Below are 115,343 nucleotides of genomic sequence, written 5' to 3'. Positions count from 1 at the left end.
ATCAGGGATGGTAAGAATGCTTGAGCTGTCGGAAGAGGAAATTCGTCAGTTGGAAGCATTTTTAAGAACTTTATCATCAAAACCTAAAGAAGTGAGTGTACCTGTTTTGCCTAACTAATCTTTTGACCATTTATTGACCTTGTTGAAACTGCTGTTTCAATAATTTTTTATATCTTGAAGATTCATAATTGAGAAAATTATTTTTTCTGCATTACCAAATTGATATCTGAACGAGATTTTCAGAAAATGGCTTTAATTATTGCCGATTTTACTATTCATTATTTCTTAATAAAATTCATGCAGAAAGACTTTTAAGTTTAAAAACTTCAAAATATAATAATATGAAAATAGGATTAATTGGTTTTGGAAAAGCGGGAAAGGCTGTGGCAAATGTCATTCTGCAGAACCCGGATTTCTCTCTGGAATGGGTTCTGAAAAATACAGAAGCAATGCAAAATGCTTCCGCGAAAGATTTTCTTGGAGTGACATCTTCAGACGCTGCAAAGATTTTTTCTCAGCAAAATATGAATATCAATGAATTGCTGGATGCTCATCCAGTGGATTTTATCATTGATTTTTCCCAAGAAAAAAGTATTTACGGCTATGGAAAACCTGCCGTAGAAAGGAAAGTGAAAATTATTTCGGCCATTTCACATTATGACGAAAAAGAAAAAGAATCTTTGAAAGAGCTGTCAGAGAATGGGGTTGTCTTTTGGTCTCCCAACATTACATTAGGGGTGAACTATCTTTTATTTGCTTCGTCTTTACTTAAAAATATTGCTCCGGAGGTAGATATTGAGGTGATAGAAGAGCATTTTAAAACAAAAGCAGGAATTTCAGGCACGGCAGTAAAAATCGCTGAAACTCTTGACATTGAAACAGAAAGTATTAATTCTGTAAGAGCCGGCGGAATAGTTGGTAAACACGAAGTTATCTTTGGATTTCCTTACCAGACGGTGCGCCTTGTCCATGAATCTATTTCAAGGGAAGCTTTTGGAAACGGAGCACTGTTTGTGGCTAAAAACCTTAAGGATAAACCGGATGGGCTTTACAATTTCGAAGATATTTTAAAGCCTTACTTCTTCAGCGATTTGCAAAGAAGTTAGTCAAAAATTATAAAAAAACCTCTCTTTTCGGGAGGTTTTTTTATTTAAACAAGCTTTAAATAAGATTTGAATTAAAAAAATTTAATTTAAAATTAAAACTTATTCATATTTGAAAATTTTGAATTAATTTTATCAGCACAAATTTTATTCTTCATTTGTACCGTTTACCAGAACGAAAATTACCCTCAGGACTTGCTGATATAATCTTTTATTGAATCAGGATCGGGTTATTATTTTTCAAAAAAATATCCTTTATTTTAAAATTATTCCAGAATTATCCGGGAGGATTAACAACATTAATGTACCCAACATAGAATTAAACGATAAGGTGCATTTGGGACAGCCTTTAAATCATGGATTTTTAGGCTGTTATTTTTTTTAAATTAATTTAAAATTTATATATGAAAACTTTATTTAAGTACATTTTTTTCTTAACAATTCCTTTATTTTCAGTTGCCTGCAGCTCAGATGACAGTGAAAACCCGATGACTGACAGTATTTCACCGGTAACTCATTATTTTTACAAAAACGCCAATGAATTTGCTGCCACTTATGACCCGAACGGAACGGTGAGCCAGAATACTAAAGACCTTGCTTTTAACTTGTATATACTGGGAAAATGGAAAGAGCTGGAAACCTTATTCAAAGATAATAACCTGAACGGAGGCTGGCCGCCCGCCAACGGAGGATATAATATTGTGGATGATGTAGCATTTACGGCAGGGCAGAAATTCGACAGATACAGCGGTGCAGTGGGTACTTACAATGGAAACGGAGTTCCTACACTGGGAGGTAGTTTTACGAGCCCTATCATTAACGGATATGTCTATACTTTCAGCCAGAGAGCCCTGAACCAGCCTGAGAATGCTTATGACTTTTATTATGAAATAGATGTATTAAATAATTTACTACCTTTCAAAGGGCAAACTGCGGATGTTATTCCATGGTTCAACCAGGTAGGAGGCGGTAAGCAGACGATGTGGAAAATCCCCGTAGATCCTATTTCCTGCTATCCTAAAACATGGAATAAGCTGGCAGAAGAAGGCTACATAAAAGTCACCATTAAAAAAAGCCCCAGCGGAAATTACAATAATCTTGTGGGCACGGTTATTCAGTAAATCAAAAAAAATGTATTCAATATCAAAGAAAATAAAAATTGGAAAAAGAATTCCTATTGCAACAAATACCTTTGTAAATGATGAAATAGGGGATTCTGTACAGATAGAATTCGTGTGCTGTACCTGTGATGAGGAAAACATGGTGAAAATAACACCGTACGAAACCGGATTTCCTGTTTTTCAGCTTTACGATAATGAAAAAGTACTCTCAAAAGGTGAACTGCTGGAAAACGGAATACTAAGTGATACATCGAAAAATATGTTGCATTTTGGAGAATTAACGGTAAATAATTTACCTACTCTTTATTTTGGAACACAATGCAGGTCCTGTAATTCAGAATACATTTGTGTATTTGGTTATGGCGAAAAACAGCCGAGCCTTACGATGCTTATGGTATCTGGTATATGGAATTTTAAAAAGTAAATAATATTCACATTAAAATAAAAAACCCACAACTGTAAAAATTGTGGGTTTTCTAAACTGATATTATATTTAAGATTCGGTGCTTATTAGTCCGTAGTTCATTACGGAAGGCTCTTTCCCGAAAAGACAGGAAAATATGTTTTGAAATTCATGGATATATTTACATCTTATTGAATTTCCGTAAATTTTCAATCCGTCTACGATTTTTCTTGAATCAAGATCGATGTCATACTTAATGAATGGCTCCGGTCTTTCGTATCTTATACGCTGGTCTGAGCTGTACGTTCTTGAAAATCCAAACTTTTCAAGCCATTCCTCTGTAATCTGAATGGGCTTGATAGCGCGCGCCGGAACGGAAAAACTATGAACATCATTTTCGATTTTTACAAAATAATCTTTTTCATTATCCTGGAATATTTCAGTGATGTTATAAATCTGATTTTTATATTCCACTAAATTTTTAATTTTTAGATCTGCAACGTTCATAATATCTTGTGTGTTAAGGTTATTGATTGTGTGAAAGTGTGTTATACTATAGTATTTACAAATACTATGCCTCACATGATAAAAAAAAATTAAGTAATGTAAAAATTTGTTAAAATAATTAACTAGAGTGTAAGTTTTAATTTTAATTCATTGATTAATAGACTTTAATGAATTTGTTAAAGTTAAAAATGTGGTATATGTGTGGTATTAAAATAAAGTTAAAATTTTAATCATAATCAAATTTTAGTGATTTATAACTTTATTTATCTAAAATAGCATGAACAAAATGATTATAAATGCTTATCTAGCACAATTTTTTAAAGTAAAACTAGAATTTTAGGTTAAAAAAAATAAAGATGATTTTATTAAAATTTAAAATTTTACGACTGTTGAATTTTAAATATAATTAAAAGAAAAAGATTTATTTTTGATTCATTAAACATAAATCAAAATCATACACAAATGATAGAGGACTTTCCATTTTACTTATCATTAATAGTTGCCATCGTTTTGCTGATCATGCTGGCCAATAAAATAAAGGTTGCGTATCCTGTTTTATTGGTAATTGCCGGATTACTGATAAGCTTTATCCCTGATATTCCAATGATCAGAATAGACCCTGAACTTATATTTATTATATTTCTGCCACCTTTACTGTATGAAGCAGCATGGGCCATATCATGGAAAGAACTGTGGAAATGGAGAAGGATTATAGGAAGTTTTGCATTTGTAGTGGTTTTTCTTACGGCAACTACGGTAGCTTTTGTGGCTAATCATTTTATTCCCGGATTCTCGCTTGCTTTGGGCTTTCTATTGGGAGGCATTGTCTCTCCGCCGGATGCAGTAAGCGCTGCTGCGATTCTTAAGTTTGTAAAAGTTCCTAAAAGAATGTCATCCATACTGGAAGGTGAAAGCCTTCTGAATGACGCTTCTTCACTAATAATATTTCGCTTTGCTATGATTGCTGTGGCTACAGGGCAGTTTATATGGCATGAAGCTGCGCTCAGCTTTTCATGGATGGTTATAGGTGGAGTGGGAATAGGGGTTTTGGTGGGCTGGCTGTTTATGAAAGGCCAGAAAGTTCTACCCACTGATGCCAATATGGATACCATTCTCACGATCGTAGCACCTTATGTAATGTATATTGCAGCGGAAGAAGTTCACAGCTCCGGAGTTTTGGCCGTAGTAAGCGGAGGTCTGCTTTTGTCCAATAACAGGCACAATTTTTTAAGCACATCATCCCGTCTTCGGGGGATTAATGTTTGGGAAAGCCTTGTATTTGTGCTGAACGGCCTGGTTTTTATTTTAATAGGGCTGGACCTTCCGGAGATTACTTCCGGGCTGGAAGGAGTGAGCATTTCTTCTGCAATAGGCTATGGACTTCTGATAACTGCAGTTTTAGTGATTGTGAGGATTTTATCGGCTTACGGCGCGGTAATTATTACTCTTATTGCCAGAAATTATATTCCTGTTGCGGATAAAAGAAGTCCCGGATTCAAAGCGCCAGTTTTATTGGGCTGGACGGGAATGCGGGGTGTGGTTTCCCTCGCCGCAGCATTGTCGATTCCCGTAAAGCTGCATGCTGGCGGACCGGATTTTCCTCAGAGGAATCTTATTTTGTTCATAACATTTATCGTAATCCTTACCACATTGGTGGTACAGGGGCTTACGCTGCCATATCTGATCAGAAAAATGAATATGCCTGCCTTCAATGACCATCTTCCTGATGATGAAGCAGAAGATCTTATCCGTCGTGAAATGGCTAAGCTGACGTTAAAACACCTGACGAATAATTACAGTGAAATGTTGGAAAAAAGCCCGTTTCTACAACAGATTCATGAAAAATGGCGGGGAAAAGTAGAGCAGGAGTCTGACATCAAACTCTCCCCCGAGATTAAAAAGGCCTATCTGGATGTTCTCAACGCACAGAGAGCCTGGCTGATTGAGCAGAACCATGACAAGAACCAGCATTTTGATGAAGATCTTATCAGGAAGCACCTCATGAAAATAGACCTTGAGGAAGAAAAGATTTTATTGGTTCATTAAAAAGTGTAAAACTTTCTGCAGATATTCATCTTCCTTTAAAACTTTATTGTAGGACTGCCTTGCATACACCGGTGAAAGCTCGTAGTTATCGGGCTTGGAATTGATATCCTCATTTTCGATGTACTGGTTAAGGTGGTGTGTATATTCTTTAATAAGCTTATTAATGGTTCTTCTCTTTATTTTGCAGATTGTATTGTTCTTTATCTTTTGCAAAGAATTAAGAATAAAAGATTTGTCCCCGTGGAAATTAATAACATTTTTCACAAACGAAAGGTTGTGATTATCCTGTAATACAGAATGGTCATCTTCAAAAATCATGATCGTAAAGTTTAATTGTTCGGAATTTTTTTTTAAAACACTTATTTAATTGAATTAATTGACGGGTACAGAAAAAGACCTTCTCAGTACCCTGATAAGCCTGTCCGTGGGAGAATTAAAGTGTGCGAACGTATTCATATTATAAGTGGTGATGTGTGGTGTTAATGGAAACAATATTTCCCTCATTTTTTCAACTTCAAATATCTAACCAAAAACTTAATTTTTTTTAAATATATTGAAAATTTGCAATAAAAGTCTTTAAGAATGTAATATTATGCTTAATATTAAAATATTTTTTATATTTAATTAATTCATCCATTTTATTTTTCAAGTGAAATTTTAAGCTTTAGTTTGTTTTAAGTGAAATCTTATGTATTACTAATAGTTTTTTTGCAATCAATGGATTGGGAGGTATTATAGCGAGTGGAACAACAGCAAAATCTCCGACATTCAACCAGATAAGCCGAGCATCGATTGCTACTACCTGGACAGGAAAACCAACATGTCAGGATGGTGGAAACGGTGCATCTTTCAATTATACTTTAACAATGCCTTCAGCAACAGCAATAAATATTACTAATAATGGAAATGTTTCCAGAACTTATAACATTAACCTTACAAGAATTAATTGATGTCCCCAAAAAATTGATCAAATTGTTTATCAAGATAGATTCTAAGACACAAAAAACCGGCTAAGTCCGGTTTTTTTTATATATAAAAGCCTCCCATTTCTGAGAGGCAAATAAAAATTGACTTTATATTGAATTTCAATTCAATCTACTTGTTGTTTTGAAGCCACTTCAGACGGCGTTCATCGGGGAGATGCTTCATTTTAAAATCTTCAAAAACCGCATTGAAGCCATTTCCGTCCGGGCAGGCGGCCATTAAACCGACCATCACTGGAGAATTATCCTGTAGATAAGCATTGCGCATCATGATGTAATTTTTATCATCGAAAGAATAAAAAATCTCTACAGCATCCAGCTTTCTTACCGCTTTTATCCATACGTCTGCTGGAGTTTTATCGAGCGTAATAACGCTCCAGTCACTTGTTTTATGGGTAACCACGGTGCTCAGATTGTATTTTCCGTCTACAAATTCTATCCCGGCCTTGATGTAGTTTTCCTTATCAATTCTCAGCATAATTCCCATCTGATCAAATCTCGCCTTATAATTCCCGCTGATTTTTACTTTGGCTTCAAATTCTCCTCCGTAAGTAGTGTACAAAAAAGGAGCATCATCCACTGTGAATCCATAATGGGAGATCCTCCAGTAATCGCTTTGCGGGGTTACGAACATGGTAAGCCGGTTGTTTTTTATTTCCCATTTTTCAGGTTCGTTAAACCATGACATTTTATCCAGGGTCTGTGCATTGCTTCTGCTAAAGGCAGATAAAACACATAAGCTAAAAAATATTCTCCTCATTCTTTTTTGATAAATACAACTGAATGTAAATTATTAATTTAGCAAAAGTAAAACTAATCCGGAATTACATCAATACTGATAAATAACCATTTTTATGGACATTTTAAAAACACTGAACGAAACACTGCTACAAAAGGATTCGGAACAGAATAAAGTCTGCAGGCTTGATATTGAAACCTATAAGAATATTGCTGTCACTTACTCTAAAGTAGAAAATTCTATAGCGGTACTGAGTGATATGCAGCATAACAGAAGCTTTGTTTTTACTTCTAATGCAGCTTCGCATTTGGGTTTGAATTTCAAAGAAAATCCTGCTGTGATAGAATCCATTTGGGAAGAAGAAATCCTGAAAAAAATACATCCGGACGACAAGCTAAAAAAATATATCCACGAAATGCGTTTTTTCAAGCTATTGGAAACAACTGAATTTGAAGAACGGAATGATTTTATGGTACTGTCAAGAATGAGGATGAAAGACTGCAAGGATAATTACCGTTTTATACAGCACCGGATGTTTTATTTTTATTCGCCTTATAATCTTAAGTTGAGATTTGCGCTCTGTCTCTATAACTTTTCGCCGGATCAGGCATCCAATCTTCCCTCAGATTTCTTAATTATTAATATGGCGAAAGGTAAAATTGTTCAGGAAGATAAACTTGTTTACAAAAACATTCTTTCCAAGAGAGAGCTGGAAGTTTTAGAGTATATCGGGGAAGGTTTTACAAGCAAAGAAATAGCAGATTTTCTTCACATAAGTATCAATACAGTTAACCGGCACAGGCAAAATATTCTCGAAAAACTGAACGTTAAAAATTCTGTTAAAGCTTTTAACGAAGGGTTTCAGAAGCATTTTTAGTGATAAAATATGTTAATTAACCATTTAATTTTTAACTAATTGCATGTAATTTTAGCTTTATTTTTTTAACCTTAAATAGCATGTTATATTATGAATAACTCCCTTATTTAAGAGTTTTTAATAAAAATATTTCATACATAATAAATTTTCTTAGGAAATACGTCGATTTTCTTTACTAATAATGGTATATTTGTTATATTAACAGCTAACATATTAAGGATGAACATTGACTTTACAACAGCAACATTTAAGGATTTTGAAAATATTCCGGGCTATGACATGATGCAGCGGGCAGATGTCTATTTTGATTTTATAGAATATATGAAAACGAATGGACACCGTTACAGATTACAAAACAATACCGGATGCAGTTCTGTAATGAATGTAGGTGCAGATGAAGAAGTAACAAAAGAGCTTGTAAGCTTTGTTACGAGTGATTATTTGGGACTTACCCAGCACCCGAAGGTGAAGAAGGCCGCAATAGAAGGTATTGAAAAATTTGGAGCAGGCTCTGCCGCTACGCCTCTTATCGGAGGATATTATTCTTACCATCATGAATTAGAGGCAAAAATTGCCGCTTTTTTTGGACGTACACCGGATGAGGCGGTTACATTTACTACCGGGTATACCGCAAATAGCGCTACTCTGCAGATACTGCTTCAGAAAGAAGATATTGCAATCATAGACATGTCTGTGCATGCAAGTGTATATGAAGGATGTATTCTTACCAATAGAAAAACATTTCCTCATAATAATTTGGAAGCTTTAGAACATATATTAAAAACTTCTGAAAATCAATTTCGTACAAAATTAGTCGTTATTGACGGGGTCTATTCTCAAGATGGAGATACTGCACCTATTGAAGAAATTTATAAATTAGTAAAAAAATACAATGCTTATTTAATGATAGATGATGTTCATGGTGTTGGTATTTTAGGCAAAACGGGGAGAGGTACGATTGAAGATACCGGCTTACTGGATAAGATTGATATAATGACAGGAACTTTCAGTAAAACGTTTGGTAATCTGGGAGGTTATGTAATAGCTAATAAAAAGCTTACTAATTTCATAAGGTTCCAGTCGCGCCAGCAGATATTTTCTGCGACCATTGCTCCGGGTACAGCAGCGGGCATTACAAAAGCTATTGATCTGATAGACGAAGAGCCGCAACTGCATACAAAGCTTTGGGAAAATATAAACTACTTTAAAAAAGGATTGGATGATATGGGAATGGAAACAGGAACTACCTGCTCGGCAGTAATTCCTGTAAAAATAGGGGATCCTCATATCACAATGGATGTAGGAAAAATGCTTTTGGACCGCGGGGTGTATACCAATCCCATCATGTATCCTGCTGTAGCGAGAAAAGATGCCAGAATAAGGATGAGTGTAACGGCTTCACATGAGAAAGAACATCTTGATAAAACGCTCAATGCATTTGATGATATCAATAAAAAATTGCATATTGCAAAAAAATAATAATAGATGCCAAGAAAAGTTGTACAGGGTCCTATCAGGGACAAAGAAAAAACTAAACAAAAACTGCTCGCCGCAGTTGGTAAAATTTTAAGAACAAAGGGCTATTCAGGATTAAAAGTGAGTAAAATAGCCGCTGTTGCCGGTTTCGATAAAAAGCTCATTTATGAGTATTTCGGGAGTACCGAGAAGCTTATAGATGAGTATATCAGAACTCAGGATTACTGGAGCAAAATGAACCAGGAAAATCTTCATGTAGATATTTCCGACGGAGGAAAGGAACTTTCCAAAGTGGCTATTCTCAACCAGTTCGAACATATTAAGAAAAATAAAGAGCTTCAGAAAATCATCCTTTGGGGGCTTTCGGAAGGAAAACCTATTTTGAAAAAAGTGGCGGACGAAAGAGAAGAGATGGGAGAACAGCTTTTTACTAATATTGTAGATCCTCATTTCAAAGATAAGGCAGTGAGATACCGTGCTATTGCAGCACTTTTGGTTTCAGGAGCATATTACCTTAATCTTTACACCAGCTACAATGCAAGCGTATTTTGCGGAATTGATCTGAAATCCGAAGAAGGAAGAAGAGAAATTGAAAAAGCCATAGTAGAGATTATAGATTTCGCTTACGAAGAAAAATAATGATGAGAAAAAATTTTCCTATTGTCCAATAATTAAGTTTTTTGTTGATAATTTGAATCCTTTTCATTTTTAAATTAGAACTATATTTCTTATTTTTGGCCAATGGAAAATTTTATCGTATCTGCACGAAAGTATCGTCCACAAGAGTTTGACACTGTTGTTGGGCAATCTCATATTACGGATACTTTAGAACATGCGATCGGAGAAAATCAGCTAGCTCAGGCTTTACTGTTTTGCGGCCCCAGAGGTGTTGGAAAAACTACATGTGCCAGGATTTTAGCAAGAAAAATCAATGAAAAAGACGGCTCTGTTTCAGAAGACGGATTCGCTTACAATATCTATGAGCTGGATGCAGCTTCCAACAACTCGGTAGATGATATCAGAGAACTGATAGACCAGGTTCGTTTCGCTCCACAGGTTGGTAAATACAAAGTATATATCATAGACGAGGTTCACATGCTTTCGTCTGCGGCCTTCAACGCATTCCTTAAAACACTTGAAGAGCCGCCGGCTCACGCTATTTTTATTCTGGCGACCACTGAAAAGCATAAAATCATCCCGACAATCTTATCACGTTGTCAGATCTACGATTTCAAAAGGATCGTAATTGAAGATATTCAGGGGCATCTTAGAAACATTGCCCAGAAAGAGAATATCCAATATGAAGATGATGCTTTATATTTAATTGCTCAAAAAGCAGATGGTGCCTTAAGAGATGCATTGTCCATTTTTGACAGGCTTTCTACCTTTTCCCAGAAAAACATTACACTCGCCAAAGCTGCAGAAGTATTAAATATTCTGGATTATGATCAGTATCTTAATATTGTAGATTTAGCCAAACAAAATAAAATTCCGGAAGTGCTTTTTGCATTTAATGAAATTGTAAAAAGAGGTTTTGATCCACATATTTTTATTGCCGGGCTGGGAAATCACTTCAGAGATCTTATGATGGCTCAAAATGCGGCTACCATTGATCTTATTGAAGTCGGGGAACAGACGAAAAATAAATTTGTACAGCAGGCTCAGAACTGGAATCCTCAACAGCTGATCGATGCTGTTGAAATCTGTAATCATGCAGATATTAACTACAAAAATTCCAAAAACCCGAGACTTACAGTAGAAATTGCTTTAATGCAGCTGTCTTCACTTACTGCTAATCAGGATATTTCTAAAAAAAAAAGTTTATAATATTAGCTCCCTTTCTTCATGAAAAGCAGGAGCTTAAAATTGCAGAAAAACCTCAGGAAAAAAAAATAGAAAAGCCTGAGCCAGCTGTTGCTGTTATCAACCGGCCGCAGGAAATTGAGATCAAGAAAACGACTAAGCCTTTAACTAAACAGGTCATTTCTACAGGATTCAGTATCAATGCTTTTTTGAATAAAGAAGATAAGCCGGAAGAAGAAGAAAGTACCGTTGTTACTACTGAAAACCTGCCTCAAAACCATTTTACCGAAACAGATCTCCAGATGGAATGGAATCTTTTACTGAAACAGCTTCAGGCAAAAGATACGTTCGTTTTTAATGCTATTAAAACTTTTAAGCTCGTAAAATCCGGTGAAAATCAAATAACGATTTCATACCCTTCAGATTCTGCAAAAGTGGAATTTGATAAGGTAAGCAGAGAGTTTTTTAATCATTTTAAAACTAAAGTTCACAACTTTTCTATTGAAATAGAATACAAAAGAGATTTTGAAAATCTAAAAGTAGAGGTGATGACTAAAAGAAAAATCTTCGAAAAATTCACCGAAAAAAATCCTCTTCTTAAAGATCTTGATGATTTAATGAGATTTGATTTGACGTGATTTAAAGTACTTTGTAAACGTTGAAAATCTTTGACAAAGTTAAATTTCAGGTTTAATTGAAAGCTTATTTTAATAATTTTTATATATTTGTCGAAGATTTTAAGAAAAATCAAATTTCATTAGAATCAAATTTTAATATAAAAGCTAGAAATAGACGAACAGCAGTGGAGAATTTATCACTTACATCCATGTCTACTTTTACACCCGCTAATTTCTTTAGCGGCAATTTTGGCTTTACGTTTACCTATTTTAGAAATTTCAGAAAATATTACCGATTTTATTATTGGTATTGTTAACTGAATTTCTTTCCAAAAAATAACAGGAATAAATCCTATTTGAATTCCTGATTCCTTTAAAATTTTAACGGCTTTTTTTGAAAAGAATTATAAAGTAACTTTATAAGGCTTTTGCTATTTAATTAAATCAATAAGAATAAAATAAATTTAAAATAATGAATCTAAAAGAACTAACAAATAACTGGATCAATGAGTTTTCACAGCCATTGATGATTGCGGGCCCATGCAGTGCGGAAAGTGAAACTCAGATGCTGGAAACGGCAAGAAGAATCCGGGAAACCAATGCGCAGGTCCCTATTTTCCGTGCAGGAATATGGAAACCCAGAACGAAGCCTAACGGATTCGAAGGAGTAGGAGTAATTGGTCTTAACTGGCTGAAAAAAGTAAAGGAAGAGTATGGCTTCAAAACGGCTACAGAAGTTGCTAATGCGCATCACGTTTTTGCCGCTTTAGAAGCAGATGTTGATGTTTTGTGGATCGGAGCCAGATCAACGGTGAATCCCTTTACGGTCCAGGAAATAGCCATGGCTTTGAGGGGAACGGATAAGCCCGTTTTTGTTAAAAATCCTGTAAATCCGGATCTTGCTTTATGGATTGGTGCTTTGGAAAGGCTTCTTGGTCAGGATATTAAAAAATTAGGGGTTATTCACAGAGGTTTTTCCACGTACCAAAAAACAAAATACAGAAACAATCCCAACTGGCAGATTGCATTGGATTTTAAAAGCCAGTTTCCGGATATCCCGATGCTGATTGACCCTTCCCATATTTGCGGAAACAGAACCGGTCTTGCAGATATTACACAGGAAGCATTAAACGTTGGTTATCAAGGAGCTATCATCGAAACTCACTCTAATCCGGATGAAGCATGGAGTGATGCGGCACAGCAGATTACCCCGGAAGTTCTAGCAGAGATGATTGGTAATTTAAAAGTAAGAAGCACCGATTTAGCCGGATTCGAAGGGGATATGGGACGCCACAGAACCTTAATTTCAGATATTGACTTCCAGATCATTGACCTTCTTTCGCAAAGAATGAAAATTTCCGAGAAAATTGGTAAGCTTAAAAAAGAGAATGATATTGCTATTTTCCAGCCGGAACGTTGGAAAGTAATTACGGAATATGCCACTCAAAAAGCTTCAGAAACAGGAATGTCGCCAGAATTTATTGAAAAAGTTTTCAAAGCCATTCATGAAGAGTCTATTGAAGTTCAGAATAATATTATGATTGAAAGGTAGTAGATTGAGGTTTTAGAAATTTAGGGCTTAGAGTTTAGTTAGAGTTGAACATATATTTTCATGAATTTTACTAAATCTTAAGCCCTAATTTCTATTTTCTAAATTCATATATTTGCAGCATCTTAATATATGAAAGGTAAAATCATTAAATCTACGGGAAGCTGGTATCAGGTTTTGGAATTGGAAACCGATAAAATCTTCGAGGCCAGAATCCGGGGCAAATTTAAATTAATCAAAACGAGGCTTACCAATCCGCTTGCAGTAGGGGATTTCGTTGAATTTCAGCTTGAACAGGACGATATCGCCTGGATTACCAAAATAGAACCGCGTAGAAATTACCTGATCAGAAAATCCGTAAACCTTTCAAAAGAAGCTCATATTATTGCCTCCAATATTGATCTGGCATGTTTTATCTTTACATTAAAGCATCCTGAAACATCTCTGGGTTTTCTGGACAGATTTCTGGCATGTTGTGAAGCTTATAATATTACACCATTAATTTTATTCAATAAAATTGATGTTTTACTTGAAGAAGAAATCGAAATCGTAAAAGATATAGAATTTCTTTACAAGGAAATTGGATATCAGACATTAGAAATATCTTCTTATTCCAGGTTGAACTTAGACCAGCTTCAGGATATTCTTAAAGATAAAACTTCTGTTTTTTTCGGGCACTCAGGTTGTGGAAAATCTACGCTGGTAAATGCTTTGCAGCCCGATCTTAATTTAAAAACTTCAGAAATTTCCGATACTCATTTAAAAGGTAAGCATACAACTACTTTTGCGCAAATGCATTTTTGGGATTTTGGCGGAAACGTAATTGATACACCCGGTGTTCGCGAATTTGCGATGATTGATATAGAAAAAGAAGAAGTACAGCATTATTTTCCGGAAATCTTCAAAAAAAGAGAAGAATGTAAATTTCATAATTGCATGCACATCAATGAACCGAAATGCGCCGTTATTGATGCTCTTGAAACCGGAGAGATTCAACATTCGAGATATTCTACCTACATTAAGCTGATGGAAGAGGCGGAAGAAATTTCACAAAAATAATTAAATTCTAATATTAATGATTCTTAATCCTAACCTGATCAAATTATTAAACAGTGGTTTAATTATTTGGTAATCCAAGAGTTAGGTATGAATTTTGGGGAAATAACGGTTAATAAAAAACCCAGCCGAAGCTGGGTAAAAACTAATAACCATGAAAACTCAAATTAAACATGAGAATCGCAATAGAATAAACAATTACTGTGCCAAAGTTAGGTTCACAATTTCTTAATAAAAGTTATTTTTATGTTAAAAATATTTTAAAATTAAAATCAAAAATATTTTTCGTATTTTTGCGCCATTAAAAAAATATACATTTATGTCTAACATTACATTCACTATGATTAAGCCTGATGCAGTTGCAGACGGACATATCGGTGCTATATTAGGTAAAATTGCAGAAGGAGGGTTCAAAATCAAAGCAATGAAATTGACTCAACTTACTGTAGCTGATGCAAAAAAATTCTACGAAGTACACGCTGAAAGACCATTCTATGGAGAATTGGTTGAATTCATGAGCTCTGGACCAATCGTTGCAGCTGTTCTTGAAAAAGATAATGCTGTTGAAGATTTCAGAACATTAATCGGTTCTACAAACCCTGCAGAAGCAGCTGAAGGTACTATCAGAAAAATGTTTGCAAGAAGCATCGGAGAAAATGCTGTTCACGGTTCTGACTCTGATGAGAACGCTCTTATCGAAGCAAAATTCCATTTTTCAGGAAGAGAGATTTTCTAAGAAAAATTACTTTACAATAAAAAAACCGAGGAATCATGTTCTTCGGTTTTTGTTTTAATGATGGTTGAGTCACCTGAAGTTACCATTATTTTATAAATTATTCTCTATTGCACCCACTTTTTCACGGTAAAGTTCAATCGGTTTATCGAGCAGTACGGCAATTACCGTCATATCCTTATCCAGTCTTTCCTTCGGAACATCTATGTAAATGATGCCGGGAATCTGGCTCCAGTACAGCTTATTGTAAACTTTATGGGAAATTATTGATCCTTCTCCTACAATTCTTATCCTTGCAATATTATTTTTAATTCCTTTCAATGCAATTGGCCCGGTAGGTGTTCCTTCTACAAAAACATACAAAGTTTGTTTATCTTTTGAAAGTGCTGTATTTCCTGAGAAATGCCCGTCCTGAAGGCCTTTTTCCGTTTCAAAAAGTGCTTCTGCATTTTTGCTGATCCATTGAAGGGTTTCAGGATTTGTTTTTGCTGTTTTTTTGATTTTCATATCAGATCCATCGCTTGTAAGCCCGGAATTATTGAAAATATTTAATCCGTTATGCAATTGTTCTGCAATAGTATAAGCAGCAGATTTTGTGCTTCTGTCTTCCAAAACCTGGGTTAAAGAATAATTTTCTTTTTTAGCATTTTGGTTAAATTTAATTTTATCATTAAAAGCTACTTCCACAACCGTCATATCCTTATCAAATGTAACATTAGAAAAATGTAATGTCAAATTGCCGTTTTCGGATTTAAAATCAACCTTTCCACCGGCATCGCCAATGATTCTTGCTGAAATAGGAACTGAGTCTAAACCATATATTTTTGTAAAATCTTTAGTTTCTTCAAGAAAAATAAATAACTTTTTTCCGTCTTTTGAAAAGGCAGATTTACCCTTGAAATTTTCGAAAGGCAAGCCATGGCGTGTTCCATAGATGGCTTCTGAATGTTTTGATGTCCATTTTGACAGACTTTTTAAAATTTCCACCTGCTTTTCAGGAATAGTTCCGTCTGCTTTGGGACCTATATCCAGTAATAAATTTCCACCCATATTGATGACATCGGCAAGAGTTCTCACGATCATATTCGGGGTTTTATAATTCTGATCAAAAGGCTGGTATCCCCAGGCGTCATTCATGGTGTAGCAAAGTTCCCAATACTCGCTTTGAGGCTTTACAACAGGGATTCCCTGTTCCGGTGTTTCATAATCTCCGTGATTATTCAACCTTGAATTAATGATAATTTCAGGATTGAATTTTTTCAGATTTGCTAATGTTTTTGGAGCCTGCCATTCTTGGGATGAGTGTTCCCAGTCACCATCAAACCATAAAAGATCAGGCCTGTATTGTGAGGAAAGTTCATCAAGCTGGTTCTGATAATATGTGACAAAATTCTGCCAGCGGGCCGGATCATTTTTTATATCATATCGTTTTTTTGTTCTTGTATTATTGTCATAAAAAGGATGGCTCCAGTCCGGAAGAGAGTAGTAGAGGCCTGTCTTTAAGCCTGCCTTTTTTAATTCAGAAACAAAAGGGGAAATAAGATCTTTTTTGGCGGGAGCGTTTTTTGGGATAGTGGTCGCTTTGTCAGCTTTTGAATCCCACAGAGAAACTCCGTCATGATGTTTTGTGGTAATAACGGCATATTTTGCACCCGAATCTTTAATTAGACTAACCCAATCATCTGGTTTATAGCTTGAAGCAGAAAATCTGTTCAGCTGCTTCATGTAGTTTTCATGGCTGATATAATTATTGAAAAAAGACCACGATTCTGAAATTCCGTCAACTGAATAAATTCCCCAGTGGATAAAAATCCCAAGCTTTGCATCTTGAAACCATTCCATTTTTTTACTTTCTGAAACTTTATTTTGAGCACTTAATGTCCCGGAATTTAAAATTAATCCTAATACTATGGCAAAATATCTACATTTCATTACCCTTCATTTTGGTTACTAAAATAAAGAATGCTGAGAAGAAAACCTTGTCTTAAAGCCAAATATTATGTTAAGTCACTTAAATTAGTAAAATTCAGCTTATATTATTTAATGAAATTAAGTTTAAAATTAATTTTAATGTATAATTTTATTTAATCACAAAATATAAAATATGAAAATCCTTCTTCTCATTGTCACAGCAACCGTAACTGCACTCATTGCCGGACTTTTTTATGCCTATTCATGCTCTGTAGTGCTGGGATTAAGCAAGCTATCCGATACGGAATATCTGAAATCCATGCAATCCATCAACCGGGAAATTCTGAATCCCGTATTTTTTATAAGCTTTATGGGGACGGCTGTTCTGCTTCCGGCTTCAACTATTTTTTACCGGAGTCAGAACCCTGTCTTTATTTTCCTGTTATTGGCCACTTTGGCTTACCTGATCGGTGTTTTCGGATTAACGATATTTGGAAATGTTCCTTTGAATGATCAGCTGGATAAGTTTGATATTATGAATTCTACGCCGGAAGCGATTAAGGAAATGCGGGACCGCTTTGAAAACAGCTGGAATTTTTTTAACAATATCAGAACGGTTTTTTCTTTGATCACCATTATTTTAACAATTTGTGCATGTGTTTTCAATAAAACTGAATAAGTGAAAAATTTTAATCAAAATTTTAATAAGTAAAAATACGGATCATAAAATTCCGTGTTTTTACGGATGTTTTGTATCTATATTATTTTCGATCTTTACATCAGCATTAGACAAGGAAATTTAAGCATTAAAGTCTTCAAAAACTAATAACCATTAAAGGCTCAGATTTTCAGAAAAAAGAAAGGCAGCTCAATCAGCTGCCTTTCTGTGTTTATTAAAATGAAATTAAATTTTCAATAATTCAATTGTCTTTTCAGGGCTTTCTGCCGAGAAAACAGCATTCCCGGCTACCAAAACATCGGCTCCGGCTTCGAAAAGCTTCGCTGCGTTGTCCAGGTTTACGCCGCCGTCTATTTCAATTAAAGCTGTAGAATTATTGCTTAAGATCAAATCTTTTGTTTCCGCGATTTTCTTATATGTATTTTCGATAAATTTTTGACCACCGAATCCGGGGTTAACACTCATTAATAATACTAAATCCACATCAGCAATGATATCTTCCAGCATCAGAACCGGAGTAGAAGGATTTAAAACAACCCCGGCTTTTGCACCGAGACTCTGAATATGATGAATTGTTCTGTGAAGATGAGTACAGGCCTCATAATGAATGGAAACCAGATCTGCACCATGATTAATGAATTCCTCAACATATTTTTCCGGCTCTACAATCATCAAATGTACATCCACAAACTTTTTAGCGTGCTGCTGTACTGTTTTCATTACCGGAAAACCAAATGAAATGTTGGGAACAAATCTTCCGTCCATCACGTCTACATGGAACCAGTCTGCCTGCGAATTGTTCAGCATTTCAATGTCTCTTTGCAGATTCCCAAAGTCTGCAGATAAAAGGGAAGGAGCAATAAGCTTCGTTTTCATTTTTACTTATATTAGATTTTAGAATAAAGAGAAAAGAATAAAGATTTGGACAAAATTATAAGATTATTAATCCAAAATTTAAAATTCATAATCCATAATTATCAAGTCTTTCCTCTTTGTTCTTTTCTCTTGAATCTATTAATGATACTTCAATTTCATTTCCGGCTTGATCTTCAGAACAGTTTCATAGATCAGTTTGATCACATTTCCTACATCTTCTTTAGAAACCATTTCCACCGTTGTATGCATGTAGCGCAAAGGTAGGGAAATTAAAGCACTTGGTACGCCGCCGTTTGAGTGGGCGAAAGCATCCGTATCAGTTCCCGTGGCACGACTTGCTGCAGCTCTCTGGAAAGGAATTTTTTTGGCTTTTGCCGTATCAATAATTAATTCTCTGATGGTATGATGAACGCTTGGTGCAAAGAAAACTACAGGTCCGGCTCCGCACTTCTGGTCGCCTTCCTTTTTCTTTTCAATCATGGGTGTTGTGGTGTCATGGGTAACGTCTGTAACGATAGCAATATTCGGTTTTATGGTATCTGCAATCATATCAGCGCCGTACAATCCAACTTCTTCCTGAACGGAGTTGGTAATATATAAGCCGAACGGAATTGATTTTTTATTCTCCTTTAAAAGTCTCGCAACTTCAGCAATCATAAATCCTCCGATTCTGTTGTCTAAAGCCCTGCAGACAAAGTAACGGTCATTCATTTCGAAAAACTCATCCGGATAAGTGATCATGCAGCCTACATAGATTCCCATGTCTTCAACTTCCTTTTTTGAAGTAGCGCCACAGTCTATGAATATATTTTCGATTTTTGGAGTGGGTTCGTTTTGATTTGCTCTTGTGTGAATAGCAGGCCAGCCGAAAACGCCTTTTATGATTCCCTTCTCGCCGTGAATATGAACTACTTTTGATGGCGCAATAGTCTGGTCCGAGCCTCCGTTTCTGATAACATAGATCAATCCATCGTCTGTAATGTAGTTTACGTACCATGAAATTTCATCAGCATGAGCTTCTATAACTACTTTAAACTCGGCTTCTGGGTTAATAATTCCGTAGCAGGTTCCGTAATGATCTACTTCTATTTTATCAACATAAGGCCTTATATAATCCATCCAGATTTTCTGGCCTTCATGCTCATATCCTGTCGGTGAAGAAGTATTAAGGTAGTTTTCTAAAAATTTTAAAGATTTCTTTTCAAATTTCATAAAAAGGAATGATTTTTGCGTTTAATTTTTGTTCTAATACGCGTAAAAGTAATGAATTTTAGTAAGATTATTTGTCTTTTTCTTTTCTTTTTTGGGGTCAGTATCTTTGGTCAGAAGGATTCTGTATACGCAAAACCTTTAAGCCAGTATCCTCCGGAATTGCTGAAAACTGATGAATTTGGAAAGAAATATTATTATGACGAAAGGCAGAAGATGAAGGTATACGAGATCAACGGCGAAACGGTAGTTGTTTTGGATGAGCTGATCTTAGTAAACAAACCAAGATTCAATAATCAGCTAGACAGAAATTACTATTTTTTCCTTAACAAAAAACTGTACAGGGTATATCCTCTTTTTTTAACAGCACTTCAGCAGTACAGGGACATTCAAAAAGAAATGACCGATCTGGACAGCAGAACCAAGAGAAAATACATAAAAGACAGGCAAAATATACTGGCAGACCAATATGAAAAGCAGCTGAGGGATCTTACTACAACAGAAGGGCAGATTTTTGCAAAGCTGATGAACAGGGCAACCGGAAAAAATGTCTATGAAATCATTAAAGAATTAAGAGGCGGATGGAGCGCTTTCTGGTGGAATGTAAAAGGAAAAATGGCGGATATAGACCTTAAAGAAAAATATGATCCGTACAAAAACAGAACAGATGAATATCTGGAATCTCTTCTCCAATCCAACTGGAATTCTGGATATCTGCAGCCTTACCCGGGAGCAAACGAATTCAGAATAAGAAAATAAAATAAAATTCCTGTAAAAGTTTACAGGAATTTTTCTTTCAGCTTATCGAAAACAATTTTGTCTATTGGGAGCGGGAAAGGATTATCAGATCTGCTGATGTCTATCCATTCCGTTTTTTCTATGCATGGATCCAGGATCAGGAAATCTTCTTCATTCAAAATGTTTACTATATAATATATGGTAAGCAGCTGCTCATTTTCCCTGAAACGCGAAACCAGAAAATTTTCCTGTGTATAAAGATGTTCTACAACCTCTATTTTCACATTCAGCTCTTCATCGAATTCGCGATGTAAACATTCTATTAATCCTTCGCCATATTCCAGCCCGCCACCTGGAAATTTCATTAAAGGTTCGCCTGCATATTCTTCAAATAAGGTAAGGACTTTTTTATCCTTTACGGCACAGGCATACACTCTAATGTTTATCTTGTCTATCATATTTAATAATTTGTAGAGCTAAAATAAGAATATTTTAGATAGAAGTGAGAAGTTAGAGGTTAGAAATTAGTGTAAAAAAAGAAGCAAAAATTTAAAATAACTTTTATAATCTATGTGATATTACTAACTTCTAACCTCTAACTTCTAACTTCTCACTTCTCACTTCTATAATTTAACTGCATTAATCATCTCCCTTTTCCCCGGAGGTCCCTGTTTTTTCTCCACTTTAAAATCCAGTTCCTGCAAAATCCTTCTTACGCTGCCTTTGGAAGAGTAGGTTGTTAATAAACCGTTAACTGTCATTTTATCTGCAACCATATTAAATAGTGGCTTTTCCCAAAGATCAGGCTGGACTCTTGCTCCGAAGCAGTCATAATATACAAGATTAATTTGAGGTAAATTAATGTTTTTCAGTTCAAAAAAGTCACATTCTATCTTTTTTAAGTTAAATCCATTAATAATTTCAACTGATTTACCCCAATCTGCTTGATGAATTTTTTGATAAATATTTTTGAATTCCGGGTTATCAAAAAGCTCAAAATATGCTAAATCGTTAATTTCGGATTCATTTATGGGATATTTTTCCAGTGAAAAATAATTGATCACATGATTTTTGTCAGTTTTTAAATATTCATTAATTGTTACCAAAACATTCAAACCTGTTCCAAAACCGAGTTCTAAAATATTAATTTCGCAATCATTTATCAAATTTAATCCATTTTTGATAAACACATGTTCTGCTTCCTGAAGTGCGCCGTGATGTGAATGGTAGTTTTCGTTTAAATCATTGACAAACAATGTTTTACTACCGTCATTTGTGGTCTTAATTTCTCTTTTCAAGCTATTTTTTTACAAATTTACTCTAAAATTTTTATATTTAGAAAATTATGTTAAATTTGTAGAACATCATAAAAAATTTTAGAAATGATAATTCAAAAAACTGAAAACTCCCGAATTTCTACATTCGACCCAGAAAATTTTTCATTCGGAAATACTTTCATAGATCATATGGTGATCTGCGAGTATGAGAATGGGAAGTGGGGTGATGTAAAATTAGTTCCTTACGGTCCTTTAGCGTTTACTCCAGCAATGATGGGGGTAAACTACGGACAAGCTTGTTTTGAAGGTATGAAAGCCTACAAAGACAAAGACGGACAGGTTTTCCTTTTCAGGCCTGAAAAGAATTTTGAACGTATCAACAAGTCGGCAAAGCGTCTTGCAATGCCTGAGGTTACTGAGGAAATGTTTTTGGACGGACTGAAAGCATTGGTTGACATTGACAGAGACTGGATCCCTTCAGGTGAAGGTATGTCTTTATATATCAGACCATTGATTTTTGCTACTGAAGAAGCTCTTAAAGCCAGGGTAGCTAATAAATATATGTTTGCTATCGTTGCCACACCGGCAAAAAGCTATTATACAGAACCTGTTTCTGTAAAAATTTCAGATCACTATTCAAGAGCGGCAAGTGGCGGAGTAGGTTCTGCAAAGGCTGCAGGAAATTATGCCGCATCTTTTTACCCGACTCAGCTTGCTATTGAAGAAGGGTATGAGCAGATCATCTGGACTGATGATTCCACTCACGAATACTTCGAGGAAAGTGGAACAATGAACGTATTTGTAAGAATTAACGATACCATTTACACTCCTCCTACATCTGAGAAAATCCTTGACGGTGTTACCAGAGACAGCTTCATCCAGTTGGCTAAAAAGAGAGGAATTGAGGTAAAGGTGGAGCCAATAAAAGTAAAAGATGTTGTGGAGGCACAGAGAAACGGAACTTTGAAAGAAGTTTGGGGTGTGGGAACAGCAGTTGTTACAACAGTTTTCCAGGCTTTAGGATATAACGGTGAAAAATTGGAATTGCCAAGACTTTCAGACGAAGAAAGCTATGCTGTTGCTTTGAAGAAAGACCTTGTTGATATCCAGAGCAACCTTGCTGAAGATCCTTTTGGATGGAGAGTATTGGTAGATCACGTTTTGGAAACAGTTTAATTTTAAACTTAATATAATAGAAGTCGGGAAATTTTTTTCTCGACTTTTTTATTTGATTTATTTGAACCATTAAGACTTATTTAAGGAACTAAGTTTAATTAAGAAAGTCAAATTGATTCTAGTTTATTAGAGCAAAGTTTAACTTAAATCTCTTAACTCCTTATAAATCTTAATGGTTTAATTTTAAATGCAAAGATTATATCTAAAAGCTTTAATATTTAAGTGAGTAATGATGAATCAATTTCATTGATTTTAAAAGCTGGCTTCATTAGCTACTTTGTCGCAATCTAATGTTCATTAAGGAAAATAATCTTTACGTTAAAATCAAAAGAAATTTCAAGGCTAATTTATTTTCAAAATGTTAAAACTTTTACTTCAATAAGTTCTACAAGTTTTGTAATTGATTCCCGAAATGCGTATTTTCGCAAAAGTTTATGAAAAAAATTCTCTTCATATCGGCATTGGGTTTATTGAGCTGCAGCAAAAATGCGCAGACCCATCCACCTGTAGGAGGCGTTCTCAGCAAGAATGATCTCGAGGTGTCCAGAAACAGGATGAAAAACCTGAATACTCAGGAAAGAATGCAGATTCAGCAATGGATTGATGAGCAGCCCGTTAAGTTTTATCCGACTCAGCTTAATTACTGGGTGAGCACACAGGGTTTTGACCAAAGGCAGAGAAGACAGGATAATACCTTAATTTCTTATTCTTATGATCTTTATGATTTTGACCAGACAAAAATCTATGATCAGCCGATTGCCAGAAGAGATACCAGATTCGGGCACTTTGATGAATTAAAAGCGGTAGAAGATGCTTTGCGTTTTATACATGATGGTGAGGAAGTTACACTTTTGGTTCCATCTTCTCTTGCGTACGGAACTTACGGGGACGAGAAAAAAATTGACAACGATATACCATTAATCATAAAATTAAAAGCATTATAATCAATGAAATTGTTTAACAAGAATATAATTCTGGCAGCGGCTAGTGTTTCGCTGATGAGTTGTACACCAATTTATAAAAAAATGAACGTAGACAAAGAAACTTACGAAGGTCTTAATGACGGACTTTATGCAAATCTTCAGACAACGAAAGGGAATATGATCGTAAAGTTTGAGGACAAAAAAGCGCCTGTAACTGTAGCTAATTTTATTGGTCTTGCAGAAGGGAAAATTGACAACAAAGCTAAGGCAAAAGGAGTTCCTTATTATGACGGAACTATTTTCCACAGAGTGATCAAAGATTTCATGATTCAGGGGGGAGATCCTCAGGGAACTGGGATGGGAGATCCGGGATATAAATTTGAGGATGAAAAAAATGACCTTAAGCACACAGGAAAAGGAATTCTTTCTATGGCGAACTCAGGGCCAAATACCAACGGTTCTCAGTTTTTCATCACGGAAGTAGCTACTCCATGGTTAGACGGAAGACACACTATTTTCGGGAAAGTAGTAAAAGGAGAGGATGTAATTGATGCAATTGCAAATACTGAAAAAGGTGCAAATGATAAACCTAAAACGGATATCGTTTTAGAAAAAGTTTCTGTTTTCAGCAAAGGAGACGAGTATAAAAACTATGATCCTGCAAAAACCTTTACGGAAGGAAAAGCTAAAATTGCAGAAAATAATAAAGCAGCTATGGCTAAAGAAGAAGCTGACAAAAAGAAGAAAGAAGAAGAATTCAAAGCCAATCAGGAAAAAATGGTTGAAAACCTGAAAGCCGGAATGCAGAAAACCGAATCTGGTCTTTACTATAAAATCACAAAAACAACTACAGGTGCTGCTCCTAAAGCCGGTGATAATGTTTCTGTACATTATGCAGGGAAATTAGTTGACGGTACAGAGTTCGACTCTTCATTCAAAAGAAACGAGCCTATCGAAATTCCAATCGGAATGGGTAGAGTAATCAAAGGTTGGGATGAAGGTATTCTTTTATTAAAAGAAGGTGAAACCGCTACTTTATTGATCCCGCCGGCAATGGGTTACGGAGAAAGGGGAGCAGGAGGAGTTATCCCGCCAAATGCATGGTTAGTTTTTGATGTTGAGCTTGTAAAAGTAAAATAATCGAAATTATAATAATATTAAAGCCGTCCGAAAGGATGGCTTTTTTGTTTTAAATCTAACCGAATTTTACGAGTTAAAAAAAATTTTATCAAAATCAATTTATAAAGTTTTAAATATTGGTGAATTATTCCATAAAATAATTTTTATTAATAATAATTCTATTTCTATAATAAAATTTTAATTATTAATTTAATAAAATAGTAAAGATAAATTATAGAAAATATGTTAAATTATTGTAAAGTATTGCGTAATAATTATAATATCTTAACTTTGTGAAAAAAGCTATGATTAGAAAAATTATTTTTTTTGGAGTTTTTATGAATGTTTTTTTTGCATTTGCGCAAGTAGGGATTAATACAAATATTCCTAGTGGGGCTTTACGGGTTAATGGAGCCAACAGTCCCACTGACACTAATCCTGATAATGATGTCGTCATTTCTAAGCCTTCCGGGAATATGGCAATCGGACATCTGAACCCGACTGTAAAACTTGATATTAAAACAACAGGAACACAGGCTTCTCCAGTTGCCGGATTCAAACTTGCAGATGGTAATCAGGCACTCAATAAAATCCTGCACAGCGACGAAAATGGAGTAGGAACATGGAAAGAGCTCTCTATTTTTACAGGGCAAAACATTATCGGCACGTTCACATGGGCGGATAATACCGGCATCGGAAATACCAATTGGAACAGAATCGCCACCCTAACCATTACTCCGGGATCACATATGATCTATATGAAAATCCACGTTCTGAACAATTCGAATTCAGGATTTGTAAGAACTTATGTAGGAACAAAAAATGTAGGTACAAATAACAACAATCCGATAGACACTCCCATCATTGGAAGTACGAACTTTCAGCCGTTAATGGGAAGGGATTTTGAGATTACACAGGCATTTGTATATAACAATGTCACTAATGCCAATGTTACCCTTTATTATGTTTTACAATCAGACAGCAGCAGTATTTCAAGAAGTGTTTATACTTTCAACAATGCCGCATCTTTTAAGGGAGTTAATTTAATTGAAAATTATTTTTTTGCAACACCTGTTAATTAGACAATAGCAGTTTTTTACATGCAAAAGTGAACCGCGCTCCTGGAGTGCGGTTTTATTGTTAAGAAATATGATGACGTTTAATAAATAAGGTTAAATTTTATTCTACAATTTGTGATTAATATAGAACAACAATCACTTAAATTCTTAAAATAGTATTGTTTTTGTATTAAATTCATAATTTTAATTGTTATTTATTGTTAAATATTTAACTTATTTAAAATATGCTTATTTTAGTAACACTAAAATATAGATATGAAAATAAAATTAAAAAAGTATGCGCTGCTTATTACATTTACGGCGGCATCAGTTAGCTACACAGCAAATGCACAGACCTGCCCGAGTTGGGGGCCATATCTCGAAGGCTTCAATATGGCAAATACCGGAGAGCTTTGGTATTCCGAAGTGATGGTAGACAATTCATGCAAAAAAGTGAATACGTATTATTCTACACTCAATTTTAGTCTGGGACCGAGAGGAGGATATGCGGGGATCCAATACAAACCAAATGAAATTTACAACAATATCTTTTCCATGTGGGATTTACAGGATTCTAATGTACCACAATGTACGGCTGAATATTCCGCTCCGAATACCCTTGTAGACGGTTTTGGAGGAGAAGGTACCGGCCTTCATACAGATAACACGATGCCGTGGACACCGGGAACATGGTATGCAACAGTGGTAAGAAGATGGTCTACCGGCGATGGAAAAACCAGAATTGGATTTTTCATGTATAATTATGGAACACAAAAATGGAAGCATTACGTAACAATTGTTACCCCTGAAAATGATGCAAAATTTACAGGAACAAAGTTAGGCGCTTTCGTTGAGAATTGGAATTCTGCTGCAAATAAAGACACACGCTGCGGATATTTCAGGAATTTCTGGAGTATGAATAATCAGGGAACATGGTCTAAGCCTACAAAATATGCCGTAAGCGCGGGAACAGGTTCGTGGACTGCAGCCACAGCTTTTAATAATACAGCCATCAAAGTTTCATCATGCGGAACATCTCCTGCGCCTTCTGGTGGATCCATTACTTTTAACAATATTACACAGGAAGGAACAAAACCTGCCACAACATTACCGGTTGTAGTGACCAATGTAACACCAACTTACAATTCAACAGGCAATTCAGTGAATGTAACGTGGGCAATTTCTGAAACAGCAAGTCCGCAGCTCTCTTATAAAGTTTCACTGTACACGGCAGCAAGCTGGGCAACCCATACTCCTGTTGCTGTAACCACAGGAATCCGTCCGGATAAAAGAAGTGCATCGGTTCCTCTGCCTGCCAATTCCCAACCCGGAACATATTATGTAAGCGTTACCCTGGAAGATATTTTTAAGCAAAGCTCTAATTTTGGATATAACTCACTTACGATCAGTAATATTACACAGCCTGCGAATATAGATCCAAACGTTTTTTATCGGATTAAAAATGTAGGAAGTAATCTTTATATCACTCCACAAAATTATAGTACAGCTGGCAGTGTAAAAATGGTTCAGCAAAATTTTAATTCAAATCTTACACAACAATGGAGGTTTGAAAAAACAGGAAGCAATTATATAATTATTAATCGAGCTTCAGGGCTGGCAATTGATGTTCCGGGTTCTAATATTAATAATGGAACGACTTTAATTCAATATCAAAAACACGGTAAGACAAATCAGCAATGGGTAATGAGGACATACGCCCCAAATGTTTGCGTTATAGGAACTGCATTATCCAATATGAAAGCCATGGATAATCCGGGGAATTCACAAACCGCAGGAACATACATTAATATCTGGAATCAGGATATGAACGGAGCAGCGGGTGCAAATCATCAGTGGATTCTGGAACCGGTTTCAGCAAGTGCTTCGAAGGAAGGTTCAAATAGCATGAATGTTTTTGGAGAGAAAAGTCAGACATCCACATTATATCCGAATCCGGTAAAACAGGGGGAAAGCTTCTATATCAATCTTCCGGAACAGGATCAGTATGAGTTGAAAATTGTAAATACGGAAGGTCTTACGGTGAAATCTCAGAGTATAAACGGAGGAAAAACTATGATTTCTACATCAGGAATGAGAAGTGGAATATACTTTTACAATGCAAAAGGAAAGGCACAGACAATTTCCGGAAAATTTAGCATTCAATAAATAAAACTTAAAATAAATAAACCGCTCCCAAAAAGAGCGGTTTTTTTGTAAAATTATAATTGAAAAGTTATGAGTGTCTGTCCAGTCTTTTTTTGATATAAAGACTTCTGTTGCTTTTACTTAATGATCTGACGAACAGGAGGCTAAAACCTACATACGCCAAAAAAGCGATAAGATATACCATCAGACTATTAAAATCCATCTTCGATGCAAATACCAGCACCGAAAACAGCCCAAAACCAATTAATAAAATAATACTCAATACTTTCATTTTAAGAGAATCTTCATTTCTCTTAAACATGGTTTCCATTAAATTCTTCATCATAATTACTTTAATTTGTTATTGTTATACTTTGTTTATTTCTCCCGTTTCTTCTCATTGAAACAAATCTTGAGAAATGGGCTCTACCTTTGTTCAGAATGGCTAATGCATCTTTGTAAAAAACATCGTCTTTTACATTGGCTAAGGTGGCGATGTAATTGGCCATCTGTTTATAATCGTGAGTAAGGTTTCTCCTTAATGCCTTTACTTCAGACGCCTGCTTGTGTTGTATTCCAAAAGAACATTTTGAAAAAATGCTGTTAAATGCAGCATTAGAATCAGACAGATGGTTGGCAAATTTCACGATGCTCAATGCAGAAACATGGAAGCTGTATTCTGACGAGAGCAGTTTTTCAACAAGCATATTCAGCCTGTTAGTTTCTTCTTCATAAGAAGCATGCTGTATATCTCTGTACTGGCTCAGCAATACTTTTATTGCTGAATAAGCATTCTTCTCGGCTTGTGTTTTTGCGTATCTGTATGGCTTTACAGCATCTTTCAATACCTGCAGATCGGTATTACGTACAGCATCAGCTTCAGCAATTTTTACTGATTCTTGGCTTGTTTTTATGTGGTCAAGCGTGCTGGTGTAATGTAGGATCTGAGCCTGGATATTATCAAACATCCTTTTAAAATCCGCATCCGTATCAGTGTTTAAGTTTGAGTCGCTGAAATCTTCTATAAAGAGGACAATAAACTGCCCAAATTCAGCGTAGTGTAACCGCGAAAGGTCCACAGGAGTTAATTTTTTCATCGTTAAAGTGTGTTTTTAAGAATTTTTTTTCAAAATGTATTGAAGCTATTATCGTGCCAAATTGCTATTTTTCATATTAATTCTGAATCAGTTAAAAAATAAAACCGCTCTGTAAAAGAACGGTTTCAGTATTTTTACCAGTTTTTATCAATCATATAAATGATCTGTGTCATGGCAACGGCTCCCAGCAGAAGCTCACGCCTGTTAACTTTTTCAAAAGTATCTTCTTCAGTGTGATGAATGTCAAAATACCGCTGTGAATCAGGAACCAGTTCAGCCGTTGGAATTCCCATATCATGAAGCGGGTAAAGGTCCGTTCCTGAATAGGTACCTTCGAAATTATAAACGCCGTAAGGAAGAAAAAGATTTCTCCAGCGCTGAATTTTTTTCCTGTTTTCTTCATCCATCTCCAGCGAAATTCCTCGGGGTGCAAAACCTCCGGCATCAGATTCTATGGCAAAAAGATGCTTTTCATTCTTTTCCTTGACTGTTTTACCATATTGGATACCGCCTTTCACGCCATTTTCTTCATTGGCAAAGCATACTACACGGATTGTATGGTTATTTTGAATTCCAAGTTTTTTAAATGTTCTTAAAACTTCGATGCTTTGAACGATTCCTGCTCCATCATCATGCGCACCTTCGCCTACGTCCCAGGAATCCAGATGTCCGCCGACAACAATGACGCTCTGATCTTTTTTGCCCGTAATTTCACCGATAACAGAATGGGACAGTTTTTCGCCCTTCATTCCGCAGTTGGAATTGAGCTTAGCGGTAATTTTTTGAGATTTTAAAAGTGCTTCCAGTTCGTCTGCCGTAGTATTTCCAATGGCAACAGCCGGGATTTTATTCTCGTTTCCGTAGCGCATGGCTCCTGTGTGAGGCACATCATCAAATGCAGAAGAAAGGGATCGTATAATAGCAAATTTACCTCCTTTTTTTGCTGTTAAGGCCGCTGCATTGGTACGGTATTTATTGGCATCTCCATATCCTCTGAATGTTTCCACGAAAGATTGTGAAAAAGGATAATTAAAGAAAATAATTTTATCTTTTATCTGGTCTGCTGAAAGTTTTTCATATTCTTCCATAGATTTCACCATGATGATTTCTCCTGAAACATCTTTTCCACCCGTTCCTTCGGAATTTCCAAGAGAAAGCATTTTTAAGCTTTTCCATTTTCCGTTGGAGGATTTAATCTGTAAAGATTCTTTTCCTCTTGCCCAGACAGGAACCATCACTTCCTGAAGCCATACTTTATCCGCACCGGCATCACGTAGTTTTTGTGCGGCCCACTTTACTGACTTTTCATAAGCCTCGGAACCACTCAAACGGTGACCGATATTTTTAGTTAAATCTCTTAATTCATTATAACTTTTTCCATTATTTAATATCTCCGTAGAAATTTTTGAAAATTGTATGGAGTCCTCTTTAGTCTGTCCGAAAACGACTAAACCTAAAAAGAGGAGTGATGTTCCTAATATCTTTTTCATTTACCAGTTTTTATCAATCATGAAGATCATTTGTGTCATGGCAACCGCTCCCAGAAGCAGCTCTCTTTTATTTACTTTGTCAAAAGTATCTTCCACAGAGTGGTGATAATCAAAATACCGCTGGGTATCTACCACCAGCTCCGCCAAAGGAATGTCCAGCTTTTTCAGCGGTGAAATATCCTGAATGGCATTTTCCTGCTCAAAATCATAAATGCCGTAAGGAAGGAAATATTCTTTCCACGCGAAAATCAGTCTTCGTCTCTGAGGAGCCATATCCAGCGAAAATCCTCTGGGAGAATATCCTCCGGCATCCGTTCCTAAAGCAAAAATATGTTTTTCTTCTCTTTTCTTGACATACGCAGCATACATATCTCTTCCCTGACCGCCGTTTTCACTGTTGGCATACAGAACCACTCTTATGGTGTGATTATTTTCGATGCCTAAAGCTTTTATTGCCCTTAAAACTTCTATGCACTGTACAACGCCCGTTCCGTCATCATGTGCACCTTCGGCAAAATCCCAGGAATCCAGCTGCGCACCCAAAACAATTACCTTGGAATCTTTTTTACCGGGGATTTCAGCAATGATATTGGGGTTGGTAGTTTCGCCTTTTGATTCGGCGGACATATTTAGCTTTACTGTTACTTTTTGTTTTTTTAATAATTTTTCGAGTTCATCCGCTGATCTTACACCGATGGTTAAAGCTGGTATCTTTACTTTATCATCAGGTTCATAATACACCATTTTTGCATGCGGAGTATCGTCATTAGCAGTAGTCAAAGATCGGATAATTAAAGCTTTTGCCCCTGTTTTCGCAATAACCGAGGCAGAAATTAATTTCGATTTTGCGGCGGCCAGATAAGAATCGCTGGTATTAATGATTTTGGGATCCATCGGCATATTTACGAACACAATTTTATCCTTTAATTGTCCGATAGATAAGGTATTAAGCTCGGAAGTAGTGTTGATAAGTACAATCTCGCCAACAAGATCTTTTCCGCCGGTTCCTTCAGAATTCCCGAAAGAAAGCATTCTAATATTTTTCCAGTCTCCGTTTTCTGCTTTTATTTGTAAGGATTCCCTGCCTCTGGTCCACACGGGAACTTTGGCTTCCTGTCTCCAGATCATTTCGATGCCTATTTCTTTCAGCTTCTTTTCAGCCCATTCCACAGCTTTTGTATATCCGGGAGTAGCGCTGAAACGTGAGCCGACGCCTTTGGTAAGCTCACCCAGGTTGTCATAGGCTTTTCCGTTGGCCATGATCTCATCAGAGATTCTTTTAAATTCATCATGGTAGTTGAATTTTGCCGTTATTGCTGTCTTTTTTACGGATTTTTTTTGAGGTTTTTTCTGAGAAAATAAAAATCCACCCAAAAAGAGTGGAATTATAATGAATATTTTTTTCATTTTTTATTTACCTTATCTTTTCCGCTGATAAAAGTAGGGAAAAAATAGGAATTTTTTAAGGTTTCATGTCGTACATTAACAATGCTGTAACCAATTTTGGCTCAATAAAAGTACATTTCGGAGGCATGCTCAGCTTTAAATCTGAAATTTTTATCATATCATTAAAGCTTACCGGATAAATCCCGAATCCTACTTTGCCTTCACCGCTGTCAATTTTTTCTTTGATCTGATTGATCCCATCAATACTCGAATTACCTTTTATATAAGCAATTTTTTCTGAACTGTCAGGATCTTCAATTTTTAAAATATTTTTAAATATATATTTATCCAAAAGATGATGATCAAGATTATCCAATGACATTTCTTTTGAACGAAGATCATGCTTTACGTGAAGAGAGTAGAATTTACCGTCAAGATACATGGAAATATGGAATTTCTGTGACGGGTAATAAGCGGTTTCACCTTTTTCGTGGATTAAAAAATATTGCTCCAGCTCTTTAAGGAAAACTTCTGTGGGTAAGCCGTTAAGGTCTGTTACAAGCCTGTTGTAATCGTGAATTTTAATAGATTGGTTGGAAACTATGAAACTGTAAACAAAATTATATGCTTCCGTTCCGTTATGTCTTTTGTTTTTGTCTTTCTGATGTTTTGCATTCAATGCTGTGGAGCCTATCCTGTGGTGCCCGTCTGCAATGTAAAAGGCATCAATCTGGTCAATGACTTCTTTAAACTGCTGAAGCTTCAGACGGTTATCAATTCGCCAGATTTTATGTCTGATCCCTTTTGAATCCACATGATTGAAAATAGGAACATTTTTTTCCTCATGATTCATCAGAAGCTCGATCTTGGAATTGGCAGGATAGGTGAGCAATACAGGTTCTGCCTGAAGGTTTACTTTTTCAAGATAATGCGCCAGCTTTTCTTTCTTTTGAGGTATTGTGCTTTCGTGTCTCTTGATTTTGCCGTTCCAGAAATCTTCTATGCTTGCTAGTCCCAACAGTCCCCTGAAAACCTGTTTGTTAGGGTAAATTTGCTCATAAAGATAGTATGCAGAATTGTCCTGAACAAGCTTATTCTCATCCAGAAGCTCTTCAAAAGTGGATCTGATTTTCCTCAGGTTCCTGTCAATATCTTTGGATTTACTTACAACATAAGGTTTTATCATGTTGATATAAGTATTTTCAACTTGCGCTTTTTCCGCTATTTCCTCCTGCGTAAAATTATCGAGTGGGTGAGTGGGAAAAGTGCTTTCATAGTCTTTATGAGGTCTGATTCCACGAAAAGGTTTAAAAACAGGCATATTTTATTTTATAGTTTCTTTTATCTTAATAATTTGTTCTGCAAGCTCTACCCCGATTTTTTCCTGGGCATCCACCGTATTTCCTCCAACATGCGGAGAGAGTGAAAGCGCTGGATTCATGAGTAAAATAACTTCCGGATTAGGCTCTTTTTCAAAAACATCAAGGGCAGCACCTGCCACTTTTCCGTAATCTATGAAATCCACCAATGCAACTTCATTAATAACCCCGCCTCTTGCAGTATTTACAATGTAGACTCCGTCTTTCATCTTTTCAAATTGAGGCGTGTCTATGATATATTCATTCGTTTTTGGCGTATTGATGCTGATGAAATCCGCTTCTTTAAGAAACTCATCCATATCATTGCTGGAAGTAATTTCAAAATTAACCTTCTGCCCGTCAAAAAATTCTAAGCTTAAAACTTCCGTTCTGGGTTTTCTAGTTAACACCTTAATTTTCATTCCCAAAGCAATTCCCATTTTCACAACCTCCTGCCCGATGCTTCCAAAACCAATGACTCCCAATGTTTTACCTGAAAGTTCATACGCTTTGCTGAAAGACTTCTTCATGGCATCAAAATGTGTTTCCCCTTCCAGTGGCATTAATCTGTTCGATTCATGAAGAAATCTCGCCAGTGAAAAGAAGTGTGCAAAAACCAGTTCTGCCACAGATTTTGATGATGCTGTAGGCGTATTGATCACATAAAGTCCTTTGTCAATAGCATATTCCACATCAATATTATCCATCCCAATGCCGCCTCTTCCGATAATTTTCAGATTGGGGCATGCATCAATGAGATTTTGCCTTACTTTCGTAGCACTTCTTACCAAAAGAACGTCTACATTATTCTCGTTGATGAAATTGATCACATGATCCTGCGCAACCCTGTTGTCCAGGACTTCAATTCCTGCATCTTTCAATGCCTGTTCTCCTGCTTTCGAAATACCGTCGTTAGCTAAAACTTTCATGGTTTTATATTTTATTCAAAAATTTAAAGATTGAATTATTTAAAAATTTAAACAGTTGCGCAAATTAAGAAAATTTAAAATAACGCTCAATAACCATTAGAAAATTCTTAAATGTTTGAATTTTAGATCTTTAAATTATTTAATAGAATTCATTACATCCACTAAAACCTGCACGCTTTCGATAGGTAAAGCATTGTATAAGCTTGCTCTGTAGCCTCCTAAACTTCTGTGTCCGTTCAGTCCGCTGATATTGGCTGCTTTCCATGCTGCATCAAATTCTTCTTTTTTGCTTTCATCAACTAATTTGAATGAGACATTCATCAATGAGCGGTCTTCCTTCACACAAAACGTTTCAAATAAAGGATTACTGTCTATCGCGTCATATAAAAGCTTTGCTTTCGCTTCGTTTCTTGCTTCTGCTGCGGCAATCCCTCCATTGTTTTCCAAATGCTGAAGCGTCAGTAAAGAAGCATAAACAGGGAAAACCGGCGGTGTATTGTACATAGATTCTTTAGCAATATGCTGTGAGTAATCCAGAATCGAGAACATATTTTCTCTTCCGGTCTTACCCAGGATTTCTTTTTTAATAACCACTAAAGTTACCCCTGCAGGTCCCATATTTTTCTGGGCACCGGCATATATTAAATCAAATTTTGAAAAGTCTAATTGTCTTGAAAAAATATCAGAGCTCATATCACAAACCATCAGCGTATCCACTTCCGGAAAAGATTTCATCTGGGTTCCGTAGATGGTATTGTTTGAAGTACAGTGGAAATAATCATATTCCGAACCTACCGTGTAGTCTTTTGGAATAAAAGAGTAGTTTGCTTCTTTGGAAGAACCTACAACATCCACAGTTCCAACTTTTTTTGCTTCTTTGATGGCTCCTGCAGCCCAGGTTCCCGTATCTGTATATGCCGCTTTTCCGCCAACTTTCATCAGGTTGTAAGGAACCATCGCAAATTGCAGGCTTGCACCACCTCCAAGGTATAACACTTCATAATCATCACCCAGGTTCATCAGTCTTTTTACGATGGCACGCGCTTCATCCATTACCGCCACGAAATCTTTGCTTCTGTGCGAAATTTCCAGAAGGGAAAGGCCAATACCGTTAAAATCTAAGATTGCCTGCGCAGATTTTTCGAAAACTTCCTGAGGTAAGATGCATGGTCCCGCGCTAAAGTTGTGCTTTTTGCTCATATTTTTATTTTTTTGATTTGTAAACGTTTTGCGCTTACAGTTTCATTTTTAATCTATTAAATTACACTTATTAGAATTTTTGGCTAAAAAAACCGTCCCATAATCTATGAGACGGCGTATTTTATTCACCGTGTAAGAATGCCTTTTTGTTTAGCAGTGCTTCTTCAGACTCTATATGATCCTCATCCGGAACGCAGCAGTCTACCGGGCAAACCGCAGCACATTGCGGCTCTTCATGGAAGCCCTTACATTCTGTACATTTGTCTGTTACAATGAAGTATACATCATCACTTACAGGCTCTTGCGGCGCATCAGCATCTACAGTCAATCCCGATGGTAATGTTACGGTACCCTTAAGTTCAGTACCTTCCGAAGCTTTCCAATCTACTGCTCCTTCATATATTGCATTGTTTGGGCATTCTGGTTCGCAGGCTCCGCAATTAATGCATTCATCAGTTATTTTAATAGCCATCGCTAATTTTTTTTAAATTTGCACAAAATTACAAAATATTCCCCAATTTTACAGTAATTATGAATATCGAAAATCAAGTTTTAGGACTTACGAGACTTAGCCAATATATTAAAGACTTTTTAGCAAAGAATAAAGAGGATTACAATGAGAATGATTCTGATTTTGAATTATTATTAAAGAAATCAGAAATTGAAAATCCGTGGTTTACCATTGATAATCAAAAGTTTGCTTTAAATCAGTGGGCAGAACTTCTGACTGAAGATAATATTAAAAACTGGCTGAAAAATTATCCTATCTCTAAAATTACCAAAAGAGTAGGTCTTATTCTGGCAGGGAATATCCCATTGGTAGGCCTTCACGATGTGATCTCCGTGGTACTGAGCAATCATATCCCGGTGATAAAATTGTCATCTAAAGACAGGTATATGGTGCCTTTTTTCCTGAAAAAATGGAAGGAGTTCTCAGAAGGAAATGTGGAATTTGAATTTGTGGAAAGGTTGGAAAATTTTGATGCTGTAATTGCTACCGGAAGTAATAATACGGCCAGATATCTGGAATATTATTTTAAGAATCATTTACATATTATCAGAAAAAACAGAACTTCAATTGCTGTATTGAAAGGTGATGAAACGGAAGAAGAACTGCAATTACTGGCGAAAGATATTTTCCAGTATTTTGGGTTGGGCTGCAGAAATGTAACAAGACTTTTCATTCCACAGGATTTTTTAATTGACAGGTTATTTGAGAGCTTTTTAAATTTCCAGGATATCATCAATCATAATAAATATGCTAACAATTATGATTATAACAGGGCTGTTTACCTATTAAATCAGGATAAATTCTGGGACAATAATTTTGTAATGCTGAAAGAAGATGATAAACTTTTCAGTCCGCTTTCTGTAATTAATTTCAGCAGATATTCCTCTTTGGATGATGTGAAAGCTTTTATCGCTGAAAATGAAGAGAATATTCAATGTATTGTAGGAAAAAATGAGCTTGGCTTTGATTCAATAGCTTTTGGAGAGGCACAGAATCCCGGCTTAGATACGTACGCAGATAATGTGGATACAATGAAATTTTTATCATTAATATAAATCTTCGTAACTTACCATCAACCAATCAATCCATTATTATGAAAAAAATATCGCTAATTCTTGCCATTGCAGCATTTCAATTGGGGTTTTCGCAAAACAGCCATATTAAAGTTGTGGAAAGCAAAAAAATTGAGCTGACTTCTGAATTGACTAAGGATAAAATAGAATCCTATAATAAGCAGTTTCTGAAGTTTGTCGCTGCTTTGAAGACTTCTGATAAACAGGCTGTGAATTCTTTAATTTCAGATAAGGTAAAAGATATCGTTGATGACAATATGATTGAAAAACTTTCCGGCGGCATAAGTTTTGAAAGGAAAACGGAGGTATATAAATCCGGTTACCAGAAGCTTCTGGATAATGAAACATATCCGGCCATTCAATATAAATATGCTGATGACAAATCAGCTTCACCGAGGGATATTATTACGGTGATTTTTGAAAATGACGGAAAAATTCTAGGTGTAAAACCGGAATATAGCGAATGATTTATAGGTAATAGGTAATGGCGGATTGGAAAAAAACTGCCTGCTTGTTTTTAAGCTTACTACTTACAGCTAAAAGAATTAAATAATTTAATCAAAATAACTATGATGACAGATGTTTTAGTCGCACATTCTTCGGATGTTGAAAAGGCTGAATTTTACAAGAAAACGTATCTGCACGTTGCTTTGTCAATCCTTGCATTTATCGGGGTTGAAACACTTTTATTAAAAATTGTGCCGGAAAGGCTTATTGTTGCGATGTTTGCGCAAAGATTTGCCTGGCTGCTGATTATTGGCGTGTTTTGGCTGGCTTCGGTATTGGCTACAAAATGGTCGTTGTCCTTAAACAGATCTACCCAGTATTTCGGGCTTGCATTTTATGTGGTATTGGAAGCGGTAATCTTCCTTCCTTTAATCTATATCGCGGCGGTATATTCCGGAGGACAAGTGATTTTCCAGGCGGCTACATTAACGGTAGCTATGTTTGCAGGAATCTCTGTAATTGCATTTACTTCGAAAAGAGACTTTTCATTTTTAAGAAATATCATCGTAATCGGTGGATTTATTTCTCTTGGACTGATCGTTGGCGGAATGCTTTTCGGTTTCAATCTTGGGCTTTGGTTCTCGGTAGGAATGGTAATTTTAGCTTCTGCAACTATTTTGTATCAGACAAGCAAGCTTAAAGATGCTTATTTAACGAACCAGTATGTGGGAGCTTCATTACAGCTTTTTGCTTCAATTATGCTTTTATTCTGGTATATTTTAAGTATTTTAATGAGCAGAAGAAGCTGATTTAGAAGTTATCAATTATGAGTTATAAGTTATAAATTTTTATAATTCATTTTAAACCCAAAAAATCCTGATGTTTTCATCGGGATTTTATTTTTTATATGGGTAAATAATTTTTAATTATTAAATCTTTATTTTAATCAAAAAATTATTTATCAATCGATCCTAAAACCTTTTGGGCAAATGAGTTTAAAGCATCCTTTTCACTCATCCCGTTTTGTACATTAGCGTGAACTTCCAGGGCTCCGCAGATGTTCGTAATTAATTCTCCTGCAACATTTAGGTCCTCTTCACTGGTCCCTCTGAATTCGCAGAAGCTTTCCAGCACTTCTAAAGTTTTTTCAAGGTTTTCGGGTGTCTGATTTTGATAAAACTGTCTTATTACGGGTAGCTTCATAATTATAATTCATTAAATAAATTAATTAAACTTTCAGCCTGATTAGATTGAACCTGATTTACCAGTTCTCCGTTTTTGAAGATGGCGAAAGTAGGAAGGTTATCAACTTTAGCTAATTTTCTGCTTTCCGGTAATTTCTCTGCATCTACGTAAAGAAAAGGAATGCTTTCATTTTCCGATGCCAGTTTTTTGAATTTCGGCTTCATAATTCTGCAGTTTCCGCACCATGTTGCGCCATACTGTACCACAACTTTTTCATTGTCGTTTACAATATTCTGCAGGGTATCTTCTGTTAATTCTGTATACATAAGTTTATTTTTTATAACAAATAAACAATGTAACAATCTAAAAATTTACTAATCTAACAATTCGAAAAACTGATTTTAAAATTGTTATACTATTAGATTGTTACATTGTTATATTAAAATTAAAATATTAATTTTTTGCTAAATACTCAGCGGTAGAATTTCTGTCAGCTTTCATAGCTTCTTTTCCTTCTTCCCAGTTTGCAGGACAAACTTCGCCATGCTTTTGAACGTGAGTATAAGCATCTATTAATCTTAAATATTCTTTTATGTTTCTACCAAGAGGCATATCGTTTACCGACTCATGGAAAATTTTTCCTGTTTCGTCGATAAGATAAGTTGCTCTGTACGTTACGTTAGAACCTGTGAAAACTTCTTCACCTTCTTCATTGTATTCGAAATCCTGATCTACGATTCCCAATAAGTTTGCCAATTGTCTGTGGGTATCAGCCAAAAGCGGGTAAGTAACACCTTCAATTCCACCGTTGTCTTTAGAAACATTCAGCCATGCAAAGTGTACTTCGTTTGTATCGCAAGAAGCACCGATTACTTTAGTGTTTCTTTTTTCGAATTCACCTAAAGCCTCCTGGAAAGCGTGAAGCTCAGTCGGACATACGAAAGTGAAATCTTTTGGATACCAGAACAAAAGAACTTTTTGCTGATTAGCTGTTGCTTCTTCAAAGATGTTGATTCTCAAATCATCACCCATTTCAGACATTGCATCTACTGTTACGTTTGGGAATTTTTTTCCTACTAAAGACATAATTTTCTTGTTTTTATATTTAAATTTTCTGATGCAAATATATAAATATCCCGTCTATCGAACAAGTTGATATTGATAAATAAAATCTATAATTGTTTTTGATTAAAAATTTAAATTTTATTTATAGAATAATTTTTATTTTACTTCTCGTTTCGATGAATTATCTATTATAAAAGATTATAAATGTTAGCAATAAATCCCTGTTATTTGAAATGTTATTGCGTTGAGTTTTTTTCTAATTCTATATTTGTTTTGAAAAAAATAAGATTTATGAAAAATTTAAAAAAACTTTCGAGAAATTAATTAAAGAATGTAGCAGGAGGTCTATTCATGCCTAGTAACGATATTGGTGTTGCTGATGATTGTCATGTACATTATAAGAAAAATTCAGATGGAAGTTTAGTACCAATTGTAAGTTCTGGATCTGGCCCATGTCACCCTGTTTCTGGTACAGTCTGCAAAACATTTTCTTCTGGTAGTGACGGAAAGTGTTATTAGAAACTTAGAATGGTATGAATTTTCGTACCATTCTTTTTAATTTATCAAAGATGAAAAATTTATTTAGATTCTGTTTATTCGTTTTTATTTCAATAAGTTTTGAGGCCTATTCTCAAAACTATAAAGTCATTTATAAGTTAACTTATAAAGCTGATTCCAGTGACAATAAGACGAGATCAAAAAATATGGTATTAGAATTAAATAAGGATAAGTCAGCATTTTATACTTATGAGTTTTATAAAAGAGATTCTATATACCGTGAAGGTCTGAAGTCGGGAAAAGAAGTCTATCAACCGATGTTTGATGCTGAATTTTCGGTTATTAAGAATAATGATAAATCGAGTATAAGTAAACTGTATAATTTTCCGCCGACTACTGTTATTTACAGATTAGATGAAGTTAAAAATGATTTTAGTTGGAAAATAATAAATGAAACAAAGAAAATTAATAATTATACATGTCAAAAAGCTCAGTTAAACTATAAAGGAAGAAACTGGGTAGCATGGTTTACAAAAGATATTCCTTTAAATTTTGGTCCATACGTTTTTGAAGGTTTGCCTGGAGCTATATTGTTTATAGAAGATTCAAACAAAAATTACACATTTGAATTAATTTCAATACAAAAATCGACTCAGAGTAAAATTTATTTTTTGAATGATTGGAATGTAATTAATGTTTCTAAAAAAGAATTTACTAAAATAAGTTTAGACCGTTATAATGATCCTTATAAGGAAATGCGCAATGATGGAGCCTTAATTGAAGGTTCTTCCGGCGAATTGAACAGGCCCAATATTAATCAGATGACAAAAGAAAAGCAAGAATTTATTAAAAGACATAATAATCCGATAGAAATTTCGGATGCAATTAAATATCCTTAAAAATTAAATTTAAAATAAAAAGGCTGAATCAACATTGAAACAGCCTTTCTTTATTTTAGTAACCGAATATCTCGGTAAGGTTAAGTTTTTTTACTTCACCGAGTTTCTGCATATCGGCTTCACTTACTTTGTCTTGAGAAGCTACTAAACAATAGGTGTAGTTTTTACCTTTCATTTCTTTATCATGAAAATTATTAAGATCTGTAAAAGATAATTTTGGAGCCTGCTCATAGACATTCTTTCTCATGTCCATATTGTTGCCAAGCTTTTGGGCTCTCAGATAGGTGAAAATAATTCCGTCCTGAGTAATTCTTTCGGCTGCAATAGATTTTTTCAATCCGCTTTTTGCTGTTTCGAACAATTGATCAGATTTTGGAAGAGTCGTTAAAAGCTCATTCATAGCAGTTGTAGATTCATTGAATTTATCTGCCTGAGTTCCTACATAAGCCATAATCATGTCTTTTTCTTCTTTTTTACCCGGCAGAGAAAAATAAGAATAAGTGGAGTATGCCAGTGCCTTAGACTCCCTGATGGTCTGGAAAACCACAGAACCCATACCACCACCGAAATAATTATTGAACAGGCTTACGGTAGGAGTAATGGAAGGATTATAAGCCTCACCGTTTCTCACCCAGAAGATTTCAGCCTGAACCATGTCATAATGGGCAAACAGAACTTTATTCTTGTCCGTAGGAATCTGCGTAAAGGTTTTAGATTTAGGCATATCTTTCAGTGATGCAGAAACTTTGTGAATCGGACTAAGTGAAGCAGTCAGCTCATTTCCTGATTTTGGACCGTAATACAATACTTTATGTTTAAAATTAAATAAATCATGAAGCACATTAATAAGATCTTCTGCCTTTAAAGCATCCAGTTCAGCATCGCTTAACGTATTATTGAAAGGATTTTGAGGGCCATATTGCGCATAGCTTCTAAGCCCCGACATAATAGCCGACTTGTTTTGCTTAGCATTTGCCCTTGATTTTTTAAGTCTGGCTTTGTAAGCATCCAGTGCTTTTTGGTCCGGCTGGCAGTTTTTAATTAAATCTTCAAATAAAGCAGCTGTTTTATCAAAATTTTCATTCAAGCCTTCCAGATACACATACGTTTCCTCATTTCCTGCGCTTACGTTAAAGCTTGATGCCAGCTTATAAAACTCTTTGCTGATATCTTCAGATGATTTATTCTTTGTTCCTAAATACTGAAGATATTCTGCAGCCAGAGGAAGGATTTTATTATTCCATTTTCCTGAATCAAAATAATAATATAATCTGAAAAGAGCATTATCTGTATTTTTTACAGACAAAACATCTACATTGCCTAATTTATTTTTAGCAATATCCTTATTGAAATCCAACCACACAGGAGAGATGGGGTTTTCCGGCATTTGGTCAATCTTTTTAAGGAATGGAGAATTATCTTCTCTGTTCACGGATACCGGTGTAATGGCCGGCTTGTCAACCTTTACGATATTTTTGTCTTCGCCTTTTCTTTTGTAAACAGCTACATAATTATTAGCCTGAAGATACTTCGATGCAAAATCCATGATGTCTTTTTTGGTAAGCTTGGAGATTTCATCAATATAAGCCAGCTGTGTTTTGTGATCCACCTCAGAAGTGAACTCATCCATTAAGGATTCTGCTCTGGAGCTGTATTTTTCATATTTTTGAATCACATTTTTCTTCTCATTATTTACGATAGACTGAATAAGATCATCTGAAAAATCACCTTTTTTCAACTTATCAATTTCCTGCAGAAGCAAAGCTTTAACATCATCCAGAGATTGCCCTTCCGTAGGATTTCCCTGTAGAAAAAGCACCGAATAATCTTTTAAAACATAAGGAAAAGCATACGCACCCAATAGTTTTTGCTTTTTTACAAGATCAAGGTCAATTAATCCGGCCTGTCCGTTGGTAAGGAGGCTTCCCACAAGATTCAGCATTCTTGCATCCTTGGTGGTAGCTCCCGGAAATCTGAATCCGATGGTAATGTTTTCCGGGGTAGGTCCGTAAACTTCTCTGATGACAGGGGCTGTAATTGGCTGTTCTGCAGCTACTTTGTATTCAGGAACCGGTTTCGACTTCATATAAGAGAATGACTTGTCGATTTTAGCGATCATTTCATCAGGATTAAAATCTCCGGACATGATCACACCCATGTTGTTGGGAACATAATAATTGTTAAAATATTCTCTGATAGCTTTTAACGAAGGATTTTTAAGGTGCTCAATGGTCCCGATTGTTGTCTGCTTTCCGTAATTGTTATTAGGGAAAATCGCAGCAAACATGGCTTCGTATACTTTTCTCGGATCATTGTCAAGTCCACGGTTTTTTTCTTCATATACTGCTTCAAGCTCTGTATGGAAAAGCCTCAAAACAGGCTGTCTGAATCTTTCTGCCTGTACCGCAAGGAATTTATCCGTCACATTCGCGGGAATATCTTCCGTGTAGACGGTCTGCTCAAAAGAAGTAAATGCATTGGTTCCGTCTGCACCCATTCCGGACATCATTTTATCGTATTCATTAGCGATGGCATACTTGGAAGCTTCCCCGGAAACTTTGTCGATTTCTTTATAGATTTCCTTTCTTTTTGCCTCGTCTTTTGTTTGATTATACTTTTCGTAAAGTGCATCAATCTGGTCCAGCAACGGCTTTTCTTTTGCCCAGTCTTTTGATCCGTACTGGTCTGTACCCTTGAAAAGCATGTGTTCCAGATAATGCGCCAGACCGGTGTGATCTGCCGGATCGGTTTTGCTTCCTGCTTTTGTGGCGATATAGGTCTGAATTCTCGGGTCTTTTTTAGTCGGACTCAAAATTACCGTCAAACCGTTTTTTAAAGTATAATATCTCGCTGAAGTAGGATCATTGGTTACATATTTATAAGTATATCCGTTTGACTGCGCTTCTTTCCACTGGAAATCCTGCCCAAAAGCATATCCGCAGAAACTGGCAGCGGCAATGCTTGATACAATTGTAATTTTTTTTAAAAGATTCATTGTAAGTGTTTGTTATTGAGTTTAGTTATTAATATTTATTTAAAGTTAATTAAACTTTTCAAGTAGATTTTTTATCCTTTTCATAGCCTCAATTAAATCTTCCTCAGAAGCTGCATAAGAAAACCGGATACATTCCGGGCTTCCGAAAGAAACGCCGCCGACGCAGCCTACATGAGCTTTTTCCAATAAAAACATGGCAAAATCATCAGAATCTTTTATCTCTGTTCCATCCAATGTTTTACCGATATAATGAGAAATATCCGGGAAAAAATAAAATGCAGCTTTTGGCAGCAAAACCTTAAATCCGGGAATTTCTTTGATTAAATCATACACCAGATCTCTTCTTTTTTTGAAGGCATCAATCATATATTTATATTCCGAAGGATCTGCTTTTAAAGCAGTTATAGATGCTCTTTGTGCCATTGTATTGGCTCCGCTTGTCATTTGCCCCTGAATTTTTTCACAAGCCTTGGCCAGCCATTCCGGACATGCGGAATACCCGATTCTCCAGCCTGTCATGGCAAAAGCTTTTGACATACCGTTGATAACCGCAGTTTGCTCGTACACTTCCGGGAATTGTGCAATAGAAGTTGTTTGTGTTTCGTAGTTGATATACTCGTAGATTTCATCTGAAATTATGGTTACTTGAGGATATTTAGCAATAACCTTTGCCAAAGATTTCAATTCATCATAAGTATAATATCCACCGGAAGGGTTACATGGCGAACTGAACAGTACAGCTTTAGTTTTATCGGTAATGGCTTCCTCCAGTTGCTCGGCAGTAATTTTAAAATCAGTTACATACGAGGTTGGAAGCATTACAGAAGTTCCTCCCATCATTTTCACCATTTCGTCATAGCTTACCCAGTACGGATTTGGAAGAATTACTTCGTCTCCGTCATTAAGTAACGCTGCCAGTACATTCAGAATGGCCTGTTTTGCACCGTTTGATACACAAATTTGTGTAGGTTTGTATTCTAAATTATTATCTCTTTTAAGTTTATAAGAAATTGCTTCTCGAAGCTCTAAGAATCCTGGAACAGGAGAGTAGTGACTGTAGTTTTCGTTTATGGCATCAAAAGCTGCCTGCTTTATATTATCAGGAACATCAAAATCCGGCTCGCCCAAAGTAAGGCTGATGACGTCTATTCCGCTGGCTTTCATTTCTCTAGCCTTATTTGACATTACAAAAGTTTGTGAGTAACCAAGTCTTTTTACTCTGTCTGAAAGTTTCTCCATTTAATTATTTCTATTTTAACAAATATATAAAAAAACAGCACTTCGGGAAATTTTGCAGGTACGATTTTGCAAGAAAAAAGATGTCGAAATTGGAAATAAGCGAACTATTATTATTAAAATATTATCAAAGTACATAACTTCCGCCCTCAGGCTCCCATCTTCCAGTTTTTTGCCTTAAAAATTTGAAATAAAAACTTATTTTTGCAGATTATAATAATTCACATGTCTACAACGTTACTATTAAAATATTTCCCTGATCTTACAGAAACCCAGGTTGAACAGTTCAATAAATTGGAAGAATTATACAATGAATGGAACGAAAAAATCAACGTAATCTCAAGAAAAGATATGGAATCATTATATGAGAAGCATATTTTACATTCTTTGGGTATTGCAAAAGTGATGGAATTTGCACCTGGAACGAAGGTTCTGGATATCGGGACCGGAGGTGGTTTCCCGGGAATTCCTCTGGCAATTTTATTTCCGGATTCAGAATTTACTTTAATTGATTCTATCGGGAAAAAAATAAATGTTGTAAATGCTGTAGCAGAAGGAGTTGGCCTAAAAAACGTAACTGCTATCCACGGAAGAGCGGAGAAATTAAAGGAAAAGTTTCATTTTGTAGTAAGCAGGGCTGTAACACAAATGCCGGAATTTTTAAGATGGCTGAAAGGAAAATTTGAAAAAGAACAGTTTAATCCCAAACATAACGGAATTTTATATTTAAAAGGCGGAGATCTTGCAGAGGAGCTGGCCGGTCTTAAATGTGAAATTTTTAATCTAAAAAACTATTTTGATGAAGAATTTTTTGATACAAAGAAAGTTGTCTATGTATCAAAAGGTAATTTTAATTCTTAATTTAACATAATTAAGGAATATTTTTGATAAATTTATACTAATAATCAAAATGTTGTAGTTATGAAAAGTTTTTTCCATATTGGATTTTCTGCATTGGTTTTAGGATTATTTTTCACTTCATGTAATGATGATGATGACTATCAGACGATAGAATCTATTGACAAAATTAAGATTGACAGTGTGAAAATCGTTAATGATACCATGGATGTCTTCAGCGTTCAGAGTATTAAGACTTATTCTACATATCCGTCTCATTGTGAGGGGTTTTACGGATATGATTATATCCACACGGATGCTTCCACAAGAACGGTAACTGCCTATAAATATATTACGAACGGACCTTGCACGCAGACAAGCTATACTGCTGCCAATCAAATTAATTTTAGTCCACAAAACGTTGGTACTTATACTTTTAAATTCTGGAACGGCGGAAATAACTGGATCACAAAAACAATTGTAGTTGAATAAATAATGAAATGGATATTTGCAGCTTGTTTTCTGATTTCCAATGTGTTATTTGGCCAGAAAATATATTGGAGTGAGGATACGAAACTAAATTGGAGCAATTTTAAAAGTAAAATAAACCGCAAAGGCGGTGATAATGTGGTGGCTTACACCAACTGTGGGTGGATTTATTCTTACGAAAAATCATCTAACCCTAAAGCTCCGGTAAAGATTAATGTGGAAACGGTCTTTAATGAGGATAAATCATGGAAAGATGTAAAGCGGATCAATGATTATGTGTTGCTGCATGAACAAAAGCATTTTGATGTGGCAGAAGTTTTCGCAAGGAAATTAAGAAAAGAAATTTCGGAAAAAATCAAGACTTCATCCGATTTTGATAAATATTTTAAATCTATTTATAACCGAATTCTTAAAGAATATCAGGACTTTCAGAGAGCATACGACGGTGATACCAAAAATGGGATGGTTGAAGAAAAACAATCAGAATATAATCGTATTATTGCTGAAGAATTAGAAAACTATAAAAGTTATAAAAAGTCTTGAAATTCCTCAATAAAATCATCGATGAATTATTAACACAAAACCCTGATCTTTCGGAGTTTAATCTTGTACTTCCCGGCAAACGTCCTATCGTATTCATCCGTCAGATTCTGGAGGAAAATAAGTATTCCGGATTTCTTCCCAATTTTTTTACTATTGAAGAATTAATAGATAAAATTGCTGATAAACAGGAGATTCAGGGGATTTCTTTATGGCTTTTTGCATTTGACGTTTATAAAAGTCTGAATCTTATACCTAACGATGATTTTGCCGATTTCCTGAAATGGTTTCCCACTTTGCAGAAGGATTGGGATGATATGATGAAGTTTTCGGAAGGGGATGAAATTGTTCTTCAATATATGTTTGATGAAGAAAGAATACGGGATTGGGCGCAGGATTTAGGTGAGGATGATAATGGTCCGAGAAAAAAATTCCTAAATTTTTGGAAAAATATGAATGTTTTTCTTCCGGTTTTAAAAAACAGACTGAAAGAAAAAAACTGGGCAACTTCCGGAATGATTCATGAAGAAGCAAAACTGAAGATTAAAGATTTTGCTAAAAATACAAAGGAAAACTTTGTTTTTTGTGGGTTCAATGCCTTTACTCCGGTTGAGGAACAATTGGTACGAAGCCTGTTGCAGTGGGATAAAGGGCAATGTTTTTTTCAGGCAGACCGTTATTATTTTGACGATGAAAGACAGGAAGCAGGAAAATTCCTGAGAAATCATAAAACGTGGAAAGAATTTAATGATCATAGAGCTTTTCAATGGATAGAAGACGATTTTAATCAGCCTAAAAATATTAAGGTTTACGAAGTCTCCGGGAATATTACCCAAACGAAAATTTTACCGGAAATCTTTAAGGAAATAGAAAATAAAACCTTTTCCAATACTGCTGTTGTTTTACTGGATGAAAATCTTCTTCCCGCCAGTCTGGATGTGATGTATGGTGTCCCGAATCTCAATATTACAATGGGTTTCCCTTTGAAGAATCTTTCATTTTCAAATGCCGTAAAACAGCTTTTTTATCTTCAGAAACAATTGGAAAAAAACAAATCTTCCTACTATTACCGGGATCTGTTTCCAATTCTTGAAGAACTGCCTAAATCTACTGAGGATGAATCTGTTATCAACAACTTCAAATCGAAAATTGAGGAGCGGAATATTGTTTATATTTCAAGAAAATTGTTGCAGGAACTTTTGGGTGATCTTACTTATTATAATTTACTTCAAAAAGCTGATTCTACAGAAAAATATTTAGATTCATTAATTGAATTTTGTAAAAAAATAAAATGGCTGGATATTGATGATATTCAGTATGAAAACATTTCTCATTTTGAGAATGCATTCAGGATTATCAAAAATCAACTGACTCCATATCAGTTTGAGATCAAAATGGAGACGCTTGAAATTTTGATCAATCAACATATTAATTCGGAAAGTATTGATTTTCAGGGTGAACCTTTACGCGGTCTGCAAATTATGGGACTGCTGGAAACCCGTCTTTTAAATTTTGAAAATGTTATTCTTCTATCTGTAAATGAAGGAAAACTGCCTTTAGGAAATTCCCAAAATACATATATTCCGTTTGATATAAGGAAGTATTTTGATCTTCATACGTTTTTGGAAAATGACAGCATTTATGCTTACCATTTCTATCGTCTTATTCAGGATTCGAAGAATGTTCACTTGTTGTTTAATGCTTTGAGCTCGGGTGTCAATACAGGTGAAAAAAGCAGGTTTATTACGCAGATCGAAATGGAGAGCTCCCATAATATCGAGCATTTGATTATTGAGAATTCTTCTGATCCTATTATCACTGAACCCATCGAAATTTCCAAGACTGAGATTGTAATGGACAGGCTTACAAAATGGAAAGATAAGGTCTCTGCTTCCCACCTTACAAGCTACCTGTATAACCCTATTGATTTTTATCTTTCAAAGATATTGAATACCTCTGAAACGGATGAAATTGAAGAAGAATTATCAATCAAAAATTATGGTAATCTTGTGCATTATACTCTTCAAGAAGTTTATGAAATATTAAAAGGTAAAGTCTTAAAAGAAAACGATTTAAAAGAATCAATTAAAGCAATAGATCAATATATTGAAGTGGCCATTGATAAGCTAAAACATCAACCTGAATTCTATGAAAAAGGGATGAACTTCATTCACAAAGCCATAGCAAAAAAAGTAATTGAAACTATACTGAATCATGATCTTGAAATTGTAAAAAAAGGAAATAAATTAGAAATTGTTGACATCGAAAAACGCTTCGAAAATGTAGATTTTTACCTTGATGATCAGGATAAAATATCTTTCTTTGGATTTATTGACAGGATTGACAGATTAAACGGAACTCTGAGAATTATTGATTATAAAACGGCGAAAATTAAAAATCTTACAGTAAAGATTGATGAGAATAATATTGATGATTACTTCCACAATAGTGACCGTAAGCAGGCTTTGCAGTTGTGTATTTATCAATATGTTGTGCAGAATTTACCGGAATTTTGGGGTTTACCGATAGAGACAGGTATTTGGAGTTTTGCAGAAGCGAAAAAAGGCGTTGTTTCTTTGAAGTTTGAGAAAGGAAATATTGATGATGCCATGAAATCTGTAAAGAGCTTAATTGAAGAAATTTTAAACCCTGATATTAATTTTATAGAAGAAATTAAACCCTACTCAAAATAAAAATGCATCCCGAATAGAGATGCATTTATGTATAATTCTTAGTGAAAACTATATTTTGACCTTCTTATTAATGGTTTTTCCATTTTTCAAAGTTAGGTTAACCAAATAAATTCCGGTTTCTAAATTCCCTGTTGAGAACTCATTTTTACTGATCTCTGAATTTTGAACTAAATCTCCTGAGATACTGTAGATTGTAACATTTTTCATCTCATCTTTTGATCTTATTACTATGGATTTATTTTGAGCAAAAATATTTACAGTCTCTGTAGAATTTAAGTTTTCAATCTTTTTATTGAACTGCAGATTGTAGAATTGTGTTACAACTTCAAAAGTATATTCCTGATTGTCAAAATTATTTAAATCAATTCCTCCCGCATTCTTATATTCTTCCTGTGAAATGGTTTTTAATAAATTTTTGCTTTCATCAAAAATATTTATTGATTTTAATTCTTCAGGATTAACTCTTAAATTTAAAACATTATTGTTTTCGGACTTTACAATTTCATTTTCAGCAACTTGCTTTGGAGTACTCTTAATATAAGGAACAAATTGTGTTGTATTATTTTCAGAAACCTTTAATAAGTACACTCCATCTTTAAGCGAAGACAAATCATTTTGAACAGCTATTTTGCTTTGTGAATTTTCTTTATTGAAATCGGTAACTTCAATTAATTTTTTCCCATTCAGTTCAGGTTTGATCTGAGATGAGTATAAAGTATTGCCAGTCTGTTGAGCTGATGAATTTTTTGAAGTAAGCATTGCCCATTCATTAAAAAAACCTCCGCTTCTTAGAGTATTAAGCTTTGCATTTGATGCCAAAATGAAAGGAATAATACCGCCAACGTGTCCTACAGGCCCCCAGTATAATGCTTCTAATTTATATTTATCAAGATCCCAGAAAGAGTAGTAACCTCGTTGAGTATCAATAGTTTTGGATGTATTTTCCGGATGTATGGCAAGGTCTACCGAAGAATGGCCAAGAGTGGTAGGAGTTTTGTTGTACCAATCATAAACATCACTTGCTCTTAAGCATTGTCTCAATTTGTTATTTTGGTTGTTAGTAGCATCGTTTACAAAGTTTGTGGTGAAAAGTTTTCTCCAGATCACAGGTCCCCAAAGCATTCCTCCGTTATCTTGTACCACATGATAATTATATTTATCCAGATATTCTGTAGATATTACTTCAGAGATATCGTTCGTATATGTCTTATAGCCAATATTATTACATGTATTTACAACATTGGCAAGGAAAGATGTAAATGGGTAAGTTTCTTTTTCTATTATCCCTTTTTGAAGAGTAACACCAGAAAAATCATAAGGCCCGTCTCCCATATAAGCATATTTAAATTTTAAATTGGTAGGGTTTGATATGCTTAATTTTTTTAATGTAGACATGGCAGCGTGAGCTCCCTGAGAATACCCTGTAATAAAATATTCATCATAACGTTTTATCCCTTTTTGAGCCAAAACTGTGTTAGCAGCAGTTACAAAATCTATTGTTGCGCTGGCTTCGGTAGGATAGTGCACATAAGGATGAACTCCTTCGCCTGTTCCCATCCCTACATAGTCTGGCGCCATCAAAATATATCCGTTTAGCACGTATGACAATTCTACTACAAAACCTCCTGACATTGTACCTTTTAAGTTAGACGGAACATTATCCCTGCTGTCTGTAGTACCGTGGTCTGAAACAACTGTGGAAAGCTTATAATTAACATTAGGATACATGACAAGTCCGGTTGCTTTTACCAGAACATTCTTTTCATTTTTTGTATAATAGGTTATTTTATAGGCTTTTAAACCTACATTAAACCCACCTAAATAATTAACGAAGTCCGGTGAATTCTGTTCTCCCAGATTTCCGGAAATAAAATTGATAACACCTTGTGGAGTAAGATCCAGCTTTTGTTCTACACTGAAAACGTCCCCGGCTTGCTGAGAAAAATAAAATGGCGCAGTAAGCCCCGCTAAGACGATAAGGATTTTTTTCATAATTTGATTTTTTTTTGTGTTGTTAAATTATATTTTTTAAATAAATAATCGATGCTTTGAATTATTAATAACTATTCAATGAATATCAATTCTAAAATTGAATTTAAATAAAAAAAGTCTGACATATTGCCAGACTCTTTATTTATCGATGTTTTTTAGAATGCATTAATACCTGTAATATCCAAACCTGTAATTAATAAATGAACATCATGCGTTCCTTCATAGGTGATCACAGATTCCAGGTTGGCTGCGTGTCTCATCATCGGGAATTCACCCATAATACCCATTCCTCCAAGTATCTGGCGGGACTCTCTCGCAATATCAATCGCCATTTTTACGTTGTTTCTTTTTGCCATTGAAATTTGTGCAGGAGATGCTTTGTGATCATTTTTAAGATTTCCTAACTGTAGGCAAAGTAACTGAGCCTTAGTGATTTCTGTTAAAAATTCAGCTAATTTCTTTTGTTGTAGCTGATATGAGCCGATTGGCTTTCCAAACTGTCTTCTTTCCTTAGAATACTGAACCGCAGTACAGTAGCAGTCGATCGCAGCACCAATTACACCCCAGGAAATTCCATATCTGGCTGAATTTAAACAAGATAAAGGTCCTTTTAAACCGGTTACTCCTGGCAATAAATTCTCTTTCGGAACTTTTACATTATTAAATACCAATTCACCCGTCTTGGAAGCTCTTAAGCTCCATTTATTATGTGTTTCAGGCGTTGTAAAGCCTTCCATTCCTCTTTCTACGATTAATCCCTGAACTTTACCTTCCTCATTTTTTGCCCAAACTACCGCAATATCACAAAGCGGAGAATTGGTAATCCACATTTTGGCTCCATTCAGAAGATAATGATCTCCCATATCTTTGAAATGAGATTCCATAGAGCTTGGGTCAGAGCCGTGATTGGGTTCGGTAAGTCCAAATGAACCGATCATTTCACCGGAAGCCAGTTTAGGCAAATATTTCTTTTTCTGTTCCTCAGAACCAAATTCATTGATAGGAAACATCACCAGAGAACTCTGAACAGAAGCCGCAGAACGTACCGCGGAATCACCTCTTTCCAATTCCTGCATGATAAGGCCATACGAGATCTGATCCAGACCGGAACCGCCGTACTCAACCGGAATATATGGGCCAAGAGCTCCAATTTTCCCCAATTCTCTCATCAAGCCCGGTAAATCTGTATGATTTTGTGCTGCCTGGTCTATCTGTGGCATTACAAAACTTTCTACCCAGTCTCTCACAGATTGACGAATCAGTTTGTGTTCTTCAGTAAGTAAAGCATCGATCCCGTAATAATCAGGAATGCTTGTAAGCGGATAATATGACATTGTTTTAATTTTCCTAAAAATAAGACTTTTCAGTATTTCAGGGAAATTTTTTTTAGAAGTATTTTATTGTTTGACTTTTAATGATTTATGTCAAATTTTTAAAGAATTTACTGTTTAAAATGAATTTTCATTCTCGTTTGAAATAGGGTACTGGCTTGTAGAATTGTGAACCTTAGATTTAAACTTGTAAAGATAAGGCGCTTTATTGGCGGAACCGTCATAAAGCTTCTCAAGTCTGTATAAAATATTTAGGCTCAATATTTTACGCTGAAAATTATTCCTTCTGAATTGTTGACCTAAAATGGTTTCATATAACGACTGCAGATCCTTCATTGTAAACTTTTCAGGGAGAAGATTACTGGCCGCAACTTCGGTATTGATGTTCATTCTCAAATATTCAAGGCCGGTTTCTATGATCCTGTCGTGGTCAAAAGCCATTTTTGGAAGATTGTCCACTTCAAACCATTCACAGCTTTCATTGAAGGCATCCGGAAAGGTATCTGCAAGAGAAAAATCAATTAAGCTGCAATATCCTACAGTGATGAAACGCTGGAAAATCCAGTGATCTTTTGGGACTTCAATTCCTTTATTGTTTAAAAGAATCTGGTGAACATTATTCTCTGTTCTGTCGATTCTCCCGAAAGTATGAAACTGTTTTAAGAAAATACCTTTAAGATGTGTTCTTTCATATAAAACACGTTCTGCCGCCTCACGAAGATCTTCATCATTAAAAACGAAACCGCCGGGAAGCGACCACAAATTCAGGTCGTGATACTTCAACAGCAAGACTTTCAGGATATTATTATGAAAACCAAATATGGTGCAGTCTACAGATACGTGCGCTACAAAGTCTTTTGTATCAATGAGTTCCTGAAGAGTCTCTTTATTTTTTTCGTTCTTGATTTTCATGGCAGTAAAAATAAAATTATTTTTCTAAATGTTTTTATCTGCAAATCTAAAATAAATAAAACTAATTGTAAACAGCACAGTTACAGCGAATAAAATGTAAACGGAGTAATAATTCAGAAGCTGATTTCCAAACAGCAAAGACATGATGATGGAACTTACTGAGCTTCCAAGGGAAGAGAAAATAACAATTAAAGAAGTAAAAAGATTGGCTTTTGAGCGGTCTATTCTGGCAATCATTTTTGAATTAATAACAGGGTAGAGCGGCGACAGAAACAAACCGATAACGGGAAATAAGAACAGCAGAATTTTTGAGTCATCAGAATCAAAAAACTGTATTCCGATAATAATTAACAATACAGAAATGATGAGCAGAATGCAGATCATATAATATTTTGATAATGAAAATCTTTGTATAACATTAGCGGTAGCAGTTCTTCCTGCATAAGAAAAAAGGGCTAAAAATGATGAAGCCTGCAACGCAAAAAAAGAATTGACCTTCAGATGATTTTTATAAAAAGATGGAAGCCATGAATTAAAGCTCTGCTCAACGAATACAATTGAAAAAACAACTGCTAAAAACAATACAATCAGGGGATTCATTAAATTTTTTAAATCTTTAATGATTCCTGCTTTTTCTGTTTTTACCGGCTCGGAAATGGAAAGTTTTGAAAATAAAAAAATACTTATTGCTGATAAAACCGAGATAGAAAGAAACCCGAATTTCCAGAATTGTGAGTACTGGCTTGAAATAATCCACCCGAAACCTGTATTTACCACAAAAATCCCGATCATGAATGAAGCTTCAACGTTATTCATGGTTTTTGCAAGTGATTTTTCATCTGAAATATTGTTCCGGATAATTCCGAAGACACAAATTTTTCCAATTGCGAAACATGTTCCTATAATGGCAAACCACAGCTTGTAAAACCAAAAAACCTCAACAAACGGTAAAATAAGTGAGCAAATCCCAACAACTGTTAACGCTAAAATCAATGATTTCTTTGTCCCGAATCTGCTTATAAAATTGACAGCAAATAGTGAAATAAAAGCGATCGGAAGATCCTTAAATGACTCCAGAAATCCTAATTTTTCATAAGTGATTTTTGCCTCAGAAAGTTGTAGTATTACAATGCCCATGCAGTTTAAGACCATAGAAAAAATAAGAAAAGTAAGCTTAAGGGGAAGTGAAATATTGGAGAGCTTGGATATCATTTTGGGGATTATTTTTGCTGGATTTTGAGAAAAATTTACAGTTTAAAAGATAAAATTTATGCCTTTGAAGTCCCAAAAATAAACGAAATATTAAAATATTTATTAATAAAATGTTAATTATTTAAAAAAAAATATATTTTTATTGTCTCAATTTGAGAATTAAAAAACTAACTGTATATGAATGTAAGAATATCTAGAAGTTTGGGAATGGTTGCAGTGCTCTATTTTACTGCAAATTTCAGTGCCCAAAACACAACGAAAGACACGGTTTCCAAAGAGACAAAAATCGAGGAAGTTGTCATGATCGGTTACGGTACTCAGAAGAAGAGTAATGTAACGGGAGCGATCGCCAGTATTAAAGCAAGTGATATTGAAGCTATTCCTGCAGGTAAACCGGAACAGGTATTGCAGGGAAGGGCTGCCGGTGTCAATGTGATCTCGAATTCGGGACAGCCTGGATCAAATGCAACAATTAGAGTAAGAGGTGTTACCAGTTATTCTTCAAATAACGATCCGCTTTGGGTAGTTGATGGTATTGTAGTTGATGGTATCGGTTGGTTAAGCCAAAGTGATATTGAAAGTATTGAAGTTTTGAAAGATGGTGCTTCTTCTGCTATTTATGGAGTTTCTGCAGCAAGAGGGGTTATTTTGGTAACCACTAAAAAGGGTAAAAAGGGAAAACTTACTTTATCCTACAATGGTTTCTTTGGGGTGAGTAATGCCGCAAGAAAATTGGATCTTTTGGATGCTACACAATATGCTACTGTCATCAATGAAGGTTTTGCAAATGACGGACAAGCTGTAAGATTCCAAAATCCTGCATCGTTTGGAAAAGGAACTGATTGGCAGGATGAAATTTTCGGAACTGGAGCAAGGCAGAATCACGAGGTCAGTATACAAGGTGGAAATGAAAAATCTACTTATTTTGCTTCATTTGGATATTATGATCAGACGGGTATTGTAATGAGTGATATTTCTTATTATAAAAGATTAACAGGACGTTTAAACTCAACTCATAAAGTAACCGACTGGTTGACTGTAGGGCAAACTTTTGCGTATACCAATCAAAAAAATCAGGGGATTAATGCAAATGGTGAGTTTGGTGGTCCGTTAAGTTCTGCGGTGAATTTAGATCCCATGACTCCAGTTGTCGTAAAAGATTGGTCACAGGTAAATCCTGCCTTATATACGAATGAACATATTGTAAGAGACGAAAATGGAAATCCATACGGAATTTCTCCTTATGTAAACCAGGAAATGTCTAACCCAAGGGCCTTTAGATATACACAATTAGGAAACACTAACTGGTCAGACGATTTTATTGCTAATGTTTTTGCAGAAGTGAAATTTTTAAATCATTTTACGTTTAAATCTTCATTAAACGGTAAAAAAGCATATTGGGGAAGCCAGAATTTCACTCCACTTTTCTATCTAAGTGCTACATATAGCAATTTACTTTTAAACAGTTTGAGCCGCACTACTCAAAACAAATTTGAATGGAGTTTTGAAAACACGTTGAATTACCAAAATAAATTTGGAGATCACAGTCTGAATGTGCTTTTGGGAACAGGTTATTATGATTATAATATTGGAAGTGGGCAAAGCGTTACACATAAGGGACTCCCAATCAGTAATTACCAAGATGCTTCTTTCAACTTTGAAGTTCCGTTGGCTAACCAGACTTCCTCAGCATGGGATAATCAAGAATGGAACAAAGCTTCTTATTTTGGACGCTTGATTTATGATTTTAAAAACAAATACTTGTTTACAGGTACATTAAGATATGATGGCTCTTCGTTATTTGGGGCAAATCACCATTGGGGGTTATTCCCATCATTCTCTTTAGGATGGAATGTGGATAAGGAAAACTTCTGGCCGGAAAATGATGTTGTAAATAGTCTAAAATTACGTGGAGGTTACGGAACTTTAGGTAATGATGGTATCGAAGCCTATAAATTTTCAAAATTCTATATCTCTGGAGCCAACTATACAAGCGGATCAGGAGGTGTATTAATTGGATATTTGCAAAATGGTCTTGAAAATAAAGACTTGAAATGGGAAACGACTACACAGACCAATATTGCGGTAGATTTACGACTTTTCAGAGACTTCACTTTAACAGTTGATGTTTACGACAAAAAAACATCAGACATTCTGCGACCTGTTCAAATTCCTGGGTATGTAGGAGTTACTGGTTCTTATATAGCCAATATTGGTGATATGAGTAATAAAGGGATTGAGGTAGAATTGGGTTACAAAAAAAGCTGGAATGATTTCACGGTTTCTGTAAATACTAATTTCGCGTACAATAAAAACGAAGTTTTATCACTTGAGCAGGGAACGAAATATTTGGATGGAGCTGGTTTTCAGTCTATGGGACCAATACAAAGAATTGTGGTAGGCGATGCTTATAATTCTTTCTATGGATTTAAAACTTTAGGGGTTTTTCAAAATCAGGCACAAATTAATGATTACAGAAATGCAAATGGCCAATTAATTCTTCCAGATGCAAAACCCGGAGATTTTATTTGGGCAGACTCTAATGGAGATGGTGTAATCAATGATTTAGATAAAGTTAATTTGGGAAGTTCAATTCCTAAATATAATTTCGGAGCTACTTTAAATGTAAGCTATAAAAACTGGGATTTTATGGTATTCGGGCAAGGTGCCGGAGGAAACAAAATCTTTCAGGGTTTAAGAAGATTGGATATGTTAGATGCTAATTATCAAACCAAGATCTTAGACAGATGGACAGGAGAAGGTTCTACTAATGAAAATCCAAGATTAACTCGAGCAGATGCAAACAAAAATTACTCAAGGCTATCTGACTGGTATCTGCAAAAAGGAGACTACTTTAGAATTAAATTGATTCAATTGGGTTATACACTTCCGCAAGATGTTACTCAAAACTTTGGAGTTAACAAGTTACGCTTTTATATAACTGCCGAAAACCTAATTACTTTTACAAAATACACAGGATATGATCCGGAAATTGCGGCAGGAGACTCTTTTGGTATAGACAGAGCATTTTATCCGCAGGCAAGAACTTTTATGTTAGGAGCTAATATAACTTTCTAATTTTTACTACAATGAAAAATAAAATTTTAAAAATATCAATAGCAGCTTCATTTTTAGTGAGTGTGTCGACTCTTAATGTAGCATGTAATAACGACACTTTAGAAGAAAAAGAATACAAAGGAGCATTTGCCGGAGATAACTTTTTCAGAAATGAACAAGAATGTTTTTTTGGTCTTGTGGGTACGTATGACGTTATGAGAAAATATGCAGGAGGGTTTGAAAATATGGTAACTTTTTTCAATGCAGCTTCAGATGATTTCTATGCAGGAGGTGGTAGTGCTACAGACGGAGCGGGTATTCAAGGGGCATCAAGTTTTCAAATTAATCCGACTACAATGCCTGCAAGCTACTGGAGAGATTACTATCAAGGTATTGCAAGAGCGAATGCTCTTATTCTAAATGCTCCTAACGCATCGATGGATGAAACTTTAAAGCAGCGCTTCATTGCAGAGGCAAAAACTCTTAGGGCGATGTATTATTTTGATTTGCTGAGGGTTTTCGGAAATATTCCTCTTATTTTAAAACCTTTTGAAGCGACAGATGATTTTTATAATATTCCGCAAGTTGCACCTGCACAAGTTTATGCTCAAATAGAAAAAGATCTAAACGAAGCTTTGCCAAATCTTCCGATGACGGTAAGTGGAGAACAAAAAGGTAGATTAACACAAGGTGCAGCAAAAGCTCTTTTAGGTAAAGTATATTTATATCAAAATAAAAAAGCAGAAGCTGCTGCACAATTTGCAGATGTAAACGGAACTCCTGGCGGAACAAGCCAGTATGGATATAAACTGTTGACAAATTATGATGATCTTTGGAAAGCAGGAGTAGCATTAGGTGGAACTGCAGATCCTTATGAGTTTACATCAGAATCTATTATTGAAGCATCCCATAGTGACCAGGGAAAATCTGATTGGGGCTTTTGGGGACAAGGGAAAGATGAAGGAAATTCTATTTGTGTAATGACAGCACCTAGATCTTATACAAGAGTTCCTCAACCAATTCCTGCAGATAACGCACCTGACGTCGTTTCCGGTTGGGCTTTTAATACGATTACAGTAGATTTATTCAACTTTATGCAAAATGACCCTCGTGTGAATTCTACTGTTTTAAATATGAACACATTAAAAGCGCAGAATAAAGCAGATTATGCACCAGCTTACAAGGATACAGGTTATTTTCTTAATAAATTCATGCCTACTTCAGACAAAAAATCAACTTTAGGAGTTACCGAGCTTAATTATCGTCAAAATTATATGGTGATAAGATTAGCAGATACCTATTTAATGGAGGCGGAAGCTCTAAATGGTACAGGTGCAAGAGCACAGGCTTTGTTAGATGCGGTAAGGGCAAGAGTTGGTTTAGCTTCAGTTCCTGTTTCTATGCAGGCAATTAAAGACGAGAGAAGAAGAGAACTTGCAGGTGAAGGACATCGGTTTTTTGATCTTGTAAGATGGGGAGAAGCTCCTACAAAATTGGCTTCTAAAGGATTTGTAGCAGGTAAAAATGAAATTATGCCGATACCTCTTACGGAACTTACAGGAACAATACTTAAACAAAACCCTGGATATTAATAAAATACAAAAAACATGATAACTAAATACATAAATAAAAACCTTTTATTAGCCTCATCAGTTTTTTTCTTGGCAAGCTGTACACCAGATAGCGTAGATGGTGATGGAAACGGTCTTACACAGCCTTCAGTTGATGCATCTTTTACGGTAACTAAAACAAGTGAAAATCATTATCACTTAAAAGCGGTTAATGATAATTATGTTAATTTTATCAATTCTCAATGGAATGTAGATTACGATGGTTTTATCAATGGAAAAAATGAAATGGACATTTTTCTTCCCGATGCAGGAACATACGTTGTTCAACGAAATGCCGTAGGCATTGGGGGGCAAATTGGAGGTACAGCTAGTACTACTATTGTTGTTCCAACTTCAGATCCGGTGGCGGGAAATATTATTCAAGGCGGAAGATTTGATACTCCTGAAGAAGTTGCAAAATGGACCATTCATCCCATCAGTCCTACCAAAGCTCAATGGGTAATTAATGGTAAAGCAACAATTGTGGCTTCAGAAGGTAATCAGCAAGCTTTTTATCAAGCTGTAAATGTAGTTGCAGGACAAAAATATTCCATAGATATGGTAGCTTCTTCAGGAACAGCTTTAGAAAATACATGGTTTGAAGTTTATGTCGTAAACAGTTTGCCAGCACCTGGAAATGATATTAGTGGAACTGTTTACAGAAATATTAATACATGGGATGGTTGCGGTAAAAGTGCATTCGGAGGAAAAGTTTCTGCTATAGGATGCAATAGTGGTAAAAATGCAGGAATTTATACTGCAACCTCTACAGGAACAGTTTATCTGGTAATTAAATGCGGAGGAGATAAGGTAACAGGATTGAGCGTAGATAAAGTTGAATTCAGAAAGACCACTTAATCCAATACAATTAAATTGATATGAACTCACAATATTCATATAGTTTCGTACTTAGAAGTGCTGCACTTTGCGGTGTAGCGCTTCTTTCTTTTTTTAACTGCAGCAGTACATCTTCAGATATCTCAAATAACGAAAATCCCGGAAATGGGAACGTGGTAACGGGAGATCCCGTACAGGTGTGGTTAACGAAGGGAGACCAGTCCGTGAAACTTCAGCAGCAAGGCACTATTAATTTCACAACAGCGGCTAACAGCAACCTTAATATTGAAATACATCCATCGCAGGTTTTTCAGACCATTGACGGGTTTGGATATACCCTTACAGGAGGAAGTGTGGAAGTAATCAATCAGCTTAATGCTACAAAAAAGCAGGAATTGTTGAATGATATGTTCAGCAGTTCAGGAATCGGGGTAAGTTACCTTAGAATCAGTATTGGTGCTTCTGATCTCAACAGTGAAGTGTTTTCCTACGACGACATGCCAGCCGGACAGACGGATCCTACGTTAGCCCAATTTAGCTTAACTAAAGATCAGGCATTAATACAAATGCTAAAAGATATTCTTGTAATCAATCCAAATATTAAAATTTTAGCAACACCATGGTCACCGCCCGTTTGGATGAAGGATAACGGAAACAGCATCGGAGGCAGCTTAAAATCTGAATTTTACGGAACCTATGCTCAATATTTTGTAAAATATATTCAGGCTATGCAGGCTCAGGGAATTAAAATCGATGCCATCACGCCTCAAAATGAACCATTACATCCCGGAAATAATCCAAGTATGTATATGTCAGCAGGTGATCAGGCTGCTTTTATTAAAAATAATCTCGGGCCGGCTTTTCAGGCTGCAAATATCACCACTAAAATTATAGCATACGATCACAATTGTGACAATCCGGCTTACCCTTTGGCTGTTTTAAATGATACAGCAGCGAATCCTTTTGTTGACGGATCTGCTTTCCATTTATATGCCGGTGATATTTCGGCGTTAAGTACAGTTCATAATTTATTCCCTAATAAAAACGTCTATTTTACAGAACAATGGACCAGTTCTACAGGAAATTTTTCCGGAGATTTGGATTGGCATGTTAAAAACGTTATTATTGGGTCTATGAGAAACTGGAGTAGAAATGCATTGGAATGGAATGTGGCGAATAATGCTTCTTTCGGACCGCATACACCGGGCGGCTGCACTCAATGTAAAGGTGCTGTCACAGTGAATAATGCAACAGCTTACGAAAAAAATGTAGCTTATTATATCATTGCCCATGCTTCGAAATTTGTTCCGGTAAACTCTCAGAGAATCGCTTCTACGCAAGGCGGAAACCTTTCTACGGTAGCCTTTAAAACTCCGGCAGGAAAAACTGTTTTGATTGTTCAGAACAGCAACCCCACCGATAAGGCGTTTAATATTAAATATAATCAAAAATCAGCTCCTGTAACCATTCCGGGAAGCTCCACAGCGACTTATGTTTTTTAAGTTATTATGATTATCTGATATTTATAATAATTAAAAAACTTGGTGTTCTTTGTTAATTGAAACACCTTTGCGAGCCTTGAAAGCGGTCAATAGTAAAAAATCTTAGCGGACTTTGCGTTAAAATAAATTACAAACGACAGATAATTAAAATTATAATTAAAATGAAGAGAGTTTATTTCTTATTGGCAATTACAGCATTTGGGATGAATGCTTTTGGGCAAAAGACAATTGATCAGAAAGTTTCTGAGTTGTTGTCGAAAATGACGCTAGAAGAAAAAGTAGGGCAGCTTGTTCAGTATTCAGGGTTTGAGTATGCAACAGGTCCTCAGAATTCCAATTCTGCAACTGTTTTAAATGAAATAAAACAAGGCAAAGTAGGCTCCATGCTCAATGTAGCCGGGGCAGAAGAAACCAGAAAATTTCAGGAATTAGCTTTAAAATCAAGGCTTAGAATACCTTTATTATTCGGGCAGGATGTGATTCATGGGTACAGGACTACATTTCCAGTGAATTTAGGCCAGGCCGCAAGCTGGGATTTAAAGTTAATTGAAAAATCAGAAAGAATTGCAGCTACAGAAGCTTCAGCGTATGGGATTCACTGGACTTTTGCGCCGATGGTCGACATCGCCAGAGATCCAAGATGGGGAAGGGTGATGGAAGGTTCCGGTGAAGATACTTATCTGGGAACTCAGATTGGTTTGGCAAGAATCAGGGGCTTTCAAGGGAAAGGCTTAGGAAATCTTGACGCGATTATGGCTTGTGCAAAACATTTTGCAGCGTATGGAGCGGCAGTTGGCGGAAGAGATTACAACTCCGTTGACATGAGTTTAAGACAATTAAACGAAACGTATCTTCCACCATTCAAAGCGGCTGCGGAAGCCGGTGTAGCCACTTTCATGAACTCTTTTAATGATATCAATGGGATTCCGGCAACGGGCAACAAATATATTTTAAGAGATTTATTAAAAGGTAAATGGAACTATCAGGGCTTTGTGGTTTCTGACTGGGGAAGTATCGGCGAAATGGTTCCTCACGGATATGCCAAAGACAATAAGGAAGCTGCAGAAAAGGCAATCAATGCAGGCAGTGATATGGATATGGAAAGCCGTGCTTACATGGCTGAACTTCCTAAATTAGTTCAGGAAGGAAAGGTTGATCCTAAACTAATTGATGATGCCGCAAGAAGAATTTTAGTTAAAAAATTCGAAATGGGGTTATTTGATGATCCTTACAGATTCAGCAGCCAAAAAAGACAGAAAGAACAGCTGAATAACCAGGAACACAGAAAATTCGGGAGAGAATTTGGTTCGAAAAGTATTGTTCTGCTTAAAAATCAGGGAAATATTCTTCCGCTTTCAAAATCCACGAAAACAGTTGCTTTAATCGGGCCTTTCGGAAAAGAAACTTCTGCTAATCACGGATTCTGGTCTATTGCTTTCAAAGATGATAATCAAAGAATTGTAACTCAGTTTGACGGAATTAAAAATCAACTGGATAAAAATTCAACATTATTATATGCAAAAGGAGCCAACGTTGATGATCAGGACAAATCTATGTTTGCAGAAGCGGTGGAAACAGCGAAAAAAGCACATGTTGTCATCATGACCTTAGGAGAAGGCCACGCGATGAGCGGTGAGGCGAAAAGCAGAAGCAACATCCATTTTTCAGGCGTTCAGGAAGATTTGTTAAAGGAAATTGCAAAGACAGGAAAGCCGATTGTATTGATGATCAACGCAGGAAGACCTTTAGTTTTCGACTGGGCTGCAGACAATATTCCGGCAATCATGTACACCTGGTGGCTGGGAACAGAAGCGGGAAATTCTATCGCGGATGTTCTTTTCGGAACGGTAAATCCGGGTGGAAAACTGCCAATGACTTTTCCAAGAACGGAAGGACAAATTCCTGTTTATTACAATTACTACAACACAGGAAGGCCAGCAAAAAACAATACCGACAGAAATTATGTTTCAGCTTACATCGACCTTGATAATGATCCGAAATTTCCGTTTGGTTTTGGTTTAAGCTACACTCAGTTTACATATTCTGATATGAGTTTAAGCACGACAAATCTTAAAGGAAATCAGACTTTAAATGTAAGTGTGAATGTTTCCAATACCGGAAATTATGACGGAGAAGAAGTGGTGCAGCTGTACATAAGGGATTTGGTAGGAAAAGTGGTAAGACCTGTAAAGGAATTGAAAGGATTCCAGAAAGTTTTCATTAAAAAAGGAGAAAGTAAAACGGTCAACTTCACTTTAACTCCAGAAAATCTGAAGTTTTATGATGACGAACTGAATTATGATTGGGAAGCCGGGGAATTCGATATTATGGTTGGAACCGATTCACAGCATGTTCAGACAAAGAGAATTAATTGGTCAAAATAAATATTAGTTTGTAGAAACTGAGAGCGGGATAAAACCCGCTTTTGGCGGTAGAAGACATTACATTTTCTAAAAGGATGATAAAATATAACGTTTGTCATTCTGAAAGAAGCGAAGCGTATTGAAGAATCTCTAAAAAATAATGTTGAGATTTCTCGTTCCTCGGAATGACAAACTTTGGAAATAATATTAATCTAAAATTTTTAACGCAAAGATTAGATTAAGAACCGTTGATTTTAAGGAGGCAAAGAATAATCAACAAAGTTGATTTGATGAAGCAAACGTTTATCATAATCCTTCATAAGCGACTTGTCGCAACCCTTTGCTTACTTAAATATTTGTTTAATTAAATAAATCCTTGCGTTAAAATATAAAACTAAAGCTGTACACTTTGAAAATAAAACGTCAACATATATTTCATTTAATCATCGGAGGAACTTTCGTTTTTTCATCATTAAACTGTGCTTCAAACAAGTCCGATTCGAGCAGAAAATTGATATGGAACGATGAATTTAATTATAAAGGATTACCGGATTCATCCAAATGGAACTATGATATTGGTGGTCATGGATTTGGAAATGAAGAGGCGCAGTTCTACACCAAAAACCGTCCTGAAAATGCACGAGCTGAAAATGGAAATCTTGTGATCGAAGCCAGAAAAGAGAACTGGGAAAAAAGCAAATACACTTCCGCAAGACTTTTAACCAAAGGAAAATTTGCCTTCCAGTATGGAACGGTTGAAGTAAGGGCAAAACTTCCGAAAGGCCGGGGAACATGGCCTGCTATCTGGATGATGAGCGAAAATATGAAGAAATGGCCGGATGACGGTGAGCTGGATATTATGGAACACGTTGGTTTTAATCAGGGATATATTCATGCATCGGTTCATACAAAAAAATACAACCATATCATCGGATCTCAGAAAACGGATACCATGTTTGTAAAAGATGCAAGCGAAAAGTTCCATGTTTATAAAGCAGACTGGACACCGGAAAAAATTGATGTTTATATAGATGATCAAAAATTTTTCACTTATGAAAATAAAGAAAAGACCAATGAAGCATGGCCTTTTAACCGCCCTTATTTTATCATTTTAAATCTTGCAATAGGCGGTTTCTGGGGAGGTAAAGAAGGTATTGATGATACTATTTTCCCACAAAAATATTATATAGATTACGTAAGAGTTTATCAGAAAAAATAACGCCGTTGTGAAATTCCTCTCCTTTGGAGGGAGGCGAAAATTCGAAGAATTTTTGACGGGGTGGTTTAATATAGAAAGAAGAAAGAAATGAAGAAATTAGTCGTAAGTTGTTTTGTAGTCGGAATGGCTTTCAATGCAAATGCACAAAATTATTGGAAAAAGAACGCAGGAAAAACAGCAAAAGTTTTTCTTACCCATTCTAAAACCAATGAAAAAATGGCAGACAAAGGATCTGTAAAATTTGAAAAAATGGCTCAGCCAAAGGAAACGGATGCCTGCATTTTTGTAGATCCGGATTTTAAATACCAGAAATTAATAGGAATCGGGGGTGCTATTACAGACGCGTCTGCGGAAACCTTTTATAAGCTTCCAAAAAATAAGCAGAAAGAAATCATAGAAGCGTATTATGGAAAAAACGGACTCGGATATACTGTTGTCCGTACCAATATGAACTCGTGTGACTTCTCAAGCGATTCTTATACGTATGTTCAGGATAATGATACTTCATTGAAATCATTTAATGTTTCTCATGATGAAAAGTATAAAATCCCGATGATTAAAGAAGCTCAAAAGGCAATCGGAAATGATTTTACATTTTATTTTTCTCCTTGGAGCCCGCCGGCATGGATGAAATCTAACAAAAACATGCTGAAAGGCGGAAGGCTGGAAAATGCTTTCTATCAGACATGGGCAGATTATTATATTAAATTCATCAAAGAATATGAAAAAAGGGGAATTAATGTTTGGGGACTGACGGTTCAGAACGAGCCGATGGCAACACAAACCTGGGAATCCTGTATTTATACCGCTGAAGAAGAAGGCGAATTCCTTAAAAATAATTTGGGACCTACACTTTGGAAAAATGGTTTCAAAAATAAAAAAGTAATGATCTGGGATCATAACAGAGATTTAATTTATCAAAGAGCTACAACCACATTAAGCGATCCCGAAACTTCAAAATACGCTTCCGGAATCGGCTATCACTGGTACGAAACCTGGAACAACAAAACGCAGCTTTTCGATAATCTTGCAGAAACGCAAAGGGCTTTTCCTGATAAGTTTCTTGCATTTACGGAAGGTTGTAAGGAACAGTTTGACATGTCAAAAATTTACGATGTAAAGCTGGGTGAACTGTACGGTAGAAATATGCTGAATGATTTCAACAAAGGAACTGCTTTATGGACAGACTGGAACGTTCTTCTGGATGAAACCGGCGGCCCGAATCACGTGGGAAATTTCTGTTTTGCACCCATTATTGCAGATACAAAAACCGGTGAAGTTCATTATACTTATGAGTATTATTATGTAGGACATGTTTCAAAGTTCATTAAACCTAATGCTCAGCGCATAGGAACATCATCCAACAGGGCCGCTTTGACTTCCACTACTTTTATGAATGAAAACGGACAGCTGGTAACGGTAATAATGAATGATTCTGATAACGACATCGATACAAACCTCTGGATTGAAGGAATGTCAGCAAAATTATCTGCACCCGCGCATTCTATACAGACTGTAATTTTATAAACTTCATATTAACATTATTTTTTAAGGATCCGCGGCACCAAAGGTGCCGCGGATTTCTTTAAAACATTAAAGCAAAAAAACCGAAACAAAATGCTTCGGTTTTATATTTTGAATTAATGAATTCTAGTTTTCAGTATCATACTTGCTGATCACCTTTTGGGTAACCCCAGTACTGCTGAATCCTCCGTCATGGAAAAGATTCTGCATGGTTACTTTTCTTGTAAGATCGGAGAAAAGCGTTACACAATAGTTGGCACATTCAAGTGCAGTGGCATTCCCCAGCGGAGACATATCTTCCGCGTATCCAAGGAAACCTCCGAAACCTTTCACGCCGCTTCCCGCAGTAGTAGGAGTAGGAGACTGGGAAACCGTATTTACACGTACTTTTCTTTCGCCCCAATAGTTTCCGAAAGTTCTTGCGATACTTTCCAGATACGCTTTATTGTCAGACATATCATTATAATCCGGGAAGGTTCTCTGAGCTGCGATATAAGAAAGCGCCAAAATGCTTCCCCATTCATTCATACAATCTTTTTCCCAGGCCACACGCATTACTTTGTGGAAAGAAACAGCGGACACATCCCAGCCCTTTTCTAACCAATCGTAATTCATTTCTGTATAATGTTTACCTTTTCTTACATTTACGGACATCCCGATAGAGTGCAGGATAAAATCGATTTTACCAAATTTTGCAACTGCTGCGTCAAAAAGTTTTTCAAGATCTTCAATAGAGGTAGCATCTGCACCTACTACATCAGAACCTGTTTTTTCTGCCAAAGAATTAAGCTCTCCCATTCTCATTGCGATAGGAGCGTTCGACAAGATAAATTCAGCACCTTCTTCATGACATCTTTCAGCAACTTTCCATGCGATTGATTGTTCATTAAGGGCTCCAAAAATAATTCCCTTTTTGCCTTTAAGTAAACCGTATGACATATTTTTTAATGTTTATTAATAACTACAAATGTAGCAATAATTTGTGTTTAGAACATCATAAAAAACGGAGCCCTTAATAAAAAGACTCCGTTTTTCTTGAAAATATTTATATGACTGAAATTTTTAGTTCGTTTTTTTGTTCCATTCCGCTTTTACATCCTCAGCTGCATCCTTAGTTTTTTCCCATGCATCATTGGCTTTATCTTTTACATCTTCCCATGCATCTGAAACATTGTTTTTCACCCTGTCGAACCAGTCTTCCTGCTGAGCTTCCTCATCATTGGCTCTTTTTTCATTAATATACTCTTTTGCTCTGTCAGCAAGTTCTTCTACTTTCCACTTTGCATTGTTTGCAGCATTTTTTAAGGAGTTTTCCGTATTGTTTACTGCATTTTCTGCTTTGTTGTATTCTGAATTGTTCATAATATTAAAATTTTGTTGTGTTGTTGTAGATTAAACAATAACTATTCCTAAAAACATGATGCTACTGTTAAACTTTTCATAATGTTTTTCCTTCAGTTTTTTTTTAAGCATATAACTAGAAAAATATAACATATAAGAATGTGAATTATTATTAAAAGCTCTCTGTAATTTCATCAAAAAGAGCATTTTACGACCATGTTTTGAAAAAATATGACAACAATCATGTGGTATTTCCATTCAACAATTGGTGATAAATTGTTTTTTATTCAGTTAAATGTGATTTTTTCTATAAATTTTATAAAATTAATCCACTATAAAAAGAATTAAAAACCGTGTTTAAACTATCCGTAGCCTCATTTTAACATAGAATTAATTCTACCACAACATTCATTAAACAGTGATTAAAAGGCATGTTATTCACCAACAAGTGTTAATTTTGAAAAATATTCAAAAAAAGTCCACTTTTATTAAAAATTATTATATTTGTAGAAGAAAAACAAAGAAACTTAATAACCAGAAAATGCAAAACAAATCAAAACTTCAGAAAGTATTTTTACTCTTATTGTTAATTACTTTTAACTTTACATCCGCACAGGTGGGGATAGGAACAGCTGATCCTAACGGTTCTGCTATGCTAGAGATCAACTCTAAAAATAAGGGAGTTTTACTTCCAAGCATCGCTTTAAGTTCGCTTACGGATAATACTACAGTGCAGTCTCCCGCCACAGGGCTGATTGTCTGGAACAATGGACTGGGAGGACTTGCGGAAACAGGATTTTATTTTTGGAATAACCAGAAATGGAATATGCTTTCTTCAAACAGTGTAAACGGCGTAAATGGAGGAGGAAACTCAAATAATTCCTCAGGATGGAATACAACAGGTACTAACATCGGAAATTACGGAGGAGCTAATACATCTCTTTCTATCGGGACAAGTACATTGGATGATCTTATATTTAAAGTAAACTCTAATGTAATGGGAAGACTGGGAGTTTATAACTCAATCAGTTTTGGAGTAGGGGCTAATGCTTCACAAAACGGGATTGCACTTGGAACTTCTTCTACAGCTTATCAAGGCATTTCTATAGGAAACAACGCGAGTGTTACTGCGAATGAATCTGTAAGTCTAGGTGAACTGTCACAGGTATCAGGATTCCGTTCAATCGCAACGGGCTACAATGCCAAAGTAACAGCCAATGAATCTTCTGCAGTAGGAAATAATTCCACGGCTTCCGGATTTCAGTCAACAGCAGTAGGGTATAATGCAAAAACAACGGCCAATGAATCTTCTGCTTTGGGAAATAATTCTCTTGCCGCCGGCTTTCAGTCGATTGCTTTAGGATACAATTCGAAAACAAATGCTAACAGCGAAACTGCAATAGGCCACAGCTCTTTAACGAACGGACAAAATTCTACAGCAATAGGATCCGGAGCATCTGCAACGGGACAGAATTCTACTGCAATTGGCTACCATGCCTCAACTTCACAATATAATGCAATAGTTTTAGGGGATAATAATGCCAATGTGGGTATAGGAACAGGTACCCCGAACGTAAATGCGAAATTAGATGTAAACGGGCAGTATAAGCTTGGAGATAAGGGAACTATAAACAAAAATCAGATCAGCTTTGAAGTATGGCCTGCTGTATCCATCAACAATTTGGCGAGCGGAAAATCTACAACAATGAATATCCCTATTCCTTCCGGTATGAACCCGAACTCTACCAGAGCTACCATTGTAATTACTCCGGCAGGTGATTTTGCAGGAAATGCCACGTTCTCAATTTCAAACCCGAGAATGACATCCACATCAAATATTACTATCAATCTCACAAATATTTCAGGGAATGCAGAGAGCCTAAACTCTTCACATTTCTATGTAACCATCAATGAATTTTAAGAAATGTATTTAATAATTGATATAAAAACGAGGGCAAAACACAATAAATTGCTTCAAAGTAAATGTAAAAATTTATTAAGAAGTTAATGGTTTCAAGTTTCTTTAAGGATCTCAGTTAGTTTTTGAGATCCTTTTTTTATTTTATAATCCTATCCAAAACCCATGTAATCAGCTTTTTTTCGGAAGCATGATGGTCTGCGGAAAATTCGCCGCGTCTTCTGTTGGCAATTACATTATTTACAGTGATGGCTTTATGACCTAAAAGCTTCGATAAAGCATATATAGCCGATGTTTCCATTTCAAAATTGGTTACACCAAGATCATTTAATGTTTCAAGGAATTGATCATCTAAAGCTTTCAAACGCAGCTGTCTGCCTTGTGGAGCATAAAACCCCGGGAAAGTTGCTGTATTCCCGTGATATTTCGCGTCTTTATACAATTCTCCCAGCTCTTCTGCCCACTCTGCAAAATAAAGCATCGGTTTGATTTTAGGATAAGGGAATTTTTCTAAAAAGTTTTTTGAAAACTCATTTTCAAAAGCATAATCCTGGTAAAAATGCATGAGCCCGTCCAGTCCTACAACATTTTGGGTTACAAGCATATTATCCACCTGAACATCAGGGTTTACACTTCCACATGTTCCCATTCTGAATAATTGAAGCGAAGTATGCCCAGTTTTAAACTCTTTATTTTTAAGATCAATATTCACCAAAGCATCAAGCTCATTCATCACGATATCAATGTTTTCCGTGCCAATTCCGGTGGACATTACCGTGATTCTTTCCCCTCTCAGAGTTCCTGTATGTGTATAAAATTCTCTTTTATTTTTTTTGATTTCAACGGTATCAAAATATTTTGAAACCTTAGCAACACGGTCAGGATCACCTACAAGAATGATCTTTTCAGCGATATCTTCGGGTAAAAGATTAAGGTGATAAACGCTTCCGTCTTCATTCAGAACCAATTCTGAAGCAGCAAGTTTATTGAGCATATTATTTTTATTTATTGAATTAATCTGTATATTTAAAAGGATTCTAACCTATTCAAAATTAATAAAAATTAACTGATATAAAATGTAAACATAATTTAATTCAAATTTAAAGTTGTAGTAACGTGCAGCCGTTTTGCTATTGATACTTTTGCGCAAAAAATTTTAATGAAATTTTATCCTTTAGCTATTATTGTTTTGTTGATTGGTTTTGCCGTAATGTCTTTTAATCCGGTTCATAAAGGTGTTAAATCTGAAAACTCGATGGTGAATAAAGGGCTGGCCGACTTTAAAGCTGATCTGGAATACTTAAAATCTGATGTATATTTATTTTCCGAGGATAAAATTACCATTGAAAAACTTCAAAAATCATTAAAAAACACTAGAAATTCATTCAAAGAAATTGAATTTTACGTTGCCTACCATTACCCGGAATTTACAAAAACACACCTTAATGCAGCGCCGTTGTTTCATATTGAAGCAGCTGGAACTACCGCATACACGCTTCCTCCTGAAGGATTGCAGGTTTTGGATGAACTTATATTTTCAGACGAAGCAGCAGAAAAAAAAGAAGAGATCAAAACAATTACAGATTTTTTGTACAACAGCTATTCAAGCTTTTATTTAAGTTCGGTAAAAAACGGTTTAAGCAAAGGAAATAACAAGACTTTACCGCTAAGAATCGAGCTGATCAGGATGTACAGCCTTGGCGTAACGGGATTTGATACACCCGGATCACTAAATATTTCCGAGGAAGCCAGCCACGCTTTTTCAGGGATGAAAAAATACATTAATGACGATCCTTATTTTAAAAATTATAATATTCAGAAAGCGAATGCAATTTTAACTGAAGGAATTAATTATTTAGCAAAAAATACAGATTTTGAAAGCTTTGACCGAATAGAATTCTACAAAAAGTATATTCAGCCGTTGTATGAAGAATTCGGAAGCTGGGATGGAAGGAGCGATGATCTGAAGGAATTTTCCGGCTGGAATGTGAGCAATAAGAATTTTTTCAGCAGTGATTTTCTTGATCCTTATTTTTACACTTTACTCAAACAAAATGAAGATAACCCGGATTTAAAAAAGCTGGGAAAAGAAATTTTTTATGACCGGAACTTAAGTGATAACGGAAAAATGAGCTGTGCCACCTGTCATTTACCCGAAAATGCTTTCACGGATTTAAAATCAAGATCTCAAAGTAACGTTGAAGGAAAAACAGTCTTAAGAAATTCCCCGTCTCTGTACAATGCGGTTTTTGCAAAAAGGTTTTTCTATGATTTAAGGGCTTTTTACCTTGAACAGCAGGCAGAACACGTTATTTACAATGAAGATGAATTCAATACCAGCTACGAAAGTATTATCAAAAAATTAAAAACCAAGCCGGAATATAAAAAAGCTTTCAAAACAGCTTTTAAAAACGGAGATATCAGCAAAGAAAATTTCTCTAAAGCTTTGAGCTCTTATGTTGCGTCTTTATATTCTTACGAAAGTGATTTTGATAAATTCATGAGGAATGAAAAAGAAATTTCATCTGATGCTAAAAAAGGATTTAACTTATTCATGGGGAAAGCCAACTGTGCGACATGCCATTTTGCCCCAAATTTTTCCGGTCTTGTTCCGCCGTTTTTTAATGAAAATGAATCTGAAGTTTTGGGTGTGACCACAAAGCCTATTACCCAAAAACCTCTGGAGCTTGATCCTGATAAAGGAAGAATCAACAGCCCGGTGAAAAAAGAAAATTCATGGATTTACGAAAACTCTTTCAAAACCGTTACGGTGAGAAATATTGCGCTTACAAAACCCTATTTTCATAACGGTGCTTTCAATACACTGGAAGATGTTCTGGATTTCTACAATGAAGGCGGCGGCGAAGGTTTAGGCTTAAAAATGAAGAACCAGACGCTTCCTCCGGATAAATTAAATTTAAATAAAACTGAAATAAAACAGATCATCGCTTTCCTGAATTCCCTGACGGACGTGAGCAAGAAATAGTGATTGTGAATGGTCAATTTGCTTTACTTGTCAAGGTTTTGATGTGGTAAATCGTTGCGAAAATCCTTGTCAAGGTTCAAAACCTTGACAAGGATTTATTCGTGAATTCCCTGACGGATATCAGCAGAAGTAAATAATGAATAGTGAATGGTCGATTCGTTTTGCTTGTCAATTTTTAATTCTAAATAATATAATTAACCCTCATTAATAAATTATAGACCTCACTTTAAAATCCACTTGCGAAGCAAAATTCACAATTCACATAAAATTAATTTCCTTAACATTCGGTTTCCGATTAATTAATATTTGTAAAGATTAATTTAAAATCCTATTAATAGAGAGTTCACCGCAATAAAATAGATTTGCAGAGTCTAATAAATCGAAATTTAAAATGAAAAGAAAACTACTTACAGTTGCAGCCCTTGCAATGATCTCGAGTTCATTATTTAATGCTCAGACTTTTATATTCAACAAGAATTCTTCTTGGAAATATAATGACAGCAATACAGCTTTGGCTGCACAATGGAAGGATACAACGTATGATGTTTCAGCCTGGTCTCAGGGTAACGGGCCGCTTGGCTACGGTGATCCTGTAACTACCACTACAGCTACCGGCCTTGCAACAGCTTATTTTGCTAAAGATTTCACGGTAAATCTGAATGACCTTTCTGCAACAATGGAATTGGGTGTGATGAGAGACGACGGAATCGTGGTTTACCTGAATGGTGAAGAAGTAGTAAGAGATAATATGCCGGTAGGGGTTATCGATTTTAATACGTTATCCAGCACCACTATTGATGGAGCAGCGGAAAGCGTGTACAATATTTTTTCTATTCCAAAATCTAAATTTGTAAACGGAAACAACAGAATCTCCATCGAGCTTCATAACAGAGGTGCTTCAAGCTCCGACTTAAGAATTGATGCTTATCTTAAAACAACCACCACTACAACTCCGGTTTCTTGTAATTCTACACATATCAGCTGCTTTACTTCTATTGTACCGACAGCCCAGACAGGAAAATTAATTATCCCGGCAGAACACAAATTTCAATTAATATTAAAAGAAGGAGACAACTATACAGAAGGTGGAGGATTAGTAGGTGGTCAGAATGACTTTACAGGATATGTTCCAAAAGCGGGAAGCGCAACCAACGGCTATCTTTCCGTAAACCACGAAACAAACCCCGGAGGTGTTACGATGGCGGAAATTAACTATAATGCAACTACAAAACTTTGGCAGCTTACAAGATCCAGAGCGGTAAGCTTCTCTGCACCGAGCCTGGTTCAGACCATTAGAAACTGTTCAGGAGGGGTTACACCTTGGGGAACAATCGTTACTGCCGAAGAATCTGTAACTTCAAATGACGTAAATGCTGATGGAATGAAGGACTACGGATGGTTAGTGGAAATAGATCCTGCAACAGCTCAGGTTATTTCTCAAAATGCTGACGGCTCTAAAGGCAAATTATGGCAGATGGGTATCATGAACCATGAAAATGTAGTGGTAAACAGTGCCGGAACAGTAGCATATTACGGGGAAGACGGAGGTACAAACATGGTTTACAAATTTGTAATGGATACTCCAAACAACCTTTCTTCAGGTAATTTGTATGTTTTAAAAGCTGATCAGGGATTAAGCGGTGGAGATCCTGTGGTAACTACAGGTACTTGGATTCAGGTTCCGAATAAAACAAAAGCGGACCAAAATAATACGTCATCACTGGCTCAGTCACTTGGAGGAACTTCTTTCAATGGAGTAGAAGATGTAGAAATCAGCCCTATTGACGGGAAAGTATATTTTACAGCTAAAGGATTAAATAAAGTATACAGACTTCAGGATAACGGAACTACCGTTGCTCAGCTTGAAACTTTCGCCGGAGGCCTTACTACTGCCTATTCATTTGACACGGCTCAGGGTACAAAAACTGAAGCTTGGGGAGATGGAAATGACAACCTTACTTTTGATGAGCTTGGTAACCTTTGGGTACTTCAGGACGGAGGTAAAAACTATATCTGGGTAATTGCACCGGATCACACTCAGGCAAACCCTAAAGTGAAGTTATTTGCTTCAATGCCTGCTGGTTCTGAGCCTACCGGTCTTACATTCACACCGGATCATAAGTTCGGGTTCTTCTCTATCCAGCATCCGGATTCTACAATTTCTACCGATGTTGACGCTACCGGAAATACCATCGATTACAGAGGAAAATCTGCAACGGTTGTAGTAGCCCTTAAAAATAATTTGGGAACAGCCGGTTCGTTGGGAACTATTGATACTCAGATAGAAAACACGGTTACTGTAGCTCCAAACCCTACATCAGGAATTGTAAAGATCAATTCTCCAAAAGGATTGAAAAATATTTCTGTAACGGCTTACAGTATTGATGGGAAGATTGTTTTCACCCAGAAATATTCAGGAACCAACAAAGCTTTGGATTTGGATTTCACAAAACAGCTTGAGGCTTCAAGAGTGTTGGTTTTAAATATCGAAGCAGAAGGAGGATTCCAGCAGACGGTAAAACTTTTGAAAAAATAAACTATTAATATTTACATTGCTGCCGGTGATTTCTGATTGCCGGTGGCTTTTTCTGTTTTATGAAAAAATTACTTTTTGCAATTTCTATTCTCATCATTTCTCAGGTCAAAGCCCAGATAGACCCTGTAAAATATCCTACCTATACAAATATTGACGAAGCATTGAAAAGCGGGAAAACCGTTTACAGCATGAGCATCAGGGAGAAAGGGATGTTTAATCTTCCTCCTGAAATTCAGCGGTTGAATTCAATTTTTTTTCTGAATCTGATGGGAAATAAATTTGAAAAAATGGATGAATCTATTTTTGTATTAAAAGATTTATCTATTTTAAATTTAAATGAAAACAGCATTAAATTTATTCCCGATGAAATTGCAGAGCTCCAGAATCTGGAAAGCTTTTCTATGAATTTAAACAGTCTTACAAACATCAATCCGAATGTTGCAAAACTTCAAAAATTAAAGGTTATCCAGCTGGATGCCAATAACCTGAATATTTTTCCCGAAGCTTTACTTCAAATACCAAGTCTTGAGGAAATTAACCTGCAGGGCAACCAGATCAGCTTTATTGCGAAAGATTTAGACCAGATTAAAAATTTAAAATCATTAAATCTTTCTGCAAACCAGATTAATGATCTAGGTAACCTGGAATTTCCCAAACAAATAAAATACCTGGAATTGCAGCAGAATTCCATTACAAAACTTCCTGAAAAGCTGTTTCAGTCCAAAAATCTTGAATTTTTAAATGTAAGTCAGAACAACATCAAAGAAATTTCACCAAAAATAAAAGGTTTAAAAAATGTTGTCAGCATCAATCTGGCGAATAATAATTTAAAAGACCTTCCTAAAGAATTTTCTGATCTGAAAAATCTTAAAACATTAATACTAACGGGTAATCCAATGGAAAAATCAACAATTGAAAAATTAAAAAACCTCATGCCGCAAACGCAGATTTATTTTTAAACTTATTTACTTTACCACAAAAGATGCAAAAAAATATTATTGGATATTTAAATTTAGAATTTCAAAAGTTGTAAAGAATCAAATCAAAGATTTTAAAAAACTTATGTGTTCTTTTTGCGGTTTTACGATAACTTAAAATAACTAAAGTGTTAAAATCTTTTGTGACTTTTGTGGTAAAAGTAAAAACTATCCGCCAACTCTTTTGGTTTTATACCCCATTTCTTTAAGGATATTCATTATTTTATCGCGATTATCCCCTTGAATAATGATCGTTCCATCCTTTTCAGAACCGCCTATTCCTAAGGTGGTTTTTATTTTTTTTGAGATTTTCTTAAGGTCTTCCTCACTGCCTTCCCAGCCTTCAACAATAGTTACGGGCTTACCGTTCCTTCCTTTTTTCTCAAATTTGCATACCAAAGGTTCTTTCTGCTTGAATTGTTCTTCAGGCATCGTAAAATCCTGCTCTTCATGGTCAGGAAAAAGGTTTTTCAGTTGATCTCTTAAATCCATAGAGCAAAATTAATAAAATATTTAAGGAGAAAAAATACGGATATTATAATATTTGCGATAATTAAATCTTCGTGAGCTTTTCTAAATAAAACGCCTTTGCGAACTAAAAAAGTATAGTACTAAAAGAAAAGCTTCGCGGACTTCGCGTTAAAAAAATATCCACAATATTATCCAACCTCACATGTTTTTTAAACCTATGAGGTTTATCATTTTAAGAAATATTCAAAAATCAACAGCAGAAAACAAAATTTTAAACAAAATTTAAGTACCTCAATTCTTCCATTCATTTCAAAATAAATAAATTTGTAATACAAAAGTTTATACAAGATGTCGAAAAAAGCAATATTAGCGATCCTTGACGGATGGGGATTGGGAATGAATCCGGACGTTTCTGCCATAGATAAAGCAAATACACCATTTATAGATAACTGCCTTAAAAATTTTCTTCATACAACGCTTGAAGCAAGCGGATTAGCTGTTGGATTACCAGCTGGCCAGATGGGAAATTCTGAAGTAGGACACATGAATTTGGGCGCAGGAAGAGTAGTTTATCAAAACCTGGTAAAGCTGAATATGGCAGTGGAAAACGGTTCATTGGGTCAGCAGAAAGTCATTCAGGATGCTTTTGAATATGCTAAAAGGGAAAATAAAAAAATACACTTTATAGGATTAGTCTCAGATGGGGGAGTTCATTCACATATCAATCATTTAAAAGGTCTTTTGACGGCCGCCCATGAATTCGGGCTACATGAAAATGTCTTTGTTCATGCTTTTACAGACGGCCGCGACTGTGATCCGCACTCTGGAAAAGGATTCATTGAAGATCTTGAAAAGCACATGGAAAAAACGGTTGGAAAACTGGCGACAGTGGTAGGAAGATACTATGCAATGGACCGTGACAAAAGATGGGAACGTGTAAAAATAGCTTATGATGCGATGGTGGAAGGTGTTGGAGATCAGACTACAAATGCATTGCTGGCCATCCAGAAATCGTACGATGAGAATATTACGGATGAATTCATGAAGCCAATCATTATGATTGATTCTACAGCAATCGGGAATGTGGTTCCCGTGGCTAAAATTACGGATCATGACGTGGTTATCTGCTTCAATTTCCGTACAGACAGAGGCCGAGAGATCACAGAAGTGCTTTCCCAGCACGATAATTCTGAATATTTCATGAGAAAGCTTCCGCTTTATTATGTGACATTAACTAATTATGATAAAACTTTCCAGAATGTTCACGTAGTTTTCGATGAAGAAGTTTTAAAGGAAACAATGGGCGAAATTTTAGAAAGAAACCATAAAACGCAGATCAGAATTGCAGAAACGGAGAAATATCCTCACGTTACCTTCTTCTTTTCAGGAGGCAGGGAAGAGCAGTTCATCGGCGAAAAAAGATTGCTTTGTCCGAGCCCGAAAGACGTTCCTACTTATGATTTAAAACCGGAAATGTCTGCCTATGATATTACAAATGCCATTGTCCCCGAACTTGAAAACGAAACAGCAGATTTTATTTGTTTAAATTTTGCCAATACAGATATGGTGGGGCATACCGGTGTTTTTTCAGCAGCAGTAAAAGCGGCGGAAACAGTAGATAAATGTATCGAAAAAGTAGCAACTACGGCTTATGAGCACGGCTATGCAGTTTTCATCCTTGCAGATCACGGAAATTCTGATGTGATGATAAACCCGGACGGAAGCCCGAATACACAGCACTCTACGAACCTTGTTCCGTTTATCGTAATGGATAAAGACCATACCTGGAATCTTAAGCCTGGGAAATTAGGAGATGTTGCTCCGACTATTTTGAAAGTAATGGGAGTGGAAATTCCGGAAATCATGACAGGTGACATTTTAGTTAGCTAAAATTCAATAATAATAAGAAAAATTGCCGTTATATTTTTTTTATAACGGTTTTTTATGATTAATATCAGAAAGAATTAACAAAATATTATGTCTTAAATAATAATAAAATTCTAACTTTGTAGTTTAATTCTAAATTCTAAAAATGTATCAGAAGCTTGTAAGGAAAGAGGTAATGGGAATCTTGGAAAAGGAAGTCGGTTCTTTTCTGGATAAATTTTTAACGCCGATTGAAAAAATCTGGCAGCCTTCAGATTATCTTCCGGATCCGTCAAGTGCTGATTTTAAATATGATTTAGAAGAAATCCAGACTTTCGCAAGGGAGATGCCGTATGATTTATTCGTAACCTTAATCGGAGACTGTATTACGGAAGAGGCATTGCCATCCTATGAATCATGGCTTATGGGTGTGGAAGGCATTGATCAGGAAAAACCTGAAATCGGCTGGGCAAACTGGATAAGAGCCTGGACTGCAGAAGAAAACAGACACGGTGATTTGCTTAGCAAATATCTTTATCTGTGCGGAAGGGTAAACATGAGAGAAGTGGAAGTTACAACCCAGTACCTTATCAATGACGGTTTTGACCTTGGTACAAGCATGGACCCTTACAGAAATTTCGTGTATACAAGCTTTCAGGAAACAGCTACTAATATTTCTCACAGAAGAGTAGGTACGCTGGCAAAGCAATCCGGAAACGGAAAGCTGGCAAAAATGTGCGGTGTTATTGCTGCAGATGAAGCAAGACATGCTAAAGCTTACAAATATTTCGTTACAAAAATCTTAGAAATAGACCCATCTGAGATGATTCTTGCCTTCGAAGATATGATGCGTAAGAAAATCGTGATGCCGGCTCACATGATGAGACAATCCGGACAGAAGGCGGGTGAGCTTTGGGGACATTTTTCGGATGCTGCTCAGAGATGCATGGTGTACACTGGACAGGATTACATCAATATTTTGAAAGACTTATTGGATGAATGGAAGATTGAACACGTAAAAGGTCTTACGGAAACGGCTGAAAAAGCTCAGGAATACCTAATGAAATTACCGGGAAGATTACAGAAAATTACGGACAGAATTTCTACACCGGATTTACAATTCCAGTTTAATTGGGTAAAAAGCTAGTCCATATTATCATTAAATTATAAAACTAAGGAGTGCTGATTTTATTGGCACTTTTTTTATTTGTATCTTTGCACTTCAAAATTATATTCAAAATGATGAATAATAAGAAAATTGCTGTAGATTTTGACGGAACGATCGTTGATGACGCTTATCCTGCAATTGGCAAGCCGAAAATTTTTGCATTTGAAACATTAAGAAGACTTCAGAGTGAAGGATACAGACTTATCCTCTGGACATACAGACATGGTAAAACCCTTGATGAAGCCGTAGAATTCTGTAAACAAAACGGGATAGAATTTTATGCTGTAAACTCAAGTTTTGAAGGTGAAGTTTTTGATCCTGAAAACCAATCAAGAAAACTGGATGCAGACTGGTTTATCGATGACCGTAACTTAGGCGGATTCCCAGGTTGGGGTGAGATCTACAATATTATTCAGGAAAGAATAGAGTTCCGTGTAGAAGGGAAAGAGGTTTTGGCCTATTCCAAACTTAAAAAAGAAAAGAAAAAAGGATTATTCTGGTAGATAATTTAGAAATTAGAAGTTAGATGTTAGAAATCAGTTTTTAATGTTGCTTTTAATTTTGTTTAAATTTTACCAGAAAATAAAAGATATTATGAATTTAAATTAAAACTTAAATAATCTACGAAGTTTTAAAAACTAATTTCTAACATCTAATATCTAACATCTATATTAGAAATGATTCAATTAAAAACTATAGACGAACTGCGTCTGATGAAGGAAAGTGCCCGTTTGGTTTCAAAAACACTGGGAATGCTGGCGAAAGAAATCAAGCCCGGAATCACCACTTTATACCTTGATAAATTAGCTCACGATTTTATAAAAGATCACGGCGCTGAGCCCGCTTTTTTAGGATATGGAGGTTTTCCGTATTCATTATGTATCTCACCAAACGAACAGGTGGTTCACGGTTTCCCGAATAAGGATGAAATCAAAGAAGGCGACGTTCTTTCTGTAGACTGCGGTGCCATTTTAAATGGTTTTGTAGGCGACCATGCCTATACTTTTGAAATCGGGGAAGTAAGTCCGGAAACAAAAAAGCTGTTAAAAGTAGCAAAAGAATCCCTTTACAAAGGAATTGAGCAATGTGTAAGAGGAAAAAGGATAGGGGATATTTCTTATGCTATCCAGAGACATTGCGAGCAGGAAGGTTATGGCGTTGTAAAAGAGCTTGTAGGGCATGGTTTGGGAAGGCAGATGCATGAAGACCCACAGGTTCCGAATTATGGAAGACAGGGAAGCGGCAAGGTGATTAAAGACGGCCTGGCCATTGCTATTGAACCAATGATTAACCTGGGAACAGACAAAGTGAAATTCCATAATGACGGATGGACAGTGACAACACTGGATAATCAGCCGTCCGCACACTTTGAGCATGATGTGGCTGTAATCAATGGGAAACCGGTATTGCTTTCCACTTTTCAGTATATTTACGAAGCTTTGGGCATCGAAACGGATGAAGAAAAGCGTTTTCAATTGGATTTTTAATGAAAAAAATCACTAAGCTTTTACTAAATAAAATTCCACGGCCGGTGCTTATTAAAATGAGTATCTGGGCGAGACCTCTTATTTATAAATTTTTCGCGGGAGATCAGTTTTTTGACCCTATTGACGGAAGGTCATACAGAAAGTTTCTTCCTTACGGATACGGAACTCAGAGGGAAAATGCCTTATCCCCGGGAACATTAAGCCTGGAAAGGCACCGCCAGATGTGGCTGTACCTTCAAAATGAAACCGATTTTTTCATTAAAAACTATAAAGTTCTGCATATTGCTCCAGAGCAGGAATTCTTAAGAAAATTCAAGAGAATGAGGAATCTGGATTATATCTCTGCTGACCTCTATTCTCCCATTGTTGATGTGAAAGCGGATATTCTTAATCTGCCTTTCGCCGATGAAAGCTTTGATGTTGTTTTCTGCAACCATGTGTTGGAGCATATAGAAGACGATGCAAAAGCAATGAGTGAATTGTACAGGGTTTTAAAGCCCGGCGGATGGGGAATTTTACAGGTTCCCATGAAAAACTCTCTGGAAAAAACATACGAGGATTTTACCATCAAAGACCCGAAGGAGCGCCAGAAGCATTTCGGGCAGTACGATCATGTACGCTGGTATGGGATGGATTATTTTGACCGTTTAAGAAGGGCCGGTTTTGAAACAGAACCTAACTTTTACTCTCAGAATTTTTCCGAAGAAGAAATTAAAAAATACGGGCTCAGGAAAAATGAAATTTTACCGGTAGTCTACAAAAAATAATAAAAAACGTCTTCAAATGGAGACGTTTTTTGTTTTTACTTTTTAATAAATTTGTATGAATTATGGCCTTTTAAAATTAAAATATATTGGCCCGGTAAAAAATTCTTCGTGTTTATTTTCACTTTTTTATCACTGCTTTTTCCTTCATACACCAAACTGCCCGACATATCAAAAACCTTTACTGACAAGTCATTTTCAATGTTTTCAACGGTAAAAGTATCTTTTGCGGGATTGGGGAAGAAAACTGGGCTTTTTTTGTTTTGATTTTCTTTTGTTTCCAAAATAAAACTGTTATAATAAACCTTATTTCCGTTCGCAATATTAGTGATAATCAAAGTTTTTCCAGTTCCGTTAGCCACAATTTCATAGCTGAAAGCATTTCCTACAGATGGGTTTACGTAAAAATCACAATTCTTTTGGTCATAACCCTGCACAGCGGTCATATTGCTCCCGAAATAATCAGCAATGGTACAGCCGCCTGAGCTGCTTTTCATAAAAGCGTCACTTACGGTTGAAAATGTGATAGGAATTCCAGCAATATTAAAATATTTAGAATTAAATACATAATTATTGGAAACCAAAGCAAAAGTGGAAGGCTGAACTGTGATATCCATTGCCGGAGTAGTAATTGTCTGTCCGTTGATCGTCATTTTGGAAATATACCAACTGGTATTAAACAGCTCGCTGGTATTTTGCGCCCACATACAACTGCTTAAAAATACAAATAATAAAGCTTTTCTCATGATTAATTAATTTTAATCAAAGATAATCAAAAAGCCTTTTGTTTAATGTGAAGAAACAGCTTTTAATCCTACAACAGAGCCAATTAAGGTAACAATAAAGAAAATTCTCCAGAAGCTTACAGGATCTTTAAAAAAGAAAATTCCCATCAGAACTGTTCCCACCGCACCAATTCCTGTCCAGACCGCATAAGCAGTACCAATAGGGAGGGTCTGTGTTGCTTTTATCAGTAAAAGCATGCTGATGGTAAGTGAAACAAGAAAACCGGCAAACCAAAAATACATTGTTGTGCCCGTTGTTTCCTTTACTTTTCCCAGACATGATGCAAAAGCAACTTCAAATAATCCAGCAATAATTAAGATGATCCAATTCATTTTTTATACTTTTCTGATGCAAATTTCAGTATTTAAAATGACTTAAAATTTTACAATTGTTAAAAAATGAAAGTAAATTCAGAGCCCAACCCTGAAACATTCTCTTCACTTAAACTCCGCCCGAATCCTGCTCAGGCTAACCTGCGAGATACCCAGATAAGAAGCAATATGGCCCAGCTGGACACGTTTAAAAAGATCAGGCTTATCTCTCATTAAATCTGTATATCTTTCCGAAGCAGTTTTAAATTGTCTTGAAATAATAAGCTCTTCGGTTTTTACAAGCTCCCTTTCCGCAAATTTTCTCCCCCAGTTGGCAATATGAATATCTTCATTATAAAGCTTTCTTAAATCTTCTGTGTTAAGCTTATACAATTCGCAACTTTCCAAGAGTTCAATATTCTCATAGCCCGGCTTATTCTCCACATAACTTTTCATTGAAACCACAGTTTCGCCTTCGTTTCCAAACCAGAAGGTAATATCTTTATCTTCAGTGGATGCGTAGGCACGGACAATTCCTTTTTTTACAAAATAAATGTACGGTATTACCTTATCAGCTTCCATGAGACAGAAGTTTTTAGGCTGAGATAATTCTATAATATGATGTTTTAATTTTGATCGTGAAGAATCAGGAAGGGTATATATCCTGTTTAAGATTTCGTCTATATCCATATCAAAAAGTGAATGTGGTATCAAAAGTATTCGTTTTCAACTATTTCGCATCAATTATTGTTAAGAATTTTGAAAAATTTTAAAATTTTAATAATTTTTTAGGAATAAACGTTTAACCAAATTATGAACTTAAATACCGTTCTGTTCATATTTAGTTAATATTAATTATTTCAATCATTTCGTTTAAATACTTAATTAATTGATTTTAAACAAGATAAGATAAATTATTGCTTATTTTTTTAAAAGGCGCGAAAATACAACTATTTTTTAAACAGCCAAAAAAATCTGCCTATTGTTTTTTATGTTTTTTATGAAATATTTTTGCGCTGAAAGTATAAAATATGAAAAGAGCTTCCATCAAAGACATAGCCAGAATTGCACAGGTTTCCGTTGCAACCGTTTCCTATGTCTTAAACAAAAAAGAAGGAAGCAGGATAAGTGAAACTACTAAAAAGAGAATTCTCGAGGTAGCAGAAGAGATTAATTATACTCCGAATAAAATTGCTAAGAGCTTGAAAATGAGCAAAAGCAAATTAATCGGGCTTATCGTTGCAGATATTTCCAACGACTTTTATTCAAATATAGCCAGAAGCATCGAAGATGAAGCCATGAAGCTTGGATATACGCTTCTCATCGGAAGTTCTGATGAAAATCCCGAAAAATTCAAAAAACTGACTGAACTTTTTTCTGAACAGCAGGTAGACGGCATGATCGTAGCTCCTGTAGTAGATTCTGACGATGCCATCAATAAGCTGATTGCAGAAGAATACCCAATCGTAACCATTGACCGTTATTTAAAAAATGTTAGCCTGCCGGGAGTAATGATCAACAATTCTGAGATTTCTGAGTTTATCTGCAATCATTTGCTTCAGAAAGATTTTGATGAATTGATTTATGTAGGATATGACACGAAGCTTCCTCATTTGCTGGACAGGCAGGATGGCTTTGATAAAAGAATTACAAGTTCTGATATTACGGTAAAAAGACTGTTGATTGGTATTCATAATATCACGGAAGAAGTTCATTTAAAGCTTAAACAAAATCTGGATTCTTCTAAAAAAACAGCCATTTATTTTTCAAGTAACAAGCTGGGAATTGCAGGATTAAGGTATTTAAATGATAACGGGATCAGGGTTCCTGAAGACGTTTCTGTAATTGCGTTTGACGAAACTGAAGCATATCATCTTTTCCCGACGGAAATCAGTTTTATACAGCAGCCTTTAATCGAAATGGCAAAAGAATCTGTTAAGCTCCTTGACAATCAGATCAATAATTATACTCCTGACGGAAAAAGGGTAACTTTTCATGCAAAATTCATGGAGAGAAGCTCTGTACTATAAAAAATTTTAATCAATTTAATTAAACGTTTAACCAATGGTAAACAATAAAAATTCTTATATCGTATGTTTTGGTGAGGTTCTTTGGGATATTTTCCCGGAAGGCTCGAGAGCGGGTGGTGCACCATTCAATGTAGCTTACAATGTTCATAAAACCGGTGTGGATGTGAAAATGCTCAGCAGAATCGGGGATGATCAATTAGGCCAAAAACTAATTGACCAGATAAAAGGCTGGGGAATTACCACAGATTATATTCAGATTGATAAAGAAAATCCAACAAGTACGGTTATAGCGAAGATCGATGAGCATAATGAGGCTTCTTATGAAATTATTGATCAGGTAGCATGGGATTATATTGAGATTTTACCTGAACATAAAGAATTGATTTCAAATGCAGAAGCTTTCATTTTCGGAAGTCTGGCCGCCAGAAATGAAAAAACTAAAAACACGCTTCTTCAGTTGCTTGAATACGCAAAACTGAAAGTTTTTGACGTTAATTTCAGGCCGCCGTTTATTGATATTGAATTAATCAAAACCCTTTTACATAAAGCAGATATTGTAAAAATGAACAAGGCAGAAATGCGCCAGATTATGGCCTTTCTGGGTGAAGAATACAAAAGTGAAGACGAAAGTGCCGCGCTTATTCAAAAGCATTTTGATATACAGGAAATTATTCTGACCAAAGGAAGCAAAGGCGCACGGTATTTTGTAGGAAATCACAATTACGGTTTCACGGCCATCCCTATCACCATTGCTGATACGGTGGGAAGCGGTGATGCTTTTCTTTCCGGATTTATTTCTAAAAGGATTAAAGGAGAAAGCCCGGAAAATATTATGAATGAAGCTATATCAATGGGTGCATTCATCACTTCAAAATCAGGGGCATGCCCGGATTATGAATACCCCGAATTCGAAAAATTCAAAACTGAAAATATTTAAAATTATTATTAACGCTTAAAACGTAAAAACACACACATGAACTCAGTAAAATTCACAGAAAAGAAATACATTGTCGTACTGGCATTTGTTACTTCTTTATTCTTTTTTTGGGCGATTGCGCTCACGATGGGAGATGTTTTAAATAAACATTTCCAGAACGTACTTCACATTTCCAAATCACAATCCGGACTAGTACAGCTTTCCATTTTTGGTGCCTATGCTATGATGGGAATTCCTGCGGGACTTTTTATGAAAAAGTTCGGTTATAAAATGGGAGTTATTTTGGGACTTACTTTATTTGCCGGCGGATGCTTTCTGTTTGTTCCTGCAGCAAATATGGCTTCATTTGATTTTTTCAGAATCGCACTTTTTATTCTGGCATTAGGAATGGCAACGCTGGAAACGGTAGCGCATCCATTTGTGGCTTCATTAGGTGATGAAAGAACGAGCGACCAAAGGGTTAACTTTGCTCAGTCTTTTAACGGGCTTGGAGCCATTGTCGGGCCTTTGCTTGGAGGATTCTTTATTTTCGGGGGAGCCGGGGAAGACAATTCTTTGGATTCGGTTAAAAGCCTTTACACATGGATTGGTATTGTGGTGCTTGTATTAGCCGTTATGTTCTCTTTTATTAAAGTTCCGGCTTTAAAAGACCCTCATAACGAAGAAACTGAAATGCTTGAACACGCTACCGGAGAAGACCATCATACTGAAAAAGTAGATCCCGGAGCTCCTCTCTGGAAGCAGAGACACTTTGTTTTTGCAGTTATTGCACAGTTTTTCAATATTGCGGCACAAGGTGGGACGTGGGCATTTTTCATTAATTATGGTGTCGAAAAAATGCATCTTCAGGAAACACAAGCCTCCTATTATTTTTCATTGAGTATGGCTATGATGATGGTGGGAAGATTTGTGGGAACGTTCTTAATGAGATACATTGCTCCCAATAAAGTATTGGCTATTTTCACGGCTTGTAATATTATCCTTTGCCTGATTATATCTCAAAGCTTCGGATGGGTTTCTTTCATCAGCCTGATTATGCTTAATTTATTCCTAAGCGTAATGTATCCTACTATTTTTAGCCTTGGATTGAAAAAATTAGGCGGAAAAGTTCATCAGGCCTCATCTTTCCTTGTAATGGCGATGTTTGGAGGTGCGTTTTTCACCCCGATCATGGGTGAAATTGCAGAAACAGATGTAGCCCACGCTTACTTACTACCGATTATCTGCTATGTGATTATCGTATTGTTTGCTTTAAAATTTTATAAACCTAAAACGTTAAAGTAAATCATGAAAAATACAATTCTAAAAGGCTGTTTTTTGATATTAATCATCTTCAGCCAGAAAAGTCATGCGCAGATTCAGATTACCAATAAGAAATTTTCATTCGGTACTACAGGAAGAATCGGGGCCGCCTATTCCCCGAATGCGGACGGACGGACCGGAAGACAATTAAATCTTGCCAATCAGGGATCTTTGGGGGGAAGGATGGATCAGGGAGATTATGTGGATTTTTTGCCGTCTTTTCATTTCACTCCGGTGGTGGGTGACAGCGCAAAGAAAACGCAGATTGATATGCAGGCCAGGCTAAGCTTTTATTCCGGCGGGACATTTTTGGGAAATGTAGATACAAAATCGAATCAGGGAATGATTGTCGCGTTACCAGAAGCTTTTGTAGAAGCCAGAAACATTATGGGTAGCGACTGGGATGTTTGGGCAGGTTCCCGATGGTTAAGATTTGATGATGTTCACATTGCGGATTATTTTTATTTTGATGATCATTCTGCTACAGGATGGGGAGTAAGGCATAAAAACACAAGATTCTCTATGTTTTTCCCTGCTGCAATTGATACGCTTGCCAGTAATTCTACACCGTATTCTTACACCAAGTATTATCAGCGGAGGAAAAAACCTGATTTACAGACAAAGGGAAGTTTTTGTACTGGAACACACCATACCTTTAAAAAATAATGAGCATAAAGTGAAATTACTAGCGGAGTTCCATACAGTTGATAAATCCGGAAAACATTCTGTAGAAAATTATCCTTCTGATAACGGATGGGTTTTGGGCGCAAAATTAAATTCAAACTTAAAAACAAAATTACCGGGCTCATTTAACCAGATTTCTGTACGTTATGGCGCAGGAATTGCCAACGGCGGTGAATCCGGAAACAGCCAGACCTGGAGAACGTATGGAGCACCGGACGAAACTACAGGAACTTATAAAGGAGCCTATTCATTAACAGCTGTAGAGCATATCTTATTGAATTTATCCAACAGGTGGTCTTTAAACGGATACGCTGTATTCACCCACAGCAAGGGTGGAGCAGGCAGTGATAACAAAGCAATGGACTATTACAAAAGGGAAATTTTCAATAAAAAAACAGAATTTAATACCGGTATCAGAGCAACCTATTACTTTAATAACTGGTTCCATATCGTATCAGAACTACATTACGCACAGAGAAAAGACGGAAATCAGGATGCGGCTTCCATGATGAAGCTGGTATTGGCTCCTACCATTGTCCCAACAGCGGAAAGAAGCGTTTGGGCAAGGCCTCACATCAGGCTGATTGCTGAAGTGGCAAGATACAATGATCAGGCAATGAACAGTCTTTATTCACCATTTTTACAGCAGTCCGGCGCCAAGAGGTTCGGAACTTATTTTGGGGTAAGAACAGAATGGTGGGTGTTTTAATGAGTAATGGATAATTAATGTAATTATAATTAATAATGAATATAAAATTTGGGGCATCACTTCTCTCGTGGATTACACCGGTATGGAGCGCTGAAGCAGGAAAATATGCCATCGAAAAAACAGCAAATGCGGGCTTTGATCTCATTGAGATTCTCCTTCCTTCAACAATGGAATTTAATGCTAGAGAAGTTAAAGCCCAGCTTAAAAATAATAACCTGGAAGCTGTCTGTTCTTTAAACCTTCCTAAAGAAGCGCATATTGCCTTTCATCCGGAAGCTGCGGAAAGTTTAATTAAAAAAGCGATTGATAAAACCTCAGAGCTTGAAACTGATTTTCTTGGCGGAGTGCTTCATGGAGGAATCGGTGTGTTTTCCGGCGATCCTTTGACGGAAAATGAAGCGGATATCATTGTTGAAGTATGGAGTAAAGTTGCTGATTATGCCAAAGAAAAAGGTGTAAATATAGGCATCGAGCCGATCAACCGTTATGAAACTTACGTTTGTAACACTGCAAAAAATATATTGGATTTAATTTCAAAAACAGGTAAGGATAATTTATTCCTGCATCTTGACACTTTCCACATGAATATTGAGGAAAACAACTTCTACGAACCTGTTTTACTGGCCGGAAAGAAGCTCAAACATATTCACATGACAGAATCCCACCGGGGAATGTTGGGTGAGGGAACCGTTAACTGGAATGAATTATTTAAAGCTTTAAAAGAAATTAATTTCGAAGGAAACCTGGTTTTGGAAAATTTCTCATCATCCATTCCCGGAATGCAGCAGATGGTTTCTTTATGGCAGAAGTCTCCACATGATGCTGAGGAGCTGGCCCTGGGAAGCCTGAAGTTTATGAAGAACCAATTAAATCAATTATAAAACCTTTGATGAAAGCCTTTTCAATTACGGAAAGGCTTTTTATTTTAAATATTCCCAAATAGTCGGGAAGACCAGATTTGTTTTTAGTAACTTTGCACTTTCATAACTTAATTTTTTATGCACAAAGCAGGATTTGTAAATATAGTTGGGAAGCCCAATGCCGGAAAATCTACCTTACTGAATCAGCTCATGGGGGAGAAGCTGGCCATTGTAACGCAAAAGGCTCAAACAACACGTCACAGAATTTTTGGAATTTATAATGAAGATGACTTGCAGATCGTATTTTCCGATACTCCCGGAGTATTGGACCCGAAGTACGGCTTACAGGAAAAAATGATGGATTTTGTAAAGGATTCTTTGCAGGATGCAGATGTTTTTCTCTTCATTGTAGATGTTACCGACAAAGCGGAACCTTCTGAATTTTTGATTGATAAATTAAATAAAATTCCTGTTCCCGTATTACTTTTGCTCAATAAAGTAGACCAGACGAACCAGGAAGGTCTGGAAAAACTGGTGGAAGACTGGCACAACAGGATTCCGAAAGCGGAAATCCTTCCTATTTCGGCCCTGAATGCTTTTAATACGGATATTATTCTTCCGAAGCTGAAATCCATGCTTCCTGAAAATCCTCCTTATTACGATAAAGACCAGTACACGGATAAGCCTGAAAGATTTTTTGTGAATGAAGCAATTCGTGAAAAGATCCTTTTGAATTATGATAAAGAAATTCCTTATTCTGTGGAAGTTGTAACGGAACAGTTTAAAGAAAAAGAAGGAATTATCTTTATAGATTCTATTATCTATGTGGAAAGAGATACCCAAAAGGGAATTATCATCGGCCACAAAGGAGAGGCTATTAAAAAAGTAGGAACAGAATCCAGACTGGATCTTGAACAGTTTTTTAACAAAAAAATTCACTTAAATTTATTCGTAAAAGTGAAGAAAGACTGGAGAAAAAACGACAGAGATTTAAAAAATTTCGGTTACCGGTAAACTAAAACACTTTAAAAACTTTTCTGATAGAAGATTTTCATTATCTTTAATTAAATTTTAACTTAATGAACTATTTGAACTCAAATTCTGATACGGTTTTAAAAGATATTATTTTGTTGGTTGTGAGAGTATTTATTGGTTTTGCCATGCTGTCTCACGGTTTTCCTAAGCTGCAGATGCTGTTGGAAGGCGGAAAGTCTGATTTTTATGACTTTCTGGGATTAGGCCCTCAAATTTCTTTGATTTTAACGGTGTTTGCAGAATTTGTGTGTTCAATTTTCCTTATTCTTGGGCTTTTTACAAGAATCGCTTTAGGATTTCTGATCTTTACGATGGCCATTGCGGGTTTTGTAGTTCATGGAGCAGATCCATTTGCAAAACAGGAACTAAGCCTGATTTATTTATCTGTTTTTCTTCTTTTGATCATTTTCGGGGCGGGAAAAATCTCCGTTGATTACATGATTGAGAAAAGAAAAAGAGCCAGCGACTGGTAATTAATTATGATTTAAGATATAAGGCAGTAAGTTTTCTTGCTGCTTTTTTTTATGTTTAAACTGAATGTATTGATTTGATAATCTGAAACGAATTTCACCGAAACTAAACTTGATGAACATTGGTTTTTATGGTTAAATTAAAATCATTAAATTCGTCGAAAAGAGTATATATGAAGATAAAACTAACAATATGCCTTCTTGCGTTTCTTAATTTTTATGATGCACAGGAAAATATTAGCTATCAAAAGCCTTCTGCAGAAATTCTTAAACTTGCAGATTACGAAAGACCACCCAGTGTTTCTATGAACAGTAAAAAAGACTGGATTGTTTTTACCTATCGTCCGACTTATAAAACACTTGAAGATCTTAGTCAGCAGGAAATGAAATTGGGAGGATTAAGAATCAATCCGGTGACCAATATTTCGAGTTCTGCGACTTATTCTAATAACATTAAGGTCAGAAAAATTAATGACAAAACAGAGGTTCAGGTTAAAAACTTACCTTCAAACCCAAAAATAACATACACTTCATTCTCTCCGGATGAAAAAAAGCTGGCCTTCACAAATACAACCAATAAAGGAGTTGAGCTTTGGGTTATAGATCTGGAAACAGCTACAGCAAAGAAAATTACATCAGATAACCTGAATGCTAACTTGGGAAGTCCGTATGTATGGTATAAAGATTCTCAAAACATTTTAATCAAAACGCTTCCGCAGAACAGACCTGCACTTATTGACTCAAGTAAAGATCTTCCAACCGGCCCTATAGTTTCAACCTCAGACGGAAAAGTTTCACAAAACAGAACGTATCAGGATCTTTTGAAAAATCCGCAGGATGAAAAGAATTTTGAAATCCTTACAGCATCCGATATTTACAATGTTGATCTCAATGGAAGCTTGAAGAAAGTGAAAGAACAGGATCTTTACACTGGTCTGAGCTTTTCACCAGACGGTAATTACCTGATGGCAACAACCATTAAAAAACCGTTTTCATATATCGTTCCCCTGAGCAGGTTCCCGATGACAACCACCGTTTATGATATGAGCGGAAATATGGTAAAGGTAGTAAACGAAGTTCCCCTGAATGAGATCATGCCTAAAGGTTTCTCATCCGTAAGAACCGGGAAAAGAGATATGAGCTGGAGAAGCGATATGCCGGCAACTTTGGTGTATGCTGAAGCTCTGGACGGCGGAGATCAGTCTAAAACAGTAGATTACAGGGATGAAGTTTTTACATGGGAAGCGCCATTTAATTCAAATCCGAAATCTTTTTTTAAGACAAAGCAGAGATATGAAGGAACCAGCTGGACCAATGATCATTACGCCATTGTTTCAGAAGGTTGGTATGATACAAGAAATACAAAATCTTTTTTGGTTGATTTGACTAACGGTGAATCAAAAGTAATAGATGACAGGAATTATCAGGATGTCTACAACGATCCGGGAAATTTCAATACCACTAAAAACCAATATGGAAGGTATGTCATCGATATGAAAGGTGAAAAATCTTATCTCATCGGAGCCGGATTTACGAAAGACGGGCAGCATCCTTTCATTGATGAAATGGATATGAAAACTTTAAAGAAGAAAAGACTTTACACTTCAAATTTAAAAGGGGCTAAAGAAGAAATCATTGATATTTTAAACCCTTCAAAAGGAGAAATTTTAACCATTCAGCAATCTTCAAGTCAGTACCCGAATTATTTTAAAAAGAATATTAAATCTAATAAAGCAACAGCAATAACCAGCTTTGCCAATCCTTTTGAAAGCATAAAAGATGTTTACAAGGAAGTAATTACATACAAAAGAAACGACGGGGTTACTTTAACCGGAACATTATATCTGCCTGCAAATTATGACAGGAAAGCAAAGAAAGAAAAGTTTCCTCTGCTGATCTGGGCATATCCTACAGAATATAAGGACAAAAATACGGCAGGGCAGAACACACAAAACCCGAACGATTTTACCTTCCCATATTACGGATCATTCGTGTACTGGACAGCGAAAGGCTACGCTGTTCTTGATGATGCTGCATTCCCGATCATCGGGGAAGGAAAAACAGAACCGAACGATACATTTATTCCGCAACTGGTGGCCAACGGGAAAGCTGCTATTGACGCTGTGGATCAGTTAGGTTATATCGACAGGACAAAAGTGGCTGTAGGAGGCCATTCTTACGGTGCTTTTATGACGGCAAACCTTTTGACCCATTCCAAGGATTACGCTTGTGGAATTGCCAGAAGTGGGGCTTATAACAGGACTTTAACCCCATTCGGATTCCAGAGTGAGCAGAGAAATTATTGGGATGTACCGGAAATTTACAATACAATGTCACCTTTCATGAATGCGGATAAAATGAAAACCCCGCTTTTATTGATTCACGGTGATGCAGATAACAATCCTGGAACATTTACTCTGCAGACGGAAAGATATTTCCAGGCCTTGAAAAACCTGGGAGCACCTGTAAAAATGGTTCTTTTACCTAAGGAAGCCCATGGATATGCTGCGAAAGAAAATATCCTGCATTTGCTTTGGGAACAGGATCAGTTCCTTGAAAAGTGCCTGAAAAAATAACATTGCAAACTCGTTCATTTCGAACGAGTTTTTTTATTTAAGATGACTTAAAATTTCAATTTATTTAAAACTTAAAATATATTTGCATCTCAATTATATAAAATGGAAGAACTCAAATTCAGGAACGCCACCCCGGAAGACTTACCTAAAATCGTTGAGATTTATAATTCCACTATTCCGTCGAGAATGGTAACTGCTGATACAGAAGAAGTTTCTGTGGAAAGCAGATTACAGTGGTTTTCAGAACATAACCCTGAAACAAGGCCGCTTTGGATGGTCGAAAATCATGATAATGGTATTGTAGGTTGGGTAAGCTTTTCATCATTTTATGGCAGGCCGGCTTACAATGGAACGGTTGAAATCAGCATTTACATGGATGAAAACTGTCGTGGAAAAGGTTTTGGAAAGAAGGTCCTCCAATATTGTATTGATAATGCAGGAAAATTTGGGGTAAAAACTTTATTAGGATTTATTTTTTTACATAACGAACCAAGCTTGAAACTCTTCAGGCATTTCGGTTTCGAAGATTGGGGCGTTTTTCCTGATGTGGCCGTTCTGGATGGGGTAGAACGGACGCTTGTGATTTTAGGGAAGAAAATTATTTAAGGTGAATTGTGAGCTGTTAATTGTAAATTAAATTTTTCTGTTCAACTTATTTGTAAATTCACGATTGATGTGTAAAACCACCCCGTCAAAAATTCTTTGAATTTTCGCCACCCCTCCAGAGGAGGGAAATTTTGAGTGAGTATCTTTTAATGAAAAAACAAAAAGCGATCCCAAAAGACCGCTTTCATATTATAAATTCTGTTTAATTCTCTTTGCAGACATATTCAAAAATCGTTTGACCAGCATAACCGCCGAGACTGTCAATCCCAATCCTAATGCAATCCACATTCCGAAAGCTCCCATATTTAAGGTTACGCAAAGGAAATAGCCTAGAGGAATAGTGATGATCCAATACGCAATAAACGTATAAATAGAAGGGATTTTAACATCCTGTAAGCCTCTCAGCATTCCTAAAGCTGTCACCTGAATGCCGTCTGAAAGCTGGAAAAGTGCTGCGATGATCATTAATTTTGAAGCTAAGGCAATCACTTCAATTTCTTCTTTTTTAGTAAAAAAAGTTGGAAGGAAATTCCTTCCCAGAATAAAAATAATTCCGCAGATCGTCATAAAAAGAAAGGCAATCTTTAGATTATTGATTCCCACTTTTCTTAATTCTATGAAGTTTCCTTCACCCAGTTTTCTCCCGATCATTACAGTGGAAGCCACACTGAAACCGATACAGAGATTAAAGGTAAAAGAAGCCATACTCAACGCAATCTGGTGAGAAGCAATATCATGGGCAGAAATTAAACCGCAAATAAAAGCTGCCCCTGCAAAAGCGGTCACTTCAAAGAACATTTGTAAAGCTGTAGGAAAACCTAATCTTACCATTTTTTCAAACATTTCTTTCGTGAAAACTTTAATTTTTAACGAAAAATCTTTGATATACTGCTTCGTTTTCTTTTCATTTAAAAGAACAAAGTACAGGAATATCACCATAAAAATTCTGGCAATTAAGCTTGCTAATGCAGAGCCTTTAACGCCCATTTCAGGGAAAATCCAGATTCCTTTAATGAAAATATAATTTAAAGCAATATTAATTACGTTAGCGATAATCGTAGCTTTTGTAACCCCGATGGTGTAAGATAATCCTTCAGAAACTTCACGGAGCGTCTGGAAAGCCATAAACGGAATAATGCTGATGGCCATAATGGTAAGAAAATCCACAGTATCCGGAATAATCTTCGCCGGCTGACCGGAATGATAAATTAAAGGCATCAGTAAAAGCAGAAGTGCCATTAAAATAACACCCACACTCATATTAATAACGAATCCGTGGCTGAAAACTGAATTAATTGTTTTATGATCCCCCTTGGAATGCGCCTCCGAAACCAAAGGCGGGATCGCAAAAGAAAATCCCAGCGCCAGAACGAACATCGAGAAAAATACGGCATTCCCCAATGAAACGGAGGCCAGCGCATCTGCACCCAGCAGTTTCCCCACAATTATATTGTCAAATAAATTCACCGAGACTTGCCCTACCTGCGTCAACATTACAGGGAGAGCCAGTGTCAGGCATTCTTTTGTATAGTTTTTATGTAAAAAGTTCATAATAGTTTATAATTCATATAAGATTGAGTTTGAAATTCATTTCAGAAAATCTTCAAAAAAAAATTTGCAGTACCCTGAGATACTGCAAACTGTATATTTTATATTAAGTAATAATTAAAGAATTATTTCCTCACAAAACTTGCAACATCTTCAGCAGAAACGGTATTTCCACCTAAAATAATTAATCTTTCCACCACATTTCTCAATTCCCTGATATTTCCTGTCCAGGAAAGAGCTTTTAGCGCTTCGATAGCCTTATCATCAAATTTTTTCATGGCAGTACCATGTTCATCGGCGATCATACCTGCAAAATGCTCCACCAGAAGCTTGATGTCTTCTTTTCTTTCATCCAACGGCGGAACATAAATCTCAATAACAGAAAGTCTGTGGTAAAGGTCTTCCCTAAATCTTCCAGCTTCTATTTCCTTCTGCATATTTTTGTTGGTAGCAGCAAGCACTCTTACGTCTACCTTTATTTCTTTATCGCTTCCAACCGGGGAAACTTTGCTTTCCTGCAGTGCACGCAATACTTTTGCCTGTGCAATAAGGCTCATATCGCCAATTTCATCAAGGAAAATAGTACCTCCGTTTGCCTGTTCGAATTTTCCCTGCTTATCTTTAATAGCACCTGTAAAAGAACCTTTTACGTGCCCGAAAAGCTCAGATTCTATTAATTCTGAAGGAATTGCGGCGCAGTTCACTTCCACCATCGGGCCTCTTGCGCGGTCACTCTGGTTATGGATAGCATGGGCAACCAATTCTTTTCCTGCCCCGTTGGGACCTGTAATCAGTACTCTGGCATCAGAAAGCGCCACTTTACCAATCATATCCTGGATTTTCTTCAAACCGGCAGATTCACCGATCATCTGGTATTTTTTGCTTACTTTTTTCTTTAGCGTTTTGTTCTCTGTCTGAAGGTTTTTATTTTCCTTCTTCAATGTTTCTTTAGCTAAAGCATTTTTTACACTGGTAATCAGTCTGTTGATATCAATAGGTTTGGAGATGAAATCATAAGCACCTTCTCGCAGACAAGATACTGCAGAATCAATATCCGCATGTCCTGAGATCATAATAAAGGTGGATTCCGGCTTTAAAGCGAGGCTTTGCTTTAAAAGTTCTGTTCCGGAAAGTTTAGGCATTTTAATATCCGAGATCACAAGAGCGAAATCTTCTTTTTCTACCTGCTTATAACCTTCAAGGCCGTCTTCGGCAATAACAAATTCATAATCGGTAAGTTCATCAGAAAGGATACTGTGGAGTACTCCTGAGATTGCTTTTTCGTCTTCTACAATAAGGATTTTTTGCATAGTTGCAAATTTAGATTTTTTGATTGAATTATTAGCAAAAATTATACCTAAATGATTCTATTTAGAATAATCTCTGCTCCCGAAAATTGCGGATCCTACCCGTACAGAATTGGCTCCGCATTCAATAGCGACAGGAAAATCATCACTCATTCCCATTGATAATGTTTGTAATGGTTTTAGTTGGTTTAACTCATCAAAAAGTCCTTTTAATAATAGAAATTCTTTTCGGACCTGATCTTTATTATCCGTAAAAGTAGCCATACCCATCAGGCCTGTAATTTCAATGTGAGGAAATTCCCCGTTGATATATTGTTGAAATAAGTTCTTCGCTTGAGCAGCTTCCAGTCCGAATTTAGTATCTTCTTCAGCAATTTTTACCTGCAGCAATACTTTAATAGAACGGCTGTATTTGGCTGCTTCCTTATTAATTTCCTTAATTAATTTTTCTGAATCTGCACTTTGAATGGTATCAATGAATTCAGCAATATATTTTACCTTATTGGTCTGTAAATGCCCGATTAAATGCCATTGGATGTCCTTCGGAAGCAGTGGATACTTTTCCACCAGTTCCTGAACTTTATTCTCTCCAAAAACCCTTTGCCCTAAATCATAAACCTCCTGAATTGCTGAAATGGGGTGCGTTTTTGAAACCGCCACCAGCTGAACATTTTCCGGAAGCTGGCCTTTTATAATATAATAGTTTTCTTTAATGCTCATAATTGCAAATTTCTGAATTTAAAATTAAATTCCCACGAATTATACAGATTTCCACAGATTTTTGCATACGTCTTATTTAAGAATTTGCAATGTTAACAGCTGTGAGAATTTGTGTAATTCTTGGGAAAAAAAATTAGTTCAAAACCTCATTAATCCTAGGATAATCCGAGATCTTCCTGAATACAAAACGGTTGCTTTTCTGCAGTTTTTCTATGAAAAGATCCAGCTCGTTTACAGAATCAGCAACAGTTAAATACTGATCATGGGTAAGAAATACGAGATGCCTTGAGGTTTTTTCCAGATCATTGAAGAAAACGCTGTCCACTTTTTTCAGCATTTCGTCGTGATTTCCTTTTAAAACCATTTTATTGGTGGGTTTCCATTCAAGATCCCAGCCTATCACTTTATAGCCGGCTTGTTTAAGCTTGTTTGCCGCTTCTGAGGAAGATTTAAGATCAGTAACACTAATGTTGTTGAGCCTCCAGATATTTCTTCCCGGGGTTCTTGCGATTTTACTGTATAATTTCAAGCTGTCTTTTGCCGTATTAAAATCATTGACTACCGCATCCGGATTCTTATAAAAATCTGTATATTTATTATGAGCATGGGTAAAGCTGTGGTTGGCAAGTTCCAGCAAAGGATCTTTCCTCATAAGCTCAAGATCATTTTTTTGTTTTTTGCTTCCATAGGCGTGCTTCCCAACCAGAAAGGCGGTTGCGCATACATTTCTCTTTTTTAAGATTTTGAGGAGATTTTCTGTACCCTGATTGGGTCCGTCATCAAACGTGAGGTAAATAACTCTTTTATCATCTGTTACGTTCTCATCATCGATTCTGGGGACTTCTTTTGCGACGGGATGGTTTTTTGGAATCAGCTTTTCTGATTCTTTTTTGTCTTGATTTCGGTTACAACCGGCTAATAAAATTGAAGCTGCACTCACCAATGCAAACATCCCAAGAAAAGTCTGGTTTCGAGACTTTTCTGCAAAAGTTTTTCTCATAAAGTTGTTGGAATTTTATTGTTAAAAAAATGTTAAATTTTATACAATAATTTTAGCAAAATCTATGCCGTGCTATTGAGAAATTTGGCTTTTTAATTTTATTTTAATATTATGATTTTTAACAAATCTCAGGGCATAATTGATTTTAAATACAAAGCATTTTTTATAGCGGCATTTCCCCAAGTATTATTAAAAAAGATAAATACTTTCCCTTGAAAATCTTTTATTTTTTCTGCAAGATCATTAAGGAATTTTTCGCTGTACTCTGACTTGTATAGGACAGGTTTTCCGTGGAGCCTGTAGTATAAAATTTCGGGATGGTTGATGATTACGTCTTCAGGAAGATTTCCCGGGAAGCTTACGCCGGAAAAAACAATGCTGTTTTCTTTTAAAATAGAAAAAACTTCATCACGCCACCAGGATTCATGGCGGAATTCAATAACATTCAGAAAATTAAAATCAAGGTTTTTAAGGATTAAATCAAGGTTTTCCGGTGTATTTTTGAAGGAAGGAGGAAACTGATATAAAAACCCTGAAAGCTTTTCTTTTAAATGAGCTTCAACATGATGGCAGAATTCTGAAATTTCTTCTTTACAATCTTTCAATCGTTTTTCATGAGAAATTGTTTTGGGAATTTTAATGAAAAATTTAAAATCATCCGCAGTTTCATCCATCCACTTTAAAAGCGTTTTTGCGGTTGGTTTTCTATAAAATGTAGAATTGATTTCCACAGAATTAAACTCTTTGGAATATAATGTGAGAAAATCTTTGCTTTTGGCATCTTCCGGGTATAAAGATCCCTTCCAGTCGTTATTGTAGAAACCTGAACAGCCGATAAAAAGATTTTCTTTTTTCATGTTTTTTAAGTTTATATTTTCTCCTGCGGATTTAGCCGATTACGCTGATGTTTAAGCATATTTAGTTATAATAAAAAACAGCGTAAATTAAAATTATTTAATATCCAGATCAACCGAATTCAATCGCAGCGAATTCAAAATCACAGACAAAGAACTAAAGCTCATCGCCGCCGCCGCTATCATCGGTGACAAAAGAATTCCAAAAAACGGATACAATAATCCTGCCGCAATCGGTACACCCAGCACATTATAAATGAAAGCAAAAAACAGATTTTCCTTAATATTTTTCAGAAGCTTTTCACTGAGTAATTTTGCTTTTGCAACACCCAGAATATCACCTTTAAGCAAAGTAATTTCAGCACTTTCTATGGCTACGTCCGTTCCTGTTCCCATAGCAATCCCAATATTGGCTTGGGCAAGGGCAGGAGAGTCATTGATCCCGTCACCGGTCATGGCTACAATTTTGCCCTGCTGCTGCAACTTTTTAACTTCATTTAATTTATCTTCAGGATGACAATTGGCCTTGAAATGTTTAATTCCAAGCTCGTCTGCAACGGCTTTTGCAGTGTGTTCATTATCTCCGGTCATCATGATTACATCAATACCTTCACTTAATAACTGCTGCACTGCTTTTTTGGAGCTTTCTTTAATTTTATCCGTAAAACTTATGAAACCTATTACTTCATTTTCCTGGACCACATAGGATGTTGTGTGGGCTTTAGATTGTACTTCAACAGCTTTTTTCTGCAGGCTTTCGGGAATTGAAATCTGGTTTGAGGTCAATAAACTTTCATTTCCAACATAAACTGTTTTTCCATTGATTTTTCCTTTTACTCCTTTCCCTGAAATATTTTCAAACTGTTCCACTTTCTCAGGAGAAACCTGGTTATCTTTTGCCTTTTTAATCACTGCATTTGATAATGGATGCTCTGAGTTTTGGTTTAAAGAATAAGCCAGCTTTAATATCAGATTATTATCATTCTGAAATGTTTCAATATATTCTACAGAAGGTTTTCCTTCAGTTAAAGTTCCTGTTTTGTCGGTAATTAGAACATTTACCTTATTCATTTGTTCAAGAGCTTCGGCGTTTTTAATAAGGATTCCATTTTTTGCTCCTTTACCGATCCCAACCATCAAAGACATAGGCGTTGCAAGCCCTAAAGCACACGGACAGGCCACAATTAAAACCGCCACGGCATTCACAAAAGCGAAGAGTGTTTTTTGACCTTCCGGGCCGAAAAGCTGCCATAAAACAAAGGTAAGAACAGCAATTAGAATAACCGCCGGAACAAATATTTTTGACACTTTATCTGTCAGTTTCTGAATCGGGGCTTTACTTCTGCTGGCTTCATTCACCATTTTTATAATTTGAGAAAGCAGGGTTTCATCACCCACCTTTTCAGCTTTCATAATGAAAACCTGATTACCGTTAATGGTCCCCGAAGAAACTTTGTCATTGATATTTTTTTCAACAGGAATTGGCTCACCAGTAATCATACTTTCATCCACATAAGAATTTCCTTCCGTGATTTTGCCGTCAACAGGGATTTTTTCACCCGGTTTTACTTTCAATAAATCACCGATTTTCACCTGAGAAAGAAGAATTTTTTTCTCTTCACCGTTTATCATCAAATTGGCTTCATCAGGAAAAAGATTCATCAGTTCCCGAATTGCATTTCCTGTTTTTTTATGGGCCGCCGCTTCCATAAGCTGTCCTAAAATCACCAAAGTTAAAATTACACAGACTGCTTCAAAATACAACGGGATTTCATGATTGTGGCCTCGGATTTCATGCGGAATTATATCCGGAAAAACCAATGCTACTATACTGAAAATAAAAGCAGCTGCAACCCCGAGAACAATTAAGCTGAACATATTTAAATTCCACGTTTTAAATGAAATCCAGCCTCTCTTCATTAAAAACCAACCGGAATAAAATAAAACGGGAAGCGTTAAAATAAGCTCAATAATTCCCTGAACCTCGTGTGAAAACGGAAAATTAATAAGCATTCCACCCATCGATAAAATGAAAACAGGAATTGTAAAAGCTAAAGAAATAATGAATTTTCTTTTTAAAACAGTGTATGTTTCATCTTCTTCATCCTCTTTATCTGGCATTCTTACCAAATCCATTCCGCAGATAGGGCAGTCTCCAGGCTCATCACGGATAATTTCGGGATGCATCGGGCATGTGTATTTTGCGGTTTTCTTTTCAGGATATTTCACAAGATCCATTCCGCAGACGGGGCAGCCAACATTACTGTCATACACTTTGTCACCCTCACAAAACATCGGACAATAATATTTCCCGGCCATATCATCAGTAACTTTCGGAGCTTCGTGATGATGATGAGAGTGCTGATGAGAATGGGAAGCCGATTTTTTCACTACAGCTTCTGTAATCTCTTCCAAATGCATGTTGCAAACCGGACAATCTCCTTTTTCATCATAGATTTTATCCGCTTCGCAGAACATCGGGCAGTAGAACTTTCCGATATTATCTTTAAAACTTTCAGGAAGATTTGTGGAAGAATAAGCTGGCTTAAAATTGGGATCTTTTGCCTGCTTTTCCTCAATCGGAACAAGATACATATTGCAGACCGTACATCTTTTTCCCTGCTGAAAATAAACTTTTTCACCTTCGCATTCCATCGGGCAGTAATAAACCGACGATGGAGAAACTTTGTCCTGAGGTTTTATAAATGCATCATCAGGCTTAGTCGGATCTTCTAATTTATAATTTCCTATTTCTTCTAAAGCTTTATTTAAAGTGTGTAATTCAATTTCTTTTTCGGAAATAATAGTTGCCGTGCTATTTTCTAACTGTATATCTGCTTTAATCCCTTCGATACTGTTCAGCTTTTCAGAAATTTTCTTCTGACAGCCGGAACATGTCATCCCGAGGATTTTATATTGTTTTTCCATGATCCTTTTAATTTATACTACAAATTTCCAAAATGCAATTGGAAGCTTGTTATAAATTTAAGGATAATGTTTATAGAATTTTGTTTGCGTTTTTGGGTGAGAGTGTTGGAGTGTGTTAGGGTTTGAGAGCGATGATTAATTTATGATATAATAAAAACTCTATGACACTAAAACCCTCAAACTCTCAAACATAATCAAGTGGTTTTCTATTATGCACCTTTAGCTTCTTAAATTCAGTAGGAGTGAAGCCCGTGCTGTTTCGGAATTGGGATGAAAGATGCTGAACGCTTTTGTAACCCAGCTTTCCGGCTATTTCAGTTAAGGTGAATTCGTTGTACAAAAGCAGTTCTTTTACTTTTTCAATCTTTTGGAGGATGAAAAATTGTTCCAGAGTAAAATTTTCGTTCAGGGAAAACACTTTTGAAAGGGAGCTGTATTCTTTATGAAGCTCTGAACTCAAAAATTCTGACAAAAGAAAGCTTTCTTCAATATCCAGCTCACTTATTTTAATGATTATTAAGCTTTTAATCTTATCAATAAGCTGATGGGCAGAGTCTTTTATGCGTTCAAAACCTGTTTCCAACAAGCGTTTTTCTATAAGATGCAGATCTTTTTCAGAAACTTCAGTGTCGGTTTCGACTTCGCCAAGGTTAATATTTTTAACCTTAACATTAACCTCATTAAAAATACCTTCAACAGCAGAAATACATCTGCCACAGACCATATTTTTTACGAAAATTTTCATAATTGATTTTGATTGCTTAACCTGTCTTTCACAAACTCAACTTTTGTTTTGCCGTGAGGAGCGGGATTTCCTTCTTCATTAAGGTTTACCATAACGATCTTATCTACGGTAATGATGGTCTGGTGCGTCATTTTATTTCTTACTTCACAGGCCAGCGTGATGGATGTAGAACCGAAATTTTTTACTTCAATCCCAATTTCCACAATATCGCCCTGTTTTGCAGAACTTACAAAGTTGATTTCTGAAATGAATTTTGTAACTACCTTCGTATTTTCCAGTTGGATAATTGCATATAAAGCTGCTTCTTCATCTATCCATTGTAATAAACGCCCTCCAAAAAGCGAATGGTTCGGGTTCAAATCTTCCGGCTTTACCCATTTTCTAGTGTGATAGTTCATGCTTTTAATAATTTTCTGAACAAATTTAAGGCTAAAAACCTGTGTGTACAAAAGAAAAAGATATACTTATCAAAAGAGAATTATTTATAATCTCAATTAGTTTCTTTTTGATCGCATGGCTTTCACTTTTTTAATGGAATCATCAGTAAGGAATTCCTGATATTCCTTACTTTCCAAAGGGTAAATCGCTACTTTTCCATCTTCATTATGATGAATTCCGAAACCATATCTTTTGGCCAGCGGCGAAGCCCGCAAACAGGCCTGACCTTTTGAGAAAAACTTTTCTCTTGCTTCCTTTCTTTCACTCTCTGACATATCATTTTTAAAGGCATAACAATCAAAAATAATGTCGTCCGAAGTAAATTGATACGGATTTTTTATAACCTTTTCATATTGCAGATTGGCGAGTGTTTTTTCTTTCTTCTGCGGAGGGATCTGAGCTTCGGAAACAGGGCAGTCATCAGCTGTTTCAATGAATGTATTGCTGTAATTGGTGGTGTGCTGTTTCATGTTTTAAGATTGTAATTTTAAAGATAATATATTCTGTGAAATAAATATTTAGATATCTATTGTAATAATATTATTTATATAAAAATGAATGGTTTTTAGTAAATATTCATGAATATTTAATGAAAAATTAATACTTTTTAACGAAACGAATTTTTAAATGAAAATTTTATTAAAATAATTTCAAAAAACTCTTTGATATGAAATTAATAGTTGTATCTTGCATGGGTCTATATTTGGAATCAATATTTGTTCATTACTTTATGTTGTTTTTCTTTTATAAACCAAATCATTTTTAACATTTTTAATTTTTTTACCCAGATGAACATTTTTGTTTCAAACATCAATTACGCAACTAAAGATTATGAGTTGCAAGATCTATTTTCAGAATTTGGAGAAGTTTCTTCAGTAAAAATCATTACAGACAAAGAAACTGGTCGTTCAAGAGGTTTCGGTTTTATCGAAATGGAAGACGCTGAAGGACAGCAGGCTATTGAAGCTCTTAATCAAAAAGATTTCAACGGAAAAACACTTAACGTTTCAGAAGCTAAGCCTAGAGAGGAGAAGCCAAGAAGAACTTTCAGTAACAACGGCGGCGGAAGAAGCGGCGGCGGAGGTTACGGAGGTGGTAACAGAAGCGGTGGCGGTGGCTACAGCGGTGGTGGAAATAACCGCGGAGGAGGCGGTTACAACGGCGGTGGAAACGGCGGAAAACGTTGGTAAAAAATATAAGCGGCTTTTAGCCGCTTTTTTTATGCAAAAAAATTAATTCACAGTATTTCATTTAATTAGTAACTTTAGGACATAAAGTATGTTTAATTGGCATAGTTTTAGAAATTTTTAACCAGTCAAAAAAATAATTAAAATGAGAAGACATTTATTAGCGTTAATAATGATGTTCAGTGGATTATTATTAAACGCACAAAGCATTTACAATGGCCAGACTCTTCAGCAGAACAGAAAATATTGGTCTGCCAACAGACAATACTATCTTATATTTCAAAACGATGGTAATCTGGTATTCTATAACAGAGGTGGAAGTTCTGTATGGGACTCTAAAACAGCAGGAAGAGGAGTAAGAGCAACTTTTCAGGATGATGGAAATCTTGTAGTATATGCTCCCAGAAACGGAGTGGCTTTCAGCTCACGAACCAACGGAAGAAACGGCAATAAACTAGCTATACAGGACGACGGAAACCTTGTAATTTATAACAATTCTAATCCGATATGGGCATCCAGAAGTGATTCCGGAAATAATAATGACCACGGAAACGGATGGGGATTCAGAAGCGGAACTTTAAAACCCGGCCATAAATTTTACAACGGAAATAAAGTCTATTCCGCCAACCGTAATTATTACTTGGCTTTTCAGGATGACGGAAACCTTGTATTATCAAGAAATAACGGAGAGCCTATTTGGAGCTCAAATACAGATAACAGAGGAAGCAGAGCAGAATTTCAGAATGACGGGAACCTTGTTGTATACGATTCTTATAACAGAGCAATCTGGACTTCAAACACTCCGAACAGAGGGGCTACAAACCTTAATATACAAGATGACGGAAACATCGTGATTTATGAAAATTCTTCACCACTGTGGAGCTCAGGAACTCAAAGATAAAATTCAAAACAGAATTATTAAAAAAAAGCATTACTTTAAGTAGTGCTTTTTTATTTTTCCTGGTTCTTTTTCTTCTTTTTCTTATCCTTCTTTTTATCTTTTTTAGGATTCAAAATTTCATTGGCATATTCAAGTTTAGGCTGCTTGACTTTTGCCGGTTTCAATTCTATTTTTAAATCGAAATATCCCTTTAAATCATCCTGAGAAATAAGCTTTTCATTAAACAAAAAATCCAGAATTTCCTTCCCGGAATTATGGAAAAAATTTTGTGAAAGTTCCTTTAATAAGAATTCCCTGTAATCTTCCATCGGTACCAAAACATTATATTTAAATATCCTCCCTTCCTTTTCTGTAGAAAGGTATCCTTTTTCCACCAATATTTTAAGGTAAGTGGAAACAGTGTTCTGGTGAGGCTTCGGCTCGGGATGCTGCTCCATAATGTCCTTTAAATAAAAGGAATTCAGCTTCCAGAAAAGCCTCATTAAGTTTTCTTCTGCAGACGTAAGATGATTGATTTTCATAATAAATCTAGTGTTGAAATTGTATATTGCAATATAAGTAAATAAAAGATACCACAAAAGCAATCAGCCCTCCGAGCAATACTTCTTTAGGGGTATGCCTTTTTAAAATAATCCTTGTTATCCCTACTACAATGGCTATTCCGAGCCAGATAATTCCCATTTTTACATTCAAAGCAAAAAAAAGAGCGGCCACAAATACATTAAAAGCCGTATGCATAGAGCTTTTGATGAAATAATTGCTGATCTGCAGGGCAAAAAGCAATATCAAAATAAAAAGCATCACAAAATCTACATACCCGTTTTTATAATAATTAAAACCAATGTAAGCGATTACACAAATTGCAATAAAGATATAAAGTGTCTTTCTCTGAACCCGGTTGGAAACATCCATATTTGTGTATCTGCCGGTTTTTACGTTCCAAACCAGCCACACGATTACAGGAATAATTATCATTAATAAAATAGGAAGAAAATAAAGTAAAGATTCTTTTAATGAATACCTCATAATGCTCATAAAAACAAAAAAAATAAACAGAGAAACCAGAGGATTAAAAAAATCGGAGATAATTTTTGATAGTTTATGAATAATTGAAGGCTGTTTTTCTTCCATAATTAAGTTTGATAATGTAAATATAATATTATAAGTAAAAAAACAATTGATCGATATACAATAAAAACAAAGTTTTTTTTATAATTTTGCTCAACTATTTCATAATAAATAAGCAAGAGCTCAACACATGAAAGAATTTTCTAAAGAGGTATACCTGAAGTGGTATGAAGATATGACAATGTGGAGAAGGTTTGAAGACAAATGCCGTTCTCTTTATCTAAAACAAAAAATCAGAGGTTTTTTACATTTGTATAATGGTCAGGAGGCTATTCCTGCCGGTTTTACGCATGCAATGGATTTAACTAAAGATAGTATGATCACTGCTTACAGATGTCACATCCATCCGATGGCGATGGGAGTAGATCCTAAAAGAATCATGGCAGAACTTTGTGGTAAAGCTACAGGTACGTCAGGAGGTATGGGTGGATCTATGCACATTTTCAGCAAAGAACACAGGTTTTATGGAGGTCATGGTATTGTAGGAGGACAAATTCCTTTAGGTGCAGGGATTGCTTTCGCGGATCAGTATTTTGACAGAAAAGCGGTAAATATCTGCTTCTTTGGAGACGGGGCGGCCAGACAGGGTTCATTACATGAAACGTTTAACATGGCTATGAACTGGAAGCTGCCGGTAGTTTTCGTTGTGGAAAATAACCAGTATGCAATGGGTACTTCTGTAAAAAGAACCGCCAACCACGAAGATATTTACAAATTAGGATTAGGATACGAAATGCCTTGCCTTGCCGTAGATGCAATGGATCCTGAAAAAGTAGCTGAAGCTGCCTATGAAGCGATCGAAAGAGCAAGAAGAGGAGACGGACCTACTTTCATTGAAGCCAGAACATACCGTTACAGAGGACACTCTATGTCAGACGCTGAGCCTTACAGATCTAAGGAAGAAGTGGCTGTTCGTAAGAATGACGACCCTATCGAATTAATCAAACAAAGAATTTTAGCGAATAGCTGGGCTACTGAGGAAGAACTGGAAGCTATAGACAACAAATCAAGAGATTTTGTTGAAGAATGTATCGAGTTCATGGAAAATTCTCCATACCCGGATGCAGAAAAAATCTATGAGTATGTGTATGCTCAGGAAGATTATCCGTTCTTAGATAAATTAGAAAACTAATAAACTAATAATAATTTGCTGATACGATGATATGCTGATGTGAATAATTTTTACACGCTTGGTTATCATCACATCATCCACATTAACAAATTAACACATATTAAATTATGGCAGAAGTTATTACAATGCCACGTCTTTCCGATACAATGACGGAAGGTAAGGTGGCAAAATGGCATAAAAAAGTAGGAGATAAAGTAAAAGAAGGAGATATTTTAGCTGAAATTGAAACAGATAAGGCGGTTCAGGATTTCGAATCTGAAATGGAAGGAACTCTTTTATACGTAGGTGTAGAAGAAGGAAATGCAGCTGCTGTAGACTCTGTTTTAGCAATTATCGGTAATGAAAGAGAAGATATTTCAGGATTAACGGGCGGAGCGGCTGCTCCGGCTGCAGGAGGTTCTGAAGAGAAAAAATCCGAAGAAGAATCAAAAACAGAAAATAGTTCTACGAGTGTAGAGCAAACTTCAGCAGAAATCCCTGCAGGAGTAGAAGTGATTACAATGCCAAGACTTTCTGATACAATGACGGAAGGTAAAGTAGCAAAATGGCACAAAAATGTAGGCGATACGGTAAAAGAAGGAGACCTTCTTGCTGAGATAGAAACAGATAAAGCAGTTCAGGATTTCGAATCTGAATTCAATGGAGTATTATTGAAGCAGGGGGTAGAAGAAGGTGGTGCAGCTCCGGTTGATTCTGTATTGGCAATCATCGGGCCTGAAGGAACAGACGTTTCAGGAGTTGGTGCTCCGAAAGCAGCTGCTTCATCATCCGAAAAACCAGCCGAACAAACACCAGAAGCTCCAAAACAAGAATCCAGCAACCAACAACCTGCAACCAGCAATAACGAAAGAGTTGCAATTTCTCCATTAGCTAAGAAAATGGCTCAGGAAAAAGGGGTAGATATTCATGCTGTACAAGGTTCAGGAGAAAACGGAAGAATTGTTAAAAAAGATATTGAAAATTATCAGCCTTCAGCAAAACCGGCGGCTTCAGCTCCGTCTGCAAGCCCTGCTGCGGCACAGGTTGCATTAAGCTTTGTTCAGGGAGAAGATACAGAAACTCCAAACTCACAGGTAAGAAACATCATCGCGAAACGTCTTTCTGAAAGTAAGTTCTCTGCTCCGCACTACTATTTAATGGTAGAAATCAATATGGATAAAGCAATTGAAGCCAGAAAAGAAATCAATTCTTTACCTGATACAAAAATTTCTTTCAATGATATGATCATTAAAGCTACGGCAGTTGCTTTAAGAAAACACCCTCAGGTGAATTCAAGCTGGGCTGGAGACAAGATCATTCACAGAGGAAATATCAACATCGGTGTAGCGGTTGCAATACCTGACGGATTGGTAGTTCCTGTTCTTAAGAATACAGATCAGATGAACTATACGCAGATTTCTGCCGCTGTAAAAGATATGGCTGCAAGAGCGAAGTCTAAAGGGCTTAAAGCCAACGAAATGGAAGGTTCTACTTTCTCTATTTCCAATTTAGGTATGTTCGGAATTGAAACATTTACAAGTATCATCAATCAGCCAAACTCTGCCATCCTTTCAGTAGGTGCAATTATCGAAAAACCGATTGTAAAAGACGGTCAGATCGTAGTCGGAAACATCATGAAGCTTTCATTGGCTTGTGACCACAGAGTGGTAGACGGTGCTACAGGTGCTCAGTTCTTACAGACTTTAAAAACATATTTGGAAAGTCCTTTAACTTTGTTACTGTAATTTTCTAAAGTTTTAAATATCAAAACGCTTCTCAATCTGGGAAGCGTTTTTTTTGAATTATATTTAAATGAGATGTTTCGACTACGTTCAGCATGACATCTCTAATACTATTATTTAATATCGTAATATTATGTAATGTTATAAAAGCAGTTAGTATTCGCAATGTCATGCTGAGCGTAGTCGAAGCATTTATTAATGATGATATTTAAATAACAAAGTAAAAACTCACGTCATAAATCCATTTAAAACTATCCAATATTTCAAATCAAATCACTATTTTTGAAACATGATTAAAGCAAGGAATATCCATAAATCTTATGGAAATTTAGAAGTATTAAAAGGTGTAGATATTCATATTAAAACAGGTGAAGTAGTATCTATCGTCGGAGAATCCGGAGCGGGGAAATCTACTCTTCTTCAGATTTTAGGAACGCTGGACCAGCCAACCAGCTCCAAACAGTTTGATACCGAAATTACTATTGCCGGAGAATCTTTTATTAATATGAATGACAAGCAGCTGTCTAAATTCAGAAACCAGAATATCGGTTTTGTATTTCAGTTTCATCAATTGCTGCCGGAATTTACCGCTCTGGAAAACGTTCTGCTTCCTACAAAAATTGCAGGAGCTAACGAAAAGGAAGCTATTGAAAAGGCTTATGCTTTATTCGAAGATTTAAGAATAGAACAGAGACTTCATCATAAGCCCAACCAAATGTCCGGAGGTGAGGCACAGAGAGTAGCGGTGGCAAGAGCTTTAATCAATTCGCCAAAAATCATTTTTGCAGATGAGCCAACGGGAAACCTGGATTCAAGAAATGCTGATGATCTGCACAGATTATTTTTTGATTTGAGGGATAAATATAACCAGACCTTCGTGATTGTAACCCACAACCCGAAGCTGGCTGAAATTACCGACAGAAAATTAGTCATGAAAGACGGAATGATTATCTGATACATCTCCGCAAATGATGAAATCCCTTATTTTTTTATTCCTTTTCCTTTTTTCCTGTTCAAAATTTGAATCTCAGGCCAACAATAGCATTGATTATTTGCCACAGTCTAAAGTTTCGGAAATTAAAAATTATCTTAAAGGAAAAAATTACAACCAGGATATTGCAGTTTTTATCAATTTTAAAATTCATTCCGGAAAATACCGTTATTTCGTTTATGATTTAAAAAATGATAAAATATTACAAAAAGCTGTGGTGGCGCATGGCGAAGGTTCTGCTGTAAAAAATTCAAATGTTTTGCAATTCAGCAATATTGATGGATCTCACCAGTCATCACTGGGAAAATACGAAATCCGTGAAAGTTATAATGGAAAATTTGGAAAAGCTTACAGACTGAACGGGCTTGACCAGACAAACAGCAATGCGAGAGCCAGAGCCATTGTTCTGCATTCCTTTCATTGTGTTCCGGATAAAGAATCCTCTGATCCCGCCTGTTTAAGCTTTGGCTGCCCGATGCTTTCTGAAAATGCATTTAACCAAACGGCAAAATACATCGACCAATCCAGTCAGCCCATAATTTTATACGCCTTCTATTAACCTAAACCCTAAATCCTGCTACCTAAAATATGTCAATTAAATTTCTCGCCGAAGATGACCGCCCCAGAGAAAAATTTTTACTGAAAGGTAAGAATTCGCTTTCCGATTCAGAATTGCTGGCAATTATTATGGGAAGTGGAAGCAGGGATGAAACGGCGGTGGAACTGGCGAGGAGGATTTTAATTTCTGTAAACAACAGCTGGCATCAGTTGAGCTTACTTTCAGTTAAGGAGCTGATGAAATTCAAAGGAGTCGGGGAGGTAAAGGCTATTTCTATCGCTACAGCTTTGGAAATCGGAAGAAGAAGAGCCAGCCAGGAAATTCCTGAAAAACCGGTAATTTCCAGTAGTAACGGGGCCTACCAGATTTTGAAAACCCATTTGTCTGACTTAAGAACGGAAGAGTTTTGGGCTATTTTTTTAAATCAAAGCAATAAAGTCGTTCATCTTGCGCAATTGACACAGGGCGGAATCAACCAGTCGATTGTTGACGTAAGAATTTTATTCAAAACAGCTTTGGATCACTTTTCCACAGGAATTATTATTGCCCATAACCACCCTTCCGGAAATCTGAAGCCGAGCCGGGAAGATATTGATATCACTCAAAAAATAAAAGCAGCGGGAGTTACTTTAAATATTCAGGTTTTAGATCATTTGATTATCACCCAGAATTCATATTTTAGTTTCTCAGACGAAGGATTATTATGATTAGAAGACTGAAATATAACGAAATCGATTTTTACAAATACAGCCTGTGCCTGGAAAATTCTGAGCAAAGAAAGTATTCTGCAACAAAGATTTTCCTGGATGTTACGTCTAATAAGCAATGGGAACTCCTTGTATATAATGATTATGAAGCGGTGATGCCCGTTCCTTTTATTAAAAAATTGGGAGTTAAGCTTGTTATTAATCCTAAACTTTGTCAGCAGTTAGGTGTTTTTTCAGAAAAAGATAACCGTGAAATCAATGATTTATTCCTAAGCTTTTTTGAAAAAAACTACAATATCTGGTATTACGCTTTTAACGCTGAAAATAATTTTTCGAAACCATTAAATCAAAGGCAGAATTTTCTTATTTATCCCAATAATTATGAAGCTGTAAGGCAAAAGTATTCACCCAAAAGAAAAAGAAAACTCAGGCTTGATGAAGAAGTAGCCATCAACTCGAAAGTCACCGAAATAAGTATAAAGGATGCCGAAGAATTCATCTCTTCAAATTTCATTGGTGCGAAAGATGATAAGGATAAATTAAAATTTTTAAACATTTTCCATGAGCTGGAACGTTCAGGATGCTTAAAAATAAGCGCATTCGTTTACCGGGAAAAAATTATTAATGCAATAGCTGTATTTTTTGATGAAAAAACAGTGGCGCTCCTGGGAACTTTCAACGATAAGGATCATGTAAAATTATCCGGAGCTTCTACTATTATTGACCATGTCATTGCACAAAATATCGGACAGAAAATTTTTGATTTCGAAGGCAGCGATGTACCTGCAGTAGAAGAATTTTTCAGAGGATTCCGTCCTGAGCTGCAAATGTATCCCGTCATTGCAAATTCCAAAAAAGATATAATCAAAAAGGCTTTGAAGCTGTATTAACTTATTTTTTGCCGGCAAATAAAACAGAATTTTTATTAACCCCAATCTCAAAACCGAAAGGTTTAAGTTCTTTTTTAAGGTCTTCTTCAGTATAGTTTTGATGGATTTCAATAATAATATTTTCAATCTTCCCGAGCCACAGATTATTCTTGCTTAGTAGTTCTTCTTCACCACCTTCTATATCTATTTTAAGCAAATTAATTTCGTTTAATTGATATTCTTTCATCAAACTGTCCATAGAAATAGCCCTGATAGATGTTCCTTTTTCTGATATTTTTTGATTATACGAAAGTTCTTCACCTCCGAAATTAACCATTCCGTCTTCAAAATAAACTGCAGCATGGATGCATTCAATATTTTTGAATGACTTTGTGTTTTCCTTTAAAATTAAAAAATTCTCAGGAGAAGCCTCCACAGCAATGATCTTTGACTCGGGATATTTCATGCTCAGATAAATAGAAGTCATGCCGATATGAGCGCCCAGATCAACTATATTTTTTGGCTTTTGCCGGATAAAGCTTAAGTGCTGATCGTAAGTCTTTTTCCAGAAAATTTCGTAAAAAATATCAATATCACCTTTAAAAGTCCTTAAATAAAGATCAAATTTCCTGGAGTTTTTCTTAAAATGATAAACAAAAGTTTCGTTATTGTTTAAATCCAGTTTTCCTTGTTTAAATTTTGAACTATATCTTTTAGAATTAATAATAAAAGCAATAAATGTTTTAAGAGTACCACTCATTTTACTATTGAATGACAACTTTGAAATATAATTTTTTAGAGACACTTTTGTTCAGTTTAATACTTGCAAAATAATGCTATTTAATTTGATTAAAAAGAATATTTAGCTTTAAAAATAAAAATTAGGTCTTTGAGATAAGAATTGATAAAAACTTATTCAAAAACTACCAAATTATTAGTAATTTTGCTACCTCAATTATGACAAGTTTTTCAGGATACCTGCCTTATGCATTTGCATTGATTATTGCAATACCTTTTCTGGTTTTGCTGAGACAATTCGTATTCACCTACATCAGGCTGAAAGAACAGGAAATAAGACTGCTTTCCGTAAAATCCAACTCAGAGAATAAAACACAGTCCTACGAAAGAATGACGCTGTTTCTGGAGAGGATAAAGCCTTCCAACCTGGTTCAGAGGT

General features: G+C 35.9%; 108 protein-coding genes (2 of these 108 cut by a window edge). 64 read left to right on the top strand and 44 right to left on the bottom strand.

From position 1 onward, the window contains the following. The 4 genes from H560_RS21295 to H560_RS0107950 form a co-directional block, all read left to right on the top strand. Positions 1 to 118, top strand: the 3' end of a protein-coding gene (locus H560_RS21295) for a cytochrome-c peroxidase (RefSeq protein WP_081413943.1). It extends 1,049 nt beyond the left edge of the window; 118 of the gene's 1,167 nt are visible here — the last part of the coding sequence; its start codon lies off the left edge, out of view; the stop codon is at positions 116 to 118. A gap of 223 nt (positions 119 to 341) precedes the next feature. Then, a complete protein-coding gene (locus H560_RS0107960) occupies positions 342 to 1,106 on the top strand; it encodes a 4-hydroxy-tetrahydrodipicolinate reductase (RefSeq protein ID WP_027379552.1) in 765 nt (254 codons plus the stop codon). A gap of 401 nt (positions 1,107 to 1,507) precedes the next feature. After that, positions 1,508 to 2,224, top strand: a complete 717-nt coding sequence (locus tag H560_RS0107955; protein ID WP_027379551.1) for a glycohydrolase toxin TNT-related protein — start codon at positions 1,508 to 1,510, stop codon at positions 2,222 to 2,224. A gap of 10 nt (positions 2,225 to 2,234) precedes the next feature. Next, positions 2,235 to 2,648 carry a hypothetical protein gene (locus tag H560_RS0107950; RefSeq protein WP_027379550.1) on the top strand — a complete coding sequence of 138 codons (414 nt, stop codon included), beginning with the start codon at positions 2,235 to 2,237 and terminating at the stop codon, positions 2,646 to 2,648. A gap of 69 nt (positions 2,649 to 2,717) precedes the next feature. On the opposite strand, the gene H560_RS0107945 is transcribed toward H560_RS0107950, so the two are convergent. Beyond that, a complete protein-coding gene (locus H560_RS0107945) occupies positions 2,718 to 3,134 on the bottom strand; it encodes a hypothetical protein (protein ID WP_027379549.1) in 417 nt (138 codons plus the stop codon). A 462-nt stretch (positions 3,135 to 3,596) separates the two neighbouring features. Between H560_RS0107945 and H560_RS0107940 the strand changes: the two genes are divergently transcribed. Next, a complete protein-coding gene (locus H560_RS0107940; RefSeq protein WP_027379548.1) occupies positions 3,597 to 5,180 on the top strand; it encodes a Na+/H+ antiporter in 1,584 nt (527 codons plus the stop codon). Here H560_RS0107940 and H560_RS0107935 read toward each other — a convergent pair. Next, positions 5,166 to 5,498, bottom strand: a complete 333-nt coding sequence (locus H560_RS0107935; protein WP_027379547.1) for a hypothetical protein — start codon at positions 5,496 to 5,498, stop codon at positions 5,166 to 5,168. The two genes, H560_RS0107940 and H560_RS0107935, sit on opposite strands and share 15 nt — an antisense overlap. A gap of 404 nt (positions 5,499 to 5,902) precedes the next feature. On the opposite strand from H560_RS0107935, the gene H560_RS0107930 reads away from it, so the two are divergent. Further along, positions 5,903 to 6,130, top strand: coding sequence for a hypothetical protein (locus H560_RS0107930; RefSeq protein WP_027379546.1), 228 nt, complete (start codon positions 5,903 to 5,905; stop codon positions 6,128 to 6,130). A gap of 145 nt (positions 6,131 to 6,275) precedes the next feature. On the opposite strand, the gene H560_RS0107925 is transcribed toward H560_RS0107930, so the two are convergent. After that, positions 6,276 to 6,923 (bottom strand): DUF1349 domain-containing protein, encoded by a 648-nt coding sequence (locus H560_RS0107925; protein WP_027379545.1) that lies wholly within the window; start codon positions 6,921 to 6,923, stop codon positions 6,276 to 6,278. A 94-nt stretch (positions 6,924 to 7,017) separates the two neighbouring features. On the opposite strand from H560_RS0107925, the gene H560_RS23685 reads away from it, so the two are divergent. The 8 genes from H560_RS23685 to H560_RS0107885 all read left to right on the top strand — a co-directional run bounded on the left by H560_RS23685 (position 7,018) and on the right by H560_RS0107885 (position 15,016). Next, the gene (locus tag H560_RS23685) at positions 7,018 to 7,779 is read left to right on the top strand and encodes a response regulator transcription factor (RefSeq protein ID WP_027379544.1); all 762 of its coding nucleotides are present in this window, start codon (positions 7,018 to 7,020) and stop codon (positions 7,777 to 7,779) included. Between the two features lie 219 nt (positions 7,780 to 7,998). Continuing rightward, entirely contained in the window at positions 7,999 to 9,258 is a 1,260-nt protein-coding gene (locus tag H560_RS0107915) for an aminotransferase class I/II-fold pyridoxal phosphate-dependent enzyme (protein WP_027379543.1), read from the top strand. A gap of 6 nt (positions 9,259 to 9,264) precedes the next feature. After that, positions 9,265 to 9,894, top strand: a complete 630-nt coding sequence (locus tag H560_RS0107910; protein ID WP_027379542.1) for a TetR/AcrR family transcriptional regulator — start codon at positions 9,265 to 9,267, stop codon at positions 9,892 to 9,894. Between the two features lie 102 nt (positions 9,895 to 9,996). Continuing rightward, a complete protein-coding gene (gene dnaX, locus H560_RS0107905; RefSeq protein ID WP_027379541.1) occupies positions 9,997 to 11,082 on the top strand; it encodes a DNA polymerase III subunit gamma/tau in 1,086 nt (361 codons plus the stop codon). Between the two features lie 185 nt (positions 11,083 to 11,267). Continuing rightward, entirely contained in the window at positions 11,268 to 11,696 is a 429-nt protein-coding gene (locus tag H560_RS0107900; protein ID WP_228372442.1) for a hypothetical protein, read from the top strand. Between the two features lie 451 nt (positions 11,697 to 12,147). Beyond that, positions 12,148 to 13,227 carry a chorismate mutase gene (locus H560_RS0107895; RefSeq protein WP_027379539.1) on the top strand — a complete coding sequence of 360 codons (1,080 nt, stop codon included), beginning with the start codon at positions 12,148 to 12,150 and terminating at the stop codon, positions 13,225 to 13,227. A 129-nt stretch (positions 13,228 to 13,356) separates the two neighbouring features. Beyond that, positions 13,357 to 14,283: a ribosome small subunit-dependent GTPase A gene (gene rsgA, locus H560_RS0107890; RefSeq protein WP_027379538.1), complete on the top strand. Its 927-nt coding sequence runs from the start codon at positions 13,357 to 13,359 to the stop codon at positions 14,281 to 14,283. A 316-nt stretch (positions 14,284 to 14,599) separates the two neighbouring features. Next, a complete protein-coding gene (locus tag H560_RS0107885) occupies positions 14,600 to 15,016 on the top strand; it encodes a nucleoside-diphosphate kinase (RefSeq protein ID WP_034752387.1) in 417 nt (138 codons plus the stop codon). A gap of 90 nt (positions 15,017 to 15,106) precedes the next feature. Here the strand turns inward: H560_RS0107885 and H560_RS0107880 are convergent, their stop codons facing one another. After that, entirely contained in the window at positions 15,107 to 16,945 is a 1,839-nt protein-coding gene (locus tag H560_RS0107880) for an alpha-L-fucosidase (protein WP_027379536.1), read from the bottom strand. A 172-nt stretch (positions 16,946 to 17,117) separates the two neighbouring features. Here H560_RS0107880 and chrI point away from each other — a divergent pair, with 172 nt between their 5' ends. Next, on the top strand, positions 17,118 to 17,603 hold the full coding sequence (chrI, locus tag H560_RS0107875; protein ID WP_027379535.1) for a chryseobasin maturation helper ChrI: 486 nt from the start codon (positions 17,118 to 17,120) through the stop codon (positions 17,601 to 17,603). A gap of 225 nt (positions 17,604 to 17,828) precedes the next feature. Here chrI and rpe read toward each other — a convergent pair whose 3' ends face one another. Next, positions 17,829 to 18,479 (bottom strand): ribulose-phosphate 3-epimerase, encoded by a 651-nt coding sequence (rpe, locus tag H560_RS0107870; protein ID WP_027379534.1) that lies wholly within the window; start codon positions 18,477 to 18,479, stop codon positions 17,829 to 17,831. 138 nt (positions 18,480 to 18,617) lie between these two features. Beyond that, entirely contained in the window at positions 18,618 to 19,691 is a 1,074-nt protein-coding gene (gene chrP, locus H560_RS0107865) for a chryseobasin maturation metalloprotease ChrP (protein WP_027379533.1), read from the bottom strand. 51 nt (positions 19,692 to 19,742) lie between these two features. On the opposite strand from chrP, the gene H560_RS0107860 reads away from it, so the two are divergent. Next, positions 19,743 to 20,447 (top strand): DUF4294 domain-containing protein, encoded by a 705-nt coding sequence (locus H560_RS0107860; RefSeq protein WP_027379532.1) that lies wholly within the window; start codon positions 19,743 to 19,745, stop codon positions 20,445 to 20,447. Between the two features lie 20 nt (positions 20,448 to 20,467). Here H560_RS0107860 and H560_RS0107855 read toward each other — a convergent pair whose 3' ends face one another. Both H560_RS0107855 and mnmD read right to left on the bottom strand, forming a co-directional pair. After that, a complete protein-coding gene (locus H560_RS0107855) occupies positions 20,468 to 20,884 on the bottom strand; it encodes an NUDIX domain-containing protein (RefSeq protein WP_027379531.1) in 417 nt (138 codons plus the stop codon). Between the two features lie 165 nt (positions 20,885 to 21,049). Beyond that, a complete protein-coding gene (gene mnmD / locus H560_RS0107850) occupies positions 21,050 to 21,724 on the bottom strand; it encodes a tRNA (5-methylaminomethyl-2-thiouridine)(34)-methyltransferase MnmD (protein ID WP_027379530.1) in 675 nt (224 codons plus the stop codon). Between the two features lie 84 nt (positions 21,725 to 21,808). Here mnmD and H560_RS0107845 point away from each other — a divergent pair, with 84 nt between their 5' ends. The 5 genes from H560_RS0107845 to H560_RS0107825 all read left to right on the top strand — a co-directional run bounded on the left by H560_RS0107845 (position 21,809) and on the right by H560_RS0107825 (position 28,145). After that, positions 21,809 to 22,879, top strand: coding sequence for a branched-chain amino acid aminotransferase (locus H560_RS0107845; RefSeq protein ID WP_027379529.1), 1,071 nt, complete (start codon positions 21,809 to 21,811; stop codon positions 22,877 to 22,879). Between the two features lie 434 nt (positions 22,880 to 23,313). Continuing rightward, entirely contained in the window at positions 23,314 to 23,823 is a 510-nt protein-coding gene (locus tag H560_RS0107840) for an FKBP-type peptidyl-prolyl cis-trans isomerase (protein WP_027379528.1), read from the top strand. A 54-nt stretch (positions 23,824 to 23,877) separates the two neighbouring features. Continuing rightward, positions 23,878 to 24,942: a peptidylprolyl isomerase gene (locus H560_RS0107835; protein WP_155844982.1), complete on the top strand. Its 1,065-nt coding sequence runs from the start codon at positions 23,878 to 23,880 to the stop codon at positions 24,940 to 24,942. 284 nt (positions 24,943 to 25,226) lie between these two features. Next, positions 25,227 to 26,003: a hypothetical protein gene (locus H560_RS0107830; RefSeq protein ID WP_027379526.1), complete on the top strand. Its 777-nt coding sequence runs from the start codon at positions 25,227 to 25,229 to the stop codon at positions 26,001 to 26,003. 252 nt (positions 26,004 to 26,255) lie between these two features. Continuing rightward, positions 26,256 to 28,145: a DUF3472 domain-containing protein gene (locus tag H560_RS0107825; protein WP_027379525.1), complete on the top strand. Its 1,890-nt coding sequence runs from the start codon at positions 26,256 to 26,258 to the stop codon at positions 28,143 to 28,145. A gap of 67 nt (positions 28,146 to 28,212) precedes the next feature. On the opposite strand, the gene H560_RS0107820 is transcribed toward H560_RS0107825, so the two are convergent. The 8 genes from H560_RS0107820 to H560_RS0107785 all read right to left on the bottom strand — a co-directional run bounded on the left by H560_RS0107820 (position 28,213) and on the right by H560_RS0107785 (position 36,056). After that, on the bottom strand, positions 28,213 to 28,470 hold the full coding sequence (locus H560_RS0107820) for a hypothetical protein (protein ID WP_027379524.1): 258 nt from the start codon (positions 28,468 to 28,470) through the stop codon (positions 28,213 to 28,215). 7 nt (positions 28,471 to 28,477) lie between these two features. Further along, a complete protein-coding gene (locus H560_RS0107815; RefSeq protein WP_027379523.1) occupies positions 28,478 to 29,221 on the bottom strand; it encodes a DUF6261 family protein in 744 nt (247 codons plus the stop codon). A gap of 134 nt (positions 29,222 to 29,355) precedes the next feature. Beyond that, positions 29,356 to 30,711, bottom strand: a complete 1,356-nt coding sequence (locus H560_RS0107810) for a M20/M25/M40 family metallo-hydrolase (RefSeq protein WP_027379522.1) — start codon at positions 30,709 to 30,711, stop codon at positions 29,356 to 29,358. Next, positions 30,712 to 32,118, bottom strand: coding sequence for a M28 family peptidase (locus H560_RS0107805; RefSeq protein WP_027379521.1), 1,407 nt, complete (start codon positions 32,116 to 32,118; stop codon positions 30,712 to 30,714). A gap of 55 nt (positions 32,119 to 32,173) precedes the next feature. Next, positions 32,174 to 33,418 (bottom strand): DUF1015 domain-containing protein, encoded by a 1,245-nt coding sequence (locus tag H560_RS0107800; protein WP_027379520.1) that lies wholly within the window; start codon positions 33,416 to 33,418, stop codon positions 32,174 to 32,176. A gap of 3 nt (positions 33,419 to 33,421) precedes the next feature. Continuing rightward, the gene (locus H560_RS0107795; protein WP_027379519.1) at positions 33,422 to 34,384 is read right to left on the bottom strand and encodes a D-2-hydroxyacid dehydrogenase; all 963 of its coding nucleotides are present in this window, start codon (positions 34,382 to 34,384) and stop codon (positions 33,422 to 33,424) included. Between the two features lie 135 nt (positions 34,385 to 34,519). After that, a complete protein-coding gene (serC, locus tag H560_RS0107790) occupies positions 34,520 to 35,584 on the bottom strand; it encodes a 3-phosphoserine/phosphohydroxythreonine transaminase (RefSeq protein ID WP_027379518.1) in 1,065 nt (354 codons plus the stop codon). A gap of 121 nt (positions 35,585 to 35,705) precedes the next feature. Beyond that, on the bottom strand, positions 35,706 to 36,056 hold the full coding sequence (locus H560_RS0107785; RefSeq protein WP_027379517.1) for a 4Fe-4S dicluster domain-containing protein: 351 nt from the start codon (positions 36,054 to 36,056) through the stop codon (positions 35,706 to 35,708). Between the two features lie 59 nt (positions 36,057 to 36,115). Between H560_RS0107785 and H560_RS0107780 the strand changes: the two genes are divergently transcribed. The 3 genes from H560_RS0107780 (at position 36,116) to H560_RS0107770 (ending at position 38,424) form a co-directional block, all read left to right on the top strand. Then, on the top strand, positions 36,116 to 37,150 hold the full coding sequence (locus H560_RS0107780; RefSeq protein WP_027379516.1) for an acyl-CoA reductase: 1,035 nt from the start codon (positions 36,116 to 36,118) through the stop codon (positions 37,148 to 37,150). Between the two features lie 38 nt (positions 37,151 to 37,188). Then, on the top strand, positions 37,189 to 37,635 hold the full coding sequence (locus H560_RS0107775; RefSeq protein ID WP_027379515.1) for a hypothetical protein: 447 nt from the start codon (positions 37,189 to 37,191) through the stop codon (positions 37,633 to 37,635). Between the two features lie 102 nt (positions 37,636 to 37,737). Continuing rightward, the gene (locus H560_RS0107770; RefSeq protein WP_027379514.1) at positions 37,738 to 38,424 is read left to right on the top strand and encodes a Bax inhibitor-1/YccA family protein; all 687 of its coding nucleotides are present in this window, start codon (positions 37,738 to 37,740) and stop codon (positions 38,422 to 38,424) included. 145 nt (positions 38,425 to 38,569) lie between these two features. Here H560_RS0107770 and H560_RS0107765 read toward each other — a convergent pair whose 3' ends face one another. The 3 genes from H560_RS0107765 to H560_RS0107755 all read right to left on the bottom strand — a co-directional run bounded on the left by H560_RS0107765 (position 38,570) and on the right by H560_RS0107755 (position 39,886). Further along, positions 38,570 to 38,818 (bottom strand): DUF6952 family protein, encoded by a 249-nt coding sequence (locus tag H560_RS0107765; RefSeq protein WP_002980002.1) that lies wholly within the window; start codon positions 38,816 to 38,818, stop codon positions 38,570 to 38,572. 2 nt (positions 38,819 to 38,820) lie between these two features. Next, entirely contained in the window at positions 38,821 to 39,126 is a 306-nt protein-coding gene (locus H560_RS0107760; RefSeq protein WP_027379513.1) for a thioredoxin family protein, read from the bottom strand. A gap of 127 nt (positions 39,127 to 39,253) precedes the next feature. Beyond that, the gene (locus H560_RS0107755) at positions 39,254 to 39,886 is read right to left on the bottom strand and encodes a peroxiredoxin (RefSeq protein ID WP_027379512.1); all 633 of its coding nucleotides are present in this window, start codon (positions 39,884 to 39,886) and stop codon (positions 39,254 to 39,256) included. A gap of 548 nt (positions 39,887 to 40,434) precedes the next feature. Between H560_RS0107755 and H560_RS0107750 the strand changes: the two genes are divergently transcribed. Next, positions 40,435 to 41,262, top strand: coding sequence for a GLPGLI family protein (locus tag H560_RS0107750; RefSeq protein WP_027379511.1), 828 nt, complete (start codon positions 40,435 to 40,437; stop codon positions 41,260 to 41,262). A 55-nt stretch (positions 41,263 to 41,317) separates the two neighbouring features. On the opposite strand, the gene H560_RS0107745 is transcribed toward H560_RS0107750, so the two are convergent. Together H560_RS0107745 and H560_RS0107740 are read right to left on the bottom strand one after the other, a co-directional pair. Beyond that, entirely contained in the window at positions 41,318 to 44,257 is a 2,940-nt protein-coding gene (locus H560_RS0107745; protein ID WP_027379510.1) for a M16 family metallopeptidase, read from the bottom strand. A gap of 45 nt (positions 44,258 to 44,302) precedes the next feature. Next, positions 44,303 to 45,496, bottom strand: coding sequence for a pyridoxal phosphate-dependent aminotransferase (locus tag H560_RS0107740; RefSeq protein ID WP_027379509.1), 1,194 nt, complete (start codon positions 45,494 to 45,496; stop codon positions 44,303 to 44,305). A 222-nt stretch (positions 45,497 to 45,718) separates the two neighbouring features. Here H560_RS0107740 and rsmG point away from each other — a divergent pair, with 222 nt between their 5' ends. Genes rsmG through H560_RS0107720 form a run of 4 tightly spaced genes read left to right on the top strand, consistent with a single transcriptional unit; the run spans position 45,719 to position 50,052 of the window. Beyond that, complete coding sequence (rsmG, locus tag H560_RS0107735) at positions 45,719 to 46,354, top strand: 16S rRNA (guanine(527)-N(7))-methyltransferase RsmG (RefSeq protein WP_027379508.1); 636 nt, start codon at positions 45,719 to 45,721, stop codon at positions 46,352 to 46,354. A 60-nt stretch (positions 46,355 to 46,414) separates the two neighbouring features. Next, on the top strand, positions 46,415 to 46,822 hold the full coding sequence (locus tag H560_RS0107730) for a hypothetical protein (RefSeq protein WP_027379507.1): 408 nt from the start codon (positions 46,415 to 46,417) through the stop codon (positions 46,820 to 46,822). Between the two features lie 3 nt (positions 46,823 to 46,825). After that, positions 46,826 to 47,362 (top strand): DUF922 domain-containing protein, encoded by a 537-nt coding sequence (locus tag H560_RS0107725; protein ID WP_027379506.1) that lies wholly within the window; start codon positions 46,826 to 46,828, stop codon positions 47,360 to 47,362. Further along, a complete protein-coding gene (locus tag H560_RS0107720) occupies positions 47,359 to 50,052 on the top strand; it encodes a PD-(D/E)XK nuclease family protein (protein WP_027379505.1) in 2,694 nt (897 codons plus the stop codon). The genes H560_RS0107725 and H560_RS0107720 overlap by 4 nt, the downstream gene beginning before the upstream one ends. A 48-nt stretch (positions 50,053 to 50,100) precedes the next feature. Here the strand turns inward: H560_RS0107720 and H560_RS0107715 are convergent, their stop codons facing one another. The 4 genes from H560_RS0107715 to H560_RS0107700 form a co-directional block, all read right to left on the bottom strand. Beyond that, complete coding sequence (locus H560_RS0107715) at positions 50,101 to 52,044, bottom strand: T9SS type A sorting domain-containing protein (protein WP_027379504.1); 1,944 nt, start codon at positions 52,042 to 52,044, stop codon at positions 50,101 to 50,103. A 155-nt stretch (positions 52,045 to 52,199) separates the two neighbouring features. After that, the gene (locus H560_RS0107710) at positions 52,200 to 53,378 is read right to left on the bottom strand and encodes an acyl-CoA dehydrogenase family protein (RefSeq protein ID WP_027379503.1); all 1,179 of its coding nucleotides are present in this window, start codon (positions 53,376 to 53,378) and stop codon (positions 52,200 to 52,202) included. A 114-nt stretch (positions 53,379 to 53,492) separates the two neighbouring features. Continuing rightward, entirely contained in the window at positions 53,493 to 54,287 is a 795-nt protein-coding gene (locus H560_RS0107705; RefSeq protein WP_051289216.1) for an NUDIX hydrolase, read from the bottom strand. 24 nt (positions 54,288 to 54,311) lie between these two features. Next, entirely contained in the window at positions 54,312 to 55,499 is a 1,188-nt protein-coding gene (locus H560_RS0107700; RefSeq protein ID WP_027379501.1) for an MFS transporter, read from the bottom strand. Positions 55,500 to 55,676: 177 nt separating this feature from the next. Here H560_RS0107700 and H560_RS0107695 point away from each other — a divergent pair, with 177 nt between their 5' ends. From H560_RS0107695 to H560_RS0107665, 7 genes are all read left to right on the top strand, one after another. Then, positions 55,677 to 58,577: a SusC/RagA family TonB-linked outer membrane protein gene (locus H560_RS0107695; RefSeq protein WP_027379500.1), complete on the top strand. Its 2,901-nt coding sequence runs from the start codon at positions 55,677 to 55,679 to the stop codon at positions 58,575 to 58,577. Between the two features lie 11 nt (positions 58,578 to 58,588). Then, positions 58,589 to 60,148, top strand: coding sequence for a RagB/SusD family nutrient uptake outer membrane protein (locus H560_RS0107690; protein ID WP_027379499.1), 1,560 nt, complete (start codon positions 58,589 to 58,591; stop codon positions 60,146 to 60,148). A 15-nt stretch (positions 60,149 to 60,163) separates the two neighbouring features. After that, a complete protein-coding gene (locus H560_RS0107685; RefSeq protein WP_027379498.1) occupies positions 60,164 to 61,024 on the top strand; it encodes a hypothetical protein in 861 nt (286 codons plus the stop codon). Positions 61,025 to 61,044: 20 nt separating this feature from the next. Beyond that, entirely contained in the window at positions 61,045 to 62,505 is a 1,461-nt protein-coding gene (locus tag H560_RS0107680; protein WP_027379497.1) for a glycoside hydrolase family 30 protein, read from the top strand. A gap of 161 nt (positions 62,506 to 62,666) precedes the next feature. Continuing rightward, positions 62,667 to 64,889 carry a glycoside hydrolase family 3 N-terminal domain-containing protein gene (locus tag H560_RS0107675; RefSeq protein ID WP_027379496.1) on the top strand — a complete coding sequence of 741 codons (2,223 nt, stop codon included), beginning with the start codon at positions 62,667 to 62,669 and terminating at the stop codon, positions 64,887 to 64,889. Between the two features lie 388 nt (positions 64,890 to 65,277). Then, positions 65,278 to 66,087, top strand: coding sequence for a glycoside hydrolase family 16 protein (locus tag H560_RS0107670; RefSeq protein ID WP_027379495.1), 810 nt, complete (start codon positions 65,278 to 65,280; stop codon positions 66,085 to 66,087). Positions 66,088 to 66,174: 87 nt separating this feature from the next. Next, positions 66,175 to 67,614, top strand: coding sequence for a glycoside hydrolase family 30 protein (locus H560_RS0107665; protein ID WP_027379494.1), 1,440 nt, complete (start codon positions 66,175 to 66,177; stop codon positions 67,612 to 67,614). Between the two features lie 123 nt (positions 67,615 to 67,737). Here the strand turns inward: H560_RS0107665 and H560_RS0107660 are convergent, their stop codons facing one another. Together H560_RS0107660 and H560_RS0107655 are read right to left on the bottom strand one after the other, a co-directional pair. Next, a complete protein-coding gene (locus H560_RS0107660) occupies positions 67,738 to 68,550 on the bottom strand; it encodes an enoyl-ACP reductase FabI (RefSeq protein ID WP_027379493.1) in 813 nt (270 codons plus the stop codon). A gap of 123 nt (positions 68,551 to 68,673) precedes the next feature. Then, positions 68,674 to 68,973 (bottom strand): hypothetical protein, encoded by a 300-nt coding sequence (locus tag H560_RS0107655; RefSeq protein ID WP_027379492.1) that lies wholly within the window; start codon positions 68,971 to 68,973, stop codon positions 68,674 to 68,676. Positions 68,974 to 69,493: 520 nt separating this feature from the next. On the opposite strand from H560_RS0107655, the gene H560_RS0107645 reads away from it, so the two are divergent. Further along, the gene (locus H560_RS0107645; protein ID WP_027379491.1) at positions 69,494 to 70,873 is read left to right on the top strand and encodes a hypothetical protein; all 1,380 of its coding nucleotides are present in this window, start codon (positions 69,494 to 69,496) and stop codon (positions 70,871 to 70,873) included. A gap of 136 nt (positions 70,874 to 71,009) precedes the next feature. Here the strand turns inward: H560_RS0107645 and H560_RS0107640 are convergent, their stop codons facing one another. Continuing rightward, positions 71,010 to 71,864 (bottom strand): nucleoside phosphorylase, encoded by an 855-nt coding sequence (locus H560_RS0107640; RefSeq protein WP_027379490.1) that lies wholly within the window; start codon positions 71,862 to 71,864, stop codon positions 71,010 to 71,012. A 165-nt stretch (positions 71,865 to 72,029) separates the two neighbouring features. Here H560_RS0107640 and H560_RS0107635 point away from each other — a divergent pair, with 165 nt between their 5' ends. The 3 genes from H560_RS0107635 to H560_RS0107625 all read left to right on the top strand — a co-directional run bounded on the left by H560_RS0107635 (position 72,030) and on the right by H560_RS0107625 (position 77,351). Beyond that, positions 72,030 to 73,856, top strand: a complete 1,827-nt coding sequence (locus tag H560_RS0107635; RefSeq protein ID WP_027379489.1) for a cytochrome-c peroxidase — start codon at positions 72,030 to 72,032, stop codon at positions 73,854 to 73,856. 391 nt (positions 73,857 to 74,247) lie between these two features. Then, positions 74,248 to 76,392: an alkaline phosphatase PhoX gene (locus H560_RS0107630; RefSeq protein ID WP_027379488.1), complete on the top strand. Its 2,145-nt coding sequence runs from the start codon at positions 74,248 to 74,250 to the stop codon at positions 76,390 to 76,392. A gap of 59 nt (positions 76,393 to 76,451) precedes the next feature. Then, entirely contained in the window at positions 76,452 to 77,351 is a 900-nt protein-coding gene (locus tag H560_RS0107625; RefSeq protein WP_027379487.1) for a leucine-rich repeat domain-containing protein, read from the top strand. Positions 77,352 to 77,537: 186 nt separating this feature from the next. On the opposite strand, the gene H560_RS0107620 is transcribed toward H560_RS0107625, so the two are convergent. Next, positions 77,538 to 77,861: a translation initiation factor gene (locus H560_RS0107620; RefSeq protein ID WP_027379486.1), complete on the bottom strand. Its 324-nt coding sequence runs from the start codon at positions 77,859 to 77,861 to the stop codon at positions 77,538 to 77,540. A gap of 327 nt (positions 77,862 to 78,188) precedes the next feature. On the opposite strand from H560_RS0107620, the gene gpmI reads away from it, so the two are divergent. The 5 genes from gpmI (at position 78,189) to H560_RS0107595 (ending at position 83,128) form a co-directional block, all read left to right on the top strand. Then, positions 78,189 to 79,730: a 2,3-bisphosphoglycerate-independent phosphoglycerate mutase gene (gene gpmI, locus H560_RS0107615; RefSeq protein ID WP_027379485.1), complete on the top strand. Its 1,542-nt coding sequence runs from the start codon at positions 78,189 to 78,191 to the stop codon at positions 79,728 to 79,730. A 142-nt stretch (positions 79,731 to 79,872) separates the two neighbouring features. Next, positions 79,873 to 80,853 carry an acyl-ACP desaturase gene (locus H560_RS0107610; RefSeq protein ID WP_027379484.1) on the top strand — a complete coding sequence of 327 codons (981 nt, stop codon included), beginning with the start codon at positions 79,873 to 79,875 and terminating at the stop codon, positions 80,851 to 80,853. A gap of 92 nt (positions 80,854 to 80,945) precedes the next feature. Beyond that, positions 80,946 to 81,377 (top strand): BT0820 family HAD-type phosphatase, encoded by a 432-nt coding sequence (locus H560_RS0107605; protein WP_027379483.1) that lies wholly within the window; start codon positions 80,946 to 80,948, stop codon positions 81,375 to 81,377. A 174-nt stretch (positions 81,378 to 81,551) separates the two neighbouring features. Next, positions 81,552 to 82,361, top strand: a complete 810-nt coding sequence (map, locus tag H560_RS0107600) for a type I methionyl aminopeptidase (RefSeq protein ID WP_027379482.1) — start codon at positions 81,552 to 81,554, stop codon at positions 82,359 to 82,361. Then, entirely contained in the window at positions 82,361 to 83,128 is a 768-nt protein-coding gene (locus tag H560_RS0107595; RefSeq protein ID WP_027379481.1) for a class I SAM-dependent methyltransferase, read from the top strand. The genes map and H560_RS0107595 overlap by 1 nt, the downstream gene beginning before the upstream one ends. Before the next feature lie 35 nt (positions 83,129 to 83,163). On the opposite strand, the gene H560_RS0107590 is transcribed toward H560_RS0107595, so the two are convergent. From H560_RS0107590 to H560_RS0107580, 3 genes are all read right to left on the bottom strand, one after another. Then, the gene (locus H560_RS0107590) at positions 83,164 to 83,871 is read right to left on the bottom strand and encodes a T9SS type A sorting domain-containing protein (protein WP_081413941.1); all 708 of its coding nucleotides are present in this window, start codon (positions 83,869 to 83,871) and stop codon (positions 83,164 to 83,166) included. A gap of 42 nt (positions 83,872 to 83,913) precedes the next feature. Continuing rightward, positions 83,914 to 84,243, bottom strand: coding sequence for a DMT family transporter (locus H560_RS0107585; RefSeq protein ID WP_027379479.1), 330 nt, complete (start codon positions 84,241 to 84,243; stop codon positions 83,914 to 83,916). Between the two features lie 105 nt (positions 84,244 to 84,348). Next, positions 84,349 to 84,912, bottom strand: a complete 564-nt coding sequence (locus tag H560_RS0107580) for a Crp/Fnr family transcriptional regulator (RefSeq protein ID WP_027379478.1) — start codon at positions 84,910 to 84,912, stop codon at positions 84,349 to 84,351. A 341-nt stretch (positions 84,913 to 85,253) separates the two neighbouring features. Here H560_RS0107580 and H560_RS0107575 point away from each other — a divergent pair, with 341 nt between their 5' ends. The 10 genes from H560_RS0107575 (at position 85,254) to H560_RS0107535 (ending at position 95,431) form a co-directional block, all read left to right on the top strand. Then, entirely contained in the window at positions 85,254 to 86,252 is a 999-nt protein-coding gene (locus H560_RS0107575) for a LacI family DNA-binding transcriptional regulator (RefSeq protein WP_027379477.1), read from the top strand. A gap of 34 nt (positions 86,253 to 86,286) precedes the next feature. Beyond that, positions 86,287 to 87,189, top strand: coding sequence for a carbohydrate kinase family protein (locus tag H560_RS0107570; RefSeq protein WP_027379476.1), 903 nt, complete (start codon positions 86,287 to 86,289; stop codon positions 87,187 to 87,189). Between the two features lie 36 nt (positions 87,190 to 87,225). Next, on the top strand, positions 87,226 to 88,473 hold the full coding sequence (locus H560_RS0107565) for a sugar MFS transporter (RefSeq protein WP_027379475.1): 1,248 nt from the start codon (positions 87,226 to 87,228) through the stop codon (positions 88,471 to 88,473). 3 nt (positions 88,474 to 88,476) lie between these two features. Further along, positions 88,477 to 89,157: a carbohydrate porin gene (locus H560_RS23295; protein WP_228372441.1), complete on the top strand. Its 681-nt coding sequence runs from the start codon at positions 88,477 to 88,479 to the stop codon at positions 89,155 to 89,157. A gap of 10 nt (positions 89,158 to 89,167) precedes the next feature. After that, entirely contained in the window at positions 89,168 to 89,884 is a 717-nt protein-coding gene (locus H560_RS23290) for a carbohydrate porin (protein ID WP_228372440.1), read from the top strand. Between the two features lie 35 nt (positions 89,885 to 89,919). Then, positions 89,920 to 90,765 (top strand): sugar phosphate isomerase/epimerase family protein, encoded by an 846-nt coding sequence (locus H560_RS0107555; RefSeq protein WP_027379474.1) that lies wholly within the window; start codon positions 89,920 to 89,922, stop codon positions 90,763 to 90,765. Between the two features lie 117 nt (positions 90,766 to 90,882). Continuing rightward, positions 90,883 to 91,758, top strand: coding sequence for a GTPase Era (gene era / locus H560_RS0107550; RefSeq protein ID WP_027379473.1), 876 nt, complete (start codon positions 90,883 to 90,885; stop codon positions 91,756 to 91,758). Positions 91,759 to 91,823: 65 nt separating this feature from the next. Continuing rightward, positions 91,824 to 92,252 (top strand): DoxX family protein, encoded by a 429-nt coding sequence (locus tag H560_RS0107545; protein WP_027379472.1) that lies wholly within the window; start codon positions 91,824 to 91,826, stop codon positions 92,250 to 92,252. 170 nt (positions 92,253 to 92,422) lie between these two features. Beyond that, a complete protein-coding gene (locus H560_RS0107540) occupies positions 92,423 to 94,825 on the top strand; it encodes an alpha/beta hydrolase family protein (RefSeq protein ID WP_027379471.1) in 2,403 nt (800 codons plus the stop codon). A gap of 102 nt (positions 94,826 to 94,927) precedes the next feature. Continuing rightward, positions 94,928 to 95,431: a GNAT family N-acetyltransferase gene (locus tag H560_RS0107535; RefSeq protein ID WP_027379470.1), complete on the top strand. Its 504-nt coding sequence runs from the start codon at positions 94,928 to 94,930 to the stop codon at positions 95,429 to 95,431. A gap of 189 nt (positions 95,432 to 95,620) precedes the next feature. Here the strand turns inward: H560_RS0107535 and H560_RS0107525 are convergent, their stop codons facing one another. The 9 genes from H560_RS0107525 to H560_RS0107485 form a co-directional block, all read right to left on the bottom strand. Further along, entirely contained in the window at positions 95,621 to 96,982 is a 1,362-nt protein-coding gene (locus tag H560_RS0107525) for an MATE family efflux transporter (RefSeq protein ID WP_027379469.1), read from the bottom strand. A gap of 122 nt (positions 96,983 to 97,104) precedes the next feature. Further along, on the bottom strand, positions 97,105 to 98,289 hold the full coding sequence (locus H560_RS0107520) for a sigma-54-dependent transcriptional regulator (protein ID WP_027379468.1): 1,185 nt from the start codon (positions 98,287 to 98,289) through the stop codon (positions 97,105 to 97,107). 57 nt (positions 98,290 to 98,346) lie between these two features. After that, positions 98,347 to 99,006 carry a YggS family pyridoxal phosphate-dependent enzyme gene (locus H560_RS0107515; RefSeq protein WP_027379467.1) on the bottom strand — a complete coding sequence of 220 codons (660 nt, stop codon included), beginning with the start codon at positions 99,004 to 99,006 and terminating at the stop codon, positions 98,347 to 98,349. A gap of 133 nt (positions 99,007 to 99,139) precedes the next feature. Then, the gene (locus H560_RS0107510) at positions 99,140 to 100,006 is read right to left on the bottom strand and encodes a polysaccharide deacetylase family protein (RefSeq protein ID WP_027379466.1); all 867 of its coding nucleotides are present in this window, start codon (positions 100,004 to 100,006) and stop codon (positions 99,140 to 99,142) included. A 128-nt stretch (positions 100,007 to 100,134) separates the two neighbouring features. Then, a complete protein-coding gene (locus tag H560_RS0107505; protein ID WP_027379465.1) occupies positions 100,135 to 100,863 on the bottom strand; it encodes a DUF72 domain-containing protein in 729 nt (242 codons plus the stop codon). Between the two features lie 93 nt (positions 100,864 to 100,956). Continuing rightward, a complete protein-coding gene (locus H560_RS0107500) occupies positions 100,957 to 103,788 on the bottom strand; it encodes a heavy metal translocating P-type ATPase (protein ID WP_027379464.1) in 2,832 nt (943 codons plus the stop codon). A 184-nt stretch (positions 103,789 to 103,972) separates the two neighbouring features. After that, positions 103,973 to 104,533, bottom strand: a complete 561-nt coding sequence (locus H560_RS0107495) for a helix-turn-helix domain-containing protein (RefSeq protein WP_027379463.1) — start codon at positions 104,531 to 104,533, stop codon at positions 103,973 to 103,975. Then, on the bottom strand, positions 104,530 to 104,931 hold the full coding sequence (locus H560_RS0107490) for an acyl-CoA thioesterase (protein ID WP_027379462.1): 402 nt from the start codon (positions 104,929 to 104,931) through the stop codon (positions 104,530 to 104,532). The genes H560_RS0107495 and H560_RS0107490 overlap by 4 nt, the downstream gene beginning before the upstream one ends. 96 nt (positions 104,932 to 105,027) lie before the next feature. Further along, a complete protein-coding gene (locus H560_RS0107485; RefSeq protein ID WP_027379461.1) occupies positions 105,028 to 105,441 on the bottom strand; it encodes a DUF6157 family protein in 414 nt (137 codons plus the stop codon). A gap of 318 nt (positions 105,442 to 105,759) precedes the next feature. Between H560_RS0107485 and H560_RS0107475 the strand changes: the two genes are divergently transcribed. Both H560_RS0107475 and H560_RS21285 read left to right on the top strand, forming a co-directional pair. Then, the gene (locus H560_RS0107475) at positions 105,760 to 106,161 is read left to right on the top strand and encodes an RNA recognition motif domain-containing protein (RefSeq protein WP_027379460.1); all 402 of its coding nucleotides are present in this window, start codon (positions 105,760 to 105,762) and stop codon (positions 106,159 to 106,161) included. Between the two features lie 142 nt (positions 106,162 to 106,303). Then, the gene (locus tag H560_RS21285; RefSeq protein ID WP_081413940.1) at positions 106,304 to 107,059 is read left to right on the top strand and encodes a hypothetical protein; all 756 of its coding nucleotides are present in this window, start codon (positions 106,304 to 106,306) and stop codon (positions 107,057 to 107,059) included. A gap of 50 nt (positions 107,060 to 107,109) precedes the next feature. On the opposite strand, the gene H560_RS0107465 is transcribed toward H560_RS21285, so the two are convergent. Both H560_RS0107465 and H560_RS0107460 read right to left on the bottom strand, forming a co-directional pair. Then, positions 107,110 to 107,580 (bottom strand): BlaI/MecI/CopY family transcriptional regulator, encoded by a 471-nt coding sequence (locus tag H560_RS0107465; protein ID WP_027379459.1) that lies wholly within the window; start codon positions 107,578 to 107,580, stop codon positions 107,110 to 107,112. 7 nt (positions 107,581 to 107,587) lie between these two features. Next, positions 107,588 to 108,190 (bottom strand): phosphatase PAP2 family protein, encoded by a 603-nt coding sequence (locus tag H560_RS0107460; protein ID WP_027379458.1) that lies wholly within the window; start codon positions 108,188 to 108,190, stop codon positions 107,588 to 107,590. A gap of 127 nt (positions 108,191 to 108,317) precedes the next feature. Between H560_RS0107460 and pdhA the strand changes: the two genes are divergently transcribed. From pdhA to H560_RS0107430, 6 genes are all read left to right on the top strand, one after another. Further along, positions 108,318 to 109,319, top strand: a complete 1,002-nt coding sequence (gene pdhA / locus H560_RS0107455) for a pyruvate dehydrogenase (acetyl-transferring) E1 component subunit alpha (RefSeq protein ID WP_027379457.1) — start codon at positions 108,318 to 108,320, stop codon at positions 109,317 to 109,319. 107 nt (positions 109,320 to 109,426) lie between these two features. Beyond that, a complete protein-coding gene (locus tag H560_RS0107450) occupies positions 109,427 to 111,043 on the top strand; it encodes a 2-oxo acid dehydrogenase subunit E2 (protein ID WP_027379456.1) in 1,617 nt (538 codons plus the stop codon). Between the two features lie 286 nt (positions 111,044 to 111,329). Next, the gene (locus H560_RS0107445; protein ID WP_027379455.1) at positions 111,330 to 111,995 is read left to right on the top strand and encodes an ABC transporter ATP-binding protein; all 666 of its coding nucleotides are present in this window, start codon (positions 111,330 to 111,332) and stop codon (positions 111,993 to 111,995) included. Between the two features lie 13 nt (positions 111,996 to 112,008). Beyond that, entirely contained in the window at positions 112,009 to 112,590 is a 582-nt protein-coding gene (locus H560_RS0107440) for a murein L,D-transpeptidase catalytic domain-containing protein (RefSeq protein WP_027379454.1), read from the top strand. 29 nt (positions 112,591 to 112,619) lie between these two features. After that, positions 112,620 to 113,297 (top strand): RadC family protein, encoded by a 678-nt coding sequence (gene radC / locus H560_RS0107435; RefSeq protein ID WP_027379453.1) that lies wholly within the window; start codon positions 112,620 to 112,622, stop codon positions 113,295 to 113,297. Continuing rightward, positions 113,294 to 114,187: a hypothetical protein gene (locus H560_RS0107430; RefSeq protein WP_027379452.1), complete on the top strand. Its 894-nt coding sequence runs from the start codon at positions 113,294 to 113,296 to the stop codon at positions 114,185 to 114,187. Before radC ends, H560_RS0107430 begins: the two co-directional genes overlap by 4 nt. Before the next feature lies 1 nt (position 114,188). On the opposite strand, the gene H560_RS0107425 is transcribed toward H560_RS0107430, so the two are convergent. Continuing rightward, on the bottom strand, positions 114,189 to 114,926 hold the full coding sequence (locus H560_RS0107425) for an FkbM family methyltransferase (protein ID WP_027379451.1): 738 nt from the start codon (positions 114,924 to 114,926) through the stop codon (positions 114,189 to 114,191). A 197-nt stretch (positions 114,927 to 115,123) separates the two neighbouring features. Between H560_RS0107425 and H560_RS0107420 the strand changes: the two genes are divergently transcribed. Further along, on the top strand, positions 115,124 to 115,343 hold the start of the coding sequence (locus tag H560_RS0107420; RefSeq protein ID WP_027379450.1) for a DUF7935 family protein. It continues 293 nt past the right edge of the window; only the first 220 of its 513 coding nucleotides appear in the window; it begins with the start codon at positions 115,124 to 115,126; its stop codon lies off the right edge, out of view.

It is taken from the genome of Chryseobacterium daeguense DSM 19388 (assembly GCF_000430825.1).
Taxonomy (GTDB): domain Bacteria; phylum Bacteroidota; class Bacteroidia; order Flavobacteriales; family Weeksellaceae; genus Chryseobacterium; species Chryseobacterium daeguense.
This window is presented reverse-complemented; position numbering and strand designations above follow the sequence as displayed.

Bases quoted from the DNA above. Each gene is read 5' to 3' on its own strand.
- H560_RS0107895 (WP_027379539.1), top strand. From the start codon at position 12,148: ATGAATCTAAAAGAACTAACAAATAACTGGATCAATGAGTTTTCACAG.
- H560_RS0107580 (WP_027379478.1), bottom strand. From the start codon at position 84,912: ATGGATATAGACGAAATCTTAAACAGGATATATACCCTTCCTGATTCT.
- H560_RS0107775 (WP_027379515.1), top strand. From the start codon at position 37,189: ATGAAAAAAATATCGCTAATTCTTGCCATTGCAGCATTTCAATTGGGG.
- H560_RS0107680 (WP_027379497.1), top strand. From the start codon at position 61,045: ATGAACTCACAATATTCATATAGTTTCGTACTTAGAAGTGCTGCACTT.
- H560_RS0107490 (WP_027379462.1), bottom strand. From the start codon at position 104,931: ATGAACTATCACACTAGAAAATGGGTAAAGCCGGAAGATTTGAACCCG.
- pdhA (WP_027379457.1), top strand. From the start codon at position 108,318: ATGAAAGAATTTTCTAAAGAGGTATACCTGAAGTGGTATGAAGATATG.
- H560_RS0107610 (WP_027379484.1), top strand. From the start codon at position 79,873: ATGTATCAGAAGCTTGTAAGGAAAGAGGTAATGGGAATCTTGGAAAAG.
- H560_RS0107450 (WP_027379456.1), top strand. From the start codon at position 109,427: ATGGCAGAAGTTATTACAATGCCACGTCTTTCCGATACAATGACGGAA.
- era (WP_027379473.1), top strand. From the start codon at position 90,883: ATGCACAAAGCAGGATTTGTAAATATAGTTGGGAAGCCCAATGCCGGA.
- H560_RS0107685 (WP_027379498.1), top strand. From the start codon at position 60,164: ATGATAACTAAATACATAAATAAAAACCTTTTATTAGCCTCATCAGTT.
- H560_RS0107825 (WP_027379525.1), top strand. From the start codon at position 26,256: ATGAAAATAAAATTAAAAAAGTATGCGCTGCTTATTACATTTACGGCG.
- H560_RS0107700 (WP_027379501.1), bottom strand. From the start codon at position 55,499: ATGATATCCAAGCTCTCCAATATTTCACTTCCCCTTAAGCTTACTTTT.
- H560_RS0107460 (WP_027379458.1), bottom strand. From the start codon at position 108,190: ATGGAAGAAAAACAGCCTTCAATTATTCATAAACTATCAAAAATTATC.
- H560_RS0107835 (WP_155844982.1), top strand. From the start codon at position 23,878: ATGAGTTGTACACCAATTTATAAAAAAATGAACGTAGACAAAGAAACT.
- H560_RS0107505 (WP_027379465.1), bottom strand. From the start codon at position 100,863: ATGAAAAAAGAAAATCTTTTTATCGGCTGTTCAGGTTTCTACAATAAC.
- H560_RS0107605 (WP_027379483.1), top strand. From the start codon at position 80,946: ATGATGAATAATAAGAAAATTGCTGTAGATTTTGACGGAACGATCGTT.
- H560_RS0107425 (WP_027379451.1), bottom strand. From the start codon at position 114,926: ATGAGTGGTACTCTTAAAACATTTATTGCTTTTATTATTAATTCTAAA.
- H560_RS23295 (WP_228372441.1), top strand. From the start codon at position 88,477: ATGAAAAATACAATTCTAAAAGGCTGTTTTTTGATATTAATCATCTTC.
- H560_RS0107645 (WP_027379491.1), top strand. From the start codon at position 69,494: ATGCAAAACAAATCAAAACTTCAGAAAGTATTTTTACTCTTATTGTTA.
- H560_RS0107830 (WP_027379526.1), top strand. From the start codon at position 25,227: ATGATTAGAAAAATTATTTTTTTTGGAGTTTTTATGAATGTTTTTTTT.
- H560_RS0107705 (WP_051289216.1), bottom strand. From the start codon at position 54,287: ATGAAAATCAAGAACGAAAAAAATAAAGAGACTCTTCAGGAACTCATT.
- H560_RS0107730 (WP_027379507.1), top strand. From the start codon at position 46,415: ATGAAAAGTTTTTTCCATATTGGATTTTCTGCATTGGTTTTAGGATTA.
- H560_RS0107910 (WP_027379542.1), top strand. From the start codon at position 9,265: ATGCCAAGAAAAGTTGTACAGGGTCCTATCAGGGACAAAGAAAAAACT.
- H560_RS0107590 (WP_081413941.1), bottom strand. From the start codon at position 83,871: ATGAGAAAAGCTTTATTATTTGTATTTTTAAGCAGTTGTATGTGGGCG.
- H560_RS0107840 (WP_027379528.1), top strand. From the start codon at position 23,314: ATGAAAAAAATTCTCTTCATATCGGCATTGGGTTTATTGAGCTGCAGC.
- H560_RS0107545 (WP_027379472.1), top strand. From the start codon at position 91,824: ATGAACTATTTGAACTCAAATTCTGATACGGTTTTAAAAGATATTATT.
- serC (WP_027379518.1), bottom strand. From the start codon at position 35,584: ATGAGCAAAAAGCACAACTTTAGCGCGGGACCATGCATCTTACCTCAG.
- gpmI (WP_027379485.1), top strand. From the start codon at position 78,189: ATGTCGAAAAAAGCAATATTAGCGATCCTTGACGGATGGGGATTGGGA.
- H560_RS0107495 (WP_027379463.1), bottom strand. From the start codon at position 104,533: ATGAAAATTTTCGTAAAAAATATGGTCTGTGGCAGATGTATTTCTGCT.
- H560_RS0107660 (WP_027379493.1), bottom strand. From the start codon at position 68,550: ATGTCATACGGTTTACTTAAAGGCAAAAAGGGAATTATTTTTGGAGCC.
- H560_RS0107485 (WP_027379461.1), bottom strand. From the start codon at position 105,441: ATGAAACAGCACACCACCAATTACAGCAATACATTCATTGAAACAGCT.
- H560_RS0107885 (WP_034752387.1), top strand. From the start codon at position 14,600: ATGTCTAACATTACATTCACTATGATTAAGCCTGATGCAGTTGCAGAC.
- H560_RS0107710 (WP_027379503.1), bottom strand. From the start codon at position 53,378: ATGTCATATTATCCGCTTACAAGCATTCCTGATTATTACGGGATCGAT.
- H560_RS0107635 (WP_027379489.1), top strand. From the start codon at position 72,030: ATGAAATTTTATCCTTTAGCTATTATTGTTTTGTTGATTGGTTTTGCC.
- H560_RS0107690 (WP_027379499.1), top strand. From the start codon at position 58,589: ATGAAAAATAAAATTTTAAAAATATCAATAGCAGCTTCATTTTTAGTG.
- H560_RS0107640 (WP_027379490.1), bottom strand. From the start codon at position 71,864: ATGCTCAATAAACTTGCTGCTTCAGAATTGGTTCTGAATGAAGACGGA.
- H560_RS0107625 (WP_027379487.1), top strand. From the start codon at position 76,452: ATGAAAAAATTACTTTTTGCAATTTCTATTCTCATCATTTCTCAGGTC.
- chrP (WP_027379533.1), bottom strand. From the start codon at position 19,691: ATGAAATTTGAAAAGAAATCTTTAAAATTTTTAGAAAACTACCTTAAT.
- H560_RS0107525 (WP_027379469.1), bottom strand. From the start codon at position 96,982: ATGAACTTTTTACATAAAAACTATACAAAAGAATGCCTGACACTGGCT.
- H560_RS0107925 (WP_027379545.1), bottom strand. From the start codon at position 6,923: ATGAGGAGAATATTTTTTAGCTTATGTGTTTTATCTGCCTTTAGCAGA.
- H560_RS0107940 (WP_027379548.1), top strand. From the start codon at position 3,597: ATGATAGAGGACTTTCCATTTTACTTATCATTAATAGTTGCCATCGTT.
- H560_RS0107675 (WP_027379496.1), top strand. From the start codon at position 62,667: ATGAAGAGAGTTTATTTCTTATTGGCAATTACAGCATTTGGGATGAAT.
- H560_RS0107585 (WP_027379479.1), bottom strand. From the start codon at position 84,243: ATGAATTGGATCATCTTAATTATTGCTGGATTATTTGAAGTTGCTTTT.
- H560_RS0107445 (WP_027379455.1), top strand. From the start codon at position 111,330: ATGATTAAAGCAAGGAATATCCATAAATCTTATGGAAATTTAGAAGTA.
- H560_RS0107770 (WP_027379514.1), top strand. From the start codon at position 37,738: ATGATGACAGATGTTTTAGTCGCACATTCTTCGGATGTTGAAAAGGCT.
- dnaX (WP_027379541.1), top strand. From the start codon at position 9,997: ATGGAAAATTTTATCGTATCTGCACGAAAGTATCGTCCACAAGAGTTT.
- H560_RS0107915 (WP_027379543.1), top strand. From the start codon at position 7,999: ATGAACATTGACTTTACAACAGCAACATTTAAGGATTTTGAAAATATT.
- H560_RS0107935 (WP_027379547.1), bottom strand. From the start codon at position 5,498: ATGATTTTTGAAGATGACCATTCTGTATTACAGGATAATCACAACCTT.
- H560_RS0107755 (WP_027379512.1), bottom strand. From the start codon at position 39,886: ATGTCTTTAGTAGGAAAAAAATTCCCAAACGTAACAGTAGATGCAATG.
- H560_RS0107570 (WP_027379476.1), top strand. From the start codon at position 86,287: ATGGTAAACAATAAAAATTCTTATATCGTATGTTTTGGTGAGGTTCTT.
- H560_RS0107695 (WP_027379500.1), top strand. From the start codon at position 55,677: ATGAATGTAAGAATATCTAGAAGTTTGGGAATGGTTGCAGTGCTCTAT.
- H560_RS0107655 (WP_027379492.1), bottom strand. From the start codon at position 68,973: ATGAACAATTCAGAATACAACAAAGCAGAAAATGCAGTAAACAATACG.
- H560_RS23685 (WP_027379544.1), top strand. From the start codon at position 7,018: ATGGACATTTTAAAAACACTGAACGAAACACTGCTACAAAAGGATTCG.
- H560_RS0107500 (WP_027379464.1), bottom strand. From the start codon at position 103,788: ATGGAAAAACAATATAAAATCCTCGGGATGACATGTTCCGGCTGTCAG.
- rpe (WP_027379534.1), bottom strand. From the start codon at position 18,479: ATGAAAACGAAGCTTATTGCTCCTTCCCTTTTATCTGCAGACTTTGGG.
- rsgA (WP_027379538.1), top strand. From the start codon at position 13,357: ATGAAAGGTAAAATCATTAAATCTACGGGAAGCTGGTATCAGGTTTTG.
- H560_RS0107760 (WP_027379513.1), bottom strand. From the start codon at position 39,126: ATGTATACAGAATTAACAGAAGATACCCTGCAGAATATTGTAAACGAC.
- H560_RS0107880 (WP_027379536.1), bottom strand. From the start codon at position 16,945: ATGAAATGTAGATATTTTGCCATAGTATTAGGATTAATTTTAAATTCC.
- H560_RS0107595 (WP_027379481.1), top strand. From the start codon at position 82,361: ATGAAAAAAATCACTAAGCTTTTACTAAATAAAATTCCACGGCCGGTG.
- H560_RS0107740 (WP_027379509.1), bottom strand. From the start codon at position 45,496: ATGGAGAAACTTTCAGACAGAGTAAAAAGACTTGGTTACTCACAAACT.
- H560_RS0107535 (WP_027379470.1), top strand. From the start codon at position 94,928: ATGGAAGAACTCAAATTCAGGAACGCCACCCCGGAAGACTTACCTAAA.
- H560_RS0107845 (WP_027379529.1), top strand. From the start codon at position 21,809: ATGATAATTCAAAAAACTGAAAACTCCCGAATTTCTACATTCGACCCA.
- H560_RS0107805 (WP_027379521.1), bottom strand. From the start codon at position 32,118: ATGAAAAAAATATTCATTATAATTCCACTCTTTTTGGGTGGATTTTTA.
- H560_RS0107960 (WP_027379552.1), top strand. From the start codon at position 342: ATGAAAATAGGATTAATTGGTTTTGGAAAAGCGGGAAAGGCTGTGGCA.
- rsmG (WP_027379508.1), top strand. From the start codon at position 45,719: ATGTCTACAACGTTACTATTAAAATATTTCCCTGATCTTACAGAAACC.
- H560_RS0107630 (WP_027379488.1), top strand. From the start codon at position 74,248: ATGAAAAGAAAACTACTTACAGTTGCAGCCCTTGCAATGATCTCGAGT.
- chrI (WP_027379535.1), top strand. From the start codon at position 17,118: ATGAAAATCCTTCTTCTCATTGTCACAGCAACCGTAACTGCACTCATT.
- H560_RS0107575 (WP_027379477.1), top strand. From the start codon at position 85,254: ATGAAAAGAGCTTCCATCAAAGACATAGCCAGAATTGCACAGGTTTCC.
- H560_RS0107950 (WP_027379550.1), top strand. From the start codon at position 2,235: ATGTATTCAATATCAAAGAAAATAAAAATTGGAAAAAGAATTCCTATT.
- H560_RS0107855 (WP_027379531.1), bottom strand. From the start codon at position 20,884: ATGATAGACAAGATAAACATTAGAGTGTATGCCTGTGCCGTAAAGGAT.
- H560_RS0107715 (WP_027379504.1), bottom strand. From the start codon at position 52,044: ATGAAAAAAATCCTTATCGTCTTAGCGGGGCTTACTGCGCCATTTTAT.
- H560_RS0107520 (WP_027379468.1), bottom strand. From the start codon at position 98,289: ATGCAAAAAATCCTTATTGTAGAAGACGAAAAAGCAATCTCAGGAGTA.
- H560_RS0107945 (WP_027379549.1), bottom strand. From the start codon at position 3,134: ATGAACGTTGCAGATCTAAAAATTAAAAATTTAGTGGAATATAAAAAT.
- H560_RS0107510 (WP_027379466.1), bottom strand. From the start codon at position 100,006: ATGAGAAAAACTTTTGCAGAAAAGTCTCGAAACCAGACTTTTCTTGGG.
- H560_RS0107665 (WP_027379494.1), top strand. From the start codon at position 66,175: ATGAAGAAATTAGTCGTAAGTTGTTTTGTAGTCGGAATGGCTTTCAAT.
- H560_RS0107815 (WP_027379523.1), bottom strand. From the start codon at position 29,221: ATGAAAAAATTAACTCCTGTGGACCTTTCGCGGTTACACTACGCTGAA.
- H560_RS0107475 (WP_027379460.1), top strand. From the start codon at position 105,760: ATGAACATTTTTGTTTCAAACATCAATTACGCAACTAAAGATTATGAG.
- H560_RS0107565 (WP_027379475.1), top strand. From the start codon at position 87,226: ATGAACTCAGTAAAATTCACAGAAAAGAAATACATTGTCGTACTGGCA.
- H560_RS0107780 (WP_027379516.1), top strand. From the start codon at position 36,116: ATGAATATCGAAAATCAAGTTTTAGGACTTACGAGACTTAGCCAATAT.
- H560_RS0107540 (WP_027379471.1), top strand. From the start codon at position 92,423: ATGAAGATAAAACTAACAATATGCCTTCTTGCGTTTCTTAATTTTTAT.
- map (WP_027379482.1), top strand. From the start codon at position 81,552: ATGATTCAATTAAAAACTATAGACGAACTGCGTCTGATGAAGGAAAGT.
- H560_RS0107810 (WP_027379522.1), bottom strand. From the start codon at position 30,711: ATGAAAAAGATATTAGGAACATCACTCCTCTTTTTAGGTTTAGTCGTT.
- H560_RS0107765 (WP_002980002.1), bottom strand. From the start codon at position 38,818: ATGAAGCTACCCGTAATAAGACAGTTTTATCAAAATCAGACACCCGAA.
- H560_RS0107800 (WP_027379520.1), bottom strand. From the start codon at position 33,418: ATGCCTGTTTTTAAACCTTTTCGTGGAATCAGACCTCATAAAGACTAT.
- H560_RS0107820 (WP_027379524.1), bottom strand. From the start codon at position 28,470: ATGATGAAGAATTTAATGGAAACCATGTTTAAGAGAAATGAAGATTCT.
- H560_RS0107750 (WP_027379511.1), top strand. From the start codon at position 40,435: ATGAAAAATTTATTTAGATTCTGTTTATTCGTTTTTATTTCAATAAGT.
- H560_RS21285 (WP_081413940.1), top strand. From the start codon at position 106,304: ATGAGAAGACATTTATTAGCGTTAATAATGATGTTCAGTGGATTATTA.
- H560_RS0107515 (WP_027379467.1), bottom strand. From the start codon at position 99,006: ATGAGCATTAAAGAAAACTATTATATTATAAAAGGCCAGCTTCCGGAA.
- H560_RS0107620 (WP_027379486.1), bottom strand. From the start codon at position 77,861: ATGGATTTAAGAGATCAACTGAAAAACCTTTTTCCTGACCATGAAGAG.
- H560_RS0107955 (WP_027379551.1), top strand. From the start codon at position 1,508: ATGAAAACTTTATTTAAGTACATTTTTTTCTTAACAATTCCTTTATTT.
- H560_RS0107745 (WP_027379510.1), bottom strand. From the start codon at position 44,257: ATGAATCTTTTAAAAAAAATTACAATTGTATCAAGCATTGCCGCTGCC.
- H560_RS0107440 (WP_027379454.1), top strand. From the start codon at position 112,009: ATGATGAAATCCCTTATTTTTTTATTCCTTTTCCTTTTTTCCTGTTCA.
- H560_RS0107860 (WP_027379532.1), top strand. From the start codon at position 19,743: ATGAATTTTAGTAAGATTATTTGTCTTTTTCTTTTCTTTTTTGGGGTC.
- H560_RS0107430 (WP_027379452.1), top strand. From the start codon at position 113,294: ATGATTAGAAGACTGAAATATAACGAAATCGATTTTTACAAATACAGC.
- H560_RS0107555 (WP_027379474.1), top strand. From the start codon at position 89,920: ATGAATATAAAATTTGGGGCATCACTTCTCTCGTGGATTACACCGGTA.
- H560_RS0107785 (WP_027379517.1), bottom strand. From the start codon at position 36,056: ATGGCTATTAAAATAACTGATGAATGCATTAATTGCGGAGCCTGCGAA.
- H560_RS0107725 (WP_027379506.1), top strand. From the start codon at position 46,826: ATGAAATGGATATTTGCAGCTTGTTTTCTGATTTCCAATGTGTTATTT.
- H560_RS0107795 (WP_027379519.1), bottom strand. From the start codon at position 34,384: ATGAAAGTTTTAGCTAACGACGGTATTTCGAAAGCAGGAGAACAGGCA.
- H560_RS0107465 (WP_027379459.1), bottom strand. From the start codon at position 107,580: ATGAAAATCAATCATCTTACGTCTGCAGAAGAAAACTTAATGAGGCTT.
- radC (WP_027379453.1), top strand. From the start codon at position 112,620: ATGTCAATTAAATTTCTCGCCGAAGATGACCGCCCCAGAGAAAAATTT.